Here is a 114,373-nt window from a genome sequence, read left to right as displayed (position 1 = left end):
TTGACCAGATAGGGCGGCAGCACCAGCAAGCCGTCGGCGCCATTGGCCTCGGCGGCCTTGGCGAATTCCACCGCCATATGCGTGCCGTAGCCGACGCCGGCCAGCAGCGGCAGGTGATCAGGCACCTCGTCCGACGCCGCCCGCACGACGCGCTTGTATTCCTCTAGCGTCAGCGAAAAAAACTCCCCCGTTCCGCCGGCGGCAAAAAGCCCGCTTGCGCCGGCAGCGCCTTGGCTGGCGACATGGGCGCGATAGCCGTCTTCGTTGAAGCCGCCGTCCTCGTCGAAAAAGGTCAGCGGAAAGGACAGCAGCCCGCGGCCAAGGGATCTGGTCAGTTCGGTGGGTGAGAACGTCAAAACGAATACTCCATGCAGAGAGCCGACAAGTGGGTGGTCTTGTCGGCAGGGATTTTGGCGGCGGCGGCGTCTGCCGGTGGCCGGTTCATATGAGGCCCGGCCGCACTTCGGCCGCGGCGGCTTCGATCGCCCTGGTGCCCAAGCCCGACTTGACGATGCGGATCAGTTCCTCCTCGCTGGTGTCGGCCGTCGACGCGTCGAGCGCGACCTCGCCCGAATGCAGGAAGTTGATGCGATCGCAGACCTCGAAGATCTGGTTGTAGTTGTGGACGATCAGGATCACCGAGACCTGGCGCTGCTGGCGCAGGTTTTGGATCAGGCCGAGCACATGCGCGCTCTCGCGCACGCCGAGTGCCGCCAGCGGCTCGTCAAGCACCAGGATCTTCGGCGACGAATAGATCGAGCGGGCGACAGCGATGCATTGGCGCTGCCCGCCCGACAGGAGGTCGACCGTGCTGTTGACGCTGGGGATCGAGATGCTCAGCGTATCGAGATAGAGCTGCGCCTGTTCGCGCATCTTCCTGTTGTCGAGCAGGTTCAGGCCGAGGAATCGCTTGTGGTACTCGCGGCCGAGAAACATGTTGTGGAAGACGCTGAGGTCGCCGATCAGCGCCAGGTCCTGGTAGACGGTTTCGATGCCCTGGGCGCGCGCATCGCGCGGCGAGGCGAAACGTACCTCCTTGCCTTGCGAGACGATCGTGCCGGTATCGGGCTGGTGGAAGCCCGACAGGATCTTGATCAGCGTCGACTTGCCGGCGCCATTGTCGCCGACCAGCGCCAGGACTTCGCCCTGGCGCAGCTTGATCGAGACGTCGACGAGGGCGGTGACGGCGCCGAAACTCTTGGAGATGTTGGACATCTCCAGCACTACGGGTGCATCGGGGGCGAGCGGTGGAATGGTTGGCGAATTCATACGCGCCTCCGTGTGCGCAGGCGGTCGACCTGGATTGAGAGGATCATCGCCGCGATGATGGCCGCGCCGAGATAGATGTCGGATACGGTGGCCTGGGCGCCGATCATCACCAGGCCATTGTTGAGCGAGGCGACGACGAAGGCGCCGATCAGCGCGCCGATAACGGTGCCGGAGCCGCCGAGCAGCGAGGTGCCGCCGATGACCGCGGCCGCGATCGCCTGCAAGGTCAGGAACGGGCTGCCTGCCTGCGGGTCGGCCGAGGTGAACTGGGCGGTGTTGATGATGCCGGCAAAGGCCGCACAGCCGCCGGCGATCATGAAATTGTAGATCTTCATGCGATCGGTGCGCACACCGATCTCGCGGGCGCCGATGATGTTGGAGCCGGTGGCGATGGTGTGCAGGCCGAAGGTCGTGCGGTTCAGCACCAGCGCCAGCACCAGCACCACCAGCACCGCCCAAAGGAAGGGCGTGAACGCCGTGATGCCGTGCCAGGACAGGAGCGCATCCGACGGCTGGTAGAGGCTCTGCCCGAAGATGGCGTTGAAGGGCTGTTCGACCGGCGCCACGATCGGCTGGCTGTTGTAGATCGAGACGACGATGCCTTGCAGGAAGAACAGCATGCCGACGGTGGTGATCAGCGACGGCACCTTGAACCGCACCGTGATGATGCCGTTGATGGCGCCGACCAGTATGCCGATCAGCACGCCGATCAGCGCCCCGACGGCGAGCGGCACGCCATAGGTGACCGACAGCAACGCCATGACATAGGGGGCGATCGAGAAGATGGCGCTGAGCGACAGGTCGATCTCGCCGGTGATCATCAGCATGACTTCCGCGGCGGCGATCAGGCCGAGCCGGCCTGTGTCGCGCAGCACGACGCTCATGAATTGCGGCGACAGGAATCCGCCATCGCTGCCAACTTGGAAATAGATCACCAGCACGATGGCGACGACGGCGATGCTGGCCTCGCGATAGCGGGACAAAAGGATGAGCAGCCTTTCCGTCATCGTGTGCGGGACCTTGACGCCAACGGCGTTCTTCTTCGCAGGCTTGGTTTCGGTGGGCGCCACTGTGTGTTCCTGATCTGGAAGTCTAGGCGAAGAAGCGGATCGGCAACAGGCGAAACGGCAGCCGGCGATGCCTCGCCGCATCATCTTGAAACGATGCGGCGAGGCAGGGGTATCGCAGCCGGATAGTGTCAGGTCGGCTCGACGTCGCTGCGACCCTCAAAGCGGGACTTGCCGACATAGGCGTCGACATTGTCCTTGGTCACATAGGCCTGGCTGGTGTCGCTGTTGGCCGGGCCGACAAGGCCGCCCGACAGCTTGTAGAGATACATCTGCTGCACCGGCAGGAAGCCCTGCAGATAGGCCTGCTGGTCGGTGGTGAAGTTGACGTCGCCGGCCTTGATGAAGTCCAGCGTCTGTGGGAACAGGTCGAAGCCGGCCACGGCGCCGCCGGCTTTCACCAGGCCATATTTGTTAGACACGAAACCGCAGGCATAGGTGTCGGAACCGCCGGTGCCGAACAGGCCGTTGACGGTCTTGTGGCTGAGATAATAGCTCTCGACGCGCGAGATTTCCGTTGCCGGATCAGGCCCGGTGTTGACGACATCATAGGTGACGCCGCTGCCACTGTCCTTGATCGCCTGGATATAGCCGTCGAGGCGCGGCTGCGTGTTGAGCGAGCCCGGCACGCCGATCGACAGCATGACGTGGCCGCCCTTGGGGATCAGCTTCAGCCACTTCAGTGCCGAGTTGTAGCCGGACTGATAGAGCGGCTGGCCGACATAGGACAGCCGCTTGTTGGGGCTGCCGACCGGCACGTCGGCGTTGAAGGCGACAACCGGAATGCCGGCTTGCGCGGCCATGTCGGTGGCGGCGTCGAAGGCCGTCGGATCGACCAGGCAGACAGCGATGCCGTCCGACTTCTGCGCGATCGCCGTCTGCATGGCGCTGACCATTTCGGAGACGACGTTCTTCTGCGACCCCGTCCACTGGTAGCTGCAGCCGAAAGCGGCGCAGGCATCCTGGATGCCGTAGACAGTCGGGGTGAAGAACTGGTCCAGCGTCACATGGCAGACGAAGTGGAACTTGTAGGGCTTCTTCGGCAGGCCGGGCGATGAGTCCGCAGCCCTGGCGGCGCTGATGCCGCCGGCAAGACCGCCCAATCCGCTGGCCAGGCCGGCGGCACCGAGACCGAGCTTCCCGGCCAGCGCGAAAGCACTGCGCCGGCTGATGGCAGCATTCGCCATCTCCATCTGATTTTTCGTTTCGTCGTCCTTCTTTGTTTTGTCGGCCATTGCGTTCCTCCCTTTTCGTTTTGCGGGCTTGCCCACCTTTGTCGTCTGGTTACATTGTTATATGACAAGTTTTGTGTCAATGCTTTTTCGACCCCGGTGCTACGGCGCCTTTCCTCCGCCTGAACACCGGCGCGGGAGGGCCGCCGCATCGCCGGCACGATGGACGACCAAAGATCACAGGAAGAGAAAATGGCTGAAATCGAATTCAGGGCTGTCAGCAAGGGCGGCCTGAAAGTGACGACGATCGGGCTCGGCGGCACCGGGCTGGGCAACATGTACCGCGCCGTCGATACCGATGCGGCGGTGAAGACCGTGCAGGCGGCCTATGACAATGGCATCCGCTATTTCGACACCGCACCTGTCTATGGTTTCGGCGTCAGCGAGACCCGTCTGGGACTGGCGATCAAGTCGCTGCCACGCGCCGACATCGTCATCTCGTCCAAGATTGGCTACGACCTCGTACCCATTCCGCCGGAGGAACTGAAGCCGGCACTCTGGGACCAGCCCGGCTCCTTCCGCGCCGAGTTCGACTATTCACGCGACGCGGTGATGCGTTCGCTCGAAGGCACGCTGAAGCGCCTCGACACCGACTATGTCGACATGGTCTCGCTCCATGATCCGGACGAAGCCATCCATTTCGGCCCCGGCGAGGATCCCTATGCCAGAAGCCGCTTCCGGGAAGCGATGGACGGTGCCTATCCGGCGCTCGACGAACTGCGTTCGCAAGGCGTCATCAAGGCGGTCGGCGTCGGCATCAACCAGTGGCAGATGCTGTCCGATTTCGTCGTCGCGGGTGCGTTCGACTATTTCCTGCTCGCCGGCCGTTACACACTGCTGGAGCAGGAGCCGCTGGCGACCTTGCTGCCGCTCTGCGAGCAGCGCGGCACCCGGATCGTCATCGGCGGCCCCTACAATTCCGGCATCCTGGCAACGGGCGCCGTCAAGGGCGCGACCTTCAACACCAGGCCGGCGCCCGAGCCGGTGCTCGAACGCGTCCGCCGCATCGAGGCCGTCTGTACCAGTCATAAGGTATCGCTGCCGGCCGCAGCGCTGCAATTCCCGCTCGGCCATCCCCTGGTGTCGAGCGTCATCCCGGGCGCCCGCTCGGCCGATGAGCTGAAGCAGAACCTGGCCTATCTGCGCGAGGATATTCCGCCAGCGCTGTGGGCCGATCTCAAGCAGGCCGGGCTGATCGAGGCCGACGCGCCCGTTCCCGCGTCGTGACGGCACATCGCCCTGCTGTCACGCCGGCTTGTCGTCCGGATGGCCGAGTTCGCAGAACCAGCCGCCTAGATATTTTACCGACGGTCTTTTCGGATCGGGAATGGGGGTCTTTGCTTCCACGGCCGCGCGGAACGGCTCGGCGCTGTCCTGTGGGATGAACCCCAGATGGTTGGCGCCGCTGTTGTCGACCATCTTCAACTTGTTGTCGGATATGCCGAAGGAGATCGTGTGACCGACGCGCGGCGCGGTGAGCGCTGCCTCGACCAGGCGCACGCAGTCGGCAAAGGACAGGTACGACCACAGCATGCGGCGGTCCGCCGGTTCGGGGAAGGACGAGAAGATGCGCAGGCACGCCGTCTCGATGCCGAACTTGTCCCAGTAGAGCCGGCTGAGGCTCTCGACGAAATTCTTCGACACACCGTAGAGGCTGTCGGGGCGCACCGGCGCATCGACGCCGATATGCGCCTCGACCTCGTGATAGCCGATGGCATGCACCGAGGAAGCGTAGATGACGCGCTTCACGCCGTGTTTCCGGGCGCCTTCGTAGATATGGTAGGAGCCGCGGATGCTGGAATCGAGGATGGTCTGCCATTCGCATTCGAGCGGCGCGCCGCCGAAATGCACGATGGCGTCGCAATCCCTGGTGGCAGCGATCGTCGCTTCCATGTCGGCGAGGTCGAACACCGCTTCCTCTTCGTGCGGCGCCAGATCGCCGAACGGTTCACGTCCTGCCAGGCGGATCGTCTTGGCCAGCGGCACCAGCCCCTTGCGCAGTTCCGAACCGAGGCGGCCGGCAGCACCGGTGATCAGGATACGGTCGTAATGCGACATCATCTACTCCACTTGCGCGACGGCGGCGTTGATCCGCGCGATCGCCTCGGTCAGCACCTCTTCGCTGGTCGCGGTCGAGATACGAAAATAGGGTGAAAGTCCATAGGCGGCACCCGGCACCGACGCCACGCGGCCTTCGTTCAAGAGATAGTTTGCCACCGCCGTATCGTCCTCGAGCACAACGCCTTTCGGAGTCTTGCGGCCGATCAGGCTGGCGCAGCCGATATAGGCATAGAAGGCACCATCCGGCGGCGACAGCGCGAGGCCGTTGATCTTCCTGATCCCATCCACGACCAGATCGCGGCGCGCCTCGAATGCTTGCCGGAAGCGTGCCACTTCGTCCTGCGGGCCGTTGAGCGCGGCCACCGTCGCCGCCTGCGCGATCGAGCAGACGGAGGTGCAGGACTGGCTCTGGATGGTCGACATCGCCTTCACCAGCGGCGCCGGTCCGGCCGCATAGCCGACACGCCAGCCGGTCATCGCATAGGATTTCGAGACGCCGTTGACGATCAGCGTGCGATCCCTGAGCTCCGGGCAGGCCTTGCCGAAGGAAACGAATTCGCGGCCATCGAACAAGATGTGCTCGTAGATCTCGTCGGAGAGGATGAGGACGTGCGGATGCCTTGCCAGCACCGCGCCCAGCGCCCGCAGATCCGATTGCGAATAGACCGCGCCGGACGGGTTGCCCGGCATGTTGAGGAACAGCCATTTAGTCCTTGGCGTGATGGCCTTCTCCAACATGTCCGACGTCAGCCGGAAGCCCGACGTCTCCGGGCATTCGACGGTGACGGGCGTGCCGCCGAGCAGCTTCACCATTTCCGGATAGGAGACGAAATAGGGCGCCGGCAGGATGGCCTCGTCGCCACTCTCCAGCGTCGCCATCAGCGCGTTGAAGATGATCTGCTTGGCGCCGTTGGCCACCACGATGTCGTTGGCCGTGTAATCCAGTCCATTTTCGCGGCGGAACTTGCCGGCGATGGCTTCGCGCACCTCGGCCGTGCCGGCAGCACCCGTGTAGAGCGTCTGTCCCGCCTTCGCCGCGACATGGGCGGCATCGATGATGTGGCTGGGTGTCGGGAAATCCGGTTCGCCCAGGCCGAGATCGATCACGTCGACGCCCTTGGCGCGCAGCGCCTTGGCGGCCTGCGAGGCCGCCATCGAAGCCGAAGGCTTCACCGCCGACAGGCGCGAGGCAATGTAGCTCATTTGCCGTTCTCCGAAATGTATTGCTTGGAGCGGTCGTTCGCCCGCGCCTCGGTGCTGCGTTTGGCCGGATCGCCATAGCCGCCGCCGCCCGGCAGTTCGAGGATCAGCCGGCGGCCGGCCGGAACGTGCTGCCAGCCCTTGGGCCGCATCTGCGTGCCATCGTCCAGCTTGACCACGCCGGCGACGCCGGGCTCGCCGCCATTGCGTCCGTGGGCAGGGTGATTGACACGGTCGAACATCGCCGAGAAGTCGAACTCATGGCCTTCGATCGCGGCGATCTCGATAACCTGTCCGAGGCCGCCGCGGAATTCGCCGTCGCCGCCGGAGTCCGGCCGCAGCTCCTTGCGCCAGATGACGATCGGCCCGGTATGCTCCGTCGCCTCGATCGGCATGGTGTGCACGCCCGAGGGAAAAGCTGTCGCCGACAATCCATCGAGGCCTGGACGCGCGCCCATGCCGCCGGAGTTGAACATCAGCACTTCGGCGCGACGGCCCGAGCCGCCCGCGACCGGCCGCACGGAGATATGGATGTTCCACAGCGCCCCGGCGCCTTCGGCGAGGATCTTGCCCGGCAGCGCCTGGGAGATCGCGCCCAGCACGAGATCGGGGACCATGTGGCCGAAGATGTGCCTGAGCGCCACCGGCGCCGGCCGCACCGCGTTCAGGATGTTGACCGGCGATTTCACGGTGAAGAAGGCGAGCGAGGCGGCGTTGTTGGGAATGTCGGGCGCCACCACACATTTCAGCGCGTAGCAGGCGTAGGCCTTGCTGTAGATGATCGGGCAGTTGATGCCCCAGCGGCTCATCGGGTCGGTGCCGGTGAAATCGACCTCGACATGGTCGTCGCGGACCGTGACCTTTGCCGCCAGCTTCACCGGCGCGTCATAGCCGTCAGTGACGAGTTCGTTCGACCAGCTGCCCTTCGGCAGCGCCTTGATGCGTTCGAGCATAGCGTCGCGTGTGCGCGAGAAGATGAAGTCGCCGAGCCCGTCGAGAGAGGAGAGCCCGATCTCCTTCATCATGTCGACGAGACGGCGATGGCCGACCTCGTTGCAGGCGGCGAGCGAATAGAAATCGCCGACGACCTGGTTCGGCTCGCGGACATTGGCACGCAGGATCCTGACAAGGTCGAGATTGACCTTGCCCTTTTCGGCGAACTTCATGATCGGGATCTGGATGCCTTCCTCGTAGACCGACTTGCCGTCGGCGCCGAAGCCGCGTCCGCCGACATCGACGACATGCGCCGTGCAGGCGAAGAACGCCACCAACTCGCCATTCAGGAAGGACGGCGACACCATGGTGATGTCGTGCAGATGGCCCGTGCCCAGCCAGGGGTCGTTGGTGACGTAGGTGTCGCCCTCGAACATGGTGTCGCGCGGGATTTCGTTCATGAAATGCAGCACGGCCTCGGCCATGGTGTTGACGTGGCCGGGCGTGCCGGTCACCGCCTGCGCCAGCATCTGGCCGCGCGGATCGAACACGCCGGCCGACAGGTCGCCGGACTCGCGCACCGAGGTCGAGAAGGCGGTGCGCAGCAAGGTGAGCGCCTGCTCCTCGACCACCGAGATCAACCGGTTCCACATCACCTGCATGCGGATGTCACTGATGTCGCTCATGACTGGCTGCCTTTGCGGATCAGAAGGATGGCGCCATCGCTCTGGATGACGGCGTCGAAGCTGGTGGTGACGACGGTGGACGTTTCGCGTTCGACGATGACCACCGGCCCCGCGACGCGGTCGCCCGCGCAGAGCGTATCACGTTCGACGATGCCGTAGATCTGCGGCTCCCCACTTGCCGGATCGAACACCGCGCGGGTGGTGGCCGGCGTGCTGGTGCGCTTGCCGCTGGTAAGCGCGTGCCTGGCGACATCAGGCCGGATATCCGTCGCCTTGACCGACCAGGTGACGATTTCGATCTCCAGCCCGTCGAGCCCTTCGATGGCGCGGCCGAAGAAGCGCTGGTAGTTCGCCTCGAACAGGTCCTTCAGCCCTGTGACGGCATCCTCGCCGAACGGCTTGTCCGGCAGCGACACGGGGATTTCCCAGCCCTGGCCGGCATAGCGCATGAAGGCGGTGATTTCGCAGGTGATGCTGCCGCTGGCGCCGCTGCGCACGAAGCTTTCGGCTGACGCCTTGAGGTCGCCGAGCAAGGCATTGATCTCGGCCGGCTTGAACCGCGACAGGCGGGTGAGCTTCGACGCCAGCGCCTCGTAGCCGAACGGTGCCTTGAGGAAGCCGATCGCCGACCCGACGCCGGCGCCCTTGGGGACGATGCAGCGTTCGATGCCGAGTTTTTCGCAGAGCCTTGCCGCGTGAAGGGGCGCAGCGCCACCGAAGGCGATCATCAGATTGTCAGAAATGTTCTTGCCATTCTCGACCGCGTGGACGCGGGCGGCATTGGCCATGTTTTCGTCCACCACCTCGCAGATGCCGAAGGCCGTCGACATGGCATCCAACGACAGCCGCTCGCCGACATCGCGCATGATCGCCTGTTCGGAAGCGGCCGTGTCGAGCCGGATCGCGCCGCCGGCGAAATTGTCGGGGTCGAGCTTGCCCAGCACCAAATCGGCGTCGGTGATCGCCGGGCGCATGCCGCCGCGGCCGTAGCAGGCCGGCCCCGGCTCCGATCCGGCGCTTTCCGGCCCGGTCTGGATCCGGCCCATGGCATCGACCCAGGCGATGGAGCCGCCGCCGGCGCCGATCTCGATCATCTCGATGACCGGGATCGAGATCGGCATGCCGGAGCCCTTGCAGAAGCGATAGGTGCGCGCCACCTCGAAGGTTCTGGCCGTGCGCGGCGCAAAATCCTCGATCAGGCAGATCTTGGCGGTCGTGCCGCCCATGTCGTAAGAAACGACCTTCTTCAGGCCGAAGCGCCTCGCGATGTCGGCGGCGAAGATGGCGCCGCCGGCCGGGCCGGACTCGACCAGGCGCACGGGAAATTCGGAAGCCGTCTCGACCGAGATCAGGCCGCCGCCGGAATGGATCATGAAGACCGGGCACTCGGCGCCCATCTCCTTCAGCCGTGTCTGGAAGCGGGCGAGATAGTCGGCCATTTGCGGCCGCACATAGGCGTTGGCGCAGACCGTGTTGAAGCGCTCGAACTCGCGCATCTGCGGCGAAACTTCGGCGCTGATCGAAATCGGGATGCTGAGCTTGCGGGAAAGGATCTCGCGCGCACGACGCTCATGCGCTGGATTGGTGTAGGCGTGGATGAAGCCGATCGCCACCGAGCCGAAACCGCCGGCAGCGATCCGTCCGGCAATCTCCTCCAGGGCGGCTTCATCGAGCGGCTGCAGTTCCTGTCCCTCGGCGCCGATACGGCCCTTGACCGTGAAGCGATGCTCGCGCGGGATGAGCGGTGTCGGCAGCTGCAGGTTCAGATCATATTGTTCGAAACGGTTTTCGGTCCGCATCTCGATCACGTCGCGAAAGCCTTCGGTCGTGACCAGCGCGGTCTTGGCGCCGCGGCGCTCGATCAGGGCGTTGGTGGCGAGCGTTGTGCCGTGGATGATGATGCCGATCTCGGCAGGCGAAATCCCGGCATCGCGCGTGACGACGGCAATGCCGTCGAGGATCGCCTGCTCGGGCGCCGCATAATTGGTCAGCACCTTGGTCGAGAACAGCGTTCCCCTGAGGTCGAGGGCAATGTCGGTGAACGTGCCGCCTATGTCAGCGCCAAGACGGATGTCGTCGGTTCGGGAGGTCATGCCTTGGCCTTCTGCGAAGCGAGCGCGGCTTCGCGCATCTGGGAAAGGGTCTGCCGGGGCGTCAGCGCTTCCGCCGAGATGGCGATGTCGAGGACAGCGCCCGTCGCCGAGTTGAGCGCCCGGCTGAAGGCGGCGGCGAAATCCGCGGTGGATTCGACCCGCTCGGCATGGAAGCCATAGGCCTTCGCCAGCGTGACGAAATCCGGATTCTCGAGCGAAGTTCCCGAAACGCGGGCCGGATAGTGGCGCTCCTGATGCGCGCGGATCGTGCCGTAAATGCCGTTGTTGAGGATCAGCACGATCGGCTGCGCGCCCGCCTGCATGGCGGTGCCGAGCTCCTGGCAGTTCATCTGGAAATCGCCGTCGCCGGCAAAGCAGACCACCGTGCGCCCTGGAAATGCGACCTTTGCCGCGACCGCCGCCGGCAGGCCGTAGCCCATCGCCCCGGACTGCGGCGCGAGCAGCCGCGCCTGCCGCCCGAACTTGAAGAACTTGTTTGGCCACACGGTGAAATTGCCGGCGCCGTTGGTGAGGATGACGTCGGCGGGCAAGGTCTCGCGCAGCCAGGCGCTGACCGCCACCATATCCACCGGGCCGGGCTGGACGGGTGCCGCGAATGTTCCTTCATAGGCCTTGCGCGCCGCCGCACGCCAATCCGTCCACGCGCCCTTCACCGGCGTCAGTGCTTTGGCGAAGGCGTTCGGGCCGGCATGGATGCCGATGACAGGCACGTAGATCTTGCCGATCTCGCGGTCGGAGCCGTGGACATGGATCAGCTTCTGGCGCGGTTGCGGCACCGACAGCAGCGTATAGCCGTCCGTGGTCATCTCGCCGAAGCGCACATTGACGGCCAGGATCACATCGGCGTCGCGGATCAGGCTCTTGACATGCGCCACCATGCCGACGCCGGCTTCGCCGACGAAGGCCGGCGAATGATTGTCGAACTGGTCCTGGTAGCGGAAGGCCGCCACGGTCGGGATGTCGGAGGCCTCGGCGAAAGCCTGCAGCGCCGCGCGTCCATCCTCTGTCCAGTTGGCGCCGCCCATCAGCAGGACCGGCCTTTCGGCCGCCGCCAGCAGTTTGAGTGCCGAGACAATCGCCTCCGCGCTCGGCGCCGGCTCGAAAATCGCCGCCGGGCCGTTCAGCGGGGCGGCCTCAGTCGGGGTTGTCAGCATGTCCTCCGGCAGGGCGACGACCACGGGGCCGGGCCGTCCGGTCAAGGCGGTGGTCCAGGCCCGCGCAACGATCTCCGGCAGGCGCGAGACGTCGTCGATCTCGACCGCCCATTTGGCGACCGTGCCGTAGACGGCCCGGTAGTCGATCTCCTGAAAAGCCTCGCGGCCCTTCATGTCGGTGCCGATCTGGCCGACGAACAGGATCATCGGCGAGCTGTCCTGCATGGCCGTATGGACACCGATGCTGGCATTGGTCACGCCCGGGCCGCGCGTGACGAAGCAGATGCCCGGCGAGCCCGTCAGCTTGCCGTAGGCCGAAGCCATGAACGCAGCACCGCCCTCATTGCGGCAGAGCACATAGTCCAGCCTTCCCTGCGTGTCGTGCAGCGCGTCGAGAACGGCCAGATAGCTTTCGCCGGGCACACCGAAGCTCTTCGTCGCGCCGAGCGCGATCAGGCATTCGACAAGAAGGCGGCCGCCATTGCGGATCATGTTTTCGACATCCTCGGTCTGGCGGCAAGCGGATCCGGCCTGCCTTTCGGATTTATACCTGCACGCTGGCGGAGCGGGACGAAATCAAGAAATGCCGTTTATGCGAAAGTTTTTCTTTACTCAGCAGTCCGCAGCAGAACGCCGGGGTTCATCGTGCTCAGCGGATCGAACGCACCCTTCAGCCGCGCCATGAGCTGCCGCTCCACCACACCACGATTGCGCTCGGCCAGGGCGATCTTCGCCCGGCCAAGCCCATGCTCGGCCGCGAAGCTGCCGCCCATTTCCGTGGCAAGCGCCGACAGTGCCTCGGCGAACTGCCCGGCCTTGCCGCCGAAATCGCCACGGCCTTCCGGCGGCGACAGATTGTAGTGGATGTTGCCGTCGCCGAGATGGCCGAACGGGTTGATCCGCACGCCGGGCAGAATGTCGTCGCAAATTTTCCCGCCCGCCTCGATGAAGCGGGCGATCGCGCCTGGCGGCACCGAGATGTCGTGCTTGAGCTGTTCGCCTTCCAGCCGTTGGCCCTCCGGCTGCTCCTCGCGCAGCCGCCAGAACTGCGCCCGGTGCGCCCCCGACGTCGCCAGCGCACCATCCAGGACCAGACCTTGCTCCATGCCCCATTCGAGCGCCGAGTTCAGGATCTCGTCCAGGGGAACGCGTTGCGAGCCGGAAGCCAGTTCAACCAGCAGATAGACATCGCCTCGTGTCCCCAGCTGGTAGGTGAGATCAGGCAGATGCTTGAGCGCCAGTGTCAGTCCGACATCGCTGAAGAATTCGAGGCCGGTGAGAAATTCGCCGGCCTCGCCGCGCAGGAAGGCGCCAAACGAAACGGCGGCGGCGAAGTCGGGCATGACGAGAAGCGCGCTCGCCTGCTGCCTTGGCGTGGGATAGAGCCGCAGCACCGCGCGCGTCACGATGCCGAGGGTGCCTTCAGCCCCGCAGAACAGCTTGCGCAGCTGATAGCCGGCATTGTCCTTTTGCACCGCGCGCAATCCGTCCCACACCGCGCCGTCCGGGGTCACGACCTCGAGGCCGAGCACCAGATCCTGCATCATGCCGTAGCGGAAAGCCTGGCTGCCGCCGGCATTGGTACCGATCAAGCCGCCGATCCGGGCGCTGCCTTCGGCGCCGAGATGCATGGGAAACATCAGGCCATGCGGTTCCAGCGCCTCGTGCAGCGCGGCAAGCACGACGCCTGCCTCGACGGTGATCGATCCGCTCTCTCGATCCGGTTCGCCGATCGCCGTCATACGCGAGAGCGAGACGATTATAGCGTTCGGCTGCTCCGCGACGGCGCCGCCGCAAAGCCCGGTGTTGCCGCCTTGCGGTACCACCGCCAGCCCGGCCCCCCGGCATGCCGCGACGACCGCGGCCACTTCAGCGGTGGTGGCTGGCCTCGCAACGCCCAGCGGTGCGACGCCATAGCGGTTGAGCCAATCGCGTTGGTAGGGGAGGGCGTCATCGCCCGAAAGCCAGCCTTTCGGTCCGAGGATCGCGCGCAGTGCGGCTGTGGGGTCAGTCATGGAAATCCCTGAAGATGTGTGCTGCTTCAAACTTTGCATCTTCAAAAATGCCGTTCAATGGCCCAGCACCTGCGACAGGAATTGTCGGGTGCGCTCGTTGCGGGCCGCGGTGAAGAATTCTTCCGGCGGCGCCTCCTCGACGATCTCGCCGCCATCCATGAAGACCACCCGGTCGGCGACCCTTCGGGCAAAGCCCATCTCATGCGTGACGCAGATCATCGTCATGCCTTCAGAGGCAAGCGTCACCATGACGTCGAGCACTTCCGAAATCATTTCCGGATCGAGCGCCGAGGTCGGCTCGTCGAACAGCATGATCTGTGGCTGCATGCACAGGGCGCGTGCGATCGCCACCCGCTGCTGCTGGCCGCCGGAAAGCTGGCCGGGAAACTTCATCGCCTGCTCGGGGATGCGGACTTTTCCCAGATAGCGCCGGGCGGTTGCCTCGGCCTGCGCGCGCGGCTGCTTGCGCACGATCATCGGCGACAGCATGCAGTTCTCCAGCACCGTCATGTGCGGGAACAGGTTGAAGTGCTGGAACACCATGCCGACCTCCCGCCTGATCTCGTCGATGTTGCCGACATCGTCGTTGAGCTCGGTGCCGAGCACGGTGATGCGGCCGCCATTGTGCTGTTCGAGACGATTGATGCAGCGGATCATGGTCGACTTGCCCGAGCCGGAGGGACCGCAGACGACGATCTTCTCGCCGCGCTCCACCAAAAGGTTCACGCCCCGCAGCGCGCGGAAGGACCCATAATATTTGTCGAGATTTTCGATGCGGAGCGCAGGCCCGGCCGGTTGCGTTGAATTGCCTGAAATCATGTCCGCGCCTCCTTAGCGTTCGCTGACCGACATGCGGCGCTCAAGGAAGGCGCCGTAGCGGGACAGGCTGAAAACGAAGACGAAGTAGATGAAGGCGATGAAGGCGTAGACCTCGACATAAGCGAAGCGCCATTCGCCGGTGCCGTAGGCGGCATTGCCGGATGCCAGGATTTCGAAGAAGCCGACGATGACCACCAGCGAGGTCTCCTTGAACGAGATGACGAACTGGTTGATCGTCGCCGGCAAAGCGTTGCGCATCGCCTGGGGCAGCAGGATGCGGCCGATGCGCTGCCAATAGCGCATGCCGAGCGCCATGGCCGCTTCTTCCTGTCCTTTCGCAACGCCCTGCATGCCGCCGCGCACGATCTCCGCCTGGTAGGCGGAGAAGAACAGGGCCGAGCCCAGGATCACCCGGTACAGCTTGTCGCCCTGCAGCCATTGCGGCAGCGCGAACGGCAGCACGATGGCGAATGTGAACAGGATCGAGATCAGCGGCAGCGAACGCACCCCGTCGATGATCAGGCCGGTGGTGCGCGAAATCCAGGGCAGTTCCGACCGGCGCAGCAGAGCCAGGCAGATCGCCAGCGGGAAGCCGATCAGGCAGGTGGTGACGAAGATGAACAGGGTCAGCGCCAGCCCGCCCCAGGCTTCCTCGCCGACGAAGGGCAGACCGAGCACGCCGCCCTTCATCAGCACGTAGAAGACGGTGGTGCCGATGCCCCAGACCAGCGCGATGCGGCGGCCTGTCCAGAAGGCTGGAATACAGCTCAGCACCGTCATCACCACCACGGTCACGCAGGCGAGCGCCGAGCGCCATTGCTCCTCATAGGGATAGAGGCCGAAGAGAATGATGCGCCACCTCGCTGCGATGACCGACCAGCAGGCACCGGCCGTGGCCTGGCAGGCCTCGGGTCCGCCGCTCGTGGTGAAGACGGCCGAGAAGACCGCCCAGTTCAGCAGCTTCCAGACGATGAAAGCCAGGATCGCCAATGAGATCAGCGACATCACGGCTTGTAGCGGCGTCGCGAAAAAGCGTCGCCTCAGATCCTCGAGCTTTCCGGGGGCGGGGGAGCGACAATCTCCATGTCTCAGCCCCTCAACTGATTGCCCTTGAGGGCAATGGCCTTGTTGAGGCGATTGAACAGCGCGGCCAGCGAGAGATTGATGGCGAGGAAGCCAGCCATCAGGATGCCGATCACTTCGAGGGTCTGGCCGGAATGATTGATCGTCAGCGCCACGATCATGAAGAAATCCGTGAAGCCGACCGCGATGCCCATCGTGGTCGCCTTCATCAGCCAGACATACTGGTTGGCAAGGATCGGCAGCATGGCGCGCAGCGCCAGCGGCAGCCGCACCAGCGTGAACACCCGCCATGGGCTCAGGCCCAGCGAGAGTGCGGCTTCCATCTGGCCCTTGCCGACAGATTTGAAGCCACCGCGCACGATCTCGGCGATGTAGGAGCCGCCATAGATCGCGATGGCGATGGCCAGCGCGGAAAACTCCGGCGGAATGCGCAGGCCACCCCTGAGGTTCAGGCCCTGCAGCGCCGGAAAGTCGATGAATGGCGCGTCAGGCAAACTGCCGATCGCCAGGATGACCGCCGCGCAGGCGAGCGCTGCCGCCGCGCCGGCGAATTGGATGCCACGCCGCTGGCCGATTGCCTGGTTCAGCCGCGATGTTCTGCCCAGCCAGAGCGGCAGCGCCATTGCCGCGAGCAAGGCGAACAGGGCAAGCGCCATTGTCACGCCGCCGACATTCGGGAACGGGATGTAGAGCCCCCGGCTGGTGAGCAGGAAGCCCCAGGCTTCGTGCGCGGCGCGCGGCGGCGGCAAATGCGTGATCAGCGCATACCAGAAGAAGACCTGGAGGATCAGCGGGATGTTGCGGAAGATATCGACATAGGTGCGGCCAAGCAGCTGCGCCAATTCGTTGGAGGAGGTCCGTGCCAGGCCGACGATGGTGCCGACGACCGTCGCCAGGATCAGGCCGACGGTCCCCAGGAACAGCGTGTTGGTGATGCCGATGAGGAAGAACCACCAATAGGGGTCATTGGCGGTGGCGGGCAGCAGCGTGAAGTTCACGTCCCAGCCCGTCGACTTGAACAGGAAGTCGAAGCCGGAGGTGATGCCTTGCTCAGCCAGATTCCGTCGCGCGATCACGACCCCGGCGAGCACCAGTGCCGCGATCGAGCCGACATAGAGAACCTGCAACAGCGTGTTGCGGACCTTCTGATTTCTCAGCAGGCTGACCATCGATCAATCTTCCTCGAAATTGCCGTCGGCTCCGCCCGGCAGAGGCCGGGCGGAGCCTGGAACAGGATGCGTTCAGACCCGATCAGTCGATAACCAGCGGGAACAGGACGCCGCCATTGTTCCAGAGATTGGTCAGCTCACGGTCCATCTTGTAGGGCGAACCCTTGCCGAGATCGCGATCGAAGATCTCGCCGTAATTGCCGACGTTCTTGATCACCTTGTAGGCCCAGTCGTCGGAGAGCCCGAGACCCTTGCCCATGCCCGGCGTCACACCGAGGAATTTGGCCACCTGCGGCGAGGTCGGCTTGGCCTTGATCTCGTCGACATTCTTGGAGGTGATGCCTTCCTCCTCGGCGAAGATCAGGGTGCTCAGCGTCCAGTTGGCGATGTCGACCCAATTGTCGTCGCCTTGCCGCATGATCATCACTTCAGGCTCGACCGCGAGCACGTCGGCAGGATGACGTGGTCTTCGACCTTGCCCTTGGCGATGCGCGCGATGGCCAGCGTCGGACCCCACTGCGCATAGAGATCGCAGCGCCCCGAGAAATAGGCCTGCTCGAGTTCCTCGGTCTTTTCGATGAGCACAGGCTCGAGCTTGATGCCGAGCTTGGCCGTATAGGCCGCAACCTGCTGTTCCTGCGAGGTGCCGGCGGGAATGCAGATCGTGCCGCCGTTGGCATCCTTCAGCGACTTCAGATTGAGTTCCTTGTGCGCCATCACCTTGGTCGTGCCGAGGTAGTAGGACATGGAGAATTGCAACCCGAGCTCCGTATCGCGGCTGAGCGTGCCGCCGGATGCCTTGATGATGATGTCGACATCGCCCGACTGCAGAGCCGGCCAGCGCTGCGCCCAGCTGATCGGAACGACCTTCAGCTTGGTCGGATCGCCGAAGACGGCCGTGGCCACCGCCTTGCAGAGGTCGATGTCCATACCCTTCCAGTTGCCCTTGTCGTCCACCTCGGCAAAGCCGAGATAGGAACCGTCATGGCCGGTGCAGTTCAGCACGCCGCGTGCCTTGACCGTGTCGAGTGTCTTGCCGCCCGCCGCTTGCGCCGGCGCCGAAAAATGCACGAGGCCAAGGGCCAGGGCCGCAGCCCCCCATTTCATCGTCTTCATGTTGTCGTCTCCGCTGTTGAGGTTGTTCCGTTTCTTGTTGTTGGAGCCGCGAAAGGGACCTTTCGCAGCTCGGTCTCGAAGCCGCCTCCTAGTCGGAAAGCGGGGTCGGTTTCGGCAAGGAGATCGCGAGGTCGCTCCGCCAGTCCTGCTGGGCCAGCCATCGATGCAGGGCGGCAACCGCCTTCACGCGCAGATGCCCGCGCGGCACGACAAGATAGAAACCCGGAATTTCCTCCGGCCGCATATCGGCGATGGCATCGCGGCCGATCGGCGCGACCAGCGTGCCCGCTCGGAAATCCTCCTCGGCGTCGATGACGGAGACCAGACCCACGCCGATACCCTGAAGGGTCGCCCGGCGCATGGTCGCCGCATCGTCGAAGCTGATGCTGCGGTCACCTTCCGTCAGCTCGACGCCGAGGTGGCGCAATATGTCCGGCCACAGGCGCTTCGACTTGACGGTGTCGAGCAGCGTGAACTTCGTCAGCTCATGCGCCGACTTGATCTTTTTGCCGATATCAGGTGTGCAGCAGATGATCTTCGGGTCCGGCACCAGCAGCGTGGTCTCGTAGTCGGGCCAGTTGCCGTAGCCCCACTGCACCGTCATATCGATGTCGTCGCGGCCGAAATCGGGCAGGTCGACCATGGTCGTCAGGCGCAGATCCGCGCCCGGCAGGATTTCCCGGAACAGCGAAAGCCTGGGCAGCAGATAGTGCGTGGCGAAATACGGGCTGGCATTGAGGTTGATGCGGTCGCGGTAGGTCGATTTGGTGACGCGGCGCACGCCTTCCGAGAACTCGTCGAAGCCGGCTTTGATGTAGTGCGAGAGCAAGATGGCGGACTCGGTCAACTCGATCGACCGGCCCTTGCGCTCGAACAGCGTCACCTGAAGCGTGTCTTCCAGCAGCTTGATCTGCTGGCCGACCGCTTGCGGTGTGACCAGCAATTCATCCGCGGCGTACCGAAAGCTCTTGTGCTGCGCGACGGCGTGGAAGACGCGAAGCGCGTTCAGCGAGGGAAGGCGCAGCTTGCCGGTCATCGAAAATTCCGCTCCTTCCGCTCGAGGCTCCGTTGATCATGCACTGCCGTACTTCAGTCACCGCCGGTTGCGGAAAGCCGCCTCAGGCGTAGATATAACCACCTGAAACGATGACGTTTTCGCCGGTCATATAAGTGTTCTTCGGGCCACCCGTCATGAGCACCCATTCGGCGATCTCGGCCGGCTCGGCACCGCGGCCAAGCGGGCTTGCCTTGGCCAGTTCCTCCAGGAAGCCGAGCGCTTTTGCCTTCTCCGTGGCCATGCCGGCCGGCGCCACCGAGTTCACCAGGATGCCGTCCTTCGCCACATGATGGGCGAAGGAACGCGTCAGGCTGACGACCGCGGCCTTGGTTGCCGCATAGTGGGCGTTCTGCGGATGTGCCTTGAAAGCGTCGACGGAGGTCAGGTTGACGATGCGGCCGCGCACATGCGCCTTCGGCTCCTGCGACTGCATATGGCGAACGGCCGCCACCATCATGTGATAGGTGCCCTTGATGTTGATGCCGTTGGAGGCGTCCCAATCGGCGTCGCTGATTTCCAGAAGCGGGCGGCGCGGATAGATCGCGGCGCAATTGATCAGTGTGTCGATGCGCCCGAGCTTGGAAACGATGGCGTCGAAGGCGGTATGGCATTGCGGGCCGACCTGGATGTCGCAGGCGGCGGCCGCGGTCGGTAGGCCCTTGGCCTTCGCCGGCGCGAGCGCGGATTGGGCGGCCTCCTGATTGATGTCGATGATGCCGATCTTCGCCGCCCCGGCCTCGACAGTCATCTCAGCCAGGAGAGCGCCGAGGCCGGCGCCGCCGCCAACGATCAGAACGGAAAGATCCTTCATTTAAAGTTTTCCTTACTTGGTGCCGCTTGGCGAGGTCGGCCAGGTCGGCATGATGTCGAAACGGGTGACGTCGGCCCATGCGGGGAGCGCAAGCACCGCGACGACCATCCTGGCCACGTCCTCCGGCTGCACCACTTTGCTGGCGTACATCGCGGCACGCGCCTTGGCGTCGAGTATGTCCTGGTAGAGCTGCGTCTCGACACGGCCGGCGACGATCTCGGTGACGCGTATGCCTGATGGAGAGAGGTCGGCGCGCAGTGCGGCGGCAAAGCCTGAGATCGCCGCCTTGGTGGCTGAATAGACGGCAATGTTGGAATAGGCCGCGTGGCCCGCGGTGGAACCGGTGAACAGGATGTGGCCTGACTGCCGCTCGCGCATCTGCGGCACCACAAGGCGGGTGAGCAGGATCGCCGCGCTGAGGTTTATCTCCAGCGTGGTGTCGATGTCTGATATCTTCATGTCGGCGAAATTGCCGAGCGGCGGCATAATCCCGGCATTGTTGATCAGCACGTCGATGGTGAGGTCCGCCAGGACCGCCTCCAGCGCCTCGCGATCGGTGATGTCGACGGCAATGGGTATGATGCCGGGCCGCTCGGCCTGCAGCGCCTTGAGCGCCGCCTGGCTGCGTCCGACCGCATAGACGTCGTAGCCGGCATCGCTCAACGCGATCGCCATGGCCCGCCCTATGCCGCTCGTCGCTCCTGTGATGAAGGCTGTCGTCACCTGGGCTTCCCCGTTTGCCTGGATTTCAATGTGCGGCGCTGGCCGGCGCCGCGAAACCAAGAAAACCAGCAAAAAGGAAAGATAAACTTTCGAATTTTCTTATCGCGTCCGAAAATCGGGCAGGTGGTCACTCCGATGCCGAGGCTGAAAATCCGGGGAAACATTCGGAAAACGGCAGTTTACGCCTGCCAAAAACGGTCTCGGTCAGCCGGCGGCGCAAAAACATGGCTTTCGCAATGCATGGCTAATCTGAGCCCCGGCGAATGCCTGTGCGATCGAAGTCGCCAGCTATCCGCCGGTCGGGGAGGGCCTCTTCATATCGGTGAACAGCGAGGCCGCTGCCGCCTTCTGCTCCGCCTCTGTCGCCTCGACGCCGGAAGCCCGGGCCAGCGCCCGCACACGCCCGAGGCTGTTGTGCAAATGCTTGCGCATGGCCTGGCGCGCGGCGCGGCCGTCCTGCCTCTCGATGGCGTCGACGATGGCTTTGTGCTCGTTGTGGATGCGCGTGTAGTAGCTGTCCTTGCGCTCTGGCGTGACCACATAGCCGAGCTGGAAGCGCGGGACGATCATCGGCCTGAGATAGGCGAGGAAGCCGTGGATGAATTCATTGCGTGCCGCCCTGGCGATCGCCAGGTGGAAATCATAGTCGTAGTGGATCTGGACGACGGCCGGATCGGCCTGCTGGGCGTCGACCTGTTCCATCAGGGCGCGGATTCCGCTCGCCTCCGCGTCGGTTCGACGTTCCGCGCAGAGCCCGGCGGACTCCACTTCGACGCTTAGCCGCAGCTCGAGCAAGGCGATGGTTTCCGGCAAAGTCCTCAGCGCCTCGTCCGGGATCGAGAAATTGCGCGGCGCCGGTGTTTCGCTGACGAACATGCCGCGCCCCTGCTGCGGCACCACCATGCCGTCGGAGCGCAACCGTGCCACCGCCTCTCGCACCACGGTGCGGCTGACATCGTATTCGGCGCAAAGCTCCGCCTCGGTCGGCAATTGCGCGCCGGGATGCAGCGAGCCGGAAAGGATCTTTTCGGACAGGCTTTCCGCCACGACGGTGGAAAGCGGCTTGCGCTTCGTCATCAGTCTCCCCTTAGAGCGTTTCGACGTTTCATGGAAACGGAGAAACGCTCTAACTCTTTGTTTTGAAGCAATTCCAGACGGAAAACCGCTCACACTTTTCCTGGAATTGCTCTAGCCAGATTCGCGATAATGCCCGAACCGGCAGGACCATTCAAACCGCCGCTGTGACGATCAACTCGACCAGCATGCCGGGCTTGGCCATCCTTCCTTCGCCGGAAGAACGCGCCGGCGCATGCTCTTTCGGTATCCAGGCGTCCCACACCGTGTTGACCTCGTCGAAATCCCTGACGTCATCCAGCCACATCTGCACATGCAGGATGCGGGTCTTGTCCGTGCCTGCCTTGGCGAGCAGCGCATCGATCTTGCCGAGCACCTCGCGCATCTGGTCGGCCGCGGATTGGCCCGGCCTCGCGACCTGGCCGGTGAGGTAAAGCGTACCGTTGTGGATGACGCCGTGGTGGATGCGGGTGTCGAAGTCGAAACGCTGGATATCGTTCACGGATTGTCCTTGTCAGATTTCCGGCGTCGCCGGATGGGGTCAGATTGCCGGCGTCCGCCGGATGGGGTTGCCTTGCAGGTATTGCGCGTAAGGGGCCTGAACCAACCAGCCGGCGTCGACAGGCAAGGTAACGCCGGTTATCGACGCCGCACGGTCCGAGCAGAGGAACAGCGCCGCCTCGGCAACGTCGCGCGGCTCGACGAAGCGGCGCAGTGCCGTGGTCGCCTGGATCGCTTCGGGGTTGCGTTCGCCCTTGGCGATCCTGGCTTTCAGCCCATCGGACAGCGTGTAGCCGGGCGCCACCGCGTTGACGCGAACTCCGTGCGGGCCAAGCTCCGCGGCCAGGATCTGTGTCAGCGCCAGCACCGCATGCTTCCCGGGCGTGTAGGCCGGCAGCGACAGCGGCGCGAAGGAGGCGAGCGAGCCGACATTCAGGATCGCTCCGCGTCCGGAAGCTGACATCAGCCGGCCGAACACCTGGCACCCCAGCAGCGTGCCGCGATAGTTCACCCGCCACATCTTCTCGTCCTCGTCCAGGTCCTGGTCGAGCACATGCTTGCCGCTCTGCAGGATGCCGGCGCAGTTGACGGCGACTTCAGGCGTGCCGAACGCAGCGCTGACGGTCTGCGCCAGCGCCTCCACCGAGGCGGCTTCGGCGACATCGGTCTGGACGAACAGCGCGCGCGGCGCGCCCGCTGCCTCGCAGGCACTGGCCGATTCCTTGCCTCGGATCGCGTCCCGGCCGGCGACGGCGACTTGGTAGCCGTCCTCGGCGAAGCGCAAGGCAATCGCGCGGCCTATGCCGGAGGTGCCGCCGATGACGACGGCGGTCAATGTCTCAGCCATGACTGCGATCCCTGCGCTCGATGTCGAAGAATTCGGCCATGGCTTCAACCTGGAAATCCATCATCGGGCGTCCGGGCTGGACGCGGCAGCCGATCGCCTTGGCTGCCTTGAGCAGCGCCGTCTCGGCCGGTTCCATGATGATGTCGACGACCGTCATGTCAGGCGTCAGCTTGGTCACATCCATAGGCAGCGGATCGCTGGCCATCAGCCCGGAAGGCGTGGCGTTGATCGCCATGTCCATGCCGGACGGATCGGGCTGGCCAACCTCGATACGGCATTTTGGAAAAGCCTTGCCGACCAGCGCGGCCAGCTTTTCCGCGCGTCCCCTGTCGATGTCGGTCAACCGGATCTCCGCCGCGCCTTCCTCGGCGAGGCAGTAGGTCAGCGACGCACCGGCGCCGCCGGCACCGACCTGGAGGATGCGGCGGCCGGCAATCTGGTGCCCGCCCGCCTTCAGCCCGTCGATGAAGCCGACACCGTCGAAATTGTCGGCGTACCAGCTTCCATCGGCCTGGCGGCGCACCGAATTGGCGCTCTCAACCCGCGCGGCGCGGTCATGCGCGGCCGAGCACTTGTGGTAGACCGCGACCTTGTACGGCACCGAGATGATGACGCCGCGAATGTTCTCGGCCGCCGTGATGCCGGCCCAGAAGGTATCGAAGTCTTCCGGACGGCAGCTCAGCGGCACCATCAGGCTGTCCAGGCCCTTCTGCTCGAAAATCTCGTTGAACATGCCGGGGCTCTTGGCGTGGCCCACGGGATGGGCCAGCATGACGAAGACATCGGCCTTGCCGGTTCCGCGCATCGATTTATTCCTTTCCGTTTGACAGTTCATGGTCGCTCAGCGGTCGGGCACATCTTGCATCGAGTCAAAGTCATATGATATAGGACATCATACAAATTTCAATGCAGCTTCTTTGACTGGAGACCACCGCGAAATGCAGGAGCGCCGCAACGTTCTGAAGGCCGCCGTGACGGCCGGCCATGCCCATATCGGCATCTGGTGCTCGCTGGCTTCCGCCCTCACCACCGAGATCGTCGCCGGTTCCGGCGCAGGCTGGGTGCTGATCGATAGCGAGCATAGCCCGAACGATTTGCGCAGCATCATGGCGCAGCTCCAGGTGATCGCCGGCTTCGACAGCGAGCCGGTCGTCAGACTGCCTTCCGACGATGTCAATCTGATCAAGCAGGTGCTCGATATCGGCGCCCGCAGCCTGATGATCCCCAATGTGCGCACGGCCGATCAGGCCCGCGCTATCGTCGCCGCCATGACCTACGCACCTGGCGGGTTTCGCGGCTTCTCGGTGGGTCACCGTGCCAACGCCTTCGGCCGCATTGCCGGCTACCACGCCAAGGCGCGTGAGCAGCAGCTTCTCGCCGTGCAGATCGAGGATGAGTTGGGCGTCGCCAATGCCGCCGCGATCGCGGCCGTTAACGGCGTCGACGTCCTCTTCGTCGGTCCCGGCGACCTCTCCGCCAATATGGGCGCGATGGGCAATCCGGGTGCCGCGCATGTCCAGGAGGCGATCGCCTCGGTGCGCAAGGCCGCAACGGCGGCAGGCAAGGCCAGCGGCATACTGGCGCCGGCAAAGGCCGATGCCGACCGCTACCTTGCCGACGGCTTCACCATGGTCGCCGTCGGCTCGGATCTCGGCCTTTTGGCCCGGGGCTCGGATGCCCTGATCGCTTCCTTCAACCAGTAGACGGGAGACAGACCGTGGCAATTCCTGCTTACAAGGCACCGTCGCGTGCTGCCTATGACATCGTCATCGTCGGCGGCGCGGTTGTCGGTTCGTCGACGGCCTACTGGCTGAGCCAGGCGCTGGGCAATGGCGCCTCGATCCTCGTGGTCGAGCGCGACTCGAGCTACACCTTCTCGTCGACCGCGCTCTCAACCAGCGCCATCCGCCAGCAATATTCCAATCCGATCAATGTGAAGATCAGCCAGTTCGGCATCGACATCATCCGCGGTTTTCCGGAGCGGATGGCGCCGTTCTACAAGGATGAGCCGGCGCCCGATCTCGGCTTCAAGGAACATGGCTATCTCTACTGTTGCTCACCCGAAGGCGTGGAGGCGGCGCGCGAACGCGTCGACCTCCAGCGCAGCCTAGGCGCCCATACAGTGTTCCTCGAACCGGGCCCGCTGAAGGAACGTTTCCCCTGGCTCAATGTCGAGGACCTTGGCGGCGGCTCCTGGGGCTCGCGCGAAGAGGGCTGGTTCGATTCCATGGGCCTGCTCAACGGCTTCCGCCGTGCGGCGCGCGCCAGCGGCGTCGAATATGTCGACAACGCCGTGACCGGATTGGATATCGCCGATGGGCGCGTCGTCTCGGCCCGGCTCGCGACCGGCGAGGTGATTTCCTGCGGAACCCTGGTCAACGCCGCCGGCCCGCGTGCGCAGCAGGTCGCCGCCATGGCTGGCCTGTCCATCCCGGTCGCGCCCTACAAGCGCTACAGCTTCGTCTTCGCCAGCGCCACTCCGATCCCCGGCCGGATGCCCAATGTCATCGACCTGTCAGGCACATTCGTGCGGCCGGAAGGCGAGCTTTTCCTCACCGGCAACACGCCGCAGGGCGACGGACCGGCGGACTATGACGACTTCGAAATGCACTTCGAGGAGTTCGACGACTACATCTGGCCGGCGCTGTGGCACCGCATTCCGGCCTTCGATGCACTAAAGGTCCAGACCAGCTGGACCGGCCACTACGAATACAACATGCTCGACCACAATGGCATTGTCGGCTTCCATCCGGAGGTGACCAACTTCATGTTCGCCAATGGTTTTTCGGGACACGGGCTGCAACAGTCGCCGGCGGTGGGCCGGGCGGTGTCGGAGCTGATCGTTCACGGCGCTTTCCAGACGCTCGATCTGTCGCCGTTCTGTTACGAGCGCATTGCGCGCAACGAGCCGTTCCTGGAAGAAGCGGTGATCTGAGGCGAGGGGCTCTGGACTTTGCCCAGCCTGGCGACGGCGAATGCGTTGATACCGTCGACTAAAAGCCCCGCTGCTGTTTCTGGTATCGTTTGACCAGCCGCTCCCGCTTCAGGCGGGAGAGTCGCTCGATCCAGAAGAGACCGTCGAGCTGGTCGATCTCGTGCTGGTGACAGACAGAGAGCAGGCCCTCGGCCTCCTCGATAGCGTGGTCGCCGTCCAGGGTCTGGTAGCCGATGCGGACACCTGCATGCCGTTCAATCTGTTCCGTGACCCCTGGCATGGACACGCTGCCTTCGACATGGCGGATCGTCTCGGTGGATGCCCAAAGAATGGTCGGGTTGACGTAGCTGCGCAGGCCCGCCGAGGGCGACACTTCGATGACCACCAGCCGTTTCAGGATGCCGATGTGAGGCGCGGTGATTCCGATGCCTGGAGCGGCGCGCATCGTGTCGGTGAGATCGCCGGCAAGCCGGTGCAGGTCCTCGTCAAAGACCGATATGGGCTCGGCGACGGAGCGTAGACGAGGATCGGGAAATCTCACGATTGGCCGTATCGTCACATGTCACTCCCGCGTTCGGCAATCGCAGAGGCTAACGTCAGGCGATCGAGAGGCCAAGCCGGCTGGGCAATATGTCAGGCTTGAACGGCGAGCCGCTCTTTCTCCATCTCGGCCATGTCCTGGAAGCGGTCGGCGATGCGGGGATGGATGCGGCCGCCATCCGCCGCGCCGATGGCGACGACGATCTCGTCCGCGGCCGGGCCGTCGGCGATCTGGAAGTTGGCGGTGATGAAATGCGAGCGGCGGCCGTTCTCGCTCTTGTGCATCATCGGCAGCGACAGCAGCGCGCCAGGCGCGTTGCGTGTGTTGCAGAATTCGAGATAGGTCGTGCCGCCGACGGCATCGCGGAAGACATTGCCGAAGCGCAGCGTGTGGATCATGGCGGAGGCATGCTCGATCTCGCCGGCGGTTCCGACGGCGGCCGCCTTGCCGTAGCTTTCGATGCGTTCCGCCGGCATCAGCCCAATCAGGCGGCGCGTGAGTTCCTGCCCGAGCCGGGGTGCGATGGCGACAATCTCCGGCCGCAAATCCTCGACGAAGCCGCGCCCGGCCCATGGATTGCCCAAGACGGCGGCGACGACGATCGATGTCACCGGCCTGGCGGCCGCCCTGCTGCCCTCAAGGTGCACTTCCTCGATGAAGGTGCAGATTTTTCGCAATTCCATGATTTGGCCTCTCCACGTGGAAGCGCAAATCTAATGAGCGCCAATCGGCGGGTATTCCTCCGGTTCGTAGGAAGAATCGGCGTGCGCCCCGCTTGGAAGCGGTGTAGCGTTGGTACATCCGCGACGGCTAAAATTCGCCCTTCGCGAGTGGCGGAAGATCAGGCGTGGACCACGAGTCGCAAATTCTTTCCTTGCGGGACGCCGCCAGCCTCATCAATTCGGGCGGCGATCTCCAGTCCGTGCTGCGCGACCTCGTGCTGGCGGCCTGCCGTCATGCCAAATGGACGCTGGGCTCGATCATGGGCATCGACGCGCCGCATGGCCACGCCTATGTCATCGTGCGCCACGATCCGACGCTCATTCACCGCACGCTGCCGGATCGCTGGGAACTGGCCACCAGTCCCTCGATCGTCGCGCTCAACCGCAATGAGCCGGTCTATATCAGGGACGCGCGGGTGTCGGAGGAGTTTCCGGGCTATCGCCGCGAGGCCTTCGAGCGCGACTACCGCAGCGTGCTGGTCATGCCGATGAACTGCGTCGACGAGGACGGCCGGCCGATGGTGCTGACCGTCGTCTCGCGCGAGATCACCGAAGTGATGGCGGAGGATATCGCCTTCATCGGCATGATCGTGCATCTGGGCGAGATCGCGGTCGAGAAACAGCATCGGCTGCGCCAGGAGAAGCAGGCCGGCGAACGCCTGCAACGCGCGCTTTCGGCGCACACCTCGCTTCTGCAGCAGGCCTTGTCGGACGGATCGGTGGTCTCGCTCGCCGAAAAGGTCAGCGAGCTTCTGCCCAATCCGGTGGTGGTGATCGATTTCCATGCCAATCTGGTCGTCGCAGGCCGTTCCCCGAGCGCGGCGCATTTCGACGTCACCTCGTGGCAGCAGGCGGTGAGCGGAACGCTCAGCCGGCAGATCTTCAAGATCGCGCGCGGCGCGTCCGACGGGCGCCACACCGAGACGCTGTTCGTCGATGACGGCAAGCGGCAACTCAAGCTTTCGGTGCGCATCGAGCCGCTGACCATCGACGCCGAAGTGGTTGGCGCGATGATGATTTTCCCGACGCCACAGGCATCGGGCCAGCTCGATCAGATGCTGCTCGACAGCACCAAATTCGCACTCAGCGTGCAGATGATGCGCAGCTTCGTCCGCTTCCGTTTCGAGACGCGTTCGCTGACCGAGCTTTTCCTGGAGGTGGCGGAGCGCCGCTGGCGCGACGAGGCCGATATCGTCAATCGCGCCCGCCGGCTGGGGCTCGACTTGACCGTTGCGCAGAAGATGATCGTCGTCGATCTCGCCGAGCAGGTGAAGGACGGCGCCATCGGCCTTGCCGATCCGCATCATGCGCTGGTGCGTCTCCTGCAGCAGGCCGGCATTGCCGGCACGGCCATCGCGGTGGAGGATGGGCTTGTCTGCCTGGTTCCTGCCGATGCCGGGCAGGACGGCGCGCGTTTCGCGAAATTGCCGCACCGGATCGCGGCCGAGCTCGGCCGCTATTTCGAGCGCGAACCGGTGGTGGTGCTTTCCGAGGCCTGTGCCGCGCTGGCCGATTATCCCATCGCCTGGGAGCGGTGCCGCCGCATGATCCGGATCGGCCGTTCCTTCGGGCGCACCGGTGTTTTCGCCGGCCAGGATTTCGGCCCGCTGCCGATATTGGTCGCTGCCGCCGACGCCCCCGACGTGCGCGGCTTCGTCGAGGACAGCGTCGGCGCTCTGATCGCGCACGACCGCGAGCACGGCACGCCCTATCTGGACACGCTGTTTGCCTATCTGCGCGAGGGCTGCCGCAGCCAGGCCTGCGCCGACGCCATCGGCCTGCATGTCACAACCTTGCGCTATCGCCTGTCGCGCATGGAGGAACTGTTCGGGATCCGTCTCGACACGCCCGAACAACGCTTCGCGGTCGAACTCGCGATCCGTCTTAGCGGCATCATCGACAGCCGCGTGCCGACAGCCCGCTAGACTCTCTTGACCTCGCCATCACTGTAGCGACGCGGCAGCCGCCGCAGGCGCGGGCTTGTCGCGCCTGCACTTGCTCTGGATGGCAGCAGCACGCCGCGACATCTTTCCTACAGACCGGAGGAAGAATGCCGGCCGGCACCTGCCTAGCTTTCGTCCGACAATCTGGAGGAAAGCAATGGCGAACGCGGTGGCACAAAGGACGATCGATCCGATCGCCTTGCGTCGTGCCTTCGGCACCTTCGTCACCGGCGTCACCGTCATCACCACGCGCGACTGCGACGGCTATCCGCGCGGCATGACCGCCAACTCCTTCACCTCGGTTTCGCTTGACCCGCCGCTGCTCCTGGTCTGCGTCGGCAAGGCGGCGGCGAGCTTTCCCGCCTTCAACGAAACACGGTCCTTCGCGGTCAATTTCCTGCATGAAGGCCAGGTCGATGTTTCTTCGGTGTTCGCGTCCAAAGCGGCGGACAAGTTCCAGTCGGTCAACCATGACCGCGCCCACACCGGCGCGCCGATCCTCACCGACAGCCTGACATGGTTCGACTGCACCGTTCACAACCGCATCGAGGCCGGCGACCACATCATCCTGATCGGCCAGGTCCAGGCTTTCGGAACCAGCCCATCGGCGCCGCTCGGATTTTGCCGCGGCCGTTACGCCAGCGTCAAGGATCCGCTGCCCGCCGGCTGGCTGGCCTCGCAGGACATGATCATCGGCTATCTGGTCGAAGCGGGGAACCGCATCCTCTTGCGCACCGATGGCAAGGGAAGCTGGGTGCTGCCGACGGCGCGGCGCCGCAAGGCCGACAGCCAGCTCGTCCTCGATGGCGGCGAGGCGCTGAGCCTCGTCCCGGAAAACACCTTCCTCTATTCGGTGTTCGACGTCGCCGACAGCGACCCCGGCTATCTGATCTACCGCGCCGAACTCAGCCGTGAGAGCGCTGAAGCCGCACTTCCGGATGGCCACGCCTTCTTTTCCGTCGACGCGCTGCCCTATGAGCGGATCGCCACGCATGAATTGCGCGCCATGCTGCGCCGCTATGCGCGCGAGCGCCAGGACAAGCGCTTCGGCATCTACATCGACACCGGTGACGGCGGTCGCGTCGCCATGATCGACGGCCAGTCGCAATCGTGGACGCAGGCCGCGTCCGAATGATGTTCCACGCAGGACAGACAGCATGAAAACGACGGTCGGATCGCTCGAAGGCTCACGCCAGAACCTGTTCATCAACGGTGCGTTCGTGGCGCCGAAAGGTGGGCATTACATCGACAGTTTCGACCCGACCACCGGCAAGCCCTGGTACCAGTTCGCCGAGGCCGGCGCCGAGGATGTCGGCGCGGCTGTCGAGGCCGCGCGTACCGCCTTCGCCGCTCCAGCCTGGCGGCGCATGACCCAGACCGACCGCGGCAAGCTCGTGCGCCGGCTGGCGGAGCTGGTGCTGGAGCACGCCGACGAGCTGGCGCTGATCGAGACACGCGACAACGGCAAGCTGCTCAAGGAGATGCGGGCGCAGATGCGCGCCGTGCCCGACAGCTACACCTATTTCGCAGGGATGGCCGACAAGCTGCTCGGCGACACCATCCCCGTCAACAAGCTCGACATGCTCAACTTCAACCTGCGCGAGCCGATCGGCGTCGTCGGCATGATCACGCCATGGAATTCGCCGCTGATGCTGCTCACCGGCACGCTGGCGCCATGCCTGGCGCTCGGCAACACGGTGGTCGTCAAGCCGTCCGAGCATGCCAGTGCGTCCACGCTCGCTCTGGCCGAACTGATCATGGAGGCCGGCTTCCCGGCCGGCGTCGTCAATGTCGTCACCGGCACCGGCGCTGCGGCGGGGGACGCGCTGACGCGGCATCCAGGCATTGCAAAACTCGTCTTCACCGGTTCGACGGCGACGGGCCGCCGGATTGCCGCCAATGCGGCGGAGAATCTCATTCCCTGCTCGATGGAACTCGGCGGCAAGTCGCCGCATGTCGTCTTCGGCGATGTCGACATCGATCATGCCGTCAACGGCGTCGTGTCCGGTGTGTTCGCGGCGGCAGGGCAGACCTGCGTCGCCGGTTCGCGCTGTTTCGTCGAGGCCAGCGTCTATGACCGTTTCGTCGAGGCGCTGGTCGAGCGCACAAGGCGCGTGCGGGTCGGGCTGCCGATGCTGGAGGAAACCGACATCGGACCGCTGGCGCTGTCGGCGCAGCTTGCCAAGGTGGAAACCTATGTCGCCTCGGGCGTGCGCCAGGGCGCGCGGATTGCGGCCGGCGGCAAGCGGCCGCAGGCGGCCGAGCTTGCCGGCGGCTGGTATTTCGAGCCGACGGTGATGACCGATGCCGACAACGGCATGGAGTTCATGCAGGAGGAACTGTTCGGTCCGGTTGTCGGTGTCATGCCGTTCTCGTCGGAAGACGAGATGATCCGTCTCGCCAACGACACCCGCTATGGGCTCGCCTCCGGCATCTGGACGCGGGACATCAACCGCGCGCTGCGTTTCGCCAGGAATGTCGAGGCCGGCACGGTCTGGATCAACACCTACCGCGCGTCCTCCTTCATGTCCGCCAATGGCGGCTTCAAGGAGAGCGGCTACGGGCGGCGCGGCGGCTTCGACGCCATGGAGGAGTTCTCGCGCCTGAAGAACATCGTCATCGACTACTCCGGCGCCATGCAGGACCCCTTCATTATCCGCCTTCGCTGACCAAACCCGACGCACTGGGGAGACCGACATGAAATTCGCTGTTTCGCTGACCATGGAGCGCTTTTCGCCCGACATGCCGATGTCGAAGGTGAAGAGCAATCTGCTCGACCTGGCGCGCCTGGCCGACGAGGGCGGCTTCGAGACGCTGTGGACGGCGGAGCATCACACGATCGAATGCACGATCTCGCCCAACCCGCTGATGACGCTGACCTGGCTTGCCCAGCATACCGAGCAGATCCGGCTCGGCACCTCGACGCTGGTCGCGCCCTACTGGAGCCCGATCCGGCTGGCAGGGGAGGCGGCACTTTGCGACCACCTGACCGGCGGTCGGCTGGAGTTCGGCATCGCGCGCGGCTCCTATCAGTACGAGTTCGACCGCATGGCCGGCGGCATGCCGCAGCAGGAAGGCGTTGCCTATCTGAAGGAGCTGGTGCCGGCGGTGAAGAAGCTGTGGGCGCAGGATTATGCCCATGACGGCGACTACTGGAAGTTCCCGCTCGCCGCCGGCGTGCCGAAGCCGCTGCAGAAGCCGCATCCGCCGATCTGGGTGGCCGCGCGAGACCCGGGTACTTTCGACTGGGCGGTCGGCATCGGCGCCTCGATCCTGTCGACGCCCTTGTCTGCGCCGGCGGCCGAGATCGCCGTGCTCGGCGAGAAATTCCGCAAGGCCGTTGCCGATCATCCCGAGGTGCCGCGCCCGCGCCTGATGATGCAGCGGCGCACCTGCGTCTACGAACGGGCGCAGGACTGGGAGATCGCGGTCGGGCATGCCATCGACTACGGCCGCGCCTTCGAGAACCTGTTCCAGAACATCGGCACCGTGCAAAACGGCTTTCCCGAAGCTGTCCCCTACGAGAGCGTCAAGGGCAAGGACAACTACAATCCCGAGAACATCCGCCGCAACCTGATGTTCGGCACGCCCGACGAGGTGATCGAGAAGCTGCTCGACTATGAAGCGGCGGGCGTCGACCAGTACTGCCTCGGCCTGACCTTCAACCTGCCGTTCGAGCTGCAGAAGAAGACGATCAAGCTGTGGGTCGACGAGGTGATGCCCGTCTTCGCCGCGCGCGAGCGCGACAAGGTGCGCCAGGCGGCGAGGGCGTGACCATGGCGCGCTCCGGCCAGCTCGATGTCGAGGGCGTGCTGCTCAACTGGCGCCTTGAGGGCGAGGGCGGCGTGCCGCTGGTCTGCATCCATGGGGTCGGTTCCTATCTCGAAGCCTGGAATGGCGTGGCCGGCCAACTGAAAGATCGCTTCGCTGTTCTCACCTTCGATCTGCGCGGCCATGGCCGTTCCAGCCGGGTCAAGGGCCGCTACGAGATCGACGATTTCGTCGGTGAGACGCTGGCGTTGGCCGGCCATGTCGGGTTTGCCACCTTCCACCTGGCTGGGTTTTCGCTGGGTGGCCTGATCGCACAGCGCCTGGCGCTGACGCATGCCGAGCGCCTGCAAAAACTGGTGCTGCTGTCGACGGTTGCCGGCCGCACGCCTGAGGAACGGCACGCGGTGCGTGGCCGGCTGGCGGCGCTGATGGCGAGCGATGCCTCGGCGCATCATGCCGCCTCGCTGTCGCGCTGGCTGACGGAGGATTTTCAGGACAGCAACCCGGAGGTCATCGCCGAGTTGCGCCGGCGTGACGCCGAGAACGACCGCGAATGCTACGCGGCGGCCTATCGCGTTCTCGCCGAAACCGATTTCGGCGGCATTCTCGACCGCGTCACCTGCCCGACGCTGATCGTGACCGGCGAGGACGACCAGGGCTCCAGCCCGCGCATGGCACGGCTGATGCACGAACAGGTGCAAGGGTCGCAACTCGCCATCCTGCCCGGACTTCGCCATTCGATCCTGATCGAGGCGCCGGCTCGGGTTGCCGCCGTTATGGGCGATTTCCTGCTGGACGCTGACCGCGGAAAAGGGGCCACCGCCGATGAATAGCAGCCTTCGCGATGCGAAAGAGAACATCGGACACCAGGCGCTGCACGACATCTCGCAGGCAACAGGCCGGGACCTTCCCTGTGATCGGGGGAATGGCGACGGCAAACATCCTCCGCGACATCGGAAGACCGGACCGGCCGCGACGTCGCTAAATCCACGAGCCTTCGGGAGAGGACGCCGACCTGGTCGGCACGAAATTGCGACGTCACGACCGGCTGAACCATCGTGACCGCAAGGGACTGAACAACAACAGGGGAATACGCACATGACAATCTGGAACAGACGACACGTGACGATGGCCGCGGTGGCGCTTGCGCTTGGCGCATATCCTGCTCACGCAGGCGCGGTGCTCGACCGCGTGATGGCGGCCGGCACGCTCAAGGTGGCGACCGATGCCAACTGGGCGCCGCAGTCCTTCGTAAATGCCAGCAACGAGCTGGATGGCTTCGATGTCGACGTCGCCAAGGCGATCGGCAAGCACCTCGGCGTCAAGGTCGAGTTCATCACGCCCGGCTGGGACATCATCACCGCCGGCCATTGGGCAGGGCGCTGGGACATGCATGCCGGCTCGATGACGCCGACCAAGAAGCGCGCCGAGATCTTCGATTTTCCGGCGGTCTACTATTACACACCGGCGGCCGTTGCCGTGCACAAGGACAGCAAGGCCAAGACGCTGGCCGATCTAGACGGCAAGGTGGTCGGCGCCACCAGCACCTCCACCTTCGAGGCCTATGCGAAGAAGGATCTGACGCTCGACGCCGCCGGTGCGCCGCCATTCGAGTACAAGCTCAACCCGAAGGAGGTCCATTCCTACGAGAATTCGACGACCGCCTTTGACGACCTTCGCCTCGGCGACGGCGTGCGCCTCGACGCTGTGGTCTCTTCGCTGCCGTCGATCCTCGATGCGCAGAAGGCCGGCTACCCGATCAAGCAGGTGGGCGATCCGGTATTCTACGAGCCGCTGGCGATCGCCATCGAACGCGGCGATCCCGAACTCTCCGCCAAGATCGCCGACGCCGTGAAAGCGATGAAGGAGGACGGCACGCTGAGCAAGCTCTCCGAAAAATGGTACGGGCAGGATTATTCGAAGACAAACTAGCCCCTCAAAAAGGCGGCCTGCCCCCGGCAGGTCGCCGAACAGCCGGTGCTCAAAGATGCTTTATCCGGATACCGTCGAAGCCGAAATCCTCGTCCACAAACCCTGGTTCGTGGCGACGATGTTCGGTGTCGTTCTGCTGCTCTTCATGGCTTTCAACATGTCGGGCACCAGCTTCGCCGAACTGATGCGCCCGGTGATCGGCGAACCGTCGGTGAGTGGCCTCTACGGCCGCTTTGCCATTGCCTTCGCCATAGCGGTGATCTTCACCCTGAATGTCGTGCTGATCGGTTTCGCGCCGCTCAAGTTCCAGATCGGCATCGTCTGGCTCGAACTGTTGCTCCTGTTCATCGCCTTCTTCGAGACGTTCCATCTCAGCCTGCCCTTTATCTGGGAGAAGCTGCCGTTCCTGATCAGCCAGGGCGTCGTCACCACGCTCTACGTCTCGGCGATCTCGATCGTCATCGCTTCGGTCATCGCCGTCGCAGGCGCGGTCGCCAAGCTTTCCAGCAATGGCTTCGCCTACGCCATCGCCAGTTTCTACACCTCCTTCTTCCGCGGCCTTCCGCTGCTCATGCAGGTCTACCTGATCTATCTCGGCCTGCCGCAACTCGGCTTCGTCATCAACGCGGTGCCTGCCGGCATCCTGGCGCTTTCGCTCTGCTATGGCGCGTATATGACGGAGATCTTCCGCTCCGGCATACAAAGCATCGATCGCGGTCAGTGGGAGGCGTCGCGCTCCATGGGCTTCGGCTTCACATTGACCATGCGCCGCATCATCCTGCCGCAGGCGCTGCCGGTCATCATTCCGCCGACCGGCAACCAGTTCATCTCGATGCTGAAGGATTCCTCGCTGGTCTCGGTCATCGGCGTATGGGAGCTGATGTTCCTGGCGCGCACCCTCGGCCAGAAGACCTTCCAGCATATGGAGATGCTGATTTCGGCCGCCATGATCTACTGGATGCTGTCGATCTGCCTCGAACTGATCCAGGCGCGCATCGAGCGGCATTACCACAGGAGCAAGGTCAGATGAGCGCTCATGCCATCATCGAAGCGCGCAACGTATCGAAGTGGTACGGCGCCTTTCATGTCCTGAAGGACATCAACCTGACCGTCCACAAGGGCGAGCGGATCGTCATCTGCGGCCCCTCGGGTTCCGGCAAATCGACGCTCATCCGCTGCTTCAATCGCCTGGAGGCGCATCAGGAGGGCGATATCACCGTCAACGGCGTTGCCCTGCACGGCAAGATGGGCAATGTCGCCGACGTGCGCTCCAACGTCGGCATGGTGTTCCAGCATTTCAACCTGTTTCCGCACATGACGGTGCTGATGAACTGCATGGCCGGCCCGATGTGGGTGAAGGGCGTGCCGGAAAAGGAGGCGCGCAAGACCGCGCTGAAGTTCCTCGAGCGGGTTCGCATTCCCGAGCAGGCGAACAAGTTCCCCATCCAGCTGTCCGGCGGCCAGCAACAGCGTGTGGCGATTGCCCGCAGCCTGTGCATGGAGCCGGCTGTCATGCTGTTCGACGAACCGACCTCCGCCCTCGATCCGGAAATGGTGTCCGAGGTGCTGGACACCATGACGGAGCTTGCCCGCGACGGCATGACCATGGTGTGCGTGACGCATGAAATGGGCTTTGCCCGAGCGGTGGCCGACCGCGTCATCTTCATGGACGCCGGGCAGATCGTCGAGGCGGGTACGCCAGACGAATTCTTCGGCCAGCCACGCCACGATCGAACCAGATTGTTCCTCAGCCAGATTTTGAAGCACTGACCGGAGCGTTCCACCGTTTCACGGAAATGCTCTGTCGGCATGGCCTCCAGGGCCGTTGCAAACCCCTGCTTTCTTCGCACAGCCGCCCCGACATTGAGACGGTCATGCATGCGCCTAAGGCCCGAGTGCGGCCAGCGCCGGCCTGGTTAGGCCCAGCCTAAGCAGAATTATCGAAAATCATTATTTGTGCATCGCACACAGCGTGCTTTGCTCCTTCCGCCGGCTGAAAGAGAACAAAAAGAACGTCAGGCGGCAGACTTCGGCGATCCGTCCGAAGCGGGTTGTTATGGCGCCGACAGCGCCTGACCTCAGAAAAAGACAGGGGAACGTGATGACGACAATAATCTCGAAGTTTCGCCGCGCCGCACTGGCGGCCGGCATTGCTCTGAGCGCCCTTTCGGTGAGCCTCCACGCCGAAGCCGGCAGCTTGAAGCTGGGCATGACGACCTGGGTCGGATACGGCCCGCTCTTCCTTGCGCGTGACATGGGCTACTTCAAGGAAGGCGGCCTCGATGTCTCGCTCGAAATCATCGAGGAAGCATCGATGTACATGGCGGCCGTCGCCGCCGGCGAGCTCGACGGCAGCGCCTCGACCATAGACGAAATCATGAAGTACCGTTCGAAGGACGTCTGCTTCAAATCGGTCTATGCCCTGGACGACAGCCATGGCGGCGACGGCGTCCTGGCACCCACCGAGGTCAAGAGCGTCGCCGATCTCAAGGGCATGGAAGTCGGGTTGAACGAAGGCTCGGTGTCCCAGTTCTGGTTCAACATCCTGCTCAAGCAGGCCGGTCTCACCCAGGCCGACGTGAAGGTCACCAACATGACGGCCGATGATGCCGCTGCTGCCTTCATGGCCGATCGCATTCCTGTTGCCGTCACCTGGGAACCGCATCTGACGCTGGCCAAGAAGGCAAACAAGGGACAGGTCTTGATCGACTCCTCGAAGACGCCGGGCTTGATCGTCGACGTCGTGGCGCTGAACTGCGACTACATTGCGAAGAACCCGAAAGATGTCGAAGCCTTGGTGAAGGGGCTCTACAAGGCCAACGAGCTGATCAAGGCAGATCCTGCGAAGGCTTATGAGGTGATGGCCAAGGGTGTCGGCGGCTGGCTGAAGGATCCGAAGGACTTCGCCTCCTCAGCCGCGGGCGTGAACTTCTACGGCAAGCAGCGCAATGCCGAATTTTTTGCCGGTGGCGAGAGCGGTGAAGCCGGCAAGCTGATCAAGCTCGGCGGCGATGTCTGGGGCGGCTTCGGCAAGCTCAAGATGGACATCAAATTCGACGACCTCGTCGATCCGTCCTTTCTTGCGAAGTGACCTCGCCTCTGGCCTTTTAAAGTGAGCTCGCTGGACCGCAGGCCGAGCCTTCGCGCCTGCGGTCTATCCAGCCCAAAGGGTTTCCCTGTGACATTGGCACCGAATGCAACGTCTCCCATCAGCCATATCGTGACCACGAGCGTGGATAAAAATCAGCCCGGTCGATCCGCCTGGAAAGCTGTCACCACGCCCTTTCGGGCCGTGTCGCGCCCTCTCTCCATCACGCTCAGCGTCCTGGTCTGGGGCGCGGTCATTGGTGGCTGGTTCGCTCTGACCTATTCCGGAGCGGTCAAGGAAATGTTCCTGCCGCGCCCCGAATCCGTCTTGTCCACCACCATCAGCATGGCGCTTGACGGGTCGTTGTGGGAGCATGTGCTCGCCAGCGTCCAGGTGGTGCTGATCGGCTTCGTCATTTCGAGCATCGTGGCGGTGCCGCTCGGATTGACGATGGGCACCTACCGCATCGTCCAGGCCGCACTCGACCCGCTCGTCAATTTCATCCGCTATCTGCCGGTGACGTCCTTCGTGCCGCTGTTCATCCTGTGGATCGGCATCGGCATCGAGCAGCGCGTGGCCGTCATCATCTTCGGCATCTTCTTCCAGCAGCTGGTGATGATCGCCGACAGCGCCCGCGGCGTTCAGCGCGACCTCGTCAACGCAGCCTATACGCTCGGCACGAAACGCCGCGATACGGTCTTCCACATCGTCTTTCCGGCCACGCTTCCGAACGTGCTCGACGTGCTGCGCGTCACCATGGGCTGGGCCTGGACCTATCTCGTCGTTGCCGAACTCGTCGCCGCCCGAAGCGGACTTGGCTACATCTCGCTCAAGGCGATGCGCGGCTTCCAGGTCGACGTCATCTTCATGGCCATCGCCATGATCGGCATCCTTGGTCTTTGCACCGACCAATTGTTCCGGGGCATCCGCCGCCTCGTCGCTCCCTGGGCCAACTGAGGAATTCGTAGACATGGATGCCCTGACACTCGCGACGAAACCGAAGAGCGCCGACATCGGCATCGACAATGTGGTCCTGCGCTACGGCAAGGGCGATAACGCCGTGCTGGCGCTGGACGGCATCTCCTTCCATGTCGTGCCCAACGAGTTCTGCGTGATCGTCGGCCCATCCGGCTGCGGCAAGTCGAGCCTGCTCTATCTCATCGCCGGCCTCGAGGAGCGCACCGGCGGCATGATCTCGGTCGGCGGCAAGCCGGTTACCGAGCCGGGTCCGGATCGCGGCATGGTGTTTCAGGCCTACACGTTGTTCCCCTGGCTGACGGTGGCGCAGAACGTCGAATACGGTCCGAAGCGCAAAGGCATGTCGGCGGCCGAGCGCAGGGCCATCGTCGAGCATTTCCTGCACGAGGTCGGCCTGGCGAAATTCGCCAACCATTATCCCTCGCAGCTGTCGGGCGGCATGAAGCAGCGCGTGGCGATTGCGCGTGCGCTCGCCAACGATCCGCAGGTGCTGCTGATGGATGAACCCTTCGGCGCGCTCGACAGCCAGACCCGCCACTCCATGCAGAAGCTTCTCTTGAGGATCTGGGACCATTCCAAGAAAACGGTCCTCTTCGTCACCCACGACATTGACGAGGCGATCCTGCTGGCGGACCGGGTGCTCGTCATGTCCGGCCGGCCCGGCCAGATCAAGAAGGAAATCCGTGTCGGCCTTCCGCGTCCGCGCAGCATGAATCTGGTCATGGAGCCGAACTTCATCGCCATGAAGCGGGAAATCCTCGAGCTCTTGAAGAACGACGAAGACGAAGAGCACTAATGCATGTCGCCCAAAAGTGACCTCGGTTTTGGGAAGACGACATGCATGAAACGAAGACCGGCATGAGCATTGAGGCCGCGGAATTCGACTATATCGTCATCGGTGCGGGCTCGGCCGGTTGTGTTCTGGCCAACAGGCTGAGCGCGAGCCCCGCCAACCGCGTCTGTCTCATCGAGGCCGGCGGCAGCGACGACCGCACAAGGGTGCGCGTGCCGGCCGGCATCCTCTCGCTCTACGGCAATCCGGCTTTCGATTACGGCTACAAGGGCGTGCCGCAGCCGCTGCTCAACAACCGCCGCATACCGGTCAACCGCGGCAAGCTTCTTGGCGGCTCGAGTTCGATCAATTCCATGGTCTATATTCGCGGCGCCGCCCAGGACTACGATGAGTGGGCAGCGCTTGGCTGCGCCGGGTGGTCCTATGCCGACGTGCTGCCGGTGTTCAAGAGACTGGAGCGGAACCTCCTGTCGCAAAACCCGGCCTATCACGGCTTCGACGGCGAACTGCTGGTCGACAATCCGCGCGATCCCAACGTCGTATCCAGCTTGTGGGTAGAGGCGGGTCGGGGCGTGGGCTTGCCCGAAAACCGCGACTTCAACGGCGATGGCCAACTCGGCCTCGGCATCTACAATGTCACCCAGAACAAGGGGGAACGCTTCTCGGCCTACACCGCTTTCGTCCGACCGGTTCACGGCCGCCCGAATCTCCAGGTGCTGTCAGGTGTCGAGGTGCTTGATCTGGTGGTCGAAAGCGGGCGCGTCACCGGCGTCAATGTGATCAAGGACGGATCAGCCCAAAGGCTGATATGCCGTGCCGAAATCGTGCTCAGCGCCGGCGCGATCGGATCGCCGCGCATCCTGCTTGCTACCGGCATCGGCCCGGCCGAGGAACTGAAGGCGGCGGGGGTGAAACCGGTCATGAACGTGCCGGGCGTCGGCAAGAATTTGCGCGACCATGTCGACGGCATGATCACGATGCGATCGAACAGCGCCAGGACGCTCGGCCTGTCGCTCGCCAATCTGCCGGCGATGCTGGCCGCACCCTTTCAGTATTTCGTCCGGCGCAAGGGCATGCTGACGACCAATTACGTCGAGGCCGGCGGCTTCGCCAAGACGAAATATGCCGGCGATATTCCCGATGTCCAATTCCACTTTGTTCCGGGCTACCGCAGCCATCGCGGCCGGCTTGTCGAATACGGCCACGGCTATGCCGTGCACACCTGCGTGCTCAGACCCGGAAGCGTCGGCGAAATCACGCTCGAGCGTGACGGCACCCGCCGCAACGTGCTGATCGATCACCGCTTCTTCAGTGACGGGCAGGATGCCCTGGCCCTCGTCGAAGGCATCAAGCTGGCGCGCTCGATCCTGGCTTCGCCGGTCTTTGCCGATATTCGTGGACCGGAAATCCTGCCGGGACCGGATGTCGTCACCGACGACGAGATCCTTGCCTATCTGCGTGCCGAGGCGCTGACCGTCTATCACCCGGTCGGCACGGCCAAGATGGGCAATGACGCCATGGCAGTTGTCGACCCCGCCGGCCTCAAGGTGCGCGGCTTCGACAATCTGCGCGTGGCGGACGCCTCGATCATGCCGACGCTGATTGGCGGCAACACCAATGCGCCGTCCATGATGATCGGCGAAAAAGCAGCCAGGGCGATGCTGTCGTAGTCTCACGTTGGCCAGTCTCCTGGCATTTAGGGACAAGCTAACCACTGCCACGTGAAATCGTAATTTTCGGTAATCAGTCCCTCCAGTACACCAGCGGTCTGACCTCCTCGCATCCGCAGAAACTCTTGGGGGGAAAGGACGCAGAAATGTCGGTGGAAAAAATAGACACGCTTGTCGTCGGCGGTGGCCAGGCGGGGGTGGCTATGTCTGAGCATCTGAGCAAGTGCGCGGTGCCGCATCTGGTTCTCGAGCGTGGCCGGATCGCCGAGCGCTGGCGTTCGCAGCGATGGGACTCGCTCGTTGCCAATGGTCCGGCCTGGCATGACCGATTCCCGGGTATGGAATTTCCCGTGACGGGGCCCGACGGCTTTCCCTCCAAGGAGGAGGTTGCGGACTATTTCGCCGCCTATGCAAGGCAGATCAATGCGCCGATCCGCTGCGGCGTCGAGGTCAGGCTCGCACAAAGAAATGTCGGTCGGCCCGGGTTCCGCGTCGAGACGTCGGATGGGGTGATCGAAGCCAACAGCATCGTTGCGGCGACCGGCCCTTTCCAGGTCCCCGTCATCCCCGCCCTTGTCCCTGCAAATGCAAATATCCTGCAGATTCATTCCAGCGCGTACCGCAACCCCGGACAGTTGCCAAAGGGCGCGGTGCTGGTGGTCGGGGCGGGATCGTCAGGTGTGCAGATCGCCGACGAGCTTCAGCGCTCGGGGCGACGCGTCTACCTCTCGGTCGGCGCGCACGACCGCCCGCCGCGTGCCTATCGCGGGCGCGATTTCTGCTGGTGGCTTGGCGTTCTCGGCAAATGGGACCTCGAGACCCCGGGGCCTGGCACGGAACATGTCACGATTGCGGTGAGCGGCGCGCGTGGCGGCGAAACGATTGATTTCCGTCGGCTGGCCGCGCAGGGTCTTACCCTGGTCGGCATGACCAAGACATATCAGGACGGCGTGCTGACTTTCGCGCCTGATCTGGCGAAGAACATTGCCCGCGGCGACGCCAATCTGATGTCGCTGCTGGACGAGGCTGACGCCTATGTCGCGCGCAACGGCCTCGATCTTCCGGAGGAGCCCACGGCTCGCCGGATCGACCCGGATCCGGAATGCCTGGCCAATCCGCTTCGAGAGCTCGATCTGGCCGAAGCCGGGATAGCGGCGATCATCTGGGCGACAGGCTTTGCCGTCGACTACAGCTGGTTGAAGGTCGATGCCTTTGACGAGAAGGGCCGGCCAAGGCATCAGCGCGGCGTCTCGGTCGAGCCTGGACTCTATTTTCTCGGCCTGCCTTGGCAGTCGCGAAGAGGATCGAGTTTCATCTGGGGTGTCTGGCATGATGCCAAGCATGTCGCGGACCGAATTTCGACGCAGCGCAAATATCTGGCCTATCACGCTGCAGCACGGCGCGAGACAGTGGACGCCTGACCGACGCTGACAACAGCTGCGAGACCGACCTTATGGAGACCAGGATGGCGCATACGAGAATCCGCAAGTTCAACACCAAGGACACCTATCCCGAGCAGAAGCTCGACAATGATCTGTGCCAGGCGGTCGTCACGCGGGGCGGCCGGACGGTCTATCTGCGTGGCCAGTGTCCGCAGGATCTCGACACCGCCAAGAATATCGACAGCCACGATCCGGCCGAGCAGACGCACAAGGTGATGCAGAACATCAGGCAGCTCATCGAGGAGTGCGGCGGCACCATGGAGCATCTGGTCAAGGTGGTCGTCTACATCACCGACGTGCGCCATCGCGAGGCGGTCTACCGCACCATGGGCGAGTACATCAAAGGCGTGCACCCGGTTTCGACCGGCCTCGTCGTGCAGGCCCTTGCACGGCCGGACTGGCTGGTCGAGATCGACGGCACCGCCGTAATCCCGGACTGATCATCATGACATTCTCCATTGTCGCGCGGTGCAGCCGCACCGGCATGTTCGGCGTCGCGGTGTCGTCCTCCTCTCCGGCGGTGGCGGCGCGCTGCGCCTATGCGCAGGCGGGCGTCGGCGCGGTCGCCAGCCAGAACGTCACCGATCCGACGCTCGGCACAAAGGGGCTCGAACTGCTGGCGCGCGGTGCCTCGGCCGCCGAGGCGGTCGCTATCCTGAAGCGCACCGGCGCCTACAGCGACTACCGGCAGGTGCTGGCTGTCGATGCCGCCGGGACCACGGCGATCCATTCCGGACCCAAAGCGCTCGGCATCTGGGCGGAAGCGCGCGCGGACAATGTCGCCTGCGGCGGCAACATGCTGGCCCATGATGGCGTGCCGCAAGCCATGGTCGAGGCGTTCCTGGCCTCGGAAGGGCATCTCGGCGACCGCCTGATCGCAACCATGCGCGCCGCGCTGAAGGCGGGAGGCGAGGCGGGTCCGGTGCATTCGGCGGGACTGAAGCTGGTGCGCGAAGTCGCCTGGCCCGTCGCGGACCTGCGCTGCGACTGGACCGACAGCTGCCCGATCGAGGAGCTGGCGACCTTGTGGGACCGCTACAAGCCGCAGCTCGATGCCTATGTCACCCGCGCGATCAATCCGTCCGACGCGCCGAGCTACGGCGTGCCGGGCGACGAGTAGCCAGTACGCAAGTAGCCGGCATACAGGGGGAGGCATCCGCATGAGCGAACTCAGTCACAAGGACTGGATCGGCAAGGCATCCGCGATCCGTTTTCGCGACAAGGCGTTCATCGACGGCAAGACTGTTGCCGCGCGTTCAGGCCGCACCTTCGCCAGCATCAATCCGGCCACCGGCGCAACGCTGGCCGAGGTGGCGTCCTGCGGCGAGGAGGATATCGATCTCGCCGTTGCCGCGGCGCGCCGCAGTTTCGAGGCCGGTGTCTGGTCACGCACGAGCCCGGCGCACCGCAAGGATGTGCTGCTGCGGCTGGCGCGGCTGCTGCGCGAAAACCTGCAGGAGCTTGCGCTGCTCGAGTCGCTCGACATGGGCAAGCTGGTCACGGATGCGGCGACTGTCGATGTCCCGGGTTCGGCGGCGATCTTCCAATGGTATGGCGAGGCCATCGACAAGATCTACGACGAGATCGCGCCGACCGGCGGCAGCGATCTGGTATTGGTGCGGCGCGAGCCGCTCGGCGTCATCGGCGCCGTGGTGCCGTGGAACTTCCCGCTCGACATGGCGACCTGGAAATGCGCGCCCGCGCTGGCGGCGGGCAATTCAGTGGTGCTGAAACCCGCCGAGCAGTCGCCTTTCTCGGCGCTCAGGCTGGCGGAACTCGCCATGGAGGCGGGCCTGCCCGCCGGTGTGCTCAATGTCGTGCCCGGCCTTGGCGAGACGGCCGGCCAGGCGCTCGGCCGCCACATGGATGTCGATTGCCTTGCCTTCACCGGATCGACCTCGGTCGGCAAGATGTTCCTGCAGTATTCGGGTCAGTCGAACATGAAGCAGGTCTGGCTCGAACAGGCGGCAAGAGCCCGAACCTCGTCTTCGCCGATTGCGGCGATCTCGATGCGGCGGCCGACATGGCGGCCTTCGGCATCTTCTTCAACCAGGGCGAGGTGTGTTCGGCCAATTCGCGCCTGCTCGTGCAACGCTCCATCAAGGATGCCTTCGTGGAGAAACTGGCTGAGCGCGCGGCCGCCACCCAGCCTGGCGATCCGCTCGACCCGGCCTCGAAAATGGGCGCCATGGTCGATGCCCGCCACGCCGCCAACGTCATGCGCTTCGTCGAGGCCGGCAAGAAGACCGCGCGCCTGGTCGCCGGCGGCGACCGGGTCACGGTCAATGGTCGCGGCAGCTTCATACAGCCCACCATCTTCGACAATGTTGCCCATGACGACCCGATTGCCAGGGACGAGATATTGGGCCGGTGCTGTCAGTCATTGCCTTCGACGACGAAGAGGAAGCTATCCGCATTGCCAATGACAGCCCGTACGGGCTGGCGGCATCGCTGTGGACCGACAGTCTTTCGCGCGCGCACCGCGTTGCCGGCTGGCTCCGCGCCGGCACGGTTTCCGTCAACACGGTCGATGCGCTGAGCCCGATGACACCGTTCGGCGGCATCAAGCAATCCGGCTTCGGCCGCGACCTGTCGCTGCATTCGCTGGACAAGTACACCGCATTGAAAACGACATGGATCAAATACTGAGGCAAAGCGATCGCTTGATCGCAGCGCCCAAACCGGCAACATAGAAGCCCATGCCGTTACGCTTCACGCTCAGACAACTGGAATATTTCGTCGCCGTCGGCGAAGCCGGCTCCATTACCAAGGCGGCCGAGCAGGTCAATGTCTCGCCGCCTTCGATCTCGGCGTCGATCGCGCAGCTCGAGGCCGAATTCGGCGTCCAGCTTTTTGTCCGCAAGCATTCGCATGGCCTGTCGCTCACGGCCGGCGGGCGCGTTTTCCTCAAGGAAGCCGCCAGGCTGCTGGCTGATGCCGACGCCCTGCACGATATCGCCGGCGACATCGCCGAGAAGGTGCGTGGGCCGCTGGCGGTCGGATGCCTGCTGACCTTCGCGCAAATTGTCATGCCGACCCTGCGCATGAAGTTCGAGCGCGCCTATCCCGAGGTGCGGTTCCGGCAATTCGAACGCAACCAGGGGCAGTTGCTCGAAATGTTGCAGCGCGGCGAAATCGACGCAGCACTGACCTACGATCTCGAACTGTCGCAGGACACGACGTTCGAACCGCTGATGCTGGTGCCGGCCTATGTCATGCTGCCGCAGGGGCACCGCTTCGCCGGCAAGGCTTCGATTACGACCGAAGAACTGGCCGACGAGCCGATGGTGCTGCTCGACCTGCCATACAGCCGCGAATATTTCCTCTCGGCCTTCCAGATGCGGGGCATCCGGCCGAACATTGCCGAGCGCACCGGCGACATCGCGGTGATGCGGTCGATGGTTGCGAACGGCTTCGGCTATGGCATCGCCAACATGCGGCCGCTGAACACGCTGGCGCCTGACGGCAAGCCGCTGGTCTTCGTGCCGCTGGCGGGAGATTTGCGGCCTCTGACCATGGGGGTTGCCTTGCCCAACGCCGAGCACCGCACGCAGACGGTGCAGGCATTCATCGATCATTGCCGCCGTTTCGTCGTCGAACAGGGTGTGTTCGGCAGCGGGCGGGTCGTGGAATAGCAGCGAACTTTATCAGGCAAGCTGAAGCCGGTGGTCGGCAAGCCGCCGCAACAAATTGTCCAGCATGTCGTCGCAACGACGCAGCTGTTCGACGCCGACGAATTCGTCCGGCCTGTGCCCTTGCGCCATCGACCCCGGTCCGCACACGATGGTCGGCGTGCCGAGGTCGCGGCTGAACAATCCGCCTTCGGTGCCGAAGGCAACCTTGATGGTATCGTTGGCGCCGGTCAGCGACTTGACGAAGGCCACAGCCTGCGAATTCGCCGGCGTGTCCAGCCCCGGATAGCTGTTGGTGATATCGATCTCGATGGCCGCCTCCGGCGCGATTGTTGAAGCTGCAGCGGCAATGCGCGCCGCCGCAGCGCGCAACCCATCGAGGATTTGGTCGGGATTGTCGGCCGCGACGTTGCGGATCTCGAAGTCGAGCTGGCAGAGGTTCGGCACGATGTTGAGCGCCACGCCGGCATTCATCTTGCCGACGTGGACGGTGGTGTAGGGAATGTCGTAGTCGCCGTCTCGCGCGCCAGCGCTGGCCAACCGGTCCTGTTCCTGGCGCAGTGCGGCGACGAAGTCGCAGCCGAGATGAATGGCATTGAGTGCCAGCGGGGCGAGCGCCGAATGGCCTTCGCGTCCCCTGCAGATGGCGCGCGCCGCAAGCTTACCCTTGTGGCCGGTCGCAACCTGCATGTTGGTCGGCTCGCCGACGATGCACAGCAATGGCCGGTGCGGCGCTGCCCGCAGCATGTCGATCAGGCTGTGCACGCCGATGCAGCCGACCTCCTCGTCGTAGGAAAGCGCCAGATGCAAGGGCGTTTGCAGGCTCATTTTCGCGGCCCTGATGCATGCCGCAAGCGCGCAGGCGACAAAACCCTTCATGTCGGCAGCACCACGGCCGTACAGCTTGCTGTCGCGCGCGGTCATCTCGAAAGGCGGCAGCGTCCAGTCCTGGCCGTCGATGGGGACGACGTCGGTATGGCCGGACAGCATGACGCCAGAAGCGTCGGCCGGCCCGATGGTGGCGAAAAGGTTGGCCTTGTGGCCGTCCGGGCTGCGGATCATCTGGCAGGCAACGCCCTGTGCGCCCAGCAGCTCCGTCACGTAACCGACGAGGTCGAGGTTCGAAACGCGGCTCACCGTCGGGAATGCGATCAGCTTTTCAAGGATCTGGATGCTGTCCATGCGTCGTGTGTCTCATTGGCCGTGCGCGCTATCTAGCATCGCGTGGCCACGGCCTTGAAGTCGCATTTGGCTCAGCCGGGATTCACCGGATGCTAATCCAGGCGGCGGGGGCTGATTAGGCGCGTCCTAATCGGCACAGAAGAAATCTGTAGTTTTCCGGCACGCGCCGCAACTTATGAGTAAGTTCACCGCATCTACCCACCGGGCGGACCGGCTTGCGCCGAAACCATCACCGCGCATGCCGCGATGCGACGCTGGCAGGAAGGAAGCACCATGCGTGATCCACGCTACGACATTCTGTTCGAGCCCATGAAGATCGGTCCGGTGACCGCCAAGAACCGCTTCTACCAGGTACCGCACTGCAATGGCGGCGGCTATCGCGATCCGTCGGCCGCGGCCGAGATGCGGCGCATCAAGTCGGAAGGCGGCTGGGGCGTCATCTTCACCGAGCAGACCGAGATGCACCACACTTCGGAGATCACGCCCTTCATCGAGCTCAGGCTGTGGGACGACGCCGATATCCCGGCGCTGGCGAAGATGGCCAAGGCCATGCACCAGCATGGCGCGCTGGCCGGCATCCAGCTGGCCTATTCCGGCATCAACGGCCCGAACCTCTACACCAAGGAAGTGCCGCGCGGACCGTCGGCCTTGCCGATCCGCACCTTCACCAACGATCCGGTCCAGGCACGCGCCATGGACAGAGAGGATATACGCGACCTCAGGCGCTGGCACCGCAATGCCTTCAAACGCGCCAAGCTGGCGGGCTTCGACCTGGTCTGCCTCTACGGCGCGCATGGCTTCGGCATCATCCAGCACTTCCTGTCCACCGCCACCAACCAGCGCACCGACGAATATGGCGGCTCGCTGGAAAACCGCTCGCGGCTGATGCGCGAACTGATTGAGGAAGGCCGCGATGCCATCGGCGACACCTGCGGCCTGACGCTGCGGTTGTCGCTGGACGAGATGATCGGCGAGCTTGGCTTCGCCAATTCCGAAGTGCGCGACATGATCGAGATGCATGCCGAGCTGCCCGACCTCTGGGATCTGGCGCATGGCGCCTGGGAAGATTGTTCAGGGCCGTCGCGGTTCAAGGAGGAGGGCGCGCAGGAAAGCCTGGTGTCCGGCATCAAGTCGCTGACGTCGAAGCCGGTTGTCGGTGTCGGCCGCTTCACCTCACCGGATGTCATGGTCAGGATGATCAAGTCCGGCACGCTTGATTTCATCGGCTGCGCGCGTCCATCGATCGCCGATCCCTTCCTGCCGAAGAAGGTGGAGGAGGGGCGGATCGAGGATATCCGCGAGTGTATCGGCTGCAACATCTGCATCACCGGCGACATGACCATGTCGATCTCGCGCTGCACGCAGAACCCGACCTTCATGGAGGAGTGGCGCAAGGGCTGGCATCCCGAACGCATGCAGGCCAAGGGCGACAGCGACAGCGTGCTGATCGTCGGTGCCGGCCCCGCCGGGCTGGAGGCCGCCCGTGCACTCGGCCTGCGCGGCTACCAGGTGGCCATTGCCGAGGTCGGCACCGAACTTGGTGGCCGCGTCGCGCGCGAATGCCGCCTGCCTGGGCTGTCGGCCTGGGGCCGCGTGCGCGACTATCGCCAGTACCAGCTCAGCCAGATGTCCAACGTCGATATCTATTTCGAAAGCCGATTGTCGGCGCAGGATATCCTGGCCTTCGGCTTTCAGAACATCGCGCTTGCTACCGGTTCGACATGGCGCCGCGACGGCGTGGCGCGCGCCCATGTCGTGCCGATGCCGGTCGACCCGGCCATGCCGGTCTACACGCCGGACGATTTGATGGGCGGCAATGTGCCTGCCGGCAACGTCGTGCTGTTCGACGACGACCACTACTATATGGGTGGCGTTCTGGCCGAGCTGATGGCGCGCAACGGCGCCAGGGTGACGCTGGTGACGCCATCAGCCTATGTCTCGGACTGGACCCGCAACACGCTGGAGCAGGGCGCCATCCACCGCCGTCTGGCCGAGCTTGGCGTCGAGATCGTGCTGAACCGGATCGTGACGCGTGTCGTGCCGGGAGGCGTTGCCACCGCTTGCGCCTACACCGGCGCCAAACGCGACATCGCCGCCGACGCCGTGGTGCTGGTGACGTCGCGCCAGCAGGACGACGAGGTCTGGCGCGACCTGAAAGCGCGGCGCGACGAATGGGCCGACAATGGCATTCGTTCGATCAAGGTCATAGGCGATGCCGAGGCGCCAGGACCCATCGCCTGGGCGACCTATGCCGGTCACCGCTTCGCGCGCGAACTGGACGAAGACGATATCGGTGACGCGCTGCCGTTCCGGCGGGAGGTGACGGCCCTGGCGGGACTTGCGCCTGGCAACCATGGTCCTTAGACAGGCGGCCTTGAAGGACGTTTGCCGAAGGCGGAGAAGAACATGTCGGACCGGATGAAGACCATCTCCGCTGCCAAGTCGCATGGCGGCGTGCAGGGCGTCTATTCCCACGCTTCGGATGCCTGCGCCTGCGACATGATTTTCGCCGTCTTCGTGCCGCCGCAGGCCCGTGAAAAACCTTGCCCGGTCGTATGGTATCTCTCCGGCCTCACCTGCACGCATGCCAATGTCATGGACAAGGGCGAGTACAGGCGCATGGCCGCCGAGCTTGGCCTGATCGTCGTCTGTCCCGACACCAGTCCGCGCGGCGCCGATATTCCCGACGAGAAGGACAATTGGCAGTTCGGCAGCGGCGCCGGCTTCTATGTCGATGCGACGCAACCACCCTACGCCACGAACTATCGCATGTATTCCTATATCACCGAGGAACTGCCGGCACTGATCGCTGAGGAATTTCCGGCCGACGTGACGCGCCAGGCGATCTTTGGCCATTCGATGGGCGGGCATGGCGCCCTGACGATCGCGCTCAAAAATCCCGAGCGCTTCAAAAGCTGCTCGGCCTTCGCGCCGATCGTGCAGCCGAGCACCGCTGGCTGGTCGCGGCCGGCCCTCGAAAAATATCTCGGCGCGGACGAGACATCATGGCGGGGCTACGATGCCACCTTGCTCATCGAGGATGGCCACCGCTTCCCCGAGCTTTTCGTCGATCAGGGGACGTCGGATGGATTTCTCAAGGACGGGCTGAGGCCCTGGCTTCTGGAAGCGGCCTGCGCCAAGGCCGGCATCCCTCTGACACTGCGCATGCAGGACGGCTACGACCACTCGTATTTCTTCATTTCGACATTCATGGACGACCATCTGCGATGGCATGCCCAAAGATTGTCTGACCCGGTCGTCGGCACTGGGTCACGCTGAACCAAGGAAATATCCCCGAGCGGGTCTAATCCCGCAGCAGGTCGAACATCAGCTTGAAGAAACGGTCCGCGTCGACCTCATGGGCGATGCGCGCATTGTCCTTCTCGCCGCGCTCGTTCCAGAAATCGGCAACCGTCGCGCCGAACGCATAGGTGCCGGACAGGTCGACGCCGATATGGGCCGGGCGCGTGCGCACCAGTGTCGGGTCGATGGCCAGCGCCAGCGCCAGCGGATCGTGCATGGCGCCGCCGACACCCATCGAGTTGCGGTGCAGCGTCTCGTAGAACAGCAGCCAGTCGTTGACGAGCTTGCCGAGCGGCGTATCGATGGTTGCCAGTTCGGCATATTGCGGCGCCTCGATCAACACCTGCATGGTGACATCGAGGCCGACCATCAGGATCGGCACGCCGCTGTCCAGCACGATCTTCAGAGCTTCCGGGTCGCAGAAGGCATTGAACTCCGTCGGCGTGATGATCTCGCTCTTGCGGTAGAACACGCCGCCCATCCAGATCAGTTCCTTGATCTTGGGCAGCACGTCGCGATGCTTGAGGATCATCAGGCCGATATTGGACAGCGGGCCGGTGGCGACGACCAGGATCGGCTCGGGCGACGCGCGGAGCTTGTCGGCCAGGAAATCGACAGCGTGCTGGTCGACCGGCTTGATCGTGGCCTGCGGCAGATAGGGCGAGCCTTCGAGGCCGCTTGGGCCATCGGCGGTGCCAAGCACCAGCGGTCGTGCCAGCGGGCGATGACACCCTTGAGCGACTGGCACGTCGCCGGCGCCGATATATTCGAGGATGCGCAGCGCGTTGGCCGTCGTCTTCTCGACCTCGGCGTTGCCGCAGGTGGTGGTGACGCCGATGAGTTCGATGGCCGGTGAACGATGCGCCATGACCAGCGCGATGGCGTCGTCGTGGCCTGGGTCGCAGTCGAACAGGATGGGTGTTGCAATGGTCATTTTGTCGGTCCTCACGCCGCTTGTTCGTAGCGCGCGATGGTTTGCTTGAAGATGTTCAGGAAGCGGCGGCCGTCGAGATCGGTGCAGATGCGCGTGGTCCTCGGTCCGCCGCCGGGCAGCAACTGCCGGCCGCGATGGGCGACCGTCTGTCCACGGGCGAGGCGCCCGTCCAGCACGACATCGACGAAGAGCGGTTCGCTCATGGTGGCGAGGGTCGGGTCGAAGGCCAGTGCCACGGTGATCACGTCGTCCATCGGGAACCCGACCAGGTCGAAGAACTCGCGCCAGATGTCGATATAGATCGGAAAGCTGTCGGCGATCATGTCGAAGACGGCATTCTTCCGGGCAACGGCCTGCATGTCGGCAATGTCGTCGCGCGTCAGCATGGAGGCGGCGACGCGGTTGTCCTCGCAGATGTCGAGCGGCACCAGGATCTTGTCGACATCGGCGTTGAGCACGATGCGCGAAGCCTCCGGATCGGCCCAGATGTTGTATTCCGACAGCGGCGTCATGTTGCCGGGCGTCTGGAAGTTGCCGCCAAGCACCAACAGCCGCTTGAGCGCGCCCGCCAGGCGCGGCTCCTGTAAGAGCGCCATCGCCGCATTGGTCAGCGGCCCCGTCGTCACCAGCGTGATTTCACCCGGATTGGCCATCACCGTCTCGATGATGAAGTCGACGGCATGTCCCGGCGTCGCCGGGCGGGAGGGAGGCGGCGCCGGCGGGTTGAACTTCTTCAGCCGGTCGCCGAAGCGGGCAACGAGCCGCTTTTCGAAATGGACAGGCGCGTCCATGTCGGCCTTGGAATTGCCGACGATCGGCCGCCAAGCGCCGGCGTGAACCGGTATGTCGTCGCGCCCGGCAAGCGTCAGCGTGTTGAGCACGACATTGGTGACCTGTTCGATCGGGCCGGCGGCACCCGTGACTGTGGTGACGCCTTCGAGCCGGACATTCGGGTTCGCCGCGGCAAACAGCACGGCGAGAATATCGTCGCCGGCAGAATCCACGTCGAGGATTATGCGTTCCATGAGAGTTCCTTCATTGCGGATTTTTGTCGACCGGGGCGTTGTTCCTGTCCACCGACAGCAGTTTCTGCATCGACGCCAGCGTCTCCTTGATGATCCTTGGCCGTGCCCGGTAGGACAGCGCGAACAGGGCGGTCAGCGCGACGACATAGGGCACGGTCAGCACCAGATAGGACGGAAAACCGAAGGTCTGCAGGCGCAGCGAGAAGGCGTCGGCGAAGCCGAACAGCAGGCAGCCGGCCAGCACTTTCAGCGGATCGCCGTTGGAGAAGATCAGGATCGCCACCGCCATGAAGCCGCGGCCCGAGGACATGTTCTCGGTGAACATGGTGATGTAGCCGAGCGACAGATGCGCGCCGGCGAGGCCCGCCAGCAAGCCGCACAGCAGCGAAGCGATGTAGCGGACGCGGGTGATCGAGATACCCAGCGCTTCGGCGGCTTCGGGCTTTTCGCCGACGACGCGGATATAGAGCCCGAGCCGGGTGCGGTTGTAGAACAGCACCAGCAGCGGCACTGCGAGGAACGCGACATAGACGATCGGCGTGAAGCCCGAAATCAGCGGCGCCCACGAGCCGAGCAGCGCCTGGGCGCCAGGTATCTGCACCTTGGGCAGGCCGACGATGCCGTGACCGACGATCGATCCGCGCGTGCCGAAAATCGCTTTCATCAGCGAGATCGTCATGCCGCCGGCAAGGATATTGAGCGCCAGGCCGACGACCACTTCATTGGCCCGGAACGTCACCACCAGCACGGCAAAGGCGAGCGCGAAGGCAAGCGCCGCGGCAACGCCGCAAGCAACCCCCGCGAATGCCGAACCCGTCCAGATCGAGCCGATAACGGCAAAGAAGGCGCCGGCCAGCATCTGGCCCTCGAGGCCGATGTTGAAGATGCCGGCCTTGGTGGTGAACGACCCGCCAAGCGCGACCAGGAGAATTGGCGCGGTGGTGCGCAGCGTCGCGGCGATCAGTGCGACGTTGATCAGTTTGTCTAGAATTTCCATCGCCGCTCCCCCGCCTGGCTGTCGCCGCGGCGTTTGATCAGAACCTGCGCCGATACGCTGAGGATGATCAGCGCCTGGATCACGGTGATGATTTCGCGCGACGCGCTGGTGTCGACTTCGAGCAGCAGCGAGCCGCTGCGCAGCGCGCCAAAGAACAACGCGGTGACGATGGTGGCAACCGGCGAGCCGTTGGCGAGCAGGGCGGCAATCAGCCCGTCGAAGCCGAAGCCGGGAGCAAAGCCTTCCATGAAGCGGTGATGCACGCCGAGCGTCTCGACGCCGCCGGCCAGGCCCCCAACGGCGCCTGAAAGCAGCAGCACGACAAAGCCCTGCCGTTTCACATTGACGCCGCCATATTCGGCGAATTTCGGCGCCGACCCGACCATCGTCACGCCATAACCCCAACTGGTGTAGCGAAACACCAGCGCCACGCCGACCGCCAGCAGCAGGCCAATCACCAGCCCCCAGTTCAGCCGCGAGAAGGCAAAGATCTCCGGCAGATAGGCTGTCGCCAGTATCGGTGGCGTCTCCGACCAGCCGCCCGGCCGCTTGAACAGGAAGATGGTGAAATAGGAGGTCAGCAGCACGGCGATGTAGTTCGACAGGATCGTCGAGACGACTTCGTTGGTGTTGTAGCGGGCGCGGAAATAGGCGGGAATGGCGACCCAGGCCGCGCCCGCGACGACCGCGAGCGCCAGCGCCGCCAGCGTATGGATGCCCGCGGGCAGGGAAAAGCTGAAGCCGACCCAGGCGGCGGCGAAACCGCCGAGGAACAGCTGGCCCTCAATGCCGACATTGAACATGCCGCCGCGCAGGCCGATGCAGGCCGCGACGCCGCAGATCAGGATCGGCGTCGTCTGCAGCAGCGTGCCGGCAATCTTTTCCTGGTCGCCAAAGGCGCCGCGCAGCAGCGTCATCAGGACATGGACCGGACTTTCGCCGACCAGGAGGATGATGATCGCCCCCAGCAGCAAGGCTACGCCCACGGCGATGATCTGGCCGGAAAAGGCGCGCAAACGGTCGCTCATCATGCGGGCTCCAACTGCCGCGACACGCCCGCCATCATCATGCCGATCCTGTCTTCGTCGGCATCGTCGCCGGCGACTTCGCCCATGATCCGTCCGTTGAACATCACCAGGATGCGATCGGCGAGCGCCGCCAGTTCGTCGAGCTGCACGGAAATCAAGAGGATGGCACGCCCGGCCGCGCGTTGGCGCATGATCTCGTCATGGATGGCCTCCTGGGCGCCGATGTCGACGCCGCGCGTCGGCTGATCGATCAGCAGGAAGTCGGCGCCATTGGTGAATTCGCGTGCCAGCACGACTTTCTGGATGTTGCCGCCGGAGAGCCGTTTGACGGCGTCGCCCGCTCCTTGCGCGCGAATGTCGAAGCTCTTGATCAGCGCTCCGGCATTTCCAGTGATCGCCTTCCAGTCGAGCATGCCGTTGCGGCTCCACGGCGCGCGGTGCTGCCGGCCCATCAGCGTGTTCGCCGCGATCGAGGCATTGCGATCGACCCCGCGCACCATGCGGTCGCCCGGAACATGGGCAAGGCCGGCCTCGCGGATTGCGGCGGGGGAGAGCGTGGTGAGGTCCTGGCCCTTGAGCCGGGCCTCGCCATGGCTTGCCGGCCGCAGGCCCGAAAGCACTTCCGCCAGTTCCGTCTGCCCATTGCCGGCGACGCCCGCAATCCCCACCACCTCGCCGGAGCGGACAGTGAAACTGGCGTTGCGAAGGGCCGGCAAGCGGCGATCATCACGAGCCCACAGATCCTTGACGTCCAGCACGATGTCGCCGTGCAGGGCTGCTCGCGGCCGCCGGTCGAAACTGACCTCGCGGCCGACCATCATGCGCACCAGCTCGTCCTTGTTGAGTTCCGAAGTCGGGCGGGTCGCCACCTTCTTGCCGTTACGCAGCACCGTCACTGTGTCGGACACCTCCATCACCTCTTCCAGATGGTGCGAGATGAAGATCACGGTCATGCCCTCGGCGACGAAGCTGCGCAGCGTCTGGAACAGTTCGCGGCTCTCCTGCGGCGTCAACACCGCGGTCGGTTCGTCGAGGATGATGGTGCGGGCGCCGCGCACCAGCACTTTCAGGATTTCGATGCGCTGTTCGATGCCGACCGAGAGCAGTCCGACGCGCTCGGTCGGATCGACATGCAGCCCGAAGCGCTTCGACAGTTCCTGTGTGCGTGCGATCTGCGCGCCATGGTCGATCAGCCCATGACGGCGGATTTCCATGCCGAGAAAGACATTGTCGGCGACCGAGAGCGAGGGCACCAGCTTGAAATGCTGGTGCACCATGCCGAGCCCCGCCTTGATGGCCGCCGCCGGATCGGCGACCACCGTCGCCTCGCCATTCAGCCGGATCGAGCCTTCGTCGGGCTGCAGCAGGCCGAACAGGATGTTCATCAGCGTCGTCTTGCCGGCGCCGTTTTCGCCGATGATGGCGTGGATTTCGCCCCTGCGCACGGCAAGGTCGATGCCGTCATTGGCAATGAAAGCGCCAAAACGCTTGGTGATAGCCGTCAGCTCGACGGCCATCGCGGCAGTGTTGTGGAGGGTCGGTGACCCCGGCGCGTTCGACACCATTGCTCTCGCAGATTGGGGCTCTCGCAGATTGCGAGCTTTCGAAGATTGGACACTGATCCGCCGCGGCAAGCCGCGGCGGATCAGTGTAGCGCTTTCTTGGGAGGGATGCGCTGTTGCTGGCTTACTTCGCCTTGGCGATCACGATCTTGCCGTCGAGGATGCCCTTCTTGATCTCGTCCAGCTTCGCCGTCACGTCGGCCGGGATCTTCGGCGCGATGTCGTCGCAGACCTTGAACTCGACGCCGCCCGACGCCAGGTCGAAGGTGCGGGTGCCGGCGGTGACCTTGTTGCCGCCGACCTCGTCCTTGATCAGCGTGTAGACGGCGATGTCGCCACGCTTCAGCATGCTGCCGAGCACATTTCCGGGGGCCGTGCCGCACATGTCGATATCGACGCCGATCGAATATTTGTCGGCGGCGGCACTCGCCTGCATCACGCCTTCGCCGGTCGGGCCGGCAACGTTGTAGACGATGTCGGAGCCCTGGCCGTACAGCGCCTGGGCGAGCTCGCTGCCCTTGGCCGGATCATCGAAGGTGCCGGCGAAGACGGAGTTCACCTTGACGTCGGGTGCGGCGTATTTGGCGCCTTGTTCGTAGCCGCCAAGGAAATTGCGGATGACCGGGATGTCGCGGCCGCCGACGAAGCCGATTGCCTTGCCGTCGCCGATCTTGGGAAATTCGCTGCCCTTGGCCTCGATCATGCTGGCCAGCGCGCCGGCAACGAAGGAGCCCTGTTCCTCGGCGAAATTGGCATAGATCATCTTGGGATTGTCGAGCACGCCATCGATGAAGACGAAGCGCTGGTCGGGGTATTCCTTGCTGACTTTCTGCAGCGAATCGACCAGCTCCCAACCCATGACGAAGATGAGGTCGTACTGTTTACCCTTGGCGAGGTTTTCGAACTGCTCCTCATAGTCCAGCGCGCGATTGCCGGTGTCGACCAGCTTGAGGTCGATGCCGAAATCGGTCTTGGCCTTGTTGAGGCCGTTGACGATCGAAACGCCAAAACCCTGGGCAAAATAACCCGAGATGGCGGCCACCGAAACCTTGGCCTGTGCGGCGGCCGATCCCAACGAAACGGCCAGCATCGTGCCGGCCAGAAACAAACTCTTGAGCGCCCTTGTCATGTTATTCCCCTTCAGCTTTTTTCAGCTTTTGAAGCCACGCCTTGACCATCCCCCACATATCGCCGGAATGCCGGCAAGTTCGTTGATGGTCATATGAGTTTAGGAGCGGCTAAACAGGCTGTCAATCGTCATCCGATGTAGTTTTCTCAGGCCCGTCATCCGCGTCCTCCATCGCGCCGCTTGACAAATATCGGCGATGCATAATTGTTGATACTCTAACGAATTTTCGCAAGTGACGGGACGAAGGATACGCGCAATGCCAGCTGTGGTGGTCAGGAAATTTCTGGTCCAGGTCGAGGAGATCTTCCATGAGGGCGGGCCGCCCGCGGCACGCCCGCCCAAGCGCGGCGCGATCGTCGCCGTCATCGCCAACCCTTTTGCCGGACGCTACGTCGAAGAGATCACCGGCTTCATGGAGGATCTGAAGCCGCTCGGCCTCGAGATGGCGCGGCGCCTGATCGACGCCATGGGCGATGGCGTTGCAGCTGTCGAAGGCTATGGCAAGGGTGCCATCGTCGGCGCCGCCGGCGAACTTGAACATGGCGCACTGTGGCACAATCCGGGCGGCTACGCGATGCGCGAACTTCTCGGCGACGCCAAGGCGATCGTGCCCTCGACCAAGAAGGTCGGCGGCCCCGGGACGCGCATCGACATTCCGATCACCCACATCAACGCCTCCTATGTGCGCAGCCATTTCGACGCGATCGAGATCGGCGTCGGCGACGCGCCGCGCAGCGACGAGATGGCGGTCATCCTGGCGATGACGACCGGCGCCCGCGTTCATGCGCGGGTCGGCGGCCTGGCGGCGGCCGACATCAAGGGCGAGGACGGATTGCGATGAGCCTGGAAATCCGCCGCATCATCACCATCGTCGAAGAAACCCGGATCGAAGGCGGCCGTCCCGTCGACCCGCCGACACGGCGTGCCGCGGCGATCGCGGTGATCCGCAACCCTTATGCCGGCACGTTTGTCGAGGATCTGTCGGCGTTGAGCGCGGTCGGCGAAGCCCTGGGCGATATCTTGCCCAGGCGTGCGGTGGCTGCGCTTGGCATTGCCGGCGGTGAGGTCGAGAGCTTCGGCAAGGCAGCCGCCGTTGGCGCCGACGGCGAGCTGGAACATGCCGCCGCCATCCTTCACCCAACGCTCGGCGCCCCGTTCCGCGACGTGCTCGGCAAGGGCGCCGCGCTCATTCCCTCATCGAAGAAGCGCGGCGGCCTCGGCGTGCCGCTCGACATTCCGCTCGGCCACAAGGATGCGGCGAAGGTGCGCAGCCATTTCGACGGCATGGAGGTCCGCGTTCCCGATGCGCCGCGCGCCGACGAGATCGTCGTCGCCATCGCCGTCACCGATTCCGGCAGGCCGCACCCGCGCGTCGGCGGGCTGACCAAGGACAAGATCATCGGCAAGGACGGCGTGAGCTAGAGCAATTCCAGGAAAAGTGTGAACGGCTTTTAGAGTGCGCCCCTCGGAGCGGACAGATTGACTAAGCAGAATTGACTTGGAAGCCGGGCTTTCGAAGGATGGAAGCCATGACTGCACATCGCGCGCACAGCATCGAGTTCAAACGTCAGGTAGTGCAAGAGTTCCTCTCCGGTGAGACGCTTCATGGTCTGGCCAGGCGGCACGAACTAGCGCGTAACCTGATCCGTATCTGGGTCCAGAAATACGAGGCCGGCGCCTTCGACGAGGATGTAGCGGCGGCCGAGACGATGCAGACCTATGAAGCTCGGATCGCCGCGCTGGAGCGGCTGGTAGGCCGGCAAGCCTTGGAAATCGAGTTTCTAAAGGGGGCTCTGAAAAGCGCACCACGTCCCAGAAGCGGACCTACATCCGTGATCACCGGCCCCGCGGTGTCTCCATCGCTGAAGGATGCCGGCTGATGGGGATCGCGCGATCAACCTACTACGATCAGCCCGAAACCGCCGTGGATGACACAGCGCTCGTCGAGACGATGGGTGAGATCTCCGACAGCTTCGAAGCCTACGGCTATCGCCGCATGCAGGCGGCGCTGCGGCAGAGCGGCATTGTCGTGAACCACAAGAAGGTCAGACGATTGATGCGCGAGCATGATCTGCAGCCCAGGATCAGGCGACGCTTCATCGCCACCACGGACAGCAATCATGAATTGCCGATCTTCCCGAACCTGGCGAAGGACGTGACACTCGATGGCCCGAACCGGCTTTGGGTAAGCGACATAACCTACGTGGCGATTGCGGCAGGCTTCGTCTACGTCGCGGTCATCTTGGATGCCTGGTCCCGCAAGGTCGTTGGTTACGCCATCGGCCGGTCGATCGACGCGCGCTTGACCGTTGCAGCATTGAAGGCGGCAATCGAACGGCGAAAGCCGCCGCCGGGCTGCGTCCATCACTCGGATCGAGGCGCGCAATATGCCGCGCTCCTCTATCGCAATCTTCTCGCCGAGCACGATCTTATTGGATCGATGGGTCGGCGCGGCAATCCCTACGATAATGCCAAAGCGGAAAGCTTCATGAAGACGATGAAGGTCGAAGCCATCTATCCGATGGCCTATGAAACCTTCACCGACGTCGCTGAGGATCTTCCCCGCTTCATTGATGAGGTTTACAACACTCGCCGATTGCACTCAGCGCTCGGCTATCTCAGCCCGCAACAGTTCGAAGACCAACACGCCCGGAAGATGGTCAAAACTGCCGCCTGATCCTGTCCGCTCCGAGGGGCGCACTCCATTTCCCGGGCAAAGCGCATAGCGCTTTGCCCTTGGGAATTGCGTCAAAACAAGGACTTGGAGCCGGTCGCCGTTTCCGTGAAACGGTGAACAGCTCTAGGGTATGCCTGATATTCAGGTGATGCCGGCCTGCAAACGCCGGCTTCCTGCGCTTCCGGTGTTCGCGTATCGGAAAGTTTTAGCGGGTTTCGACGATGAACATCCGTGCCTCTTGGGCTTCCCGGCGCTCGGCCTTGATCGGCGCGTATCTCTCGGAATTGTAGAACGCCAGCGCTTGGGCGAGGGTTGCAAACTCAAACACGCCGGCCATCGGGAGCGGCGCGTCCTCGCCCTCAAGAACCTGCGCAACAGGGCCGAAATGTAAAATGCGCCCGCCGGCCTCTTGCAGAGCGGCTTGAAAGCGTGGCGCGACAGCCGCCTGTTTGGCGGCGTCGATGACACGCAGATTGATATGCACGTACGCTGGCATGGAATTCTCCTAATAATGCATATACAGTATTCTTCGAGGACGAAATTGTCCAAAGCAATTCCAGGAAAAGTGTGAAACGGTTTTCCGTCCGGAATTGCGTCAAAACAAAGATTTAGAGCGTTTCACCGTTTCCCTGAAAACGGTGAAACGCTCGAGAGGGCGGACGTGAGCGGTTTTGATCCGGAAACGTTGAAAGGCGTCGCGGCGGAGTGTCCGGGTTTTCAGGCTCGTGCGACGGCGCGGGCGGTCACGCGCTATTACAACGCCTGCTTCAAACCGCTCGGGCTGACGGCCGAGCAGTTCAGCCTCCTCGTGGGCATCGGAGCGGTTGAGGGAACGACACTCGTCGATCTTGCGAACAGCGCGGGAGTCGACCCGACGACCCTAAGCCGAAATCTTCAGAACCTGGAAGAGCGACGTTTGGTACATTCAAAGGGCGGACGCGGCCGCTCGGGAAAGCAGATTGGCCTGACAATATCGGGGCGCAAGCTTGTCGTCGATGCGCTCCCGTTATGGAATTTGGCTAAAGCGGAACTGTCCAGTCGCTTGGGCAAAGAGAAACTGCGTTCCGCCAGCAAGCTAATGGCCGAACTGGCCGAGGCAGCAAAAACTTTGCGTGCATAACGGCTCGTCCTGACCTCCTCAACATAACCCTGAAACGTCGTCAGCTGGGGACGACTTCCGGCACCCGCATCGCTGGCGGGGTGTTGCGGCTGCGGCCGGTTCGCACCTCGCCGTCGATGACGACCATGCCGATGCCAGGCAGATTGCCGAGCGCCACACTGTCGAGCAGCCCGTCCCCGGCGCCGCCCATGGCCTGATCGATGAAGATCAGGTCGGCTGCACGGCCGACCTCGATGATGCCGCGGTCGGCCAGTCCGCGCACGCGCGCCGTGTTGCCGCTGGCGAGACAGAACGCCACTTCCGGCGCGACACCGCCCAGCGAAGCCAGCATGGTCAGCGTCCTCAAAATGCCGAGCGGCTGTACGCCGGATCCGGCCGGGCTGTCGGTGCCGAGGATGACGCGCGAAAGTTCGCCGCGCTGCCTGGCGAGGTCGAGCACGAACAGGCCGGTGCGCAGATTGCCGTTGTGGACGATTTCAAGCGCGCGCGAGCCGTTCTCGCAGATCTGCCGGATTTCGGCGTCGGGAAGTGCCGTCGGTCCGCCGTTGACGTGGGCAACGATGTCGGCGTCGACCTCCAGCACGACGTCCGCTCCGATGCGGCCGGAGCCGGGCAGGGACGGACCGCCTGTGTGGGTCATCGAGGTCATGCCGTATTTGCGCGCCCAGGCGATCATCTGCCGGCCTGTCGGCCCGTCCTTGACGCCGCCGAGACCAACCTCGCCGACAAGTGTCACGCCGGCCTCGGCGAGGTATCGGAAGTCATCCTCGACCAGGCCGTGTTCCAGGATGGGGGCGCCGGCCAGGATCTTCATGCCGTTGGGGCGGAAGTTGGAGAAGGTCCGCTGTGCCGCGATCGCCAGCGCCTTCAGCCCGACCAGGTCGCGCGGCCGGCCAGGCGTGTGGACCTCTCCCGCCGAAATGATCGTGGTGACGCCGCCATGCACGGTCGAATCCATCCAGCCGATCTGGTTTTGCCGCGGCGTCCAGTCGCCGGCCACCGGATGGGCATGGTTGTCGATAAGTCCCGGTGCGACCGCACAGCCCATCGCATCGATGATCGTCGCCGCATTGCCGCTGTCGACGTCGTCAGCCTTGCCAATGCCTGATATGCGCCCGTCGGTAACGACGATGGTGTCGGCATCGAGGATCGGCTGGCCGAGGTCGCCGCTCAGCATGAGGCCGATATTGCGGACGACGAGCGTGTTGGCAGACGACTTGGGGTCGGACGACATCGGTTCTCACTTCTGCTGGTACGGAAAAGGTCTGGTCGCGGCCTACTTGCCGCCGTCGCCATTCGATGGATCGTCGTCATTGATGCGCTTGAGCAGGCGAAGCAGCGTCGCCTGCTCCGTGGGCGACAGCGGCGACAGGAAGCGCCGTCCGACCTCGACGCTGCGTGCGAGCCGCTCGAGCGTGTATTCGGTGCCTTTCTCGGTCAGTGCGATCATCGACAGGCGCTGGTCTGTGTCGGAAGCGCTGCGCGTGATCAGCCCGTGTTTGAGCAATTTGCGCATGACGATGCTGATGGTCGACGGGTCCATCGCCGTCAGCCGTCCGAGATGGTTCTGCGAGACCTCGCCATGTTTGAGGATCGTGGCAAGGGCCGCGAACTGGGTCGGCGAAAGATCTTCGCCGGCCATGACCTGCTGGAAACGCAGCGTCGCGCGCTGATGCGCCTTGCGGATGACGTGCGCCGGATGCTGGTCCAACGCGTATCCGGTCTCGGCGTAGCGCTCCAGCACCTGCTCGCGGCTCAGTGGTTCCGCGTTGCCGCTCGGTCGCTTCGGTGTCGCGTTTTTCTCGGATTTCGTTTCGGTCGTCAAACCGCACTCCTGTTGCCTGTCTCGGATGCCGCTGGCTCTAGGTCAAGCCGCGACTTCAGTCGGTTGCAGCGACGTCCCATCGCGAAGGGCCGCGACGACATCAGCCGAATCGCTGACCACGCCGAAATGCGTCGCTATGTCGTAGAGCGAGCTTTCCTGCTCGCGCGGTCCGGTCGCGGCGCAGCAATCGCTCGGCACCACCACTTCATAGCCCCGGAAAAAGGCGTCGTGGACCGTCGAACGCACGCAAATGTTGGTGACCACGCCGAAGATGACCAACTGGTCGACCTGCATATCCTTGAGCGTCAGATCGAGGTCGGTCTGGAAGAAGGCCGAGTAGCGCCGCTTGATGACATGAATCTCATCATCGCGGGCGCCAAGGTCCTCGATGATTTCCGGTCCCCAGCTGCCCTCCACGCAATGTGGCGTTCGTTTGACCCATTCGCGCTCGCGGCGCATGCCCGGCCGGTGCGCATCATGAACCCAGATCACGGGCGCGCCGCTGGCGCGCGCCGCCTCGATGACGGCCAGTTGCGGCGCCACCAGTGTCTCATATCCCGGCAGGACCATGGCCCCGCCCGGTTTGCAGAACTCGTTGACCATATCGATGACGATAATGGCTGCGCGTTGCGGATCAAGGCGCATCGCGTCATCGTGCCGATGTGAGGAAAAAACGTCCACGGCCATGGCGGACTCCTTTGGTCGATCGTTGATACTCATACAAAAAACCCTGGCGGATGCCAAGTCAATCCCGTTCGACGCAAAGCTGTGGTCACCTGCCTTGCGCACGCCGCTCGCACAAGCGTATGCGCTATTTGCTCGACGCGAAATGGCCTTGACAAGGGTCGGCAACCATGTGCTCGATTTGTATGACCATCAATGATATCCAAGCCTCTGTGCTTGCGAGCCGAGGGCCGTGATATGAAGACGATTGTCACCGGAGCCAGTGGCCTGCTTGGCCGTCACGTGGCCGAGGCTCTGCTTGCGGCCGGCCATGACGTGCTGGGCATCGATACTGTGGCGCCGGTCGGCGGCGCATGGCGGCACGCCACCGCCGACCTGACCGATCTGGGATCCACCCTGCAGCTGGTGCGCGACTGCGATGCCGTCGTGCATGTCGCGGCCATTCCGCGGCCGACCGGGCGGGCCGGCGGCGAGGTGTTCAAGACCAATGTCGCGACCGCCTACAATGTCGTCGAGGCCGCCGCCATGGCTGGCATCAGGCGCTTGGTCTATGCCTCGTCCTTCAGTGTCTTCGGCTATCCTTTCTTCGAGAAGGCGGTCGTTCCGCCCTATCTGCCTGTCGATATGAACCATCCGGTCGGCGCGCAGGACCCGTACGGCCTGTCGAAATGGCTGGGCGAGGAAATCGTCGACACGGCGGTGCGCCGCGGCGCCTTTTCGGCGGTCAGCATCCGCATGCCGTGGATCCAGACCCCGCAATCCTTCTTCGTTGGTGTCGGGCCGCGCCGCGCCACGGCCGACAGCGCCCGCGACCTGTGGGCCTATCTCGACGCGCGCGATGCCGGGCAAGGCTTCCTGCGGGCGCTCGAATGGCAAGGCGACGGTCATCTGCGCGTCCTACTCAGCGCTGCCGACACCTTCATGGAAGAAGAAACCGAAGCGCTGGTGCGTCGGGTCTATCCAGGCGTTGCCCTGTCGCGGCCGATCGCCGGTTTCGGTTCCGTGCTCGATACGGCCCACGCGCGCGAAACGCTCGGCTTCGAGCCACAGCATTCATGGCGTTCCTATCCAAAGCCGGAGACCGAGGGATGAAAAGGTTCGACCAGAAGAAGGTCCTTGTCACCGGCGGCGCCGGCGCCATCGGCACTGCCGCGGTCCGGCGTTTCCTCGACGAAGGCGCGCGCGTCGCCATTGTCGACCGCAACGGCGCGGCGGCCCACGAGCTGGCTCGCTCTCTCGGCGACAGCACCATCGCCATCGATGCCGACGTCACCGACGAGAAGGATGTACGCAGCGCCGTCGCAACCACCGTCGAGACATTCGGCGGGCTGGATGTGGTGTTCAACAATGCCGGCATTTCCGGCGTCGTCGCGCCCGTGCACGATTTGCCGGTCGAGGATTGGGACACCATCATCCGCATCAATCTGCGCGGCATCTTCCTCGTCCTGCAAGCCTCGCTTCGGGCGATGATCGAGGCCGGGACCGGCGGCTCGATCGTCAATATGGGTTCGTCGATGGCGGGCTGGGACGTGCTTTCTGGCGGCGCCGGCTATGTCGCCTCCAAACACGGCGTCGTCGGGCTGACACGGGTCGCGGCGCTCGATGCCGCGCCCTACGGCATTCGCGTCAACGCCATCTGCCCCGGTGTGATCGAGACGACGCTCGGCGTTCCGGCTTCCGGCGACGGTGATTTCAAGAGCAGCGTCCAGCATTTCGCCGACCGCATCCCGTTGCGCCGCATAGGCCAGCCGGAGGATGTCGCGGCCGCCGTGGCTTTCCTTGCCTCGGACGAGGCAAGGCATGTCACCGGCGTCGACTGGCTGATCGACGGCGGCCAGACCTTGCAGAGCTGGGCCAACGCGCCGGCCGGCGACGCCTTTCCAAAGTATCGGTAGGGCGCCGCTGCCGACCCACGAGCGAAGGCCCGTCAGGGCTTTTTGGGCGGCATTGCCTGGATGATCCGGACCGCAAGATCGAGATCGGCCAGCCCGCCCGAAAGCGGCGTGCGCGGCTTTGCCCCGGTCAGGATGCAGTCGGCGAAATGCTGCCATTCGCGGCGGAACGAGGTGTCGGGGACGCCCGGTATGACGCGCTCGGACGCGGTTTCGCCCGTTGCCTCGCGCACGCGAACAATTGCCGAGGCGTTGCGGAAATAGGGGTTCTGGAATTCGATCCGCACCTCCTCGCGCTCGCCATGCACATGGATCCACTCGTCCCACCATTCATACTGGGCAAGCGCCATGTCGAACAGGCAAGGCACGCCGCCATAGTCGAGCACGGCCAGCAACTGGTTCGGACCGGTCTGTTGCGCATGGACGACGCGGTCCGGCGTGCCGAAGGCGCCGCGCATGACGGCAAGATCGTGGCTGCTGAGACCGAGCAGCAGCAGATAGAGGTCGCGATAGCCGGCATGATCGGCGCCAAGCGCCGCCTCGACGCGCCGGGCGACCGCATCGCGCCCTGCCGCCAGTATATCAGCCGGGACATCGGCGATGCGGGTCTGCGTGTAGAGCTGGCCATAGCGGTCGAAGCGGCCGGCGAAATCATGGACATGGATCGACTTCGGCCGGCCGATCGCGGCAATGCGCTCCAGCCCGGTCTCATAGCCCGGATCGTAGAATTTCATGTAGCCGACAAGGGCGACGAGGCCGCTCCGCTCGGCCTGCTCGACCAGCGGGCGCGCCTCCTGCGGCGTGAAGGCGAGCGGCTTCTCGACGATCAGGTGCTTGCCGGCACGGATCGCGTCGGCGACCATCTCGCCATGGTCGTAGGTGCAGATCACCACCGCATCGACATTGGGATCGGCGAGCAGGGCGCGATGGTCCGTATAGCGGGCGGCGACACCGTAATGCTCTCCGACCTTGTCGACCGTGCCGGGCGAGATGTCGCATAGAGCGGCGATACGAAACGCCGGCAATTCCATGAGATAGGGCAAATGCATCAGCTGGGCGATCTCGCCGCAACCGATGACGCCAACGCCGATAACGCGATCCTGCATGTCAACCCTTCACGGCGCCGGCTGTCAGGCCGGCGATGAACTGCCGTTGCATGGCGAGGAAGACGACGATCACCGGCAGTGTCGTGATCGTCAACGCGGCGAAATAGAGTGTCCAGAGCGAATCGTACTGCTGGAAGAAGCTGACCAGGCCGAGCGGGATGGTCTGCACCGAGGGGTCGCGCAGCAGCAGGAAGGCGAGGAAGAAATCGTTCCAGATCTCGATGAAGCCGAAGATCAGGATCAGCGCGACGCCCGGCCGCACCAGCGGCAGCATGATGTGGATCAGGATCTCGAGCCGGCTCGCACCGTCGACGCGCGCGGCGTCCTCGAGGTCGGCGGGCAGCGTGACGAAGAAGCTGCGCAGGATGAAGACCGACAGCGGCAGCGACGTCGCCGCATAGACGAAGGCGACGCCGAGCCGGTTGTTGATCAGGCCGAGGTCGCGCGCCACCATGAACAACGGGATGGCCATCACCTGCGGCGGCACCAGCATGGCCGCCACCGCCACCGCCAGCACGACGCCGCGTCCGGGAAAGCGCAGGCGCGCCAGCGCATAGGCGCAGGGCGTTGCCACGACGACCAGGATGATCAAGGCCGAACCGGTGACCAGCACGCTGCTGACGATGCGCGAACCCATGCCGGCAATGCGCCAGGCATCGGCATAGTTCTGCAACACCAAGCTCGACGGCGGACCCCAGATGTTGCTCAGCATTTCTTCCTTGGTCTTGAGCGAGCCGAACAGCACCCAGAGCAGGGGATAGAGTGTCTCGATGAGCACCAAGGCCAGCGCCGCGTAGATGCCCGCGACTTCCAGCAGGCCGCGCGTGCCGAGGCGCCGGCGGCGGGCGGCACCATCATCGAGGGCGGGCAAAGGGTTGACCGCGGCGCTCATCAGACATCCAGCCTTTGGCGTCGCATCAGCGCGAGCAGGCCGACACTGGCCAGCCCGACGATCAGGAACAGCACATAGCCGATCGCCGCGGCGTAGCTCATGGCGCCATCCTGGAAGGCCTTGCTCATCATGTAGGTGAGAACGACTTCGGTGGCGTGGTTTGGGCCGCCCTTGGTCAGCACATAGACGATGTCGAAGTTGCGCACGAAGGCGCCGGACAGGCCGAGGATGGTGTTGATGAAGATAATCGGCATCATCATCGGCACGGTGACATGCCGGAACCGCTGCAGCGGACCGGCGCCGTCCATCTCAGCCGATTCATAGAGTTCCGAAGGGATCGTCTGCAGCCCGGCGAGATAGATGACGGCGTGGAAGCCGAGCCATTTCCACACGTCGACGACGATGATCGAGTAGAGCGCGATGTCGGCGTCGCCAAGCCAGGACTGTTTCAGCCCGCCGAGGCCGAACAGATCGAGCGCGCCGTTGAGCAGGCCGAAGACCGGATTGTAGATCCAGGACCACAGCAGCCCGACGGCGACGAAGGACATCGTCACCGGCACGAAGGCGGCGGCGCGAAAGAAGGCGCGGCCGACCAGCGCCCGGTTGAGCAGCAGCGCCAGCCCGAGGCCGAGCACGTTCTTCAGGATGACGACGGCAATGACGAAGATCAGATTGTTGCGCAGCGCGCCGAGGAAGATGCGGTCGTGCAAGAGGCGCTGATAGTTGGAAAAGCCGGCCCAGGTCGGATCGGAAAACCCGTCCCAATTGTGCAGGCTGAGCCAGAAACCGTTGACGAAGGGCCAGAGGTAGAAAAGGCAAAACAGGATCGCGGCGGGCAGGATCATCAAGAAGGCCACCGCACCGTCCCCGGCAAGAAAGCGCCAGGAATCGGAACGGCCAAAAGCGGCAGCCTCTTGTGATCGCGCGGTCATGCGGCCTTCGCGCTTTGCGGCGTCAGCACCAGTCCGAGCGTGTCCCTGACATAGGCGATGCTTTCCAACGTGCTTTGCTCCGCCGTCTTCTTCGATGCATCGAGCTCGATGATGGCGAGACCGTCGTAATCTGCCGCCAGCAGCACGTCGACGATGCCGGCAAGATCGACGACACCGGCGCCGAGTTCGCAAAAGGCGCCATAGCGGTCATAGTCCTTCAAGCCGGGGTCAACCCTGGTGTCCTTGAAATGCATGTAGCGCACGGCCGACATGTAGGTCCGGACCGCATCGACCGGATCGGAGTCGGTGTGGGCGAGATGCGCCGGATCGATGCAGAGGCCGGCGAGATCGGTGTCGAGTTCATCCATCATGCGATCGAGCTGGTCGCGGCGCTCGATGAAGGTGTCGAGATGCGGGTGATAGACGGTCTCGATGCCGAGGTCTTTTGTCCGCCTGCCGATATCTTCCAGGGCCCGGCAAAAGGCGCGATAGTCGTCGGCGGTGTGGGTGCCGGCGATCGCTTCCGAGGGACCGCCGCCGAGAACCAGCACCGGTGAGCCAAACCCCTTCAGCATCCGGGTCAGCGCCACCAGCACGTCGCGTTCGTAAGGCCACGCGACAGGGTTGGTGAAGATGGCATTGACGTAGAAGGAGGAGAGCTTGATGCCATATTCGCTCTGGCCTTCCGAGAGCAGTGCGTAACGCCGCAGGATGTCGGTGTCGGTGGTGACCCCCATCGGCGCCTGGTTGCCGAGCTGCATGTATTTGCGGGCGTACTGGTCCGACAGGCTGGTGAAGGCGAGGATCTCGAACCAGCCGAAACCCTGTTCGGCCAGGAATTTTATGGCTGGCCTAAGCGGAAGGCCGGTCAGGTCCCAGCTGTTCAGATGATAGCCGATCGAGAAGCGCTGCCGTTCGGCACGAGTTTGCGTCATGTATTCTCTCCGATGAGCGAGGCTGCCCCGAAGCGGGCGGCCTCTGTTTTCATGCTTGGCGCATCACTCGGCTGGATGCGCGCTCGCTCAGTCCGCGCTCACTTCGGCGGCCAGTTGCCCTGCGCCTTGAGGTCGTCGAAGGTGGTCTGGATCGAGGCGGCGGCATCCTCGGGCGTCGTCGTGCCGCCGACGATGCCGGCAATGGCCGAGGCCGTGGCGGTCGCGACCTCCGACGGCCAGATCCAGTCGAGGAACTTGATCGTGCTCGGGAAGGCTTGCTTGCGCAACTCGACGGCATAGGCATCCTCGACCTGCGGCACGCCCTTGATCGAGGCTGCGATCGGCTGCTCCGGTGCGAGGTAGAGCGTCGCCACCTCCGGCCGCGTCAGATATTCGATGAACTTGACCGCCGCATCGAGCTTTTCGGGTGGGATCGACGAGGCGACGCACATGCCGTTGTCGGCGCCGCCGCCATGGCCCGGCGCACCCGGCGTTCCGTCCATTTTCGGAAAGGCGAAGACGCCCCATTTGAACGCCTTGACGCTGGTCTGCAGCGACGGGATTTCCCAGGTGCCGCCATAGTACATGGCGCTCTTGCCGGCGGCGAAGGCGGCCCGCATGCCGTCCTGGTCGACCGAAAGCGAATCCTTGGACAGGATGCCGTCGTCGACCCATTGCTTGATCAGCTTGAAGCCTTCGACATCGGGCGCGTCGGTGAACTTCGCCGTGCCATCGAGGTTCTTCTGCGTCTTGCCGATGGCGTCGCCCGAGGCCTGCGAGAAGGTTTCGAAGTACCACATCGGCCACATCACGGTGTTCGAGCCCTGATGCAGCAGCGGGATCACACCCGCCGTCTTGAATTTCGGCACGGCCGCCTTGAGGTCGTCATAGGTCGGCGGAACGGGGATGCCGAGCTTCTGGAAGAGGTCGACATTGTAGAAGATCGTCGATGTCGAGAGCGTCGAGATCGGCACGCCGTAGACCTGGCCGCTGATGGTGAAGGCGCCGAGCGCGGCGGCGTCGATCCGATCCTGGAACGGCTTGATCTTGTCGGTGATCGGCATCACCAGCTTGCGTCTCACATAGGCGCCATTGGTGTAGAAGGCCGGGCAAGCGATCAGGTCCATTTCCTGGTTTGCCAGCTTGGCGGTCATCAGGCGCTGGATCGAATCTGTCTGCGGCCCCTGGGCGTCCCACTCGACCGCGGTCACGTCGGGGTTGGCCTTGAGGAAGCCGTCGATGACCTGCTGCTGGATTTTCTTCTGCTCGTCCGGCGGTTGGCGCGGCGCGAGTTCGTCAAGCGCCGAGCCACCGAAAACCTTGAGCGTGATCCCGTCGGCATGGCCGACGCCGGGCAGTGTGATCAGACTGAGGCTTAGCAGTGCGGTGGCAAGGATGGAGCTGGCGGGGCTTTGTTTGGAACGATGGGTCACTCTCTGCTGAACGGGCATCTGGCTCTCCTTTTCGCCAATGCCGAGGGGCAACCTCGGGACCAAATATCGTTGATGGTCATATGATCTTGGTCGCCTGTTATGATTTTTGTCAATCGGCAAGTGTGCCTATAATTTGATCGGCATGATGGGGAGCGCCCCGGGAGCGAAAATGGCTCGGCTTCGCGTTCGGGTATGAAAAGGCGCCGACGCAAAACCGCTGGCCGCAAGGCCGGGCTTGCAGTCCAGCGGGTTGTCAAGCTGAGCGTGCTTTTCGCCTCAGAAACCGAAGCGGTCCTTCAGTCGTCCGGAAAGGATCGCTGCCTTCACCCCGACCGGCCAGAAGCGGTGAAACCGGATCGGCTTGAGCGGCGATATCGGCATGGGAAAGGGCGACGTCTCGTCGCCGCGCAGGCGTTGCGCCAAGGCAGCGCCCATCGCCGAGGCCATGGCGACGCCACGGCCATTGTAGCCAAGGCAGATCAGCACGCCGTCTTCCGGCTCGTGAATGTGCAGAAGATGGTCCTTGGTGATCGCAACCCGGCCGTTCCAGCCATGTGTCCAGCGTATTCCCGCAAGCGCTGGCCAGAGCCGCAGCGCATAGTCGGTGAGGTAGCGGATGGCGGAGGCATCACCGATGGGTTTCATCGGTCCCCGGCCGCCCATGAGAAGGCGCCTCTCGGCGTCTATGCGGTAGTACACGGTGATGTTGCCGGCTTCGTAGACTACCGGCCTTTCGGGGAGGATTGCGGCCGCGACCGCCGGCGCAAGCGGTTCGGTCGCCGCGATCGCGCTGAACACCGGAACCAGCGATTGCTCCAGGCCCGGCCACAGGGTTCCGGTGTAGCCGTTGGTCGCGATAAGAACCTTCTCGGCGCTGACAGAGCCGTTGGCGGTTTTGAGGAGCCATCGTCCGGCCTCTCTCGTCAGCGAGAGGACTTCGCTGCCGCCGAATATCCGCGCGCCGGCGCTCTTGGCCGCGGCTGCCAGGCCAATTGTGTATTTCAAGGGGTGGAGGTCGCCGCCGCGGGCGTCGAACATGCCGGATATGTAGCGATCGGTTCCGGTTCGCACTGCCATCGCCTGCGCGTCCAGCATGCGGACCGGCATCCCCCGCCGTTCGCATTGCGCGGCCGTGGCCCGTACAGCGGCTTCCGGTTTCGGTCGAATGGCCGCGCATATGGTGCCGTTCTGCCGCGCCTCGCAGGCGATCGACAGGCGCCGGATGAGGCCGAAGGTGAAATCCGGCGCGCCATAGGAGAAATCGATCATCCGCTGCCCAAGCTCAGGGCCGAACATCGCCTCGATCGTGTCGGGATCGTATTTGAGGCCGGGATTGACCTGGCCGCCATTCCTGCCCGACGCGCCCCAGCCCGGCTGCTGGGCCTCGATCACGGCAACGTCGTCGCCGGCTTCCGCCAGATGCAGGGCGGTCGAAAGGCCCGTGAAGCCACCGCCGACAATGGCGACCCTTGCCCGCTGCGCGCCGGCAAGGGCAGGGTAGTTGGCGGTGCCGCCGGCCGTTTCGCGGTAGAGGCTCCGAGGTGGGCTGCTTTCAAGCATAGGGCAGGCTCTTACGACAAGGTGACTGCGAGGGGGGACCCCACGGAATTGGCAGACCCTCGGATATCGTGCCCGGTGTGTGCAAGGCAATTCTGTATGCTTTCGGGAAATCACAACAGTTGGGTCAGCGCAGCCATGAAGTGGTCGTTCTCCGATGGCGAGCCGATGCTGACACGCACATAGCTGTCGAAGCCCTCCTGCTTCCAGGGTTTGACGATGACGCCTTCGCGAAGCAGGCCTTCGACGAATGCGCTGGCGTTTTGCCGGCAGTTGAAGAACAGAAAATTGCCTCGAGAAGCGGCGACTTCGAGGCCCCTGCTCCTGAGAAAGCTCTCGACACGTGTTCTCTCCGCCTTGGCCAGCGCGACGACCCTGGCGAGGTGTTCCTCATCGGCGAGCGCCGCCAGCGCGGCGGCCTGTGCAACGCCATTGGCGTTGAACGGCGTGCGCACCCTGTCGAGCAGCGCCCGCAATTCCGGGTCACCGACGATGCCGAAGCCGATGCGCAATCCGGCAAGCCCGAACGCCTTGGAAAATGTCCGCAGCACGATCCAGGACCGGTCGCGTTTGCCGAGGTCGGGGAGGGACGAGGCATAGTCGTCGCCCTCGGCATATTCGGCATAGGCCTCATCGACGACGATCAGCGTCTCGTCGCCGACTGCATCCAGCACCCGCGACAGATCACTGCTCGACAGCCAGCTGCCGACCGGGTTCATCGGGTTCGAGAACAGCAGCATGCGGGGCCGTTCGCGCACCGCCTCGATCAGGGCGTCGACGTTGATGGTGAGATCGTCGTTGACGGCTACACGTTTGACACGCGCGCCCATCAGCGTGGCATAGTCTTCGTGCAGTGGGAACGACGGATAGAGGGTGACGACAGCGTCGCCGGGCCGCAGCACGGCGCGGCTGATGACGGAAAGAAGATCCTCCGAGCCATTGCCGAGGATGACCTGATCCTCGCCGACTTCATATCTGGCGGCGATGGCCTGGCGCAGCGCGCGCCCGGCCGGATCCGGATAGAGCCGGAACATCTCGGCGCCGCCCTGCATCATCGTGGCGAGCGTCGGGCTCGGGCCAAGCGGGTTTTCATTCGAACCCAGCTTGGCGATCCTGACTGGCGCGTATCGCTGCATGACCTCGGCGATGGTCAGCCCGGAATTGTAAGGCGACAGGCGTGTGACTTCGGTTCGGACCATGTCTGAAGCTTTCGACACGAACGGGCTCCTCTGCGGTTGGCCAAGCGACTTTCGTCTCCGGCCGGGTTCTCAAACACCGGGTTTCGCGGCATCGTCCCGGAGCAAGCCAGGTCACCGACAGGCGCGCTGGTGCGGCGAATTTTGTTCGGAGTAGCGTACCCGAAACGATTTGTATATGCTTGTATATGTAACCTGATCTGATAGTGTCGGCATTGAAGCGGAACCCGACACCGGCAAGGAAGGATCACATGCGCAATGCTTCTCTGTTCGATCTCGCCGGCAGGAAGGCGCTTGTCACCGGCGCCAGCCGTGGCATCGGCCGCAGCATCGCCGAGGCGCTGAGCGCTGCCGGCGCCGACGTCGCGGTCACCGCACGCAGCCTGGCCTCCCTCGAGGAGACGACAGCCGCCATCCGTGCGGCCGGCGGGGTGGCGCATGCCATTGCGCTCGACGTCACCGATGTCGATCGCTGCCGGGCCGCCACCGCCGAGGCCGCGAGCCTGCTTGGCGGTCTCGATATCCTCGTCAACAATGCCGGGATGGAAGAGGTCCGGCCCTCGCTCGATGTCGACGAGGCACTGTGGGACCGGATCATCGACACCAATCTCAAAGGCGCATTCTTCTGCGCCCAGGCCGCGGCGCGGCAGATGCGCGACGCCGGCCGGCCCGGCACGATCATCAATCTCTGCTCGCTGACTTCAGAAGTCGGCATTCCGACCGCAGTGCCCTATGGCTCTTCGAAGTCAGGCCTGCTCGGCATGACGCGGGCGCTGGCGGCGGAGTGGGCCGATCTCGGCATCAGGGTCAACGCCATCGCTCCGGGCTATTTCAGGACGGCGATGACGGATGTGTTCTACAGCAATGAGGCATGGCAGCAGTCGATGCTGGCCAAGATCCCGCAGCACCGTTTCGGCGATCTGCGAGATCTGCACGGCGTCGCCGTGTTCCTTGCCTCGGATGCGGCCGCCTACATAACCGGCCAGTCCATTCCGGTGGATGGCGGTTTCCTGGCGTCGATTTGAAACAGCGCGCCACAGGTTCGAGATCAAAGTCTTCCGCAATGTGACCGGTCGGCACGTTGCGTTCCAACAAAGAGGAATATCCATGTCCGACATCAGCTTCCACGATCTGTCATCGCTTGATGCCACCCAGCGGGCCAGCCTGCTGAAACGCGCCGAGAGCGATCTGTCGGTCTTCGTCGAAAAGGTCCGGCCGATCATCCAGGCCGTCAAGGACGAGGGTGACGCCGCTTTGATCCGCTTCGCCAGGGAACTCGACAAGGCCAATGTGACTGAGGGCGGACTGAAGGTGTCGGAAGCCGAATTCGACGCGGCCTTCGACAAGGTCGAAAAGGATGTCGTGGAGAGCATCGGCTTCGGCATCGACAACATCCGGCGTTTCCATGAGGAGCAGAAGCCGGAAGCCATGTGGCTCAAGGAAGTCCGGCCGGGTGCCTATGCCGGCGACCGGTACACGCCGATCGCCTCCGTCGCGCTTTACGTGCCGCGCGGCAAGGGCGCCTTTCCGTCGGTGACGATGATGACCTCGGTTCCGGCTGTCATTGCCGGTGTGCCCCAGATTGCCATCGTGACGCCGCCGACAGCGGACGGTTCGGTGGATGCGGCAACGCTCGTCGCCGCCCGCCTCGCCGGCGTGCACACCGTCTACAAATGCGGCGGCGCCCAGGCCGTCGCCGCCGTCGCCTACGGCACCGAGACGGTGAAGTCTGCGCTGAAAATCGTCGGTCCGGGCAGCCCGTGGGTTGTTGCGGCCAAGAGCGTGCTGTCGTCGATCATCAACACCGGTCTTCCGGCCGGTCCGTCGGAAGCCATCATCTTTGCCGATGACAGTGTCGACGGCGGCCTTGCCGCGCTCGATCTTTTGATCGAGGCCGAGCACGGGCCGGATTCCTCGGCCTATCTGGTGACGCACAGCCGCAAGGTCGCCGAAGCAGCGCTGGCGGCACTTCCCGAGCACTGGTCGCGGATGACCGAGCAGCGCGTCGAGTTCTCGCGCGCGGTGCTGACCGGCAAGCGCGGCGGCATCGTGCTGACGGCGTCGCTGGAAGACAGCTACCGCTTCATCAACGACTATGCACCCGAACATCTGGAAATCCTGTCGAAGGAGCCGTTCGCGCATCTCGGGCACATCACCGAGGCGGCCGAAATCCTGATGGGGCCGCACACGCCGGTGACCCTTGCCAACTTCGTCCTTGGACCGAATGCCGTGCTGCCGACCAGCCGCTGGGCGCGGACCTATGGGCCGCTCTCGGTGACGGATTTCGTCAAGCGCTCGTCGGTCGGCTATGTCACCTCGGCCGCCTATCCGGAACTGGCGATGCATGCCCGCAGGCTCGCCCGCTATGAGGGTTTCAGCTCGCATGAGAACGCGGTCTCGGAGATCCGCGACCGCTACCTCGCCGATTGAGGGGAGACGATCGCGATGAAGGCGGCGCGGCTTTATGGACCCGGCGATCTGCGGGTGGAGGATATAGCTTCGCCGGGCGCGCCGGATGCGGGCTGGGTGAAGCTCAGGGTCGATGCCGCCGGCATTTGCGGTTCGGACCTGCACAATTTCCGCACTGGCCAATGGATCAGCCGGTCGCCTTCGACGGCCGGCCATGAACTGACCGGCACGGTGATCGCGCTCGGCGAGGGCGTCGACACCGTTGCTGTCGGCGACAGGGTGGTTGCCGATTCCCGCTTCTGGTGCGGGGAGTGCGCGCAATGCCGTGCCGGCAGGCGCCACCTCTGCGCCTCGCTGGGCTTCGTCGGCGAAGTCTGCGACGGCGGATTTGCCCAACAGGCGGTGCTGCCCGCGCGTCTGCTGCATGTCGTCGATCCGGCGCTTGACGAGCGGGTCGCGGCGATGGCCGAGCCGCTCAGTGTTGCACTGCACGCGGTGCGGCGTCTGCCGAAGACGGCAGGCTCCGTGCTTGTCGTAGGCTGCGGGCCGATCGGCGGTCTTGCCGCGCTGCTGCTGTCGCGAAGCTTCGCCGGCACCGTGCTTGTCGCCGACCGCAACCAGGCGCGCTGCGCCCGCGTGGCGCGGGTGACCGGCGCAACAATTGTCGACCTCGACCGCGATGCCATTGCCGCCGCGACCGGCAATGCGCCATTGCTGGCCGCCGTCGAGGCGACCGGCAGCATCGCCGCATTCACGCAATTGCTCGGCGTTCTCGATTCCGGCGGTGCGGTGGCGATGGTCGGCATCTTCCAAGGCCGCCTCGACATCGATCCCAATCTCCTGGTCGAACGCGAGATCGCGTTGCTGGGATGCCATGCCTTCGCCGACGAACTGCCCGACGCCGTGCGGATGTTGAGTGAGTTGAGCGACCCGCTGCTCGCCCTGATCGATCGCGAGATCAGCCTGGACGAGATACCGGCAGCCTATGAGCGGTTGTTGGCGGGGGAGAGCGATGGCTTGAAAACAATCATCCGCATGCGGCAACCTGTTGAGCCGGCGTGATTTCCGATAGATTGCCGGAAAGGATTTTGAAATGATCGATTTGCCCGATACGGCGAGCCCCCTTTACGAGAAGGTGAAGGACTACATCCTGACCAACATCGGATCGGGCCGGTGGGGCAAGGATCGCAAGCTGCCGTCCGAGAACGAGCTGGTGGTTTCGCTTGGCGTCTCGCGAATGACGGTCCACCGGGCCCTGCGGGAACTGACCGCGGCGGGATTCCTGATTCGACTGCAAGGTGTGGGCACATTCATCGCGCCACCCCGGCCGCAATCGACGCTGATCGAGATCAACAACATCGCAGCCGAGATCGTCGAGCGCGGCAACAGGCATCGCTCCGAAGTGCTCGTGCTTGAAACCATCACGCCGACGAAGGAACTCGCGCTGTCGTTCGAGTTTCCAAAGCGCGTTTCGATCTATCACTCCGTCGTCGTCAATTTCGAGAACGATTTGCCGGTGCAACTGGAAGAGCGCTTCGTCAATCCGAGCCTGATCCCCGACTACGACAAGCAGGATTTTTCGAAAACGGCGACCTACGACTACCTCATGCAGAAGACCCCGGTGACCGAGGTCGAGCACATCATCTCCGCGATCCCGGCCGATGCCGAGACGGCGCGGCATCTCAACATCGATGTCGGCAGCTGCTGTCTGTTTCTGCACCGCCGCACATGGACGGGCGCGATCGTCGCCACGATCAGCAAGCTGACTTATGTCGGCAGCCGCTACTCGCTCGGCAGTCGCTATTCCCCCTCCAAGACCAACTGACGGCAACAGGGCGAAGGCAGCTCGCAGAGGCTTTTCCATAGATGTATGTACATGTACTGATGATGATCTCGCGCTCGGTGGACGGCCTGGCCGGAAGGGGCGATCGATGACGACCCCAAGCCGCACGGCGCGAATCCGCGCTTTGGCGCAGCACGATGTCGCCGAGGCGCAGCGCGCGCTGGCGGCATTGCTGGGCGACCTGTTCGCAATGAGCCCCAGCAATGTCCGCATCAATGTCGACAAATACAGCCTCAATTCGTTGAACGGCTTCTTCGACAGCGACGGCCAGCCCTACTTCTTCAAGTTCCATCAGGAGGAACGCGAAGAGGGCATGACGGGCGAATACTACCGGGCCGAGATCCTGTCGCGTGCCGGCCTGCCGGTCGATCAGCCCGTCCATATGTCGGCCCAGCCCGGCGAACAGATACTTGTCTATCGCCGCCGCACGGATCCGAGATTTTCGGATGTGCTGTTCGCGCTGGATACTGAGGACGATGCCGGCAAGCGGCGCGAGGCGGTTCTTGCCGAGCGTGACCTGTCCGCCAGGCTGCTTGAAGTCTATCTCGAGACGCTGCATCCGGTGACCGTCGCGGAGGTCTCGGCGGAGCCGATCCACCGGTTGTTCTACGAGCGGCTGATCGACGCCGAGACACGCTCGTTTCCGGGCGGAAGACTGGCCGATTTCTATATCGGCAAGCCGTTTGTCTTTCCCGGCGTGGAACTCGACTGGGATACGTTTTCCCGGCTGAAATTCGTCATCAATGGCCGGCTTTACATCAACAGCATCGGCGAGCTTTTCGATGCCGCAGCCGCGTGCCTGCGGCCGGACCGGCTTGCCGATGCCGGCGGCGTGGTCGCGCATGGCGACGCCCACAACGCCAACGTCTGGTACACCGAGAAAGCGGGGAGGGCGGAACTCTCCTTCTTCGATCCCGCCTTCGCCGGCTCGCATATCCCGACGCTGCTGGCGGAGGTGAAGGCGACCTTCCACAACATCTTCGCCCATCCGTTCTGGCTCTACGATCCGGCCATCGCGACGGAAGCGTTTCGCGCCCAGGCGCGGCTGGACGGAGACCTGCTCCATGTCGACACGGACTGGGACCTGAGCCCGGTCCGTCGCGACCTGCTGGAGGTCAAGGCGACAGCTTTGTGGCGACCCCTGCTGCTGGAGCTTAAACGGCGCGGCATGCTGCCGGCTGACTGGCGGGCGGTTCTGCGCTCAGGCCTCTTCCTGTCGCCAACGCTGGTCATGAACCTGCGCGCCGGCGCGCGCCGCCACACGCCGGTTTCCTCCCTCATCGCTTTTTCGGTCGCGGTCATGGTCGGCAGCGAACCCGATAACGGGGCCGATCGGGTGAGCGATTTCCTCGACCGGATCGATCCGGAAAGACCATGAACTGGTATCGCGGAAGGGTGGGTGGATACGCCTGATCAAGGTCGAAAATTGAGTCACGCCAACTTGTATATGCATGTATGTATTTTAGCCTTGACATCCGCTCCCGCTGACGCTGAAATATCCCTGCACTTCACCATGAAGTGGTGGGCAAGACGCCGAGGCAAAGGTGCCGCGAGAGCAGAACCCCACAGTCTCACCAGACCGGATGCCTGGGTAAAAAAGCGGTCTGATCATCAAGGGGAACTAGATGATGCGTAACCTAGCAGGACAATTTCGCGCGCTCATGATGGCCGCCGCCATCGGGCTCGCCGCCGCGCCAGCGGCCCACGCAGCCGACGCGGCCATTCCCACGGCGCCCGAGGCCGGATCGTTCAAGATCGGCATCGAGCCATGGCTTGGCTACGGCCAGTGGCACGTCGCCGACGCCAAGGGCCTGTTCAAGGCAAATGGCCTGTCGGACGTCCAGATCGTCAATTTCGCCGAGGACAAGGACATCAACGCCGCGCTCGCCAGCGGCCAGCTCGACGCCGCCAACATCGCCACCCACACGGCGATGGGCATGGTCGCCGCCGGCCTGCCGGTGAAGATCGTGCTGCTGCTCGATGTTTCGATGACGGCCGACGCCATCATCGCCGGCAAGGACGTCACCTCCATCAAGGACCTCAAGGGCAAGCAGGTCGCCTTCGAGGAAGGCACGACGAGCGACATCCTGCTCAAATACGCGCTCGCCAAGAACGGCATGTCGATCGACGATGTGAAAGCCGTTCCGATGCCGGCGTCCGACGCCGGTGGCGCGCTGATCGCGGGTCAGGTGCCGGTCGCGGTCACCTACGAACCATACCTCACCGTCGCCATGGCGCAGAACAAGGACGTCAAGCTGCTGTTCACCGCCGGCGAGGACCCCGGCCTGATCAGCGACGTGCTGGTGGTGCGCGACGAGGTGATCAAGTCGCGGCCCGGCCAGGTGTTGGCCATGATCAAGAGCTGGGACGCCGCACTCAAGGACTACAATGCCGACACACCCGGCGGCCGCGCCATCATCGCCAAGGCGGTCGGTTCCGACGTCAAGGATCTCAACACCGCTTTCGACGGCGTGCGCTACTATTCGCTGGCCGAAAACAAGACGGCGCTGACCGGCGATTTCACCACCAAGACCTTCGCTGATGTCGAGGCCGCCGCCAAGAACGCCAAGCTGCTGCAGGCCGACGTGACGCCGGAGCAGATGATCGACCCGGCCTTCGTCAAGGCAGCGGAATGACAAAGCCCGGATCGCGGTGGTAACGCAGATGTCCGCAGAGCCCCCCGCGAAAACCGGCTTGGCGCGCCCCGCGCCAAAGGCGGCCGCAAAACAGGCCAGGCGCCGCCGATCCTCCGGGATCGGCGTGCCCATCGCCAGGTCGCGTTTCCTGATGATCGCGGTGGCTGTCTTTGTCGGGCTTGGCCTTGCCTGGTGGGCGGCGACCGGGCTCGAATGGGTGAAGCCGATCTTCCTGCCGTCGCCCGGCAGCGTCGCGACCCAGATCGCCAAGCTCGCGACGGACGGCACGCTGTGGGTGGACCTCACGGCCTCGGCGTATCGCATTTCCATCGGCTTCCTCATCGCCTCGGCGCTGTCGATCCCGATCGGCGTGCTGATCGGCAGTTTCCGCTCCTGGGAAGCGGCCATCGAGCCGCTGGTGGATTTCATCCGCTACATGCCGGTCGTCGCTTTCGTGCCGCTTTCCATCCTGTGGGCCGGCACCGGCGACACGCAGAAATTCCTGATCATCTTTATCGGCACCTTCTTCCAGCAGGTGCTGATGATCATGGACAATGTGAAACGGGTTCCCGCCGATTTCATCGGCCTTGGCCGCACGCTCGGCCTGCCGGATCGCAAGATCCTGACGCGCATCGTCGTGCCCAGCGCCTTGCCGGGCATCTGGGATACGCTGCGCATCAGCCTCGGCTGGGCGTGGACCTGGCTGGTTCTGGCCGAGCTTGTCGCGGCGACATCCGGGCTCGGCTATCGCATCACCGTGTCGCAGCGCTATTTCCAGACCAACACCATCATCGGCTACATCCTTCTGCTGGGCGTGCTCGGTCTCATCACGGATCAGGTCATGAAGGCGCTGGAAAAGGTGCTGTTCCGGCAGGATGGCCACTCGCAATGAGGAACCGCCGATGACCGTTCCCAAATTGCGCATCGCCGGTCTCGACAAGAGCTTCGGCACCGGCGAGCGGCGCACGGAAGTGCTGCGCGACATCAACCTCGATCTTGCCGACAATGAGTTCGTCTCGCTCGTCGGTACTTCGGGCTGCGGCAAGAGCACGCTCTTGTCGATCGTCGCCGGACTGCAGGACTTCGACGCCGGCGATCTCAGCATCGATGGCGCGCCGATCCTGCAGCCTGGTCTCGACCGTGGCGTCGTCTTCCAGTCCTACACGCTGCTGCCCTGGCTGACGGCGCGGCAGAACATCGAGTTTGCCCTCAAGGCCGCCGGCTACGATCGCACGGCCTGCCGTGAGATCGCGCTCGAGCATCTCGACCTCGTCAAGCTGTCGCAGAGCGCCGACCGCTATCCGTCCGAACTGTCGGGCGGCATGAAGCAGCGCGTCGCCATTGCGCGCGCGCTGTCCTATCGGCCCAAGATGCTGCTGATGGACGAGCCGTTCGGCGCGCTCGATGCCTTGACCCGGCACCAGATGCAGGAACTGCTGACCCAGATCTGGGAAGAGCACAGGCTGACCGTGCTGTTCGTCACGCATGATGTGGAGGAGGCGGTCTATCTCTCGGACCGCATCGTCGTCATGGGGATCGGTCCGGGGCGCATCATGCAGACCTTCAACGTCGACATCGAGCGCCCGCGCCGGGAAGAGGTGATGGAAACCCCGGCCTTCATGGATTTGCAGCGCGGCGTGCACAAGGCGATCCGCGAGGCGTCAAGACGTCCCGAAATGGCGTAGCCATGGCACCTGAGCGGGCGCCATGGCCGGATAGAGATCAGAGGATTCCGAACGGGCCATAATAATAGGGCCGGTATGGGACACAGAGCCCGAGCGCCAGCTGGACCGGTCCGCAATAATCATAGTAGCCGCCATAATAGCCGCCTTGCCAGCCGCCGCCGGCCCAATGGCGACCGTGTCCGTATCCGCGGTGAAAGGCGTATCTATTGCCGCCGCCGAAATGGCCGCCGCTGAAATGGGCATGGCCGCCACTGTTGTGCCTGACGAACGCGGCGTCGGCTGTGGTGGCAAATGAAGTCATGCCTGCCGCCAACGCCAGCACGACGGAGCTTGCGAACACCAATTGCCTTTTCATGGGCGTTACTCCTGTTTGTTTTGCGATACTTGCGCATGGGAGAAAAACGGCCTCCTCACTGCACATGTTCCTTCACGAAATCGGGACGGAGCGTCGTGCGGTGCGGTCAGCAATCAGGGGCCGTGGGGACCGCACAGATCGAGCGTCCAGGCGATGGTTCCGCAGAAGTCGCCGACGTAGCCATGGTAACTGCCGTAGCCATTGTAGTAGCTGTCCATCCGGCCATTGTCGGTGGCCGAATTCTCGGCGGTCCAACCGCCGCCTACCCAGCCGCCATGGCCTCCATGTCCACCGTTCGTATGGCCGCCATGTGCAGCGGTGAGTTGGACAAAGTGGTGCCTGACGACGGCCGCATCGGCGACAGTGGCAAACGGGATCGCGCTCGTGGCCAAGGTCAGCAGGATGGAGCTGACGAATACGAGTTGCTTTTTCATGGGAATATCTCCTTTCCGTTCCAGAGATATGGGGAGGAAAGCCGTCCCTTGCCGGACACGTTCCTTCACGAAACCGGGACGGACGCTCGCTGTACTGTGCGGCGTCCTTGGGCGATATCGGATGGCGTCTCTGGTCTGGCTGGTGCCCCGTCAATTCACGGCGCCGGTCAAGATTTGTTGACTTCCGGCAGGGTCGAAATGACTACCCCCAACCTATTTGTCGGACCATAAGACGGCCGTGCGATCAGGCTCCGGCTGGCTGGCACATGGGGCAATCTTGCCTTTGGACGGGGATGCGCCACTTTGGCTAGAGACTATAAGCCGCTCGCATGACGGAATTGGCCGGAGCATTGGAACAGCCTCAATTTGCCACCGAGCGTGATCCGCGGCTGAGGCTGATCATCCCGATCATCGTCGCCATCGCCTTTCTGATGGAGCAGCTGGATTCCACCATCATTACCACAGCGATCCCGGCCATCGCGCAAAGCCTCGACACGACGCCGGTCCGGCTCAATCTGGCGATCACCACCTACATTCTGACGCTTGCCGTGTTCATTCCCGTCAGCGGCTGGTTCGCCGACAGGTTCGGCGCGCGCAGGGTGTTCGCGCTGGCGCTGTTCACTTTCACCCTTGGCTCGGCGCTGTGCGGCGTGGCCAACAGTTTCGGCATGCTGCTGGCCATGCGCGCGCTGCAGGGGCTGGGCGGCGCCATGATGACGCCGGTCGGGCGGCTGATTCTGCTGCGCAGCTTTCCGCGCAGCGGACTGATCACCGCCATGACCTACATGACCTTGCCGGCCATCATGGGGCCGGTCATCGGGCCGCTGCTCGGCGGCCTGCTCACCACCTATGCGTCGTGGCGCTGGATATTCTACGTCAACGTGCTGTTTGGCTGCATTGGCATTCTGGCGGCACTGCGCTTCGTCGACGATTTCCATGAGGACGCGGTGCAGCGCTTCGACTTCGCCGGATTCCTGATGGTAGGGTTCGGCGTCGCATTGCTGCAATTCGGACTGGAAAGCATCGGCCCGCCGATCATTCCCGTTTCCGCGACGGTGCTGGTGTTGGCCGCTTCCGCTCTGCTGCTGCTCGCCTTCGGACGCTACGCGCGCCGCGTCGTGGCGCCGGCCGTCGACCTGACGCTGTTTCGCTTTCGCTCCTTCTGGGTAGGCACGCTTGCCGGCGGCCTGTGCCGTGTCGGCCTCAATGGCGTGCCGTTCCTGCTGCCGCTGATGCTGCAACTCGGCTTCGGCATGAGCCCGGTCACGTCAGGCTCGCTGACATTCGTCGGCAGCTTCGGCGCCTTGCTGATGCGGCCGCTGCTGTCGCCGCTGCTGCGGCGCTTTGGCTTCAGTGTCGTGCTGATTGGCAGCGCCATCGTCGGCTCCGCCGCCGTGGCCGGTTTCGCCCTGATGGGCCCCGATACGCCGCATTGGATGATCGGTGTCTATGTCTTCCTGTTCGGCATCGTCCGCTCGGCGCAGTTCATGACCTCCAACACCCTGTCCTACGCCGACCTGCCGGCGGACAAGCTCAGCCGCGCCACCAGCCTCGGCGGCGTGCTGCAGCAGCTCAGCGTTTCGCTCGGCGTTTCAATCGCCGCCATGCTGCTGGGTCTGATTGCAGGGGAGACCCACGTGCTGACGCCGGAGCGCTTTCACCAGGTGTTCCTGCTGACCGCGATCATCCCGCTGATCTCCATTCCCGGATTTCTGTACCTGCGCGCCGAGGATGGCGTGCAGGTCAGCGGTCACGTCAGGGGAATTCGCAAATAGAAGGCGTGGGGGAAAGCGCCTGTCCGGTCCTAACTCTGCCGGCACGGGTCGCGTCGCTCTGCCGACCGCAGCGCGGCACCAATTGCAGCTCCGGCCGGGGTAGCCCACAAAGCTAGCGCAAGATCAGGTTGAATATCGGTGAGAAGCAGCGCTTGGAAAGAGGCTCAGAATTTGTATGCCATGCCGAGGCGGATGTCGTGGCTGTGCAAATCTACATCTATCCCGGATGATGACAAGCTCTTGCTGCCAAAATCGGTGTAGCGATATTCCACCCGCCCGACCCAGTTGTCGGTGAATGCGTATTCTGTACCTACACCCAACGTCCAGCCGACATGGGTACTGGTACCGCCATTGTCGAATACGGCACCATTATCCAAGCCTTTGTACTCGATACTTCCAATCGCCACACCACCTGCAATGTAGGGAAGAAATCGGTCGACCGCATAGCCAAGCCTGCCGCGCACTGCACCAGACCATTTCAAGTCGACATCGCTCTGAAACTCTGAACCAAACGGGACCCCGGCGCTTGTGAAGTAACCGGCTCCGCCCTTCATGTCGCTATAAGCGAGATCAGCGTCCAGACCGACAACCACATTGTTGGACATCTGGTAGTTATAGCCGACGTAGACACCGCCGATGAAACCATCAACCTTGGGTGAGGTGTTGTCTCCATTGTCGTATGTCGAGTCGGACTTACCCCAGCCGTAGCCAGCCTGTAAGCCGACATAACCGCCGGTCCATACGAAACCGGCGGGCACCACTTCCGGGACAACCGCATCTGCTGCAAAGCCGTTGCCGGCAATCGCGAGCAAAAAGCCTGAGGTGAGCAGAATGCGTTTCATTTGATATCCCCTGTTGCCAACAAGATAGCATAGGCACTCGGGGTTGAGATTAAGAGACAACCGATTAACACCACGTGTTGCGTTGTCGCCACAATGCTACTTGGCGGTGAGACTAAAAAGCGCCTAGGTCGATGCATGAATTGTTAAGGCAGCCGAGTGAGGCGCACGAAGCACCCCTCACGTCGCTTTGCCGACCGCCGCGTCCATTCCCATCTCTTCCTGCGAAATGTCGTCGAAGGAAGCGTAGTTCATGTTGTAGAGGCGGGCGTAGAGGCCCTTCCTCTGCATCAGCTGTTCGTGGTTGCCGCTTTCGACGATCTCGCCATTCTGCAGCACGATGATGCGGTCGGCGCCGCGGATGGTGGCGAGCCGATGGGCGATGACCAGACCGGTGCGGCCCTCCAGCAGTTTGATCAGCGCCTTCTGGATCAGCATCTCGGTGTAGGAATCGATACTGGCCGTGGCCTCGTCGAGCACCAGGATCTTGGCGTCGGCCACCAGCGCCCGTGCAAAACTGATCAGCTGGCGCTGGCCGAGCGAGAGGTTGCCGCCGCGTTGCTCGAGTTCGGTGTCGTAGCCATCGGGCAGATCCTCGATGAAGTCGTGCGCACCGACGGCTTGTGCCGCGCGCACCACTTCCTCGCGGCTGGCGCCGGTCTTGTGGTAGCGGATGTTTTCCAGCACCGTGCCGGAGAACAGGAACGGCTCCTGCAGCACCATGGCCACCTGATCGCCGAGTGAATCCTGCGTCAGGTCGCGCACGTCATGCCCGCCGACCAGGACTTCTCCCGACCAGACATCATAGAAGCGGTGCACCAGCGCCATGGAACTCGATTTACCCGATCCGGTCGGGCCGACGAGCGCGACCGTCTCGCCCGGATTGACGCGGAAGGAGATGTTCTTCAGCACCGGCTGGTTCTGCCGGTAGCCGAAGGTGACGTTCCTGAATTCGACCGAGCCGTCCATGTCGCGCGACAGCGCCACCGCATTGTCCTTGTCGCTGACATCCACTGGCACGTCGAGCACTTCGGAGATGCGCTGGCCCGAAGCCATGGCGCGCTGCATGACGCTGTACTGCATGGTGAGCGAGCGGATCGGGTCGAAGAAGCGCTGGATGTAGAACAGGAACGCCACCATGACGCCGACATCGAGGCTGTGCGACAGCACCATCGAACCGCCGACAACGATGACCGTCGCCATGGCGATGCCGGTCAGCGTGTCGACGATCGGCACCATCACCTGCGCGTATCTCGCCGAGCGCAGATGGGCGTTGAGATTGGCCAGCACCTTCTCGTCATAGAGGTCGAAATTGACATGCTGGCGTTCCAGGCTCTGCACAGTGCGCACGCCGTGGATGCCTTCGGCCAGCGCACCATTGGCGATGGAGTTGGTCTCGTGCGCGGCCATGAAGGCGACCTTGGCGCGCGGCAGCCAGAACAGACGCACGATGAACAGCACCGGCATGGTCGACAGCGTCAAGAGTCCGAGCCGAAAATCGAGCCAGAGCAGGACGGTGACGATGCCGAACAGCAGCACGATGTCGCCCACCGACATCACCGAGGTCTCGAGGAATTCCTGCATCGAATTGACGTCGCCTTGCAGGCGCGACATCAGCCGGCCGACCTCGGTCTTGTCCATGAAGCTCAGCGACACACGCTGCAGATGGCTGAACATGGCGCGGCGCAGATCGGACAGCACATTCTCGGCCACCTTGCCGACGACGCTTTCCTGCACATGGCTGGCGGCATAGTTGATCAGGATGATCACGGTGAAAGCGACGATCGCGGAGATCATCACCGAACGGTCGAGCTTGCCCGGAGCCATGCCGTGGTCGATGGCGTAGCGGATGACCAGCGGGATCGCCAGCTGCGTCAGCGTGAACACCAGCACCGCGGCGACCGAGATGAAGATCCGGCCCTGATAGGGGCTGACGAAGCTCCAGATGCGCCTGATGATGCGCGGATCATAGGCCTTGCCGAAAACCTCTTCCTCGTCGCGATGCGAGCCGACAACCGCCTTGGTCGGCCGCCCGCTTTTGTCGTCCTTCTCGTCGTCGTCCTGCGTCGACATCATGCGGCTCCCTCGAGCCGGTCGTCGTCCGGCCGCAGCTGCAGGTCGTAAAGCGCGCGATAGCGTCCGCCGAACGCCAGCAACTCCTCATGCGTGCCGCGTTCGACGATGCGGCCGCCTTCGACGAACAGGATCTGGTCGGCATGCATCAGCGAACTCAGCCGGTGCGAGATGATCAGCGTCACGCGATCCCTGGCGAAGCGCTTCATCGCCGCGCGGATACGCTGCTCCGTGCCGGCGTCGATGGCCGCGGTGGAATCGTCGAAGACCAGAACAGAAGGCCGCAGCATCAGGCTGCGGGCGATGGTCAGGCGCTGCCGCTGGCCGCCGGAAAGCGATGCGCCGCGCTCGCCGACGACCGTGGTGTAGCCCGCCGGAAGGCCGATAATGTAGTTGTGCAACTGGGCATATTCGGCGGCCTGGCCGATGCGGGTCTCGCGCGCCCAAGGGTTGCCATAGGCGATGTTGTTCTCGATCGAGGTGGTGAACAGGAAGGCGTCCTGTTGCACGACGCCGACCACCTTGCGCAGCGATTGCAGGGTGACCTTGCGAATGTCCTGGCCGTCGATTGTGATCGCGCCTGACGTCACGTCGTAGAAGCGCGGGATTAGATGCGCGATGGTCGACTTGCCGCTTCCCGGCGGGCCGACAATGCCGATCGTCTCGCCGGGCCTCGCCTCGAAGGAGATGCCGGACAGCGTCGGGCGGTCGCCAGCGCCCTCATAGCGGAAGCCGACATTGTCGAAGCGCAGCACGCCCGCGGTGATGACGAGATCCCTGGCATCGGGTGCATCCTTGATGTCGAGTTCGGTGTCGAGCAGTTCGAACAGCCGCGTGCCGCAGGTCGAGGCGCGCGCGAACGAGTTGACCATCAGGCCGAGCTGGCGCACCGGCATCTGCAGGATGGTCATGAAGGTGAGGAACTGCGCCAGCGTGCCGACGCTGATCTGGCCCGCTATCACCTTCTGGCCGCCGAACCACAGCACCAGGCCCATGGCGGCCAGGAAGGAAAAGTTCATGGCGCTGGTGTTGGAGACGCGGATGTCGACACGCTCATTGGCCAGCTCCAGCGCATCCTGCTTGGCACGGTCGAATTTTTTGAGCTCATGGCGCTGCGCCGCGAAGGCGCGCACGACACGGATGCCGCCGAGATTCTCGTCCATCACCCGGCTCAGCACCGACAGCCGCTCCTGCAGCGTCAGCCAGGTGCTGCGCAGTTTGAGCTGGGTCACCGAGGATCGCCAGGCGACGAATGGCACGAAGCTCAGGCTGAGCAGGCCGAGCACCAGATCGGTGCTGATCAAGAGATAGGCGCCGACGCCAATCAGCACGCCGAGCAGCACCACGCGCAGGATGCCGGTGGAAAAGAACATGCGCACGCCGTCGAGATCGAGCAGCCCGAGCGTGATGAGATCGCCGGTATGGACCTTGTCGTGGTAGGAAAAGCTCAGGCGCTGGATCTTTTCGTAGAAAGCGAGCCGCAGCTCATAGCCGGTCCGGTGGCCGACGGCTTCGCCATAGTAGTTCTGCGCCATGGTGAAGAGGCCGCGCAGGATGCTGACGACGAGCAGCGTCAGCGCCGTGTTCCACAGCGCCTGCTCGGCAGCGGTGCCGGCGCCCGCGGCCATCACGCCTTGCGCCTGGTCGATGGCGCGTCCCAGCAGGCGTGGAATGAAAAGCTGCAGCGTTGCGGCGATGAAGGTCGAGACGAGGGTGATGGCGACCTGCCAGGGATGGCGCAGCGTCATGCGCACGATGCGCAGCAAGGTGCCGAGGCCCTTGCCCCAGGAGGCTTCCGCCACATGGGCAAACGATTTGCCGCGCTTCGCCGCGCCGCTGGTTGCATCCATTGCCAAGGAAAATATCCAGTCCAATCCGGACATTAGCCCGGACGAATGAAGCAGACTCAGTTCTGATGACGCGATGTTACGCGTGTCCGACTTGACCCTTCAAGGGGCCAATGGCGGCATCGCACTGTGCCTGAGAAGCGGTACCGCTACTGGGCGCTTGCGGCCTTGCTGCCAAAGTTCATGGGAGGGCGTCGAGGCGACTGGCATAAACAATTCTATGGCATTGACGCGCAGATTCTCCAGCTCGACCCAGCGTTGACGGACTATCAGTTCTGTCACGCATCGCCGACATCCACGGAGGCGGCCAGTCCGGCAGCGAGGGCCGGCACCGCCGTGAATAGCAAGAGGGCAGTCTTCTTTGACAAATTTTCCCTTCACCGAAGCCATGCCGATCCAGTTTCAAGCGCCGTTGCCGAAGGCTTCGGAGGTTGTGGTCATCGGCGGTGGTGTGATCGGCGTGACCACGGCTTTGTTCCTGGCGCGACGGAACATTTCGGTGACATTGCTGGAAAAGGGGCGCATCGCCGGCGAGCAATCGTCGCGCAACTGGGGCTGGATCCGGCAGCAAGGTCGCGACGCCGCTGAACTGCCAGTTGTCATCGAAGCGCAACGCCTCTGGCGTCAACTGGCCGAAGAGTGCGGCGAAGACATCGGGTTGAAGCAGACGGGCGTCACCTATCTTGCGCGAACGGACAAGGAGATGGCCCGCTTCGGAAAGTTCCTGAAGATTGCTCGGATCCACGGCGTCGACACACGTCTCCTTGACCAAGGCGAGACAGCCAGGCTGATCCCGGCCATGTCGCGCTCTTTCAAGGGCGCAATGACCACACCATCGGACATGCGCGCCGAGCCCTGGGTCGCGGTGCCGGCGCTTGCTCGGCTGGCCGCCCGAGAGGGCGTCACGATCATCGAGAATTGTGCTGCGCGTCTGCTCGACATATCGGCCGGACGCATCAGCGGGGTCTGGACCGAGCAGGGCCGTATCGCCACCTCGAACGCTGTCGTCGCGAGTGGTGCTTGGACGTCGCTCTTCCTGCGCGCACACGGCGTCTCCATCCCGCAGCTCAGCGTCAGGGCGACCGTCGCAGCGACCGAACCCATGCCCGAAATCCATGCGGGCGCCGTCGCTGACGACCACATCGCATTCCGGCGACGGCAGGATGGCGGTTACACGCTGGCATCGGGAGGCTCCAATCAACTCTATGTCGGGCCTGACGCGTTTCGTCACGCGCGCAAATATGCTCGCGCGCTGATGGCCAATCCCTTTGGCACCCACTATTTGCCGGCGGCGCCGCGAGGGTTTCCGGACAGCTGGTCAACCCCACGCAAGTGGAACGCCGACGAGGAAAGCCCGTTCGAACGGATGCGCATCCTCAATCCCGCCCCCAAAACCTCGGCGCTGCGCGACATCGACCGCGAATTCACGGCACTTTTCCCGCAGTTCAAGACAGTGCCGATCAAGGTGAGCTGGGCGGGCATGATCGATGCAATGCCGGATGTCGTGCCGATCGTTGATCGTGCCGCCGAAATTCCGGGTCTCGTCATCGCCACCGGGATGAGCGGTCACGGCTTCGGCATCGGCCCCGGCATGGGCCGTATCGTGTCCGACCTCGTCCAGGGAAACGAGATCGGACATAATCTTCACAGGTTCCGTCAATCCCGGTTCAGCGACGGCAGCCCGATCGAGCTGGGCCCCAGTCTCTAGATCGGGCCGTCGCGTGTCGCGGTCTGCCGCCGCTACATTTCCGTCACGAACTTCGTCCGCAGATAGGCGTCGAGGCCTTCGATGCCGCTCTCCGAGCCATAGCCGGATTCGTTGACGCCGCCGAACGGCGTTTCCGGCGTCGACACCATCATATGGTTGACGCCGACCATGCCGGCCTCGAGTGCCGCCTCCGTCTTCTGGGCGAGGCTGAGATTGCGGGTGAAGACGAAGGAAGCCAGCCCGTAAGGCAGCGAATTTGCCCGCTCGATCATGTCGTCGAAGGTGGAGAAGGTGGTGGTCGGCGCGATCGGCCCGAACGGCTCCTCCGACATGATACGCGCCGTGTCCGGCACATCCTTCAGCAATGTCGGTGCGTAGAAATAGCCCTTGTTGCCGATCCGCTTACCGCCGGTGACGACGCTCGCGCCCTTCGCCGTCGCATCGCTGACGAAACCGTCCATGGCGTCGAGCCGCCGGGGCGCGATCATCGGACCCATCTGTACGCTCGTGTCGAGGCCGTCGCCGATCTTGAGCTTTTCGGCGCGCGCGGCGAAACCGTCGATGAAGCGGTCATAGACAGCCTCGTGCACATAGAAGCGGGTCGGCGAGGTGCACACCTGGCCGGCATTGCGGAACTTGAAGGTAACGACCGTATCGAGCGTCTTGTCGAGGTCGGCGTCCTCATAGACGATGACCGGGGCGTGGCCGCCGAGCTCCATGGTGCAGCGCTTCAGCGTCTCCGCCGCCTGCTTCTGCAGCAGCTTGCCAACCGCGGTCGAGCCGGTCAGCGAGACCTTCTTCGGGATCGGCGAGGCGATGAGATAGGACGAGACCTTGGCCGGCTCGCCGAACACGATGTTGAGCACGCCCGCCGGCAGGCCGGCGTCCTGGAAGCAGCGGGCGATGGCGACCGCGGTTCCCGGCGTTTCCTCCGCCGGCTTCAGGATGATCGAGCAGCCGGCGCCGAGCGCGCCCGAAATCTTGCGGATGACATTGCTGGCGGGAAAATTCCAGGCGGCGAAGGCGACGACCGGGCCGACCGGTTCCTTGAAGACCATCTGCCGCACGCCGGGCAGCCGGGCAGGGACGATGCGGCCATAGGCGCGCTTGCCTTCCTCGGCATACCAGCGGGTTGCGTCCGCCGCGAACTGCACCTCGCCGGTGGCCTCGGCCAGCGCCTTGCCGTTTTCCATCGTCAGGATACGGGCGATGGTGTCCTTGCGCTGCTCGATCAGGTCGGCGGCCTTGTCCATGATCGCCCAGCGCTGCATCGCGGTCATCGTCTTCCACAGCTTGAAGCCTTTGAGCGAGGCCGCGAGAGCCCGGTCGAGATCGGCCTCCGTGGCATGCGGCACGGTTGCCAGCACCTCCTCGGTGGCGGGATTGATCAGCGTTTCGGACTTGCCCTCCGACCCCTGGCGCCACACGCCGTCAATCAGCAGCTCGATCGTCTCTGGATACATGTCCTGGCCCTTTCAGCCCGGCGGGGCGCGGAAGCCGCCGGCAGATTTCACGTCACAAGAAAGTTTCCGCGATGGCTTGACCTGTACATTGTATACAGTATGGTGTCGACGTGATTTTAGCGCGCATACAGAAATTGTCGGTCGCCATCCCGGAGAATCTCGCCGAGATGCTCGAGGAAGAGATCATCTTCGGCCGCCTCAAGTCGCGGGAGCGGTTGACCGAGGAAATGGTCGCCGCGCGTTACGGCGTCAGCCGGTCGCCGGTGCGCGAGGCGCTGAGGCTGCTCGAGCGCGACGGCCTGGTGATGCGTGAGGCCAGGCGTGGCATCTGGGTCTCGCCGATGTCGCAACGCGATTTCGACGAGGTCTATACCTGTCGCATCGAACTCGAAGGGCTGGTTGCCAAGCAGGCGGCCGAATCCGCCGACATCGAGAAGAAGGCCGAGTTCAAGAGCCTGTTGTCGGAGCTGAAGCAGGCCCAGGCCAGGAACGATGCGCGGCAGTTCTTCATCGTCGACGTGCGCGGCTCTTTCCTGACCTACACGCTGGCCGGCAACAAGACGCTGACGCGCCTGCTTGGCGGGCTGGAAAAGCAGGCCTTGCGCTACCGCTATCACGCCTACGAGCAGGATCCGAAGATCATCCAGCTGTCGCTGGACGACACGGCCCGCATCTATGATGCCATCACCGCGGGCGATGGCGAAAGCGCCAAGGCGATGACCGAAAACCTCATCCGGGAAATCTGGCAAAGCATGCGGGCCGGCATTCGCGACGCCTTCGGAGAGGGCTAGGTCGTGTCCAGTTTCTCGTCAGCGTTCAGCGTCATCGATTCTCATACTGCCGGCCATCCGACGCGCGTCATCCTGAGCGGCATTCCGAAACTTTCCGGTTCCAGCGTGCGGGAGAAGCGCGACCATTTCCGTCAGCGCTTCGACCATCTTCGCCCGGCACTGCTGCATGAGCCGCGCGGCCATGCGGCCATGGTCGGTCTCGTGCCGGTCTCCTCTGAAGTCGCCGACTACGGTGCGTTCTTCATCTCGTCCTATGTCTATCTCGATATGTGCGGTCACGGCACGATTGGCCTTGCCAGGACGCTGGCCTTCACAGGCCAGATTTCTGTCGAAACGGGCGACAGCTTCACGCTGGAAACGCCGGCGGGCATCGTGACCGTTCATCTGATCTGGAACGAAGACGGTTCGCTGGACCGCGTGCGGATCGCCAATGTCCCGAGCTATGTCGGAGTGGAGCACTTGAGCGTTTCCGTCGAAGGCGTCGGCAAGGTCGATGCCGCGATCGTCTACGCCGGCATGTGGTACGCGCTGGTGGACGCCGCGCCACTCGGCTTCAAGCTGGTCCCGGACAACGCATTGGCCTTGATGCAGGCCGGCGCCAGGATCAAGGACGCGATCAAGGCGGCGACGAAGGATCTGCCGCTGCTGACGGGCGCGGCCGCGCCGAGCGTGCTGTTCCACGATGCCGACAGCGCGCATTCGGCGACGCATTTCCTCGTCCTGGAATCCAACAAGTTCGACCGCTCGCCATGTGGCACCGGTACATCGGCGCGCCTGACCTACATGCTCGAGAAGGGGCTGATCGGTCCCGACCAGACTTACCACGCCAGGAACATTTTCGGCATTCCGTTCGAGGCACGCCTGCAACGGCGCGTCGAGGAGCAAGGCCGCGAGGCGATGATCATCGAGATCGAGGGCTCGGCCTTCATCACCTCGACCCAGACAATCTACTTCGAGAAGAGCGACCCTCTCTCGAAGGGATTTCTAGCCCGGTAATCACTAAAAACTCAGAAAAGGGGAATGACATGAAATTCACAGTAATGCGTACGTTCATGGCCGCTTTGACCATTGGTCTTGGCCTGCTCAGCGCGCCAATCGCGGCTTCCGCGGCTGACAATCCGTCCGCCGTCATCGACCAGATCCGCGCCAGCGGTGTGCTCAAGGTGCCGGTGATGACCGGCGAGGAGCCCGGCTATATCAAGGATCCGGCCACCGGCCAGTGGAGCGGCTTCTACTACGAATTCCTCGGCGAGATCGCGACCCAGCTCGGCGTCAAGCTCGAGCCTGTCGAGACAACCTGGGGCAATCTGGCCGCCGACTTCCAGTCCAACAAGATCGACATCGCCATCGGCGTCAATCCGAACCCGAAGCGCGGCCTTGTCGTCGACTATCTCTGGGAGCCGCTGTTCACCGACGCCTGGGCCGTGCTGACGCCTCCCGGCAAGCCGGTCAAGACCTGGGCCGAACTCAATTCGGCGGACAAGACCGTCGTCGTGCAGAAGGGCAGCACCATGCAGGTCGTTGCTGAAGCCTTGCTGCCGAAGGCCAAGATCACGCCGGTGGAAGATCGTGGCCTGGCGCTGATGGAACTGCAGGCTGGCCGCGCCGATGGCGTCGTGCTTTCCATTTTCGACGCGCTGCAGATCACCAACCAGAAGATCGGCAATGTCTCGTTGCCTGAGCCGATCCTGCGCAATCCGGCAACGCTGGCCGTCGCCCGCAAGCCGGGCAATGCCGGCTACATCAACTTCCTGACCAACTGGATCCTGCAGGAGCGTTCGCTCGGCCTCGCCCAGGGCAAGCTTGCCCGCTCCTGGGAAGCCCGCGGCATCGACCTGTCGATCCTTCCGGCAGGTTTCTCCTTCTGATCGCAACAGCCTGACCGCCGCCTGGTGCGGCGGTCAGGCCACCACTGGACGTGCATCGAACCAGTGAGGACGCCATGCTATTCGACTACACAGTCATAACCAACAATATCGGGCTGCTCTGGCAGGGCCTGCTGATGACGCTCTACTTCACCGTCATCACGATCGGTGCGGGCATGCTGATCGGCCTGTTCATCGGGCTCATCCAGCTGAGCACGTTCAAGCCGCTGGTCATCCTCGGCCAGATTTATGTCGAGTTCTTCCGCAACATTCCGCTGCTCGTCACGCTGTTGTGGGTCTACTACGCCTTCCCGATCTTCGCCGGCATCAATGTCACCAAATTCTGGGCCGGCTTCATCGGGCTGAGCTGCTATGTCGGCTCCTTCTACGCCGAAATCCTGCGCGCCGGCGTCCAGTCGGTCGATCCGGGCCAGACGGACGCGGCGACCGCGATCGGCATGTCCTACGGCCAGCGCATGCGCCGCATCATCCTGCCGCAGGCTTTTCGCAAGATGATCCCGCCGCTCGCCGGCCAGTCGATCATCCAGATGAAGAACACGACGCTGCTGTCGATGATAACGGTTCCGGACCTTCTCTATCAGGCCAGTTACATCTCGAGTTTCACCTATCGGCCGATGGAGGTTTACACCGCCGTCGGCGTCATCTTCCTCATCATCCTGGTGCCGCTGACGCTGCTGTCGCGGAAACTCGAAAAGAGCGGGGCCAGCGTAAAATGAGCACCACCCAAACCAACGCCGCCGTGACGGACAAGAACGACAAGCCTGTCCTGCGGCTGGATGGCATCTGCCTGAAGTTCGGCGACAAGCGTGTGCTGAACGGCATCGATCTCTCGGTCGTTGAAGGCGAAGTGGTCGTGCTGATCGGCGCCAGCGGATCGGGCAAGACCTCGCTGCTGCGCTGCATCAACCTGCTCAACGTGCCGACCAGCGGCAGCATCGTCATCGATGACGAGACGCTGTTCGACAGGCGGGCCGATGGCAAGGGCGCTCAGATACCGGCCCAGGAGGTCAATCGCATCCGCTCCAAGACCGGCATGGTCTTCCAGCAGTTCAATCTCTTCCCGCACATGACGGCGCTCGAAAACGTCATGGAAGGCCCGGTCATCGTCAAGAAGGAGCCGAAGGAGCAGGCGCGTCAAACGGCGCTGAAGCTTCTCGATGTCATGGGTCTGGCGCAGCATGTCGAAAAATATCCGCGCCAGCTTTCCGGCGGCCAGCAGCAGCGCGTCGCGATTGCGAGAGCCATGGCCATGCAGCCCAAGGTGATGCTGTTCGACGAGCCGACCTCGGCACTTGATCCCGAACTGGTCGGCGAAGTCATGAAGGCAATGGTCGAACTGGCCAAGAGCGGCATGACCATGGTGATCGTCACCCACGAGCTCGGCTTCGCCTTCGAGGTCGCCGATCGGGTGGTGTTTCTCGATCAGGGGCTGGTGGCGGAGCAGGGGCCGCCGGCCAAGGTGCTGCTGCATCCCGAACATCCGCGTCTGAAGAGTTTTGTCGGACGCTTTCATGAATCGGCGGATCTGCTTCGCCCGTTCCTCGAGGCGCGTGAAGCCGAGAAGGCGTGCTGACGGCACGCCCGCTTCACGCACGACAGTCAAGCGGACATCGTCGAATGCGCCCCCCTTCGAGCTGGCCGCAAAAGGAAGACATCAATGACACTGAGTTTCGATCCGGCCACAATCGCCATTCCCAGGGGCCATCACATTGGCGGGCAATACGTTGAATTGCCTGGCGTGGAGATCGAGGTTCTCCGCCCCTCCGATCTCCAGCCCATGGGGATGATCACCGATGGCGGCGAAGCGGCGGTGCAACAAGCCGTCGATGCGGCCAAAAGGCGCTGGCGCAGAGCCGCTGGGCGAAGATCGCGCCACGCGATCGCGCCGCCGCGCTCATGCGTTTCGCGGCGCTGATCGAGGAGAACGCGACCTATCTCGGCCAGCTGGAAGCGATGGGATCGAGCCGGCTGATCTCGATGACGATTGCCCGCGATGCGGTGCGCACCGCCGGCGTCGTGCGCTACTACGCCGAGTTCTGCGACAAGATCGAAGGCACGGTCACTTCGACCGAGGCGAATGCGCTCAGCATCGTCAAGCATGAGCCCTATGGCATTGTCGGCGCGATCGTTCCCTGGAACTTCCCGATGATCACCGCGGCCTGGAAATTCGCGCCGGCGCTGGCCGCCGGCAATGCGGTGGTGATGAAGACGTCGGAACTGACGCCGCACAGCCTTCTGGCGCTGGCGGAGCTTGCCGCCAAGGCCGGGGTTCCGGCCGGCCTGTTCAATGTCGTCAACGGCTACGGTCACACGACGGGGGCGGCGATCGTGCGCCATCCCGATATCCTGAAAATCTCCTTCACCGGGTCGACGCAAACAGGTGTCGCCATCATGACGCTGGCCGCCCAGTCCGGCATCAAGCCCGTCACGCTCGAACTCGGCGGCAAGAGCCCGCAGCTGGTGCTGGCCGATGCCGGCGATATCGATGTCGTGGCCGGCCGGGTCGCGGCGGCGTTCATGGACAATGCCGGCCAGGTCTGCACGGCCGGTTCGCGGCTGATCGTCGAGGACAAGATCGCCGATCAGCTTGTCGACCGCGTCATCGCTCGCACCAAGGCGATCAAGGCCGGTCCGACCTGGGACGAGACGACCACCTTCGCGCCGATCATCAGCCGCAAGCAGCTCGAGCGCATCGATACGATGGTCCGCGCCAGCATCAGCGAGGGCGCCTCCGTTGTCACCGGCGGCACGGTGCTGGAAGGCCGCAACGAAGGCAGTTTTTTCGCGCCGACGATCCTCGAAAACGTCTCCGACGACAATATCGGGTTCAAGGAAGAGTTCTTCGGTCCGGTGCTGACGGTGCGCAGCTTCACCGACCTGGAAGAAGGCCTCGCCTTGGCGGCGCATCCGGTCTACGGGCTCGCCGCCAGCGTCCACACCACGGATTTGAAGAAGGCGCTCAAGGCGGCGGATTCGATCGAGGCCGGCATGGTCTGGATCAACCAGCACGGGCGCGGCCCGGAGTTCACCTACCCGGCCGGCGGCTACAAGGGCTCCGGCTTCGGCAAGGATATGGGCCGTGCCGGCATCGAGGCGTTCCTGCGCCAGAAGGCCATCTGGGCCAATTACGCCTGAGCGAGCGCAAGCACATGCAATTTGACTATATCATCGTCGGCGGCGGCTCGGCCGGAGCTGTGCTTGCCAGCCGTCTTTCCGAAAACGGCACCAGACGGGTGGCGCTTTTCGAGGCTGGGCCCGACACGCCGCCGGACGAGGTGCCGGAGGTGATCGCCGACAGCTATCCCGGCCTCTCCTATTTCGACCCGAAATACCATTGGACGGAACTGCGCGTCTTCAACCGCTCGCCGAAGCAGAATGCGCAGGTGATCAAGACGGCCAAGCTCGAACAGGCCAAGGTGATGGGCGGCGGCTCCAGCATCAACGGCCAGTTCGCCGTGCGCGGCCTGCCGCACGACTATGACGAGTGGGAAGGTCTCGGCCTGCCCGGCTGGGGATGGGACGGCATGCTGCCCTATCTCAAGAAGCTCGAGCGCGATCTCGATTTCGATGGCGAGCTTCACAACAAGACCGGCCGGATTCCGATCCGCCGCGTCTTTCCAAAGGATTGGGCCGGCTTCACCAGATCCGTGCTCAAGCAGACGGAAAGCGAATATCCCTACCGGCCGGACTACAATGGCAGTTTCGAGGACGGCTCGTTCCCGCTGCCGCTGTCGAACGAGAACGACCGCCGCGTGTCGACCGCGATCGGCTATCTCGATGCCGGGGCGCGCGCCCGCAAGAACCTGCACATCTTCGCCAATGCCTTCGTCGAGAGACTGATGACCGAGGGGACGCGCATCACCGGTGTCGAGGTCACGATCGCTGGCCGCACAAAGATCTACAACGCCAACGAGACGATCGTTTCAGCCGGCGCCCTGCATTCGCCGGCCATCCTGCTTCGCGCCGGCATCGGGCCGGCGGCGCAGCTGAAGCGGCTGGGCATTGAAGTGGTCGCCGATCGCCCCGGCGTCGGTGAGAACCTGACCGATCATCCGCATATAGCCGTCGGCGCGCATTTCAAGAAATCCGCGCGGCTCAAGCCCGGTCAGCGGCGCCACATCTTCTTGGGGGTGAGATACTCTTCCAACTATGCTGGCTGCCATCCGGGCGACATGCTCCTGATGCCGGTCAACCGCGCCGGCTGGCATCCGCTCGGCAAGGCGATGGGCGCGCTCAATGTCTGCGTCAACAAATCCTATTCGCGCGGCACCGTGACGTTGAAGTCCCCGGTCCAGACCGATGAACCGATCGTCGATCTGAACATGGCCTCCGACGGCCGCGACCTGATGCGCCTGGTCGACGGCTTCAGGCGCATCTGCAAGATCATGCTGTCGCCCGATGTCCAGCAGCACGTCAACACCTGGTTCCTGACCGGCTACAGCGACGAGGCGCGCGCGCTCAGCGTCCGCAAGCCATCGAACTGGGTCAAGACCGCGACCGCGGCCTATCTCTTCGACTATGCACCGTTCTTCCGCGAGACCTTGCTCAAGCGCAAGTTCGGCACCACCGACCGTATCCAGGCGATGCTCGGCAATGAAGAGCTGATCGCCGATTGGGTCAAGCAATCCGTCTGGTCGGGCTGGCATGTCTCGGGCACCTGCAAGATGGGCGCCGACAACGACCCGCTGGCGGTGCTGGACGCCGAGTGCCGCGTGCGCGGCGTGCAGGGCCTGCGCGTCGTCGACGCCTCGATCATGCCGACGATCGTCGCCGCCAACACCAACATCACGACCATCGCCATCGCTGAAAAAGCGGCGGACCTGATTTTGAATTCCCGACAATAGCAAAGGACCTCAAGACTATGCGCAAGAACAAGGTGAAGGACATCTGGGCCGCCGGCGGCGAAGTGGTCACGGGCTGGCTCGGCATTCCGTCGTCGATCTCGGCGGAACTGATGGCCCAGCAGGGCTGGGACGCGCTGACGGTCGACCTCCAGCATGGCGCGACCGACTATGTCGACGCCGTACCGATGCTGCAGGCGATCTCGACGACCGATACGACGCCGATGGTGCGCGTGCCGTGGAATGATCCGGCGATCATCGGCAAGGTGCTCGATGCCGGCGCCTATGGCGTGATCTGCCCGATGGTCAATACCGCCGAGGAAGCGGACGCCTTCGTCAAGGCCTGCCGCTATTTCCCCAAGGGCGGCCGCAGCGTCGGGCCGCTGCGCGCTTCGCTCTACGCCGGCGCCGACTATTTCCAGCACGCCAACGACACCATCATCACCATGGCGATGATCGAGAGCGAGCAGGCGGTGAAGAACCTGGAAGACATACTGAAGACGCCGAACCTCGACGCCATCTTCGTCGGTCCGTCGGACCTCGCGGTCACCATGGGCGAGGCGCCCGGCTTCGATCCGCGCTATCCTGCCGTCTACGAGGCGATCGAATACATTGCCGCCAAATGCAAGGAAGCCGGCGTCATCCCGGGCATCCATTGCGGCTCGGTCGCCTATGGCGTCGACATGCGCAAGATGGGCTATCGCTTCATGGCCTATCTCTCCGACTTCCGCATGCTGCAGCAGATGGTGGCACGTTCGCTGCCGGCCTTCCGCGCCGGCACGCCAAGCGCGATCGCGCCCTGATCGGCAAAAATCCGGATCGATCGCCATGACATCGACAGGCACGCCGCGCGGCAAGGTGACGGTCATTGGCGCCGGCATCATCGGCGTCTGTACCGCAAACTATCTGCTCGAGCAGGGTTTTGCCGTCGAAATGGTCGATCCGGCCTTGCCAGGATCTGAGGAGCAATGCTCCTTCGGCAATGCCGGCGGCATCTGCCCGGGGTCGTGCATCCCGAACTCGATGCCGGGCGTGCTGCGCAACGTGCCGAAATGGCTGATGGACCCGGAAGGTCCGTTGATCGTGCGGCTGGCCTATCTGCCGCATGCGCTGCCCTGGCTGCTGCGCTTCCTCGCCGCCAGCCGCCAGCCGCGCGTCGAGGAGATATCAGCGGCGATGCGCTCGCTGCACCGCTACACATTCGACTGCTACGAGCCATTGATCAAGGCGGCCGGCTGCGAGGATCTGTTGCAGAAACGCGGCCAGCTCTTCGTCCATGAAACCGCCGACGGGCCGTCGAAGGGGGCTTATGGCCTCGGGCTGCGGCGCGAGCATGGCGTAAAGGTCGACATCCTCGATGCCGACGAAATCCGCCAGCTCGAACCGGCCCTGGCGCCGATTTTCAAGAGCGCCGTTTATCTGCCCGAGCAAGGGCAGTGCCCCAATCCTGGTCGGCTTGTCGCCAGGCTTGCCGAACATGCTGCGCGCCAGGGTGCCCGCTTCATCAGGGCGAAGGTGATCGGCTTCGACATGGCCCCCAACGGTCCCTCGGCGTTGCGGCTGGAAGGCGGTGGGCGCATGCCGGTCGAAACCGTGGTGCTGTGCGCCGGCGCCTGGTCGGGCGATCTCGCCCGCAAGCTCGGCGACCGCATTCCGCTCGAGAGCGAGCGTGGCTACCACATCATGGTCAAGGGGGCCGATACCGGCCTGCGCATCCAGACCATTTCGGCCGACCGCAAATTCGTCGCTTCGCCGATGGAGGATGGACTGCGGATCGCCGGCAATGTCGAATTCGCCGGCCTGAAGGCGCCCGCGAACATGAACCGGGCGGATGTTCTCCTGAAGCAGGCGAGACCGATGTTCAGGAAGCTGGAGGTCGGCGAGGTCACGCGCTGGATGGGGCATCGGCCGGGAACGCCCGACAGCATTCCGGTGATAGACCGGGCATCACGGGCGAAAAACGTCATCTACGCCTTTGGTCACGGCCATCAAGGCCTCATTGGCGGTGCCGTCACCGGTAAGATCGTGTCGCAACTTGCCGCCGGTTTGCCGCCGGTGATCGATCTGACACCCTTCCGGGCGGATAGGTTCTGATTATTCAGGCTGCTGCCGCAGCGGGCCTGCCGTTCTTGCACGAGGGAAACGACGTGACCGCAAACACCAGTTCACAGGCCGTGGAGCCGATCGACCCGCAGCGCGTCTACGCCGCGCTGATCTGCGATCTGGTCGGCCTGCGCTTCGGAGCCGACGGCAAGCCTGACCCGAGTGAAGTGCGCGCCCATATCGAGGCCAAGGGCGGCCGCTTCCATGCAACAGCGCTTGGCGACAAAGCAGGCCTCGAACAGGGCCGGGTGCATTTCTTCTACCAGCCGGATCTCAGCACGCGCGAAGAGCTGATCGAAGCCGCGGGTGACGGCCGCTATGACGCCGTCATCGCCGCCGCGACTTTTCTGCCCGCAGAAACTGTCTTTCCGCTGGCCGGCGTTCGGATCGGCGCCGGCACCGGCAATATGGGCTCGCGCTCATGGGGCGGCGGCAGCGGCGAGGGCGGCACTGCCGTGCTGATGAACACGCCCGGCATCAACAGCCGCGCCACGGCGCAGATGGTGATGAAGGCGATCCTGAAAGTGCTGCCGGATCTTCCGGTCGACAGGCTTCACGAGCGGGTGGCGCGCGGCGATTTCGACACCGGCCGTGAGCTGCGCGATTTCCCCACCGAAAAGCTCGAAGGCAAGACGATCACAATCATCGGCTACGGCAATATCGGCCGCGAGGTCGCCAAGCTCGCCCGCGCCTTCGGCATGCGCGTGGTGATCCATGCACGGCCGCGACATCGGGACTGGGTGGAAGCCGAAGGTTTTGCCTTTGCGCCAGACCTCATCGATGCGGCAGAAGGCGCCGATGTGCTGAGCGTCCATGTCGGCCTGGGCAAGCAGGATGCGCAAACCGGCCGCTACGCCAATGCCGGCATCATAGGCAAGGACGTCCTGTCACGCATGAACAAGGGCGCGGTACTAGTCAACTACGATCGCGGCGAGCTTGTCGATGTTGCGGCCCTTGGCGACGCGCTGGACGCAGGGCAGCTGCGCCACGCCGCCATCGATGCCGACCTGTTCAGGGATGCCTCGACCGGACGTCTTTCCGGTCCGATGCTGCCTTATCTCGACCTCGTCGAAAGGCATGGCGACAAACTCGAACTTCTGCCGCACGCCGCGGCCGATACGGACCATCCGTCACGTGTCGCCGGTGCCAAACAGGCCGTCGACCAGCTGTTCGATGTCATCTGCCGCAAATCGGTGACCAACGCGAAAGGCAACGTGCCGCCGGGCTATCTTTCCTTTGGAGCGACGACGCCCCCTGGCATCGGACCGGTGACGGCGGATCACCTTTTGAAATTGACCGCCAACGACCGCTCCGAGCTGGCGGATGTCTGTGGTCGGCAAAGCCGGCTGTGGAAGGCGCTGTCGGACACGCCGCCCGCCGAGCGCGGCACGATCGTCGCCGAACAGGGCGAAGAGCTCGTCCGGCTGATCGACCGTTTTTGCCTTCTGGCCGAGAAGCTGAATCTCAGGGGGCCTTATCAATAATATCGGCCTGCCGCCGCGCGGATTTAAAAACGGCAGCTGTCGGATGGGAGCCTCGCTCAGTATCTTGGTCCCGCCACCATCCGCGCCATCCGCGTCATGTCGGTGCTCATCTCGCGGTCGTCGTCGAGCGGGCTGACAAGCGCGCGCACCGCGGCGAAGGTGCGCTGCGGTCCTTCGCCCACGCTGTCGACGACACCGCGCAACTCGACGCCCGTCGCCGCGAAGATCAGCTCCATAGCCACGAGATAGCGCATGCGCTCGATGATCTCGGCGGTCTTGGCCACCACCCTGGGCGCCATCGACGACTGATCCTCGATGCCATCCGAAACCGCGAGCGGGCTGAGCGACATCGGATTGGCGAGATGCCGGATCTCGGCTTCCAGCGCGGACAATGGTTTCTGCAGTTCCGCATAGCCCTGGCGGCTGCCGCCTCTCGCCGACAGGAAGCGCGGCAGGTCGGCGATCGTCGGCGACATCAGCTTCATGCAACGGTTGGCGGTGCCGACCGCGCAATGTGCGAGCGCCTGGCCGAGCTGTTCAAAAGCCAGCGTCATCGCCGTGAGGTCGAAATTGCCGTTGGAAATCACCCGTTCGCCCTCGGCCAGGATCACGGGGTTGTCGCCCGAATGGGTCAGTTCGATCTCGGTCGCCAGCCTTGCCTGCTCGAAGGTATGCAGCAGCCCTCCCCAGACCTGCGGCACGCAGCGATAGCTGAGCGGATCCTGGAGGCGCCGCGCCGCCTTGTCCTTCCACAGGCCACTGCCCGAAAGCTCCGTGCGTAGCCGCGCGCCGATCTCGCGCTGGCCGAACGCCGGCCGCGCGGCGAGGGCATCTTCGTCGATCGCGGTGAGAGAAGAGCGGAACGCCTCATAGTTGAGGGCGACGGCTGCCATCGCCCAGTCGATGAGATGGGCGACGTCTTCGAGGCACAGGCACGCCGTTCCGGTTGACAGGCTGTTGGCGACGATGATGGCGTGGCCGTCCTTTTCGCGCAGGTCGAGCGGCTCGAGCCCGGCGAGAGCGAGCGCTTCGGCGGAGGGCATGATCCTGCCCAGGAATTCCGCTTCGCCATCGCCGCGCAACGACCTTGCCATGTGGCCGAGATGGGCGAGGTCCGCCGCGCCGATCGATCCCCAGGTCGGGATCACAGGATGGACGCCGGCATTGAGCGCCGCCACCAGACCCATGACCACGCGTTCGGAAGTGCCGGTGCCGCCGGCGGCCATGCCTGAAATGCGCGCGGTCATCATCGCCCGCACTGCCTCGGTCGGCAGCGCCGGTCCGATGCCCATGCTGTGGCTAAGCGGCACGCTGTGCTGGAAGGCGATCAGGTCGGCCTGCGCCAGCGGCGTGTCGACGCAAGCGCCGAGGCCCGTGGTGACGCCGTACATCGGTTTGCCAAGCCCAGTGAGATGTTCGATGAGGGCGCGGCTCGCCTGGACGCGGCGCATCGCGTCTTCGCCCAGCATCAGCCGGGCGTTGCGGCGTGCGATCTCGGCGACATCAGCCACGCCAAGTGGCTTGGCGTCGAGCAGTATCATCCGGGCTGTCATGTCTCGCCTGTATCCTGTGACCAGAGGCCCGGACCGGCGGCGCGGCGGGCGTCACCGTTTGTGGCGGCTTGCCGGCTGGACTGCAAGCCATTCCGATTATGGCAGCGGGCAGAAGCGAGGATGCCTGGATTTCTGAACTACGCCGACCGCTCCGCGACGGCGTCGGGCACCACCACCAGCTTGCCGACAAAATCCTTGGCGATGAAATCGGCCTGCGCTTGATGAAAATCGGAGAGCCTGTAGACGCCGCCGACAAGTGGCCGGATCTTTTTCGCCTCGATGTATCCAACGATCCGCCGGAAATCGGCGCGCGTGCCCTGGCTCGAGCCATGCAGTTGCAACTGCTTGAGATACATGGTCCTGAGATCAAGCTGCACAACCGGGCCGGCGATCGCGCCGGCGGTGGTGTAGCGGCCCTCGGGCCGCAGGATACGCAGCAGGTCGTTGAAGATCGCGCCGCCGACGAGGTCGGCGACGACGTCGATCGGCTTGCCGCCGGTCGCCTCAGTCACGGCTTGCGGCAGGTCGGCGCCGCCGCGGGTGATCACCGCCTCGGCGCCGATGTCGCGCACCGCCTGTTCCTTGCCCTTGCCGACGATTGCATAGGGGATCGCGCCGCGTGCCCGCGCCAGTTGCACGATGCCGGAGCCGACACCGCCCGAGGCGCCGGTGACCAGCACGCGCTCGCCTGTCTTGAGTGCGGCGCGTTCCAGCATCTGTTCGCCAGTCAGATAGGCACAGCAGAAGGTGGCGAGTTCGACATCGCTCATATCCGTGTCGACGACATGCGCATTCTGCGCCGGCACGGTCTGGTACTCGGCGTAACCGCCATCGCGGCCATGGCCCATATAGTCGATGTCGGCGAGTGAATCGTCATCGCGATTGTAGATGGAGAAATCGACCATCACCCGCTCGCCGATCCGATCAGGTGAGACGCCTTCACCGATGGCCACGATATGACCGACCGTGTCGGCGCCCTGGATGCGCGGGAAAACAAGCGTGTTGCCCTGCCTCCGCCAGGTCGACACGGCGGCGGCGTCCTCTTCCGTGCCATAGGCGCCCTGGCGCACCCAGACATCGGTGTTGTTCATTCCGCAGGCACTGACCTTGACCAACACTTCCCCTGCAGCAGGCGAGGGCACTTTCACATCGGTGCGGTAGACGAGCTTTTCCGGTCCGCCGTGCCCGGTGAGCAGCACGGCGGCCATGGAGGCGGGGAGGGTTCTGGCATTCATGTGTCGATCTCAGAGATTGGCAAACACGCTTTTCACCGCATCGGCCGTCTTCGACACGACGATATCGGCTTCTTCACGGGTCAGGCAAAGCGGCGGCGCAAAGCCAAGGATGTCGCCCTGCGGCATGGCGCGGCCGATAACGCCGCTTGCGGCCAGCGCTGTCGCCACTTGCGGTCCGATCTTCTGCGAAGCGTCGAAGAACACCCGGTCATCCCGATCGGCGACGAACTCGACCGCCGCCAGCATGCCGTCGCCGCGCACCTCGCCAACGTTCTTGTGCCCGCCGACGGCCTTGGCCAGTTCGGCGCGGAAATAGGCGCCGGTCTCCCTGGCATTTGTCACCAGGTCCATCTCGTCGATCAGTTCGAGATTGGCGACGCCGGCGGCAACGCAGATCGGATGCGCCGAATAGGTCCAGCCATGGCCGAGCGAACCGAGCTTGTCGGAACCCTGCACCAGCACCTGCCACATCTTGTCGGCGACAATGACGCCCGACAGCGGCGCATAGGCCGAGGTCAGGCCCTTGGCGATGGTGATCAGGTCCGGCTTGATGCCGTAATGGTCGGAGCCGAACATGGTGCCCAGCCGGCCGAAGCCCGTGACCACCTCGTCGGCGACCAGCAGCACGTCATACTTTTTCAGTACCGCCTGGATTTTCTCCCAGTAGCCGGCCGGCGGCGGCACGATGCCGCCAGTGCCGAGGATCGGCTCGCCGATGAAGGCGGCGACAGTTTCGGGCCCTTCGGCCAGGATCATCTCCTCGAGCTTGTCGGCGCAATGCTGCGAGAACTGCTCCTCGCTCATCGAGCGATCGGCGCGGCGGAAGTAATAGGGCGCCTCGGTGTGCAGGATCGGCGCGCGCGGCAGGTCGAAAGCGTTGTGGAACAGGTCGAGCCCGGTCAGGGAACCGGTCATCACGCCCGAGCCGTGATAGCCGCGCCAGCGCGAGATGATCTTCTTCTTCTCCGGCCGGCCGAGCACGTTGTTGTAGTACCAGATCAGCTTGATGTTGGTTTCGTTGGCGTCCGAACCGGAGAGGCCGAAATAGACTCTGCTCATACCCTTGGGCGCGCGGTCGATGATCATCTTGGCCAAAGTGATCGAGGCCTCGGTGCCGTGCCCGACATAGGCGTGGTAGTAGGCGAGGTTGCTTGCCTGGGTGGCGATGGCGTCGGCTATCTTCTGGCGGCCATAGCCGACATTGACGCAATAGAGGCCGGCGAAGGCATCGATGCTCTTCCTGCCATTGTTGTCCCAGACGGTGACGCCTTCACCACCGGCCATGATGCGCGTTGGGCTTTCGCCGCGCGCGTGCGTGCCCATATGGGTCGAGGGATGGAAGAAGTGGTCGCGATCCCAGGCGGCGAGTTCATTGGACTGGTCGAGCATTCTTTTGACTCCTTGAGAAATCCGGGTGGGGTCTAAGCCACATCTAAACAGAGATATTTTAGATCGGTGAAAGCTTCGAGGCCATGGCGCGAGCCTTCGCGGCCGATGCCGGATTGCTTGACGCCGCCGAACGGAATCGGCGCGCCGGTGATCTTGACGCGGTTGATGGCGACCATCCCATAGTCGAGCGCGCGGCCCATCCGCTGTTGGCGCGCGCCGTTCTCGGTCACGACATAGGCGACCAGGCCATATTCGGTGGCATTGGCGCGGGCGATCACCTCGTCCTCGCTGTCGAAAGGCGTGACGGCGGCGACCGGCCCAAAAGTCTCCTCGCGCATGATCAGCGCCAAGTCGGAAACATCGGCCAGCAGCGTCGGCTGGTAGAACAGCGGCCCGGCCTGATGGCGCTTGCCACCGGCGAGGCAGCGCGCGCCATGAGCGATGGCATCGGCGACCTGCTCCTCGACCTTCGCCACGGCGCGCTCATGCATCAGCGGCCCGATATCAATCTTGTCGGCGAGTCCATTGCCGATCCGCAGCGCCTCGATGCGCCTGGCGAAGGCGGCGCAGAAGCGATCGTAGAGCGGGCGCTGGACATAGATGCGGTTGGCGGCAAGGCAGTCCTGGCCCGATGTGGCGAATTTGGCGTCGATGGCGATGCTGACCGCCTTGTCGAGGTCCGCGTCGGCAAACACGATAAGCGGTGCGTGGCCACCAAGCTCCATCACCAGCCGCTTCATCGTTGGCGCGCTCTGGGCGGCGATCAGCCTGCCGATCTCGGTCGAGCCCGTAAAACTCATGGCGCGGACGCGTGGGTCCTCGCACATCCGGCCGACGATCGTCGCGGCCTTGCCGGTGACGATGTTGAAGACGCCGGCGGGCAGGCCGGCACGTTCGCCAAGTTCAGCCAGCGCCAGCGCCGACAGCGGCGTTTCCGAGGAGGGATGCGCGACAACGGTGCAGCCGGCGGCGAGAGCAGCGGCCGCCTTGCGGGTCAGCATGGCCGAGGGGAAATTCCACGGCGTCACGACACCGACGACGCCGAGCGGCTCACGCCGCACCATCATTTCCGCGTTCGGCAGATGGCTGGTGACGCTCTCGGCGTTCAGACGTTTGGCTTCTTCTGCGTACCACTCGACGAAGGAGGCGGCATAATCGATCTCGCCGAGCGATTCCTGCAGCGGCTTGCCCTGCTCCAGCGTCATCAGCAAAGCGAGGTCGTCTTTCGCGGCGATGATCAGCTCGAACCATTTTCGCAGAATTTTCGACCGCTCCTGCGGCAGCAGCGACCGCCAGGCCGGGAAGGCGCGGGCGGCGGCATCGATCGCTCTCGTCGTTTGCCGCGCATCCAGTGCGGCAACGAAGGCGACAGTGGTGCCGGTGGCCGGATCGGTGACCTCAAAACTTTCGGCCGCCTCGCTTGCCGTCCAGTGCCCGTCGACATAGGCAAGTTCGCGCAGCAGCCGGCGGTCGGCAAGGCGGTCAAGAGCTTCATGGCGATGCGAGCGGGCGAAATGCGCGGACATGGTCGAAGCCTCCCGGTTCGGTCTGATGCCGGGAGACTATCCACCACGAGCAGACAGAGAGGCTGTTTGGGAGCGCGTTGATAGAGAGTCTCTCTTATTGCGTCGGTCGGGCAGACGATCTCTCCGGCGCTACGGCGATGCCGGCAACAGGTCGGCTATGGGCAGCGCAATATCGTCCTTCACCGTCTTGATGACGATGTAGGTGAAGTAGCGGTCGATGCCGATTTCGCGCTCGAGCAAGCCGTCGACCAATCGCTGGTAGGCATCGATGTCTCGCGCCATCACCTTCAAGACATAATCGACGCCGCCGCCCACCGACCAGCAGGCGACAATTTCGGGGATATCGCGGATGACGCGCTCGAAGCGGTCGAAATCGGCCTGGCGGTGACTGGCCAGCGTCACCTCCATCAGCACGGTGGCGACCGGCGCCACGACGCGCATGGCGATGCGGGCGTGATAGCCCGAGACGATGCCGGCCTTCTCCAGCTTGCGCAGCCGCATCCAGCACGGTGTCGGCGACAGCCCGACCTGCTCGGCCAGCGCCAGCTTGGTGATGCGTCCGTCGCGCTGGATGGCATCGAGGATTTTGAGGTCGATCGGGTCGAGTTTCGCAGCAGTCATCAGCGCCCACTTTTTCGTCCACAGTACCATGACGGCGCATTATTTCGATTGTCAATTGCACTGATTTCGATCTCTAATAAGTCATGACATTGTGGCAACCCGATCCCGCGCTCATCCGGCGGCCAGCCTATCAATCGCTGGCCGACCAGTTCGCGCGGGCCATCCATGACGGGCGTTTGGCCAATGGCGCGCGGCTGCCGACGCATCGCCGGCTGGCTGACGATCTCAAACTGTCAGTGCAGACGGTCAGCCGCGCCTATGAGGAATTGATCCGGCGCGGCCTGATTTCGGGCGAGATCGGCCGCGGCAGCTTCGTGCAGACCCAACGCCGCGAGCCTGAACCGCCCTATCTGCCGGAGCGCCTCGGCGAGGTCATCGACCTCTCGATCCTGAAGCCGGTCTGCGAGCCGATGCATTTGGAGCGGCTGAAGCAGGCATTGGGCTGGCTGGCCGAGAACCTGCCGTCGAGTTCGGCGCTGTCGTTCCGGCCCAACATGGTGTTCCCGCGCCATCGAGCGGTCGCCGTCGAATGGCTGAAACTGTGCGGGCTGGATGTCTCCGCGCAGAACATCAGCCTGACCAATGGCGCCACCGCCGGCATGACGGTGGCGCTGATGAGCGTGGCGCCGCCGGGATCCACCGTCGCCACCGAGGCGATCGGCCACCACACGCTGGTGCCGCTGGCGCGCTATCTCGGCTTCAACCTCGAAGGCCTGCCGATCGACGACAACGGCCTGATCCCCGAGGCGCTGGACGAGGCCTGTCGGCTGTCAGACATCCGCGCCGTGTTCGTGCAGCCCTCGGTGATCAATCCGACGGCAACCCTGATGGATGCACGGCGGCGCGAAGAAATCGCAGCAGTTGCGCGCAAGCATGACATCGCCATCATCGAGAACGATGTGCTGGGGCCGCTGGTCGAGGACCGGCCGCCGCCAGTCGCGGCTTTCGCGCCGGAACGCACGCTCTACGTCACCTCCTTCACCAAGATCACCGTGCCTGGCCTGCGCATCGGCTATCTCGCGGCGCCCGACCGCTACGTTGCCGCCGTCGCCAACCGGCACCTGGTTTCCAACTGGATGGCAACGCCGCTGGTGGCGGAGATCGCCACCAAATGGGTAACCGACGGCACGGCGATGGAGCTTGTCCGTTGGCAGCGCGCCGCGCTGCGGCGGCGGCAGGATATCGCCGCCGAGGTGCTTGCCGGGATCGACTATCGTGCTCGGCGCGACGGGCTGCATATCTGGCTGCAACTGCCCGATGACCGTGCCGAGGAGGGTTTTGTCGCCCAGGCGCGGCTGCAAGGCGTGGCGATCGCGCCGGGCACCTCCTTCCGCATTTCCGACGCGCCATGGCATCCGGCGGTGCGCATCTCGCTGGGCTCGACCACCGAAGGGGAACTGCGCGCCGGCCTCGGCGTTGTCACCAAGCTGTTGCTTGGCGATCCGGAGCACCTGCTGCTCGCCATCTAGGCCAGTGTTGCTCGGAAATTGTGCGGAATCAGAATAATTGTCATGATATTATTTTCCCAATTGACATGATTTTGCGCGTTCCGCATCGTTAAGGGCACAGGCTTCTCCAGCACGGGGAAATTCATTTGTCCGCAACCGCGCCTATCATCAAGATCGACGGCATCTCGAAGAGCTTCGGCAGCTTCAAGGTGCTCGACGGCCTGTCGATGCAGGTCATGCCGCGCGAGAAGCTAGCGTTGATCGGCCCGTCCGGCTCGGGCAAGACGACGATCCTGCGCATCCTGATGACGCTGGAGCGCATCGATGGCGGCCACATCCAGATCGAAGGCGAGCAACTCTACCACATGGAGCGCAATGGCCAGCTGCTGCCGGCCGACGAGCGGCATCTGGCCAGGATGCGGCAGAAGATCGGCATGGTCTTCCAGTTGTTCAACCTGTTTCCGCACAAGAGCGTCATCGACAATGTGACGCTGGCGCCGATGTTGACCAAGGGCACGCCGCGAGCCGCCGCCGAGAAGCGGGCGATGGAACTGCTCGACATGGTCGGCATGGCCGACAAGACCAAGGCGATGCCAGCGCAGCTGTCCGGCGGCCAGAAACAGCGCGTGGCGATCGCCAGGGCGCTCGCTTTGCAGCCCAAGATCATGTTGTTCGACGAGGTGACGTCGGCGCTCGACCCCGAACTGGTCGAGGAGGTGCTCAACGTCCTGTGGCGGCTCTGCGCGGAGACCGACATGACCATGCTGCTGGTCACGCACGAGATGGGGTTTGCCCACGACTTCGCCGACCGGGTGCTGTTCTTCGATCGCGGCAAAATCGTCGAGGAAGGCAAACCCGACGAGATTTTCCGCAATCCCAAGCAGGAGCGCACGCAAGGCTTCCTTAAGAAGATCATCGCGGCCGGACATCGCGTCTGACCGTCATGCCCGAGGCGACAACGCCGTCCTCAAGGGGCGGAAAGCTGCCTCGAACAAACCAAGACAAGAAACAAGGAGTTGGGAACAATGAAGAAACTTGGCATTCTGGCCGGCGTCGCCGGCCTTGCACTGACGGCGGTGCTGGCCGCCTCGACCGCGGGTTCGGCCGACGACAGCAAACTCGAGCAGTTGAAGGCACAGGGCTTCGCCCGCGTCGCCATCGCCAACGAGCCGCCCTACACGGCGGTTGCCGCCGACGGCAAGGTTTCGGGCGCGGCGCCCGACGTGGCGCGCGAGATCTTCAAACGCCTCGGCGTTGGCGACATCGTCGCCTCGATCTCCGAATATGGCGCCATGATCCCCGGCCTGAAGGCCGGCCGTTTCGATGTCGTCACCGCCGGCCTGTTCATGAAGCCGGAGCGTTGCGCCGCGGTCGCCTATTCCGAGCCGGTGCTGTGCGACGCTGAGGCGATGCTGGTGAAGAAAGGCAATCCGAAAGGCTTCAAGAGCTACGAGGACGTCGCCAAGGACACGACCGCCACGATCGGCGCGCCGGGCGGCGGCACCGAGGAGAAGCTGGCGCTCAATGCGGGGGTGCCGCGCGAACGTGTCATCGTTGTGCCGGATGGCCAGAGCGGCCTGAAGATGGTGCAGGACGGCCGCATCGACGCCTATTCGCTGCCGGTCCTGTCGATCAACGATCTGATGAAAAAGGCCAATGATCCGAGCCTCGAAGTCATCGCGCCCGTGCAGGGCGCGCCAGTCTATTGCGACGGCGCCGCCTTCAAGAAGGGCGACGAGGCGCTGCGCGATGCCTTCGACGTCGAGCTCGCCAAGATGAAGAAATCCGGCGAGTTCGCCAAGATCATCGAGCCCTACGGCTTCTCGGCGGCTGCCGCGATGTCGACGACACGCGACAAGCTCTGCTCGGCGAAGTGATTTTTGCCTTCTCCCCGTTCACGGGGAGAAGGTGCCCCGAAGGGGCGGATGAGGGGCGGCGCCAAGTTTGGAGAAGCTAGCGCTGCCCCTCATCTGCCTGCCGGCTTTCGTCGCTCGAAAAGCCAAGCAATTGGCTTTTCGCCCGCTACGCGGACCGCTCCTCAACTCCCCGTAAACGGGGAGAAGGGGCTAAAATGAAACGTTGGAACCCAGATGACCCAGTGGTCCGGCTATCTCGGCCTGATATTGCAGGGAGCGCTTGTCACCATCGAGCTGACGCTGATGGGATCGGTGCTTGCCCTGATCATGGCCTTTCTTGCCGGCATGGGGCGGCTGTCGCGCTTCTTCGCGCTGCGGGCGCTGGCCACCGCCTATATCGAATTCTTCCGTGGCACATCGATCTTCGTGCAGCTGTTCTTCGCCTATTTCGTGCTGCCGCTGATTGGCCTCGAACTGACTCCGCTGCAGGCCGGCGTGCTGGCGCTGGGCCTCAATGTCGGCGCCTATGCCGCCGAGGTGGTGCGCGGCGCCGTGCAATCGATCGGCCGCGAACAGCACGAAGCCTGCATCGCGCTCAATCTCGGCCGCTGGCAAGGCATGCGTCACGTCATCCTGCCGCAGGCATTTCTGGTGATGCTGCCGACCTTCGGCAACAACGCCATCGAACTGCTCAAGGCCACATCGGTCGTCTCGCTGATCTCGCTCGCCGACCTCACTTTTCAGGCCCAGGTGGTGCGTGCCCAGACTGGCAACACCATGGTGCCG

The 114,373-nt window shown here is 63.9% G+C and carries 103 protein-coding genes and 3 pseudogenes (2 of these 106 cut by a window edge); 53 read left to right on the top strand and 53 right to left on the bottom strand.

The window, feature by feature from the left end; translation table 11 throughout:
* The 4 genes from kdgD to AC0V7N_RS32470 all read right to left on the bottom strand — a co-directional run.
* Positions 1 to 356, bottom strand: the 5' portion of a protein-coding gene (gene kdgD / locus AC0V7N_RS32485; protein WP_496627528.1) for a 5-dehydro-4-deoxyglucarate dehydratase. It extends 577 nt beyond the left edge of the window; the window shows 356 of its 933 coding nt (coding positions 1-356); it begins with the start codon at positions 354 to 356; the stop codon falls past the left edge of the window.
* An 85-nt stretch (positions 357 to 441) separates the two neighbouring features.
* A complete protein-coding gene (locus AC0V7N_RS32480; RefSeq protein WP_475452319.1) occupies positions 442 to 1,269 on the bottom strand; it encodes an ATP-binding cassette domain-containing protein in 828 nt (275 codons plus the stop codon).
* A complete protein-coding gene (locus tag AC0V7N_RS32475; RefSeq protein WP_475452318.1) occupies positions 1,266 to 2,339 on the bottom strand; it encodes an ABC transporter permease in 1,074 nt (357 codons plus the stop codon). The genes AC0V7N_RS32480 and AC0V7N_RS32475 overlap by 4 nt, the downstream gene beginning before the upstream one ends.
* Before the next feature lie 128 nt (positions 2,340 to 2,467).
* Positions 2,468 to 3,571, bottom strand: coding sequence for a substrate-binding domain-containing protein (locus AC0V7N_RS32470; protein ID WP_496627527.1), 1,104 nt, complete (start codon positions 3,569 to 3,571; stop codon positions 2,468 to 2,470).
* Between the two features lie 189 nt (positions 3,572 to 3,760).
* Here AC0V7N_RS32470 and AC0V7N_RS32465 point away from each other — a divergent pair, with 189 nt between their 5' ends.
* Entirely contained in the window at positions 3,761 to 4,795 is a 1,035-nt protein-coding gene (locus AC0V7N_RS32465) for an aldo/keto reductase (RefSeq protein ID WP_475452316.1), read from the top strand.
* Positions 4,796 to 4,813: 18 nt separating this feature from the next.
* Here AC0V7N_RS32465 and AC0V7N_RS32460 read toward each other — a convergent pair whose 3' ends face one another.
* The 18 genes from AC0V7N_RS32460 to AC0V7N_RS32375 all read right to left on the bottom strand — a co-directional run bounded on the left by AC0V7N_RS32460 (position 4,814) and on the right by AC0V7N_RS32375 (position 23,736).
* Positions 4,814 to 5,626: an NAD-dependent epimerase/dehydratase family protein gene (locus AC0V7N_RS32460; RefSeq protein ID WP_496627526.1), complete on the bottom strand. Its 813-nt coding sequence runs from the start codon at positions 5,624 to 5,626 to the stop codon at positions 4,814 to 4,816.
* Positions 5,627 to 5,629: 3 nt separating this feature from the next.
* The gene (locus AC0V7N_RS32455) at positions 5,630 to 6,832 is read right to left on the bottom strand and encodes a pyridoxal phosphate-dependent aminotransferase (RefSeq protein ID WP_475452315.1); all 1,203 of its coding nucleotides are present in this window, start codon (positions 6,830 to 6,832) and stop codon (positions 5,630 to 5,632) included.
* The gene (locus tag AC0V7N_RS32450; RefSeq protein ID WP_475452314.1) at positions 6,829 to 8,448 is read right to left on the bottom strand and encodes a hydantoinase B/oxoprolinase family protein; all 1,620 of its coding nucleotides are present in this window, start codon (positions 8,446 to 8,448) and stop codon (positions 6,829 to 6,831) included. The genes AC0V7N_RS32455 and AC0V7N_RS32450 overlap by 4 nt, the downstream gene beginning before the upstream one ends.
* Positions 8,445 to 10,541, bottom strand: coding sequence for a hydantoinase/oxoprolinase family protein (locus AC0V7N_RS32445; RefSeq protein WP_475452313.1), 2,097 nt, complete (start codon positions 10,539 to 10,541; stop codon positions 8,445 to 8,447). The genes AC0V7N_RS32450 and AC0V7N_RS32445 overlap by 4 nt, the downstream gene beginning before the upstream one ends.
* Positions 10,538 to 12,208: a thiamine pyrophosphate-binding protein gene (locus AC0V7N_RS32440; RefSeq protein ID WP_475452312.1), complete on the bottom strand. Its 1,671-nt coding sequence runs from the start codon at positions 12,206 to 12,208 to the stop codon at positions 10,538 to 10,540. The genes AC0V7N_RS32445 and AC0V7N_RS32440 overlap by 4 nt, the downstream gene beginning before the upstream one ends.
* Before the next feature lie 116 nt (positions 12,209 to 12,324).
* Positions 12,325 to 13,731, bottom strand: coding sequence for an FAD-binding oxidoreductase (locus AC0V7N_RS32435; RefSeq protein WP_475452311.1), 1,407 nt, complete (start codon positions 13,729 to 13,731; stop codon positions 12,325 to 12,327).
* Positions 13,732 to 13,785: 54 nt separating this feature from the next.
* On the bottom strand, positions 13,786 to 14,550 hold the full coding sequence (locus AC0V7N_RS32430) for an amino acid ABC transporter ATP-binding protein (RefSeq protein WP_475452310.1): 765 nt from the start codon (positions 14,548 to 14,550) through the stop codon (positions 13,786 to 13,788).
* A gap of 12 nt (positions 14,551 to 14,562) precedes the next feature.
* Positions 14,563 to 15,555, bottom strand: a complete 993-nt coding sequence (locus AC0V7N_RS32425) for an ABC transporter permease subunit (protein ID WP_496627523.1) — start codon at positions 15,553 to 15,555, stop codon at positions 14,563 to 14,565.
* Positions 15,556 to 15,638: 83 nt separating this feature from the next.
* The gene (locus AC0V7N_RS32420; protein ID WP_496627522.1) at positions 15,639 to 16,802 is read right to left on the bottom strand and encodes an ABC transporter permease subunit; all 1,164 of its coding nucleotides are present in this window, start codon (positions 16,800 to 16,802) and stop codon (positions 15,639 to 15,641) included.
* 82 nt (positions 16,803 to 16,884) lie between these two features.
* Complete coding sequence (locus AC0V7N_RS32415) at positions 16,885 to 17,226, bottom strand: hypothetical protein (protein WP_496627520.1); 342 nt, start codon at positions 17,224 to 17,226, stop codon at positions 16,885 to 16,887.
* Positions 17,226 to 17,918 (bottom strand): transporter substrate-binding domain-containing protein, encoded by a 693-nt coding sequence (locus tag AC0V7N_RS32410; RefSeq protein ID WP_496627519.1) that lies wholly within the window; start codon positions 17,916 to 17,918, stop codon positions 17,226 to 17,228. Before AC0V7N_RS32410 ends, AC0V7N_RS32415 begins: the two co-directional genes overlap by 1 nt.
* 88 nt (positions 17,919 to 18,006) lie before the next feature.
* Positions 18,007 to 18,954, bottom strand: a complete 948-nt coding sequence (locus AC0V7N_RS32405; RefSeq protein ID WP_475452305.1) for a LysR substrate-binding domain-containing protein — start codon at positions 18,952 to 18,954, stop codon at positions 18,007 to 18,009.
* 82 nt (positions 18,955 to 19,036) lie between these two features.
* Positions 19,037 to 19,786 (bottom strand): SDR family NAD(P)-dependent oxidoreductase, encoded by a 750-nt coding sequence (locus AC0V7N_RS32400; RefSeq protein WP_475452304.1) that lies wholly within the window; start codon positions 19,784 to 19,786, stop codon positions 19,037 to 19,039.
* Between the two features lie 12 nt (positions 19,787 to 19,798).
* On the bottom strand, positions 19,799 to 20,509 hold the full coding sequence (locus AC0V7N_RS32395) for an SDR family oxidoreductase (RefSeq protein ID WP_475452303.1): 711 nt from the start codon (positions 20,507 to 20,509) through the stop codon (positions 19,799 to 19,801).
* A 288-nt stretch (positions 20,510 to 20,797) separates the two neighbouring features.
* Complete coding sequence (locus tag AC0V7N_RS32390; RefSeq protein WP_475452302.1) at positions 20,798 to 21,586, bottom strand: FadR/GntR family transcriptional regulator; 789 nt, start codon at positions 21,584 to 21,586, stop codon at positions 20,798 to 20,800.
* A gap of 151 nt (positions 21,587 to 21,737) precedes the next feature.
* Positions 21,738 to 22,085 carry a RidA family protein gene (locus AC0V7N_RS32385; RefSeq protein ID WP_475452301.1) on the bottom strand — a complete coding sequence of 116 codons (348 nt, stop codon included), beginning with the start codon at positions 22,083 to 22,085 and terminating at the stop codon, positions 21,738 to 21,740.
* Positions 22,086 to 22,124: 39 nt separating this feature from the next.
* Positions 22,125 to 22,931, bottom strand: coding sequence for an SDR family NAD(P)-dependent oxidoreductase (locus tag AC0V7N_RS32380; protein WP_475452300.1), 807 nt, complete (start codon positions 22,929 to 22,931; stop codon positions 22,125 to 22,127).
* Positions 22,924 to 23,736 carry a shikimate dehydrogenase family protein gene (locus tag AC0V7N_RS32375; RefSeq protein ID WP_475452299.1) on the bottom strand — a complete coding sequence of 271 codons (813 nt, stop codon included), beginning with the start codon at positions 23,734 to 23,736 and terminating at the stop codon, positions 22,924 to 22,926. The genes AC0V7N_RS32380 and AC0V7N_RS32375 overlap by 8 nt, the downstream gene beginning before the upstream one ends.
* Before the next feature lie 133 nt (positions 23,737 to 23,869).
* Here AC0V7N_RS32375 and AC0V7N_RS32370 point away from each other — a divergent pair, with 133 nt between their 5' ends.
* Positions 23,870 to 24,634, top strand: a complete 765-nt coding sequence (locus AC0V7N_RS32370; RefSeq protein WP_475452298.1) for an HpcH/HpaI aldolase family protein — start codon at positions 23,870 to 23,872, stop codon at positions 24,632 to 24,634.
* 14 nt (positions 24,635 to 24,648) lie between these two features.
* A complete protein-coding gene (locus tag AC0V7N_RS32365) occupies positions 24,649 to 25,866 on the top strand; it encodes an NAD(P)/FAD-dependent oxidoreductase (protein WP_475452297.1) in 1,218 nt (405 codons plus the stop codon).
* Positions 25,867 to 25,924: 58 nt separating this feature from the next.
* On the opposite strand, the gene AC0V7N_RS32360 is transcribed toward AC0V7N_RS32365, so the two are convergent.
* Together AC0V7N_RS32360 and AC0V7N_RS32355 are read right to left on the bottom strand one after the other, a co-directional pair.
* On the bottom strand, positions 25,925 to 26,425 hold the full coding sequence (locus AC0V7N_RS32360) for a peptide deformylase (protein ID WP_475452296.1): 501 nt from the start codon (positions 26,423 to 26,425) through the stop codon (positions 25,925 to 25,927).
* Positions 26,426 to 26,499: 74 nt separating this feature from the next.
* Positions 26,500 to 27,090: an amino acid synthesis family protein gene (locus tag AC0V7N_RS32355; RefSeq protein ID WP_475452295.1), complete on the bottom strand. Its 591-nt coding sequence runs from the start codon at positions 27,088 to 27,090 to the stop codon at positions 26,500 to 26,502.
* Between the two features lie 164 nt (positions 27,091 to 27,254).
* Between AC0V7N_RS32355 and AC0V7N_RS32350 the strand changes: the two genes are divergently transcribed.
* The 17 genes and pseudogenes from AC0V7N_RS32350 to AC0V7N_RS32270 all read left to right on the top strand — a co-directional run bounded on the left by AC0V7N_RS32350 (position 27,255) and on the right by AC0V7N_RS32270 (position 46,381).
* On the top strand, positions 27,255 to 29,054 hold the full coding sequence (locus AC0V7N_RS32350) for a helix-turn-helix domain-containing protein (RefSeq protein ID WP_496627515.1): 1,800 nt from the start codon (positions 27,255 to 27,257) through the stop codon (positions 29,052 to 29,054).
* Positions 29,055 to 29,229: 175 nt separating this feature from the next.
* Complete coding sequence (locus AC0V7N_RS32345) at positions 29,230 to 30,207, top strand: flavin reductase family protein (protein ID WP_475452292.1); 978 nt, start codon at positions 29,230 to 29,232, stop codon at positions 30,205 to 30,207.
* Positions 30,208 to 30,229: 22 nt separating this feature from the next.
* Positions 30,230 to 31,741 carry an aldehyde dehydrogenase gene (locus AC0V7N_RS32340; protein ID WP_475452291.1) on the top strand — a complete coding sequence of 504 codons (1,512 nt, stop codon included), beginning with the start codon at positions 30,230 to 30,232 and terminating at the stop codon, positions 31,739 to 31,741.
* A gap of 28 nt (positions 31,742 to 31,769) precedes the next feature.
* Positions 31,770 to 32,846 (top strand): LLM class flavin-dependent oxidoreductase, encoded by a 1,077-nt coding sequence (locus AC0V7N_RS32335; protein WP_475452290.1) that lies wholly within the window; start codon positions 31,770 to 31,772, stop codon positions 32,844 to 32,846.
* A 2-nt stretch (positions 32,847 to 32,848) separates the two neighbouring features.
* A complete protein-coding gene (locus AC0V7N_RS32330; protein ID WP_475460597.1) occupies positions 32,849 to 33,676 on the top strand; it encodes an alpha/beta fold hydrolase in 828 nt (275 codons plus the stop codon).
* 265 nt (positions 33,677 to 33,941) lie between these two features.
* Positions 33,942 to 34,775, top strand: coding sequence for a transporter substrate-binding domain-containing protein (locus tag AC0V7N_RS32325; RefSeq protein WP_475452289.1), 834 nt, complete (start codon positions 33,942 to 33,944; stop codon positions 34,773 to 34,775).
* 55 nt (positions 34,776 to 34,830) lie between these two features.
* Positions 34,831 to 35,805 (top strand): amino acid ABC transporter permease, encoded by a 975-nt coding sequence (locus AC0V7N_RS32320; protein ID WP_475452288.1) that lies wholly within the window; start codon positions 34,831 to 34,833, stop codon positions 35,803 to 35,805.
* On the top strand, positions 35,802 to 36,545 hold the full coding sequence (locus tag AC0V7N_RS32315) for an amino acid ABC transporter ATP-binding protein (protein ID WP_477220864.1): 744 nt from the start codon (positions 35,802 to 35,804) through the stop codon (positions 36,543 to 36,545). The genes AC0V7N_RS32320 and AC0V7N_RS32315 overlap by 4 nt, the downstream gene beginning before the upstream one ends.
* A 331-nt stretch (positions 36,546 to 36,876) precedes the next feature.
* A complete protein-coding gene (locus AC0V7N_RS32310; RefSeq protein ID WP_475452287.1) occupies positions 36,877 to 37,866 on the top strand; it encodes an ABC transporter substrate-binding protein in 990 nt (329 codons plus the stop codon).
* A 141-nt stretch (positions 37,867 to 38,007) separates the two neighbouring features.
* On the top strand, positions 38,008 to 38,820 hold the full coding sequence (locus tag AC0V7N_RS32305; protein WP_475452286.1) for an ABC transporter permease: 813 nt from the start codon (positions 38,008 to 38,010) through the stop codon (positions 38,818 to 38,820).
* A gap of 13 nt (positions 38,821 to 38,833) precedes the next feature.
* The gene (locus AC0V7N_RS32300) at positions 38,834 to 39,637 is read left to right on the top strand and encodes an ABC transporter ATP-binding protein (protein ID WP_475452285.1); all 804 of its coding nucleotides are present in this window, start codon (positions 38,834 to 38,836) and stop codon (positions 39,635 to 39,637) included.
* A 62-nt stretch (positions 39,638 to 39,699) separates the two neighbouring features.
* Positions 39,700 to 41,304, top strand: coding sequence for a GMC family oxidoreductase (locus tag AC0V7N_RS32295; protein WP_475460595.1), 1,605 nt, complete (start codon positions 39,700 to 39,702; stop codon positions 41,302 to 41,304).
* A gap of 146 nt (positions 41,305 to 41,450) precedes the next feature.
* Complete coding sequence (locus AC0V7N_RS32290; protein WP_475452284.1) at positions 41,451 to 42,725, top strand: flavin-containing monooxygenase; 1,275 nt, start codon at positions 41,451 to 41,453, stop codon at positions 42,723 to 42,725.
* Positions 42,726 to 42,769: 44 nt separating this feature from the next.
* The gene (locus AC0V7N_RS32285; RefSeq protein ID WP_112394870.1) at positions 42,770 to 43,186 is read left to right on the top strand and encodes a RidA family protein; all 417 of its coding nucleotides are present in this window, start codon (positions 42,770 to 42,772) and stop codon (positions 43,184 to 43,186) included.
* Positions 43,187 to 43,191: 5 nt separating this feature from the next.
* The gene (locus AC0V7N_RS32280) at positions 43,192 to 43,866 is read left to right on the top strand and encodes a DUF1028 domain-containing protein (protein ID WP_475452283.1); all 675 of its coding nucleotides are present in this window, start codon (positions 43,192 to 43,194) and stop codon (positions 43,864 to 43,866) included.
* Between the two features lie 40 nt (positions 43,867 to 43,906).
* Positions 43,907 to 45,395, top strand: a pseudogene (locus AC0V7N_RS32275) (aldehyde dehydrogenase).
* Between the two features lie 50 nt (positions 45,396 to 45,445).
* Positions 45,446 to 46,381 (top strand): LysR family transcriptional regulator, encoded by a 936-nt coding sequence (locus AC0V7N_RS32270; RefSeq protein WP_027045706.1) that lies wholly within the window; start codon positions 45,446 to 45,448, stop codon positions 46,379 to 46,381.
* 12 nt (positions 46,382 to 46,393) lie between these two features.
* Here AC0V7N_RS32270 and argE read toward each other — a convergent pair whose 3' ends face one another.
* The gene (argE, locus tag AC0V7N_RS32265) at positions 46,394 to 47,560 is read right to left on the bottom strand and encodes an acetylornithine deacetylase (RefSeq protein WP_475452281.1); all 1,167 of its coding nucleotides are present in this window, start codon (positions 47,558 to 47,560) and stop codon (positions 46,394 to 46,396) included.
* A 273-nt stretch (positions 47,561 to 47,833) separates the two neighbouring features.
* Between argE and AC0V7N_RS32260 the strand changes: the two genes are divergently transcribed.
* Positions 47,834 to 49,924 carry an oxidoreductase gene (locus AC0V7N_RS32260; protein WP_475452280.1) on the top strand — a complete coding sequence of 697 codons (2,091 nt, stop codon included), beginning with the start codon at positions 47,834 to 47,836 and terminating at the stop codon, positions 49,922 to 49,924.
* 42 nt (positions 49,925 to 49,966) lie between these two features.
* Positions 49,967 to 50,839 (top strand): S-formylglutathione hydrolase, encoded by an 873-nt coding sequence (gene fghA, locus AC0V7N_RS32255; RefSeq protein ID WP_475452279.1) that lies wholly within the window; start codon positions 49,967 to 49,969, stop codon positions 50,837 to 50,839.
* 25 nt (positions 50,840 to 50,864) lie between these two features.
* Here the strand turns inward: fghA and AC0V7N_RS32250 are convergent, their stop codons facing one another.
* The 6 genes from AC0V7N_RS32250 to AC0V7N_RS32225 all read right to left on the bottom strand — a co-directional run bounded on the left by AC0V7N_RS32250 (position 50,865) and on the right by AC0V7N_RS32225 (position 57,538).
* Positions 50,865 to 51,797: a nucleoside hydrolase gene (locus AC0V7N_RS32250; RefSeq protein WP_475452278.1), complete on the bottom strand. Its 933-nt coding sequence runs from the start codon at positions 51,795 to 51,797 to the stop codon at positions 50,865 to 50,867.
* Positions 51,798 to 51,808: 11 nt separating this feature from the next.
* The gene (locus AC0V7N_RS32245; protein WP_475452277.1) at positions 51,809 to 52,822 is read right to left on the bottom strand and encodes a nucleoside hydrolase; all 1,014 of its coding nucleotides are present in this window, start codon (positions 52,820 to 52,822) and stop codon (positions 51,809 to 51,811) included.
* Positions 52,823 to 52,832: 10 nt separating this feature from the next.
* A complete protein-coding gene (locus tag AC0V7N_RS32240) occupies positions 52,833 to 53,819 on the bottom strand; it encodes an ABC transporter permease (RefSeq protein ID WP_475452276.1) in 987 nt (328 codons plus the stop codon).
* Positions 53,807 to 54,847, bottom strand: a complete 1,041-nt coding sequence (locus tag AC0V7N_RS32235) for an ABC transporter permease (protein ID WP_475452275.1) — start codon at positions 54,845 to 54,847, stop codon at positions 53,807 to 53,809. Before AC0V7N_RS32235 ends, AC0V7N_RS32240 begins: the two co-directional genes overlap by 13 nt.
* Complete coding sequence (locus AC0V7N_RS32230) at positions 54,847 to 56,412, bottom strand: ABC transporter ATP-binding protein (protein ID WP_475452274.1); 1,566 nt, start codon at positions 56,410 to 56,412, stop codon at positions 54,847 to 54,849. The genes AC0V7N_RS32235 and AC0V7N_RS32230 overlap by 1 nt, the downstream gene beginning before the upstream one ends.
* 121 nt (positions 56,413 to 56,533) lie before the next feature.
* The gene (locus tag AC0V7N_RS32225; protein ID WP_475452273.1) at positions 56,534 to 57,538 is read right to left on the bottom strand and encodes a BMP family lipoprotein; all 1,005 of its coding nucleotides are present in this window, start codon (positions 57,536 to 57,538) and stop codon (positions 56,534 to 56,536) included.
* Between the two features lie 256 nt (positions 57,539 to 57,794).
* On the opposite strand from AC0V7N_RS32225, the gene AC0V7N_RS32220 reads away from it, so the two are divergent.
* The 4 genes from AC0V7N_RS32220 to AC0V7N_RS32205 all read left to right on the top strand — a co-directional run bounded on the left by AC0V7N_RS32220 (position 57,795) and on the right by AC0V7N_RS32205 (position 60,215).
* A complete protein-coding gene (locus AC0V7N_RS32220) occupies positions 57,795 to 58,379 on the top strand; it encodes an amino acid synthesis family protein (protein WP_027033912.1) in 585 nt (194 codons plus the stop codon).
* On the top strand, positions 58,376 to 58,960 hold the full coding sequence (locus AC0V7N_RS32215; protein ID WP_475452272.1) for an amino acid synthesis family protein: 585 nt from the start codon (positions 58,376 to 58,378) through the stop codon (positions 58,958 to 58,960). The genes AC0V7N_RS32220 and AC0V7N_RS32215 overlap by 4 nt, the downstream gene beginning before the upstream one ends.
* A 107-nt stretch (positions 58,961 to 59,067) precedes the next feature.
* Positions 59,068 to 59,418 carry a transposase gene (locus AC0V7N_RS32210; protein ID WP_183460044.1) on the top strand — a complete coding sequence of 117 codons (351 nt, stop codon included), beginning with the start codon at positions 59,068 to 59,070 and terminating at the stop codon, positions 59,416 to 59,418.
* Complete coding sequence (locus tag AC0V7N_RS32205; protein ID WP_475460593.1) at positions 59,367 to 60,215, top strand: IS3 family transposase; 849 nt, start codon at positions 59,367 to 59,369, stop codon at positions 60,213 to 60,215. Before AC0V7N_RS32210 ends, AC0V7N_RS32205 begins: the two co-directional genes overlap by 52 nt.
* 205 nt (positions 60,216 to 60,420) lie before the next feature.
* Here the strand turns inward: AC0V7N_RS32205 and AC0V7N_RS32200 are convergent, their stop codons facing one another.
* Positions 60,421 to 60,711, bottom strand: a complete 291-nt coding sequence (locus tag AC0V7N_RS32200; RefSeq protein WP_496627513.1) for a DUF1330 domain-containing protein — start codon at positions 60,709 to 60,711, stop codon at positions 60,421 to 60,423.
* A 165-nt stretch (positions 60,712 to 60,876) separates the two neighbouring features.
* Here AC0V7N_RS32200 and AC0V7N_RS32195 point away from each other — a divergent pair, with 165 nt between their 5' ends.
* Complete coding sequence (locus AC0V7N_RS32195; protein ID WP_475452270.1) at positions 60,877 to 61,335, top strand: MarR family winged helix-turn-helix transcriptional regulator; 459 nt, start codon at positions 60,877 to 60,879, stop codon at positions 61,333 to 61,335.
* Between the two features lie 40 nt (positions 61,336 to 61,375).
* Here the strand turns inward: AC0V7N_RS32195 and AC0V7N_RS32190 are convergent, their stop codons facing one another.
* From AC0V7N_RS32190 to AC0V7N_RS32180, 3 genes are read right to left on the bottom strand one after another with little or no spacing between them, the layout of a single operon-like run.
* Complete coding sequence (locus AC0V7N_RS32190) at positions 61,376 to 62,569, bottom strand: amidohydrolase family protein (protein ID WP_475452269.1); 1,194 nt, start codon at positions 62,567 to 62,569, stop codon at positions 61,376 to 61,378.
* 42 nt (positions 62,570 to 62,611) lie between these two features.
* On the bottom strand, positions 62,612 to 63,160 hold the full coding sequence (locus tag AC0V7N_RS32185; RefSeq protein WP_475452268.1) for a MarR family winged helix-turn-helix transcriptional regulator: 549 nt from the start codon (positions 63,158 to 63,160) through the stop codon (positions 62,612 to 62,614).
* 42 nt (positions 63,161 to 63,202) lie between these two features.
* Complete coding sequence (locus AC0V7N_RS32180) at positions 63,203 to 63,847, bottom strand: cysteine hydrolase family protein (protein WP_475460591.1); 645 nt, start codon at positions 63,845 to 63,847, stop codon at positions 63,203 to 63,205.
* A 234-nt stretch (positions 63,848 to 64,081) separates the two neighbouring features.
* On the opposite strand from AC0V7N_RS32180, the gene AC0V7N_RS32175 reads away from it, so the two are divergent.
* Together AC0V7N_RS32175 and AC0V7N_RS32170 are read left to right on the top strand one after the other, a co-directional pair.
* Entirely contained in the window at positions 64,082 to 64,936 is an 855-nt protein-coding gene (locus AC0V7N_RS32175; protein ID WP_475452267.1) for an NAD-dependent epimerase/dehydratase family protein, read from the top strand.
* The gene (locus tag AC0V7N_RS32170) at positions 64,933 to 65,739 is read left to right on the top strand and encodes an SDR family NAD(P)-dependent oxidoreductase (protein ID WP_475452266.1); all 807 of its coding nucleotides are present in this window, start codon (positions 64,933 to 64,935) and stop codon (positions 65,737 to 65,739) included. The genes AC0V7N_RS32175 and AC0V7N_RS32170 overlap by 4 nt, the downstream gene beginning before the upstream one ends.
* Positions 65,740 to 65,771: 32 nt before the next feature.
* Here AC0V7N_RS32170 and AC0V7N_RS32165 read toward each other — a convergent pair whose 3' ends face one another.
* The 7 genes from AC0V7N_RS32165 to AC0V7N_RS32135 all read right to left on the bottom strand — a co-directional run bounded on the left by AC0V7N_RS32165 (position 65,772) and on the right by AC0V7N_RS32135 (position 73,808).
* Complete coding sequence (locus AC0V7N_RS32165; protein ID WP_475452265.1) at positions 65,772 to 66,842, bottom strand: Gfo/Idh/MocA family oxidoreductase; 1,071 nt, start codon at positions 66,840 to 66,842, stop codon at positions 65,772 to 65,774.
* Position 66,843: 1 nt separating this feature from the next.
* Complete coding sequence (locus AC0V7N_RS32160; protein WP_475452264.1) at positions 66,844 to 67,734, bottom strand: carbohydrate ABC transporter permease; 891 nt, start codon at positions 67,732 to 67,734, stop codon at positions 66,844 to 66,846.
* Entirely contained in the window at positions 67,734 to 68,666 is a 933-nt protein-coding gene (locus AC0V7N_RS32155; protein ID WP_475452263.1) for a carbohydrate ABC transporter permease, read from the bottom strand. The genes AC0V7N_RS32160 and AC0V7N_RS32155 overlap by 1 nt, the downstream gene beginning before the upstream one ends.
* Positions 68,663 to 69,601 carry a sugar phosphate isomerase/epimerase family protein gene (locus AC0V7N_RS32150; protein ID WP_475452262.1) on the bottom strand — a complete coding sequence of 313 codons (939 nt, stop codon included), beginning with the start codon at positions 69,599 to 69,601 and terminating at the stop codon, positions 68,663 to 68,665. The genes AC0V7N_RS32155 and AC0V7N_RS32150 overlap by 4 nt, the downstream gene beginning before the upstream one ends.
* Positions 69,602 to 69,699: 98 nt before the next feature.
* The gene (locus AC0V7N_RS32145; RefSeq protein WP_496627512.1) at positions 69,700 to 71,052 is read right to left on the bottom strand and encodes an extracellular solute-binding protein; all 1,353 of its coding nucleotides are present in this window, start codon (positions 71,050 to 71,052) and stop codon (positions 69,700 to 69,702) included.
* Between the two features lie 258 nt (positions 71,053 to 71,310).
* Positions 71,311 to 72,594, bottom strand: coding sequence for an NAD(P)/FAD-dependent oxidoreductase (locus AC0V7N_RS32140; RefSeq protein ID WP_475452260.1), 1,284 nt, complete (start codon positions 72,592 to 72,594; stop codon positions 71,311 to 71,313).
* Between the two features lie 110 nt (positions 72,595 to 72,704).
* Positions 72,705 to 73,808 (bottom strand): histidinol-phosphate transaminase, encoded by a 1,104-nt coding sequence (locus AC0V7N_RS32135; RefSeq protein WP_475452259.1) that lies wholly within the window; start codon positions 73,806 to 73,808, stop codon positions 72,705 to 72,707.
* Positions 73,809 to 74,038: 230 nt separating this feature from the next.
* Here AC0V7N_RS32135 and AC0V7N_RS32130 point away from each other — a divergent pair, with 230 nt between their 5' ends.
* The 8 genes from AC0V7N_RS32130 to AC0V7N_RS32095 all read left to right on the top strand — a co-directional run bounded on the left by AC0V7N_RS32130 (position 74,039) and on the right by AC0V7N_RS32095 (position 82,360).
* Entirely contained in the window at positions 74,039 to 74,812 is a 774-nt protein-coding gene (locus AC0V7N_RS32130) for an SDR family NAD(P)-dependent oxidoreductase (RefSeq protein ID WP_475452258.1), read from the top strand.
* A gap of 82 nt (positions 74,813 to 74,894) precedes the next feature.
* A complete protein-coding gene (gene hisD / locus AC0V7N_RS32125) occupies positions 74,895 to 76,217 on the top strand; it encodes a histidinol dehydrogenase (RefSeq protein ID WP_496627511.1) in 1,323 nt (440 codons plus the stop codon).
* Positions 76,218 to 76,232: 15 nt separating this feature from the next.
* Complete coding sequence (locus tag AC0V7N_RS32120; protein WP_475452257.1) at positions 76,233 to 77,258, top strand: zinc-dependent alcohol dehydrogenase; 1,026 nt, start codon at positions 76,233 to 76,235, stop codon at positions 77,256 to 77,258.
* A gap of 31 nt (positions 77,259 to 77,289) precedes the next feature.
* Entirely contained in the window at positions 77,290 to 78,021 is a 732-nt protein-coding gene (gene hutC, locus AC0V7N_RS32115) for a histidine utilization transcriptional repressor HutC (RefSeq protein WP_475452256.1), read from the top strand.
* 106 nt (positions 78,022 to 78,127) lie between these two features.
* A complete protein-coding gene (locus AC0V7N_RS32110) occupies positions 78,128 to 79,417 on the top strand; it encodes a hypothetical protein (RefSeq protein WP_475452255.1) in 1,290 nt (429 codons plus the stop codon).
* A gap of 250 nt (positions 79,418 to 79,667) precedes the next feature.
* Positions 79,668 to 80,675 (top strand): ABC transporter substrate-binding protein, encoded by a 1,008-nt coding sequence (locus tag AC0V7N_RS32105; RefSeq protein ID WP_475460589.1) that lies wholly within the window; start codon positions 79,668 to 79,670, stop codon positions 80,673 to 80,675.
* 28 nt (positions 80,676 to 80,703) lie between these two features.
* Complete coding sequence (locus tag AC0V7N_RS32100) at positions 80,704 to 81,567, top strand: ABC transporter permease (protein WP_475452254.1); 864 nt, start codon at positions 80,704 to 80,706, stop codon at positions 81,565 to 81,567.
* Between the two features lie 10 nt (positions 81,568 to 81,577).
* On the top strand, positions 81,578 to 82,360 hold the full coding sequence (locus AC0V7N_RS32095) for an ABC transporter ATP-binding protein (RefSeq protein ID WP_027045736.1): 783 nt from the start codon (positions 81,578 to 81,580) through the stop codon (positions 82,358 to 82,360).
* 37 nt (positions 82,361 to 82,397) lie between these two features.
* Here the strand turns inward: AC0V7N_RS32095 and AC0V7N_RS32090 are convergent, their stop codons facing one another.
* Positions 82,398 to 82,715 carry a hypothetical protein gene (locus AC0V7N_RS32090; RefSeq protein WP_475452253.1) on the bottom strand — a complete coding sequence of 106 codons (318 nt, stop codon included), beginning with the start codon at positions 82,713 to 82,715 and terminating at the stop codon, positions 82,398 to 82,400.
* 113 nt (positions 82,716 to 82,828) lie between these two features.
* Positions 82,829 to 83,149 (bottom strand): hypothetical protein, encoded by a 321-nt coding sequence (locus AC0V7N_RS32085; RefSeq protein ID WP_475452252.1) that lies wholly within the window; start codon positions 83,147 to 83,149, stop codon positions 82,829 to 82,831.
* Between the two features lie 329 nt (positions 83,150 to 83,478).
* Between AC0V7N_RS32085 and AC0V7N_RS32080 the strand changes: the two genes are divergently transcribed.
* The gene (locus AC0V7N_RS32080) at positions 83,479 to 84,924 is read left to right on the top strand and encodes a DHA2 family efflux MFS transporter permease subunit (protein WP_475452251.1); all 1,446 of its coding nucleotides are present in this window, start codon (positions 83,479 to 83,481) and stop codon (positions 84,922 to 84,924) included.
* Positions 84,925 to 85,088: 164 nt separating this feature from the next.
* Here AC0V7N_RS32080 and AC0V7N_RS32075 read toward each other — a convergent pair whose 3' ends face one another.
* The 3 genes from AC0V7N_RS32075 to AC0V7N_RS32065 all read right to left on the bottom strand — a co-directional run bounded on the left by AC0V7N_RS32075 (position 85,089) and on the right by AC0V7N_RS32065 (position 89,686).
* Complete coding sequence (locus AC0V7N_RS32075; RefSeq protein WP_475452250.1) at positions 85,089 to 85,766, bottom strand: outer membrane protein; 678 nt, start codon at positions 85,764 to 85,766, stop codon at positions 85,089 to 85,091.
* Between the two features lie 177 nt (positions 85,767 to 85,943).
* Entirely contained in the window at positions 85,944 to 87,836 is a 1,893-nt protein-coding gene (locus AC0V7N_RS32070; RefSeq protein ID WP_475452249.1) for an ABC transporter ATP-binding protein, read from the bottom strand.
* A complete protein-coding gene (locus AC0V7N_RS32065) occupies positions 87,836 to 89,686 on the bottom strand; it encodes an ABC transporter ATP-binding protein (protein ID WP_475460587.1) in 1,851 nt (616 codons plus the stop codon). The genes AC0V7N_RS32070 and AC0V7N_RS32065 overlap by 1 nt, the downstream gene beginning before the upstream one ends.
* Before the next feature lie 358 nt (positions 89,687 to 90,044).
* Here AC0V7N_RS32065 and AC0V7N_RS32060 point away from each other — a divergent pair, with 358 nt between their 5' ends.
* Positions 90,045 to 91,391 (top strand): NAD(P)/FAD-dependent oxidoreductase, encoded by a 1,347-nt coding sequence (locus tag AC0V7N_RS32060; RefSeq protein ID WP_475452248.1) that lies wholly within the window; start codon positions 90,045 to 90,047, stop codon positions 91,389 to 91,391.
* 32 nt (positions 91,392 to 91,423) lie between these two features.
* Here the strand turns inward: AC0V7N_RS32060 and AC0V7N_RS32055 are convergent, their stop codons facing one another.
* On the bottom strand, positions 91,424 to 92,854 hold the full coding sequence (locus AC0V7N_RS32055; RefSeq protein ID WP_475452247.1) for an NAD-dependent succinate-semialdehyde dehydrogenase: 1,431 nt from the start codon (positions 92,852 to 92,854) through the stop codon (positions 91,424 to 91,426).
* Positions 92,855 to 92,988: 134 nt separating this feature from the next.
* Between AC0V7N_RS32055 and AC0V7N_RS32050 the strand changes: the two genes are divergently transcribed.
* From AC0V7N_RS32050 to AC0V7N_RS32005, 10 genes and pseudogenes are all read left to right on the top strand, one after another.
* On the top strand, positions 92,989 to 93,645 hold the full coding sequence (locus AC0V7N_RS32050) for a GntR family transcriptional regulator (RefSeq protein ID WP_475452246.1): 657 nt from the start codon (positions 92,989 to 92,991) through the stop codon (positions 93,643 to 93,645).
* 3 nt (positions 93,646 to 93,648) lie between these two features.
* Positions 93,649 to 94,641, top strand: a complete 993-nt coding sequence (locus AC0V7N_RS32045; protein WP_475452245.1) for a proline racemase family protein — start codon at positions 93,649 to 93,651, stop codon at positions 94,639 to 94,641.
* Between the two features lie 29 nt (positions 94,642 to 94,670).
* Positions 94,671 to 95,513, top strand: a complete 843-nt coding sequence (locus AC0V7N_RS32040; RefSeq protein WP_475452244.1) for a transporter substrate-binding domain-containing protein — start codon at positions 94,671 to 94,673, stop codon at positions 95,511 to 95,513.
* 74 nt (positions 95,514 to 95,587) lie between these two features.
* Complete coding sequence (locus AC0V7N_RS32035) at positions 95,588 to 96,247, top strand: amino acid ABC transporter permease (RefSeq protein WP_475452243.1); 660 nt, start codon at positions 95,588 to 95,590, stop codon at positions 96,245 to 96,247.
* Positions 96,244 to 97,104 carry an amino acid ABC transporter ATP-binding protein gene (locus AC0V7N_RS32030; protein ID WP_475452242.1) on the top strand — a complete coding sequence of 287 codons (861 nt, stop codon included), beginning with the start codon at positions 96,244 to 96,246 and terminating at the stop codon, positions 97,102 to 97,104. Before AC0V7N_RS32035 ends, AC0V7N_RS32030 begins: the two co-directional genes overlap by 4 nt.
* 84 nt (positions 97,105 to 97,188) lie before the next feature.
* Positions 97,189 to 98,666: pseudogene (locus tag AC0V7N_RS32025) on the top strand (aldehyde dehydrogenase family protein).
* 14 nt (positions 98,667 to 98,680) lie between these two features.
* The gene (locus AC0V7N_RS32020; protein ID WP_475452240.1) at positions 98,681 to 100,375 is read left to right on the top strand and encodes a GMC family oxidoreductase; all 1,695 of its coding nucleotides are present in this window, start codon (positions 98,681 to 98,683) and stop codon (positions 100,373 to 100,375) included.
* A gap of 17 nt (positions 100,376 to 100,392) precedes the next feature.
* Complete coding sequence (locus tag AC0V7N_RS32015; RefSeq protein ID WP_475452239.1) at positions 100,393 to 101,175, top strand: HpcH/HpaI aldolase family protein; 783 nt, start codon at positions 100,393 to 100,395, stop codon at positions 101,173 to 101,175.
* A gap of 25 nt (positions 101,176 to 101,200) precedes the next feature.
* Complete coding sequence (locus tag AC0V7N_RS32010; RefSeq protein WP_496627509.1) at positions 101,201 to 102,466, top strand: FAD-dependent oxidoreductase; 1,266 nt, start codon at positions 101,201 to 101,203, stop codon at positions 102,464 to 102,466.
* Positions 102,467 to 102,543: 77 nt separating this feature from the next.
* Positions 102,544 to 103,959, top strand: a pseudogene (locus AC0V7N_RS32005) (NAD(P)-dependent oxidoreductase); the annotation flags it as partial.
* Positions 103,960 to 104,015: 56 nt separating this feature from the next.
* Here AC0V7N_RS32005 and AC0V7N_RS32000 read toward each other — a convergent pair.
* The 5 genes from AC0V7N_RS32000 to AC0V7N_RS31980 all read right to left on the bottom strand — a co-directional run bounded on the left by AC0V7N_RS32000 (position 104,016) and on the right by AC0V7N_RS31980 (position 110,283).
* Positions 104,016 to 105,512 (bottom strand): HAL/PAL/TAL family ammonia-lyase, encoded by a 1,497-nt coding sequence (locus AC0V7N_RS32000; protein ID WP_475452237.1) that lies wholly within the window; start codon positions 105,510 to 105,512, stop codon positions 104,016 to 104,018.
* 137 nt (positions 105,513 to 105,649) lie between these two features.
* Positions 105,650 to 106,747: a zinc-binding dehydrogenase gene (locus tag AC0V7N_RS31995; RefSeq protein ID WP_496627508.1), complete on the bottom strand. Its 1,098-nt coding sequence runs from the start codon at positions 106,745 to 106,747 to the stop codon at positions 105,650 to 105,652.
* Positions 106,748 to 106,756: 9 nt separating this feature from the next.
* Positions 106,757 to 108,136 (bottom strand): aspartate aminotransferase family protein, encoded by a 1,380-nt coding sequence (locus AC0V7N_RS31990; RefSeq protein WP_475452235.1) that lies wholly within the window; start codon positions 108,134 to 108,136, stop codon positions 106,757 to 106,759.
* 32 nt (positions 108,137 to 108,168) lie between these two features.
* Positions 108,169 to 109,662 carry an aldehyde dehydrogenase family protein gene (locus tag AC0V7N_RS31985; RefSeq protein WP_496627506.1) on the bottom strand — a complete coding sequence of 498 codons (1,494 nt, stop codon included), beginning with the start codon at positions 109,660 to 109,662 and terminating at the stop codon, positions 108,169 to 108,171.
* Between the two features lie 129 nt (positions 109,663 to 109,791).
* Positions 109,792 to 110,283, bottom strand: a complete 492-nt coding sequence (locus AC0V7N_RS31980) for an Lrp/AsnC family transcriptional regulator (protein WP_475452234.1) — start codon at positions 110,281 to 110,283, stop codon at positions 109,792 to 109,794.
* Positions 110,284 to 110,366: 83 nt separating this feature from the next.
* Here AC0V7N_RS31980 and ehuR point away from each other — a divergent pair, with 83 nt between their 5' ends.
* The 4 genes from ehuR to ehuC form a co-directional block, all read left to right on the top strand.
* Positions 110,367 to 111,752, top strand: coding sequence for a MocR-like ectoine utilization transcription factor EhuR (gene ehuR / locus AC0V7N_RS31975; RefSeq protein WP_496627505.1), 1,386 nt, complete (start codon positions 110,367 to 110,369; stop codon positions 111,750 to 111,752).
* 125 nt (positions 111,753 to 111,877) lie between these two features.
* A complete protein-coding gene (ehuA, locus tag AC0V7N_RS31970) occupies positions 111,878 to 112,669 on the top strand; it encodes an ectoine/hydroxyectoine ABC transporter ATP-binding protein EhuA (RefSeq protein WP_475452232.1) in 792 nt (263 codons plus the stop codon).
* Positions 112,670 to 112,756: 87 nt separating this feature from the next.
* A complete protein-coding gene (gene ehuB, locus AC0V7N_RS31965; protein WP_475452230.1) occupies positions 112,757 to 113,608 on the top strand; it encodes an ectoine/hydroxyectoine ABC transporter substrate-binding protein EhuB in 852 nt (283 codons plus the stop codon).
* 213 nt (positions 113,609 to 113,821) lie between these two features.
* A protein-coding gene (gene ehuC, locus AC0V7N_RS31960) for an ectoine/hydroxyectoine ABC transporter permease subunit EhuC (protein WP_475452228.1) crosses the window boundary here: on the top strand, positions 113,822 to 114,373 show its 5' portion. 108 nt of this gene lie beyond the right edge of the window; 552 of the gene's 660 nt are visible here — the first part of the coding sequence; it begins with the start codon at positions 113,822 to 113,824; its stop codon lies off the right edge, out of view.

The organism is Mesorhizobium kamtschaticum (assembly GCF_056174585.1).
The sequence above is the reverse complement of the archived record's forward strand: the minus strand, read 5'-3'. Positions and strand labels throughout refer to the sequence as shown.

Coding starts and splice junctions, on each gene's coding strand:
- AC0V7N_RS32480 (WP_475452319.1), bottom strand. CDS start 1,269: ATGAATTCGCCAACCATTCCACCGCTCGCCCCCGATGCACCCGTAGTG.
- AC0V7N_RS32470 (WP_496627527.1), bottom strand. CDS start 3,571: ATGGCCGACAAAACAAAGAAGGACGACGAAACGAAAAATCAGATGGAG.
- AC0V7N_RS32465 (WP_475452316.1), top strand. CDS start 3,761: ATGGCTGAAATCGAATTCAGGGCTGTCAGCAAGGGCGGCCTGAAAGTG.
- AC0V7N_RS32460 (WP_496627526.1), bottom strand. CDS start 5,626: ATGTCGCATTACGACCGTATCCTGATCACCGGTGCTGCCGGCCGCCTC.
- AC0V7N_RS32455 (WP_475452315.1), bottom strand. CDS start 6,832: ATGAGCTACATTGCCTCGCGCCTGTCGGCGGTGAAGCCTTCGGCTTCG.
- AC0V7N_RS32450 (WP_475452314.1), bottom strand. CDS start 8,448: ATGAGCGACATCAGTGACATCCGCATGCAGGTGATGTGGAACCGGTTG.
- AC0V7N_RS32445 (WP_475452313.1), bottom strand. CDS start 10,541: ATGACCTCCCGAACCGACGACATCCGTCTTGGCGCTGACATAGGCGGC.
- AC0V7N_RS32440 (WP_475452312.1), bottom strand. CDS start 12,208: ATGATCCGCAATGGCGGCCGCCTTCTTGTCGAATGCCTGATCGCGCTC.
- AC0V7N_RS32435 (WP_475452311.1), bottom strand. CDS start 13,731: ATGACTGACCCCACAGCCGCACTGCGCGCGATCCTCGGACCGAAAGGC.
- AC0V7N_RS32430 (WP_475452310.1), bottom strand. CDS start 14,550: ATGATTTCAGGCAATTCAACGCAACCGGCCGGGCCTGCGCTCCGCATC.
- AC0V7N_RS32425 (WP_496627523.1), bottom strand. CDS start 15,555: ATGTCGCTGATCTCATTGGCGATCCTGGCTTTCATCGTCTGGAAGCTG.
- AC0V7N_RS32420 (WP_496627522.1), bottom strand. CDS start 16,802: ATGGTCAGCCTGCTGAGAAATCAGAAGGTCCGCAACACGCTGTTGCAG.
- AC0V7N_RS32415 (WP_496627520.1), bottom strand. CDS start 17,226: ATGATCATGCGGCAAGGCGACGACAATTGGGTCGACATCGCCAACTGG.
- AC0V7N_RS32410 (WP_496627519.1), bottom strand. CDS start 17,918: ATGAAGACGATGAAATGGGGGGCTGCGGCCCTGGCCCTTGGCCTCGTG.
- AC0V7N_RS32405 (WP_475452305.1), bottom strand. CDS start 18,954: ATGACCGGCAAGCTGCGCCTTCCCTCGCTGAACGCGCTTCGCGTCTTC.
- AC0V7N_RS32400 (WP_475452304.1), bottom strand. CDS start 19,786: ATGAAGGATCTTTCCGTTCTGATCGTTGGCGGCGGCGCCGGCCTCGGC.
- AC0V7N_RS32390 (WP_475452302.1), bottom strand. CDS start 21,586: ATGACGAAGCGCAAGCCGCTTTCCACCGTCGTGGCGGAAAGCCTGTCC.
- AC0V7N_RS32380 (WP_475452300.1), bottom strand. CDS start 22,931: ATGGCTGAGACATTGACCGCCGTCGTCATCGGCGGCACCTCCGGCATA.
- AC0V7N_RS32375 (WP_475452299.1), bottom strand. CDS start 23,736: ATGCGCGGAACCGGCAAGGCCGATGTCTTCGTCATGCTGGCCCATCCC.
- AC0V7N_RS32370 (WP_475452298.1), top strand. CDS start 23,870: ATGCAGGAGCGCCGCAACGTTCTGAAGGCCGCCGTGACGGCCGGCCAT.
- AC0V7N_RS32355 (WP_475452295.1), bottom strand. CDS start 27,090: ATGGAATTGCGAAAAATCTGCACCTTCATCGAGGAAGTGCACCTTGAG.
- AC0V7N_RS32345 (WP_475452292.1), top strand. CDS start 29,230: ATGGCGAACGCGGTGGCACAAAGGACGATCGATCCGATCGCCTTGCGT.
- AC0V7N_RS32340 (WP_475452291.1), top strand. CDS start 30,230: ATGAAAACGACGGTCGGATCGCTCGAAGGCTCACGCCAGAACCTGTTC.
- AC0V7N_RS32335 (WP_475452290.1), top strand. CDS start 31,770: ATGAAATTCGCTGTTTCGCTGACCATGGAGCGCTTTTCGCCCGACATG.
- AC0V7N_RS32330 (WP_475460597.1), top strand. CDS start 32,849: ATGGCGCGCTCCGGCCAGCTCGATGTCGAGGGCGTGCTGCTCAACTGG.
- AC0V7N_RS32325 (WP_475452289.1), top strand. CDS start 33,942: ATGACAATCTGGAACAGACGACACGTGACGATGGCCGCGGTGGCGCTT.
- AC0V7N_RS32320 (WP_475452288.1), top strand. CDS start 34,831: ATGCTTTATCCGGATACCGTCGAAGCCGAAATCCTCGTCCACAAACCC.
- AC0V7N_RS32315 (WP_477220864.1), top strand. CDS start 35,802: ATGAGCGCTCATGCCATCATCGAAGCGCGCAACGTATCGAAGTGGTAC.
- AC0V7N_RS32310 (WP_475452287.1), top strand. CDS start 36,877: ATGACGACAATAATCTCGAAGTTTCGCCGCGCCGCACTGGCGGCCGGC.
- AC0V7N_RS32300 (WP_475452285.1), top strand. CDS start 38,834: ATGGATGCCCTGACACTCGCGACGAAACCGAAGAGCGCCGACATCGGC.
- AC0V7N_RS32295 (WP_475460595.1), top strand. CDS start 39,700: ATGAGCATTGAGGCCGCGGAATTCGACTATATCGTCATCGGTGCGGGC.
- AC0V7N_RS32290 (WP_475452284.1), top strand. CDS start 41,451: ATGTCGGTGGAAAAAATAGACACGCTTGTCGTCGGCGGTGGCCAGGCG.
- AC0V7N_RS32285 (WP_112394870.1), top strand. CDS start 42,770: ATGGCGCATACGAGAATCCGCAAGTTCAACACCAAGGACACCTATCCC.
- AC0V7N_RS32280 (WP_475452283.1), top strand. CDS start 43,192: ATGACATTCTCCATTGTCGCGCGGTGCAGCCGCACCGGCATGTTCGGC.
- AC0V7N_RS32270 (WP_027045706.1), top strand. CDS start 45,446: ATGCCGTTACGCTTCACGCTCAGACAACTGGAATATTTCGTCGCCGTC.
- argE (WP_475452281.1), bottom strand. CDS start 47,560: ATGGACAGCATCCAGATCCTTGAAAAGCTGATCGCATTCCCGACGGTG.
- AC0V7N_RS32260 (WP_475452280.1), top strand. CDS start 47,834: ATGCGTGATCCACGCTACGACATTCTGTTCGAGCCCATGAAGATCGGT.
- fghA (WP_475452279.1), top strand. CDS start 49,967: ATGTCGGACCGGATGAAGACCATCTCCGCTGCCAAGTCGCATGGCGGC.
- AC0V7N_RS32250 (WP_475452278.1), bottom strand. CDS start 51,797: ATGACCATTGCAACACCCATCCTGTTCGACTGCGACCCAGGCCACGAC.
- AC0V7N_RS32245 (WP_475452277.1), bottom strand. CDS start 52,822: ATGGAACGCATAATCCTCGACGTGGATTCTGCCGGCGACGATATTCTC.
- AC0V7N_RS32240 (WP_475452276.1), bottom strand. CDS start 53,819: ATGGAAATTCTAGACAAACTGATCAACGTCGCACTGATCGCCGCGACG.
- AC0V7N_RS32235 (WP_475452275.1), bottom strand. CDS start 54,847: ATGAGCGACCGTTTGCGCGCCTTTTCCGGCCAGATCATCGCCGTGGGC.
- AC0V7N_RS32230 (WP_475452274.1), bottom strand. CDS start 56,412: ATGGTGTCGAACGCGCCGGGGTCACCGACCCTCCACAACACTGCCGCG.
- AC0V7N_RS32225 (WP_475452273.1), bottom strand. CDS start 57,538: ATGACAAGGGCGCTCAAGAGTTTGTTTCTGGCCGGCACGATGCTGGCC.
- AC0V7N_RS32220 (WP_027033912.1), top strand. CDS start 57,795: ATGCCAGCTGTGGTGGTCAGGAAATTTCTGGTCCAGGTCGAGGAGATC.
- AC0V7N_RS32215 (WP_475452272.1), top strand. CDS start 58,376: ATGAGCCTGGAAATCCGCCGCATCATCACCATCGTCGAAGAAACCCGG.
- AC0V7N_RS32210 (WP_183460044.1), top strand. CDS start 59,068: ATGACTGCACATCGCGCGCACAGCATCGAGTTCAAACGTCAGGTAGTG.
- AC0V7N_RS32200 (WP_496627513.1), bottom strand. CDS start 60,711: ATGCCAGCGTACGTGCATATCAATCTGCGTGTCATCGACGCCGCCAAA.
- AC0V7N_RS32190 (WP_475452269.1), bottom strand. CDS start 62,569: ATGTCGTCCGACCCCAAGTCGTCTGCCAACACGCTCGTCGTCCGCAAT.
- AC0V7N_RS32180 (WP_475460591.1), bottom strand. CDS start 63,847: ATGGCCGTGGACGTTTTTTCCTCACATCGGCACGATGACGCGATGCGC.
- AC0V7N_RS32175 (WP_475452267.1), top strand. CDS start 64,082: ATGAAGACGATTGTCACCGGAGCCAGTGGCCTGCTTGGCCGTCACGTG.
- AC0V7N_RS32170 (WP_475452266.1), top strand. CDS start 64,933: ATGAAAAGGTTCGACCAGAAGAAGGTCCTTGTCACCGGCGGCGCCGGC.
- AC0V7N_RS32165 (WP_475452265.1), bottom strand. CDS start 66,842: ATGCAGGATCGCGTTATCGGCGTTGGCGTCATCGGTTGCGGCGAGATC.
- AC0V7N_RS32160 (WP_475452264.1), bottom strand. CDS start 67,734: ATGAGCGCCGCGGTCAACCCTTTGCCCGCCCTCGATGATGGTGCCGCC.
- AC0V7N_RS32155 (WP_475452263.1), bottom strand. CDS start 68,666: ATGACCGCGCGATCACAAGAGGCTGCCGCTTTTGGCCGTTCCGATTCC.
- AC0V7N_RS32150 (WP_475452262.1), bottom strand. CDS start 69,601: ATGACGCAAACTCGTGCCGAACGGCAGCGCTTCTCGATCGGCTATCAT.
- AC0V7N_RS32145 (WP_496627512.1), bottom strand. CDS start 71,052: ATGCCCGTTCAGCAGAGAGTGACCCATCGTTCCAAACAAAGCCCCGCC.
- AC0V7N_RS32140 (WP_475452260.1), bottom strand. CDS start 72,594: ATGCTTGAAAGCAGCCCACCTCGGAGCCTCTACCGCGAAACGGCCGGC.
- AC0V7N_RS32130 (WP_475452258.1), top strand. CDS start 74,039: ATGCGCAATGCTTCTCTGTTCGATCTCGCCGGCAGGAAGGCGCTTGTC.
- hisD (WP_496627511.1), top strand. CDS start 74,895: ATGTCCGACATCAGCTTCCACGATCTGTCATCGCTTGATGCCACCCAG.
- AC0V7N_RS32120 (WP_475452257.1), top strand. CDS start 76,233: ATGAAGGCGGCGCGGCTTTATGGACCCGGCGATCTGCGGGTGGAGGAT.
- hutC (WP_475452256.1), top strand. CDS start 77,290: ATGATCGATTTGCCCGATACGGCGAGCCCCCTTTACGAGAAGGTGAAG.
- AC0V7N_RS32110 (WP_475452255.1), top strand. CDS start 78,128: ATGACGACCCCAAGCCGCACGGCGCGAATCCGCGCTTTGGCGCAGCAC.
- AC0V7N_RS32105 (WP_475460589.1), top strand. CDS start 79,668: ATGCGTAACCTAGCAGGACAATTTCGCGCGCTCATGATGGCCGCCGCC.
- AC0V7N_RS32100 (WP_475452254.1), top strand. CDS start 80,704: ATGTCCGCAGAGCCCCCCGCGAAAACCGGCTTGGCGCGCCCCGCGCCA.
- AC0V7N_RS32095 (WP_027045736.1), top strand. CDS start 81,578: ATGACCGTTCCCAAATTGCGCATCGCCGGTCTCGACAAGAGCTTCGGC.
- AC0V7N_RS32090 (WP_475452253.1), bottom strand. CDS start 82,715: ATGAAAAGGCAATTGGTGTTCGCAAGCTCCGTCGTGCTGGCGTTGGCG.
- AC0V7N_RS32085 (WP_475452252.1), bottom strand. CDS start 83,149: ATGAAAAAGCAACTCGTATTCGTCAGCTCCATCCTGCTGACCTTGGCC.
- AC0V7N_RS32080 (WP_475452251.1), top strand. CDS start 83,479: ATGACGGAATTGGCCGGAGCATTGGAACAGCCTCAATTTGCCACCGAG.
- AC0V7N_RS32075 (WP_475452250.1), bottom strand. CDS start 85,766: ATGAAACGCATTCTGCTCACCTCAGGCTTTTTGCTCGCGATTGCCGGC.
- AC0V7N_RS32070 (WP_475452249.1), bottom strand. CDS start 87,836: ATGTCGACGCAGGACGACGACGAGAAGGACGACAAAAGCGGGCGGCCG.
- AC0V7N_RS32065 (WP_475460587.1), bottom strand. CDS start 89,686: ATGGATGCAACCAGCGGCGCGGCGAAGCGCGGCAAATCGTTTGCCCAT.
- AC0V7N_RS32055 (WP_475452247.1), bottom strand. CDS start 92,854: ATGTATCCAGAGACGATCGAGCTGCTGATTGACGGCGTGTGGCGCCAG.
- AC0V7N_RS32040 (WP_475452244.1), top strand. CDS start 94,671: ATGAAATTCACAGTAATGCGTACGTTCATGGCCGCTTTGACCATTGGT.
- AC0V7N_RS32035 (WP_475452243.1), top strand. CDS start 95,588: ATGCTATTCGACTACACAGTCATAACCAACAATATCGGGCTGCTCTGG.
- AC0V7N_RS32030 (WP_475452242.1), top strand. CDS start 96,244: ATGAGCACCACCCAAACCAACGCCGCCGTGACGGACAAGAACGACAAG.
- AC0V7N_RS32020 (WP_475452240.1), top strand. CDS start 98,681: ATGCAATTTGACTATATCATCGTCGGCGGCGGCTCGGCCGGAGCTGTG.
- AC0V7N_RS32015 (WP_475452239.1), top strand. CDS start 100,393: ATGCGCAAGAACAAGGTGAAGGACATCTGGGCCGCCGGCGGCGAAGTG.
- AC0V7N_RS32010 (WP_496627509.1), top strand. CDS start 101,201: ATGACATCGACAGGCACGCCGCGCGGCAAGGTGACGGTCATTGGCGCC.
- AC0V7N_RS32000 (WP_475452237.1), bottom strand. CDS start 105,512: ATGACAGCCCGGATGATACTGCTCGACGCCAAGCCACTTGGCGTGGCT.
- AC0V7N_RS31995 (WP_496627508.1), bottom strand. CDS start 106,747: ATGAATGCCAGAACCCTCCCCGCCTCCATGGCCGCCGTGCTGCTCACC.
- AC0V7N_RS31990 (WP_475452235.1), bottom strand. CDS start 108,136: ATGCTCGACCAGTCCAATGAACTCGCCGCCTGGGATCGCGACCACTTC.
- AC0V7N_RS31985 (WP_496627506.1), bottom strand. CDS start 109,662: ATGTCCGCGCATTTCGCCCGCTCGCATCGCCATGAAGCTCTTGACCGC.
- AC0V7N_RS31980 (WP_475452234.1), bottom strand. CDS start 110,283: ATGACTGCTGCGAAACTCGACCCGATCGACCTCAAAATCCTCGATGCC.
- ehuR (WP_496627505.1), top strand. CDS start 110,367: ATGACATTGTGGCAACCCGATCCCGCGCTCATCCGGCGGCCAGCCTAT.
- ehuB (WP_475452230.1), top strand. CDS start 112,757: ATGAAGAAACTTGGCATTCTGGCCGGCGTCGCCGGCCTTGCACTGACG.